Source organism: Stenotrophomonas sp. GSD10 (assembly GCF_056172695.1).
In genome coordinates, this window is the sequence record NZ_JAOCMC010000002.1 from 859,882 (window position 1) to 974,985 (window position 115,104).

At 67.1% G+C, this 115,104-nt stretch carries 95 protein-coding genes, 1 tRNA gene and 10 pseudogenes (2 of these 106 cut by a window edge); 57 read left to right on the top strand and 49 right to left on the bottom strand.

Going from position 1 to position 115,104, the window contains the following annotated elements; genetic code table 11:
- Nucleotides 1-496, top strand: partial view of an EF-hand domain-containing protein gene (locus N4G47_RS04165; RefSeq protein WP_475289888.1) — the 3' portion only. 50 nt of this gene lie to the left of the window's left edge; only the last 496 of its 546 coding nucleotides appear in the window; its start codon lies beyond the left edge, outside the window; the stop codon is at nt 494-496.
- Between the two features lie 58 nt (nt 497-554).
- On the opposite strand, the pseudogene N4G47_RS04170 reads toward N4G47_RS04165, so the two are convergent.
- The 4 genes and pseudogenes from N4G47_RS04170 to N4G47_RS04185 all read right to left on the bottom strand — a co-directional run bounded on the left by N4G47_RS04170 (nt 555) and on the right by N4G47_RS04185 (nt 4,224).
- Nucleotides 555-1,771, bottom strand: a pseudogene (locus N4G47_RS04170) (RNA polymerase sigma factor).
- A 155-nt stretch (nt 1,772-1,926) separates the two neighbouring features.
- Nucleotides 1,927-2,436, bottom strand: a complete 510-nt coding sequence (locus tag N4G47_RS04175) for a pathogenicity-like protein (protein ID WP_475285405.1) — start codon at nt 2,434-2,436, stop codon at nt 1,927-1,929.
- 4 nt (nt 2,437-2,440) lie between these two features.
- On the bottom strand, nt 2,441-3,349 hold the full coding sequence (gene tesB / locus N4G47_RS04180; RefSeq protein ID WP_095377766.1) for an acyl-CoA thioesterase II: 909 nt from the start codon (nt 3,347-3,349) through the stop codon (nt 2,441-2,443).
- A 98-nt stretch (nt 3,350-3,447) separates the two neighbouring features.
- On the bottom strand, nt 3,448-4,224 hold the full coding sequence (locus N4G47_RS04185) for an enoyl-CoA hydratase/isomerase family protein (RefSeq protein ID WP_475285406.1): 777 nt from the start codon (nt 4,222-4,224) through the stop codon (nt 3,448-3,450).
- A gap of 34 nt (nt 4,225-4,258) precedes the next feature.
- Here N4G47_RS04185 and N4G47_RS04190 point away from each other — a divergent pair, with 34 nt between their 5' ends.
- Nucleotides 4,259-4,705, top strand: coding sequence for a copper chaperone PCu(A)C (locus N4G47_RS04190; RefSeq protein ID WP_475285407.1), 447 nt, complete (start codon nt 4,259-4,261; stop codon nt 4,703-4,705).
- 38 nt (nt 4,706-4,743) lie between these two features.
- Here N4G47_RS04190 and N4G47_RS04195 read toward each other — a convergent pair whose 3' ends face one another.
- The 3 genes from N4G47_RS04195 to uvrA all read right to left on the bottom strand — a co-directional run bounded on the left by N4G47_RS04195 (nt 4,744) and on the right by uvrA (nt 9,007).
- Nucleotides 4,744-5,469 carry an enolase gene (locus N4G47_RS04195; protein WP_475285408.1) on the bottom strand — a complete coding sequence of 242 codons (726 nt, stop codon included), beginning with the start codon at nt 5,467-5,469 and terminating at the stop codon, nt 4,744-4,746.
- 131 nt (nt 5,470-5,600) lie between these two features.
- Nucleotides 5,601-6,008 carry an acyl-CoA thioesterase gene (locus N4G47_RS04200; RefSeq protein ID WP_475285410.1) on the bottom strand — a complete coding sequence of 136 codons (408 nt, stop codon included), beginning with the start codon at nt 6,006-6,008 and terminating at the stop codon, nt 5,601-5,603.
- The gene (uvrA, locus tag N4G47_RS04205; RefSeq protein WP_475285412.1) at nt 6,008-9,007 is read right to left on the bottom strand and encodes an excinuclease ABC subunit UvrA; all 3,000 of its coding nucleotides are present in this window, start codon (nt 9,005-9,007) and stop codon (nt 6,008-6,010) included. Before uvrA ends, N4G47_RS04200 begins: the two co-directional genes overlap by 1 nt.
- 317 nt (nt 9,008-9,324) lie before the next feature.
- On the opposite strand from uvrA, the gene rplU reads away from it, so the two are divergent.
- From rplU to cgtA, 3 genes are all read left to right on the top strand, one after another.
- The gene (gene rplU / locus N4G47_RS04210) at nt 9,325-9,633 is read left to right on the top strand and encodes a 50S ribosomal protein L21 (RefSeq protein ID WP_005408557.1); all 309 of its coding nucleotides are present in this window, start codon (nt 9,325-9,327) and stop codon (nt 9,631-9,633) included.
- Nucleotides 9,634-9,651: 18 nt separating this feature from the next.
- Nucleotides 9,652-9,915 (top strand): 50S ribosomal protein L27, encoded by a 264-nt coding sequence (gene rpmA / locus N4G47_RS04215; protein ID WP_005415704.1) that lies wholly within the window; start codon nt 9,652-9,654, stop codon nt 9,913-9,915.
- Between the two features lie 193 nt (nt 9,916-10,108).
- Nucleotides 10,109-11,161: an Obg family GTPase CgtA gene (cgtA, locus tag N4G47_RS04220; protein ID WP_107230214.1), complete on the top strand. Its 1,053-nt coding sequence runs from the start codon at nt 10,109-10,111 to the stop codon at nt 11,159-11,161.
- A gap of 195 nt (nt 11,162-11,356) precedes the next feature.
- Here cgtA and rpsT read toward each other — a convergent pair whose 3' ends face one another.
- The gene (gene rpsT / locus N4G47_RS04225; protein WP_005408560.1) at nt 11,357-11,626 is read right to left on the bottom strand and encodes a 30S ribosomal protein S20; all 270 of its coding nucleotides are present in this window, start codon (nt 11,624-11,626) and stop codon (nt 11,357-11,359) included.
- 117 nt (nt 11,627-11,743) lie between these two features.
- Between rpsT and murJ the strand changes: the two genes are divergently transcribed.
- The 7 genes from murJ to N4G47_RS04260 all read left to right on the top strand — a co-directional run bounded on the left by murJ (nt 11,744) and on the right by N4G47_RS04260 (nt 21,531).
- Complete coding sequence (murJ, locus tag N4G47_RS04230) at nt 11,744-13,348, top strand: murein biosynthesis integral membrane protein MurJ (RefSeq protein ID WP_475285414.1); 1,605 nt, start codon at nt 11,744-11,746, stop codon at nt 13,346-13,348.
- 75 nt (nt 13,349-13,423) lie between these two features.
- A complete protein-coding gene (locus tag N4G47_RS04235) occupies nt 13,424-14,371 on the top strand; it encodes a bifunctional riboflavin kinase/FAD synthetase (protein ID WP_475285416.1) in 948 nt (315 codons plus the stop codon).
- Nucleotides 14,368-17,199 carry an isoleucine--tRNA ligase gene (ileS, locus tag N4G47_RS04240; RefSeq protein WP_475285418.1) on the top strand — a complete coding sequence of 944 codons (2,832 nt, stop codon included), beginning with the start codon at nt 14,368-14,370 and terminating at the stop codon, nt 17,197-17,199. Before N4G47_RS04235 ends, ileS begins: the two co-directional genes overlap by 4 nt.
- Nucleotides 17,199-17,750 (top strand): signal peptidase II, encoded by a 552-nt coding sequence (gene lspA, locus N4G47_RS04245; protein ID WP_475285419.1) that lies wholly within the window; start codon nt 17,199-17,201, stop codon nt 17,748-17,750. The genes ileS and lspA overlap by 1 nt, the downstream gene beginning before the upstream one ends.
- Nucleotides 17,750-18,700, top strand: coding sequence for a 4-hydroxy-3-methylbut-2-enyl diphosphate reductase (gene ispH, locus N4G47_RS04250; protein ID WP_475285421.1), 951 nt, complete (start codon nt 17,750-17,752; stop codon nt 18,698-18,700). Before lspA ends, ispH begins: the two co-directional genes overlap by 1 nt.
- Nucleotides 18,701-18,928: 228 nt before the next feature.
- Entirely contained in the window at nt 18,929-20,812 is a 1,884-nt protein-coding gene (locus tag N4G47_RS04255) for a M61 family metallopeptidase (protein WP_475285423.1), read from the top strand.
- Nucleotides 20,809-21,531 (top strand): lysoplasmalogenase, encoded by a 723-nt coding sequence (locus N4G47_RS04260; protein ID WP_475285425.1) that lies wholly within the window; start codon nt 20,809-20,811, stop codon nt 21,529-21,531. Before N4G47_RS04255 ends, N4G47_RS04260 begins: the two co-directional genes overlap by 4 nt.
- 20 nt (nt 21,532-21,551) lie before the next feature.
- Here N4G47_RS04260 and N4G47_RS04265 read toward each other — a convergent pair.
- The 3 genes and pseudogenes from N4G47_RS04265 to N4G47_RS04275 form a co-directional block, all read right to left on the bottom strand.
- Nucleotides 21,552-24,339, bottom strand: a pseudogene (locus tag N4G47_RS04265) (TonB-dependent receptor plug domain-containing protein).
- Between the two features lie 11 nt (nt 24,340-24,350).
- The gene (locus N4G47_RS04270; RefSeq protein WP_475285427.1) at nt 24,351-25,319 is read right to left on the bottom strand and encodes a FecR family protein; all 969 of its coding nucleotides are present in this window, start codon (nt 25,317-25,319) and stop codon (nt 24,351-24,353) included.
- On the bottom strand, nt 25,316-25,849 hold the full coding sequence (locus N4G47_RS04275) for an RNA polymerase sigma factor (protein ID WP_107230223.1): 534 nt from the start codon (nt 25,847-25,849) through the stop codon (nt 25,316-25,318). Before N4G47_RS04275 ends, N4G47_RS04270 begins: the two co-directional genes overlap by 4 nt.
- Nucleotides 25,850-26,140: 291 nt before the next feature.
- Between N4G47_RS04275 and N4G47_RS04280 the strand changes: the two genes are divergently transcribed.
- From N4G47_RS04280 to N4G47_RS04305, 6 genes are all read left to right on the top strand, one after another.
- The gene (locus tag N4G47_RS04280) at nt 26,141-27,145 is read left to right on the top strand and encodes a 2-hydroxyacid dehydrogenase (protein ID WP_107230224.1); all 1,005 of its coding nucleotides are present in this window, start codon (nt 26,141-26,143) and stop codon (nt 27,143-27,145) included.
- A gap of 79 nt (nt 27,146-27,224) precedes the next feature.
- Nucleotides 27,225-27,416, top strand: a complete 192-nt coding sequence (locus N4G47_RS04285) for a hypothetical protein (RefSeq protein ID WP_475285429.1) — start codon at nt 27,225-27,227, stop codon at nt 27,414-27,416.
- 59 nt (nt 27,417-27,475) lie between these two features.
- A tRNA-Thr gene (locus N4G47_RS04290) sits at nt 27,476-27,551 on the top strand.
- A 100-nt stretch (nt 27,552-27,651) separates the two neighbouring features.
- A complete protein-coding gene (locus N4G47_RS04295; protein WP_475285431.1) occupies nt 27,652-27,951 on the top strand; it encodes a hypothetical protein in 300 nt (99 codons plus the stop codon).
- Nucleotides 27,952-28,079: 128 nt separating this feature from the next.
- Complete coding sequence (locus N4G47_RS04300) at nt 28,080-28,841, top strand: hypothetical protein (protein WP_475285433.1); 762 nt, start codon at nt 28,080-28,082, stop codon at nt 28,839-28,841.
- 73 nt (nt 28,842-28,914) lie between these two features.
- Complete coding sequence (locus tag N4G47_RS04305) at nt 28,915-29,316, top strand: hypothetical protein (RefSeq protein WP_475285435.1); 402 nt, start codon at nt 28,915-28,917, stop codon at nt 29,314-29,316.
- Between the two features lie 25 nt (nt 29,317-29,341).
- On the opposite strand, the gene N4G47_RS04310 is transcribed toward N4G47_RS04305, so the two are convergent.
- Together N4G47_RS04310 and N4G47_RS04315 are read right to left on the bottom strand one after the other, a co-directional pair.
- Complete coding sequence (locus tag N4G47_RS04310) at nt 29,342-29,572, bottom strand: hypothetical protein (RefSeq protein ID WP_475285437.1); 231 nt, start codon at nt 29,570-29,572, stop codon at nt 29,342-29,344.
- A gap of 145 nt (nt 29,573-29,717) precedes the next feature.
- Nucleotides 29,718-30,155, bottom strand: a complete 438-nt coding sequence (locus N4G47_RS04315) for a VOC family protein (RefSeq protein ID WP_475285438.1) — start codon at nt 30,153-30,155, stop codon at nt 29,718-29,720.
- A 324-nt stretch (nt 30,156-30,479) separates the two neighbouring features.
- On the opposite strand from N4G47_RS04315, the gene cyoA reads away from it, so the two are divergent.
- Genes cyoA through cyoD form a run of 4 tightly spaced genes read left to right on the top strand, consistent with a single transcriptional unit; the run spans nt 30,480 to nt 34,496 of the window.
- Entirely contained in the window at nt 30,480-31,520 is a 1,041-nt protein-coding gene (gene cyoA, locus N4G47_RS04320) for a ubiquinol oxidase subunit II (protein ID WP_008267587.1), read from the top strand.
- Nucleotides 31,521-31,522: 2 nt separating this feature from the next.
- Nucleotides 31,523-33,520 carry a cytochrome o ubiquinol oxidase subunit I gene (cyoB, locus tag N4G47_RS04325; RefSeq protein ID WP_107230229.1) on the top strand — a complete coding sequence of 666 codons (1,998 nt, stop codon included), beginning with the start codon at nt 31,523-31,525 and terminating at the stop codon, nt 33,518-33,520.
- Complete coding sequence (gene cyoC, locus N4G47_RS04330; RefSeq protein WP_475285441.1) at nt 33,517-34,155, top strand: cytochrome o ubiquinol oxidase subunit III; 639 nt, start codon at nt 33,517-33,519, stop codon at nt 34,153-34,155. The genes cyoB and cyoC overlap by 4 nt, the downstream gene beginning before the upstream one ends.
- Nucleotides 34,155-34,496: a cytochrome o ubiquinol oxidase subunit IV gene (cyoD, locus tag N4G47_RS04335; RefSeq protein WP_005408584.1), complete on the top strand. Its 342-nt coding sequence runs from the start codon at nt 34,155-34,157 to the stop codon at nt 34,494-34,496. The genes cyoC and cyoD overlap by 1 nt, the downstream gene beginning before the upstream one ends.
- Nucleotides 34,497-34,641: 145 nt before the next feature.
- On the opposite strand, the gene N4G47_RS04340 is transcribed toward cyoD, so the two are convergent.
- Entirely contained in the window at nt 34,642-36,699 is a 2,058-nt protein-coding gene (locus N4G47_RS04340) for a putative bifunctional diguanylate cyclase/phosphodiesterase (RefSeq protein ID WP_475285443.1), read from the bottom strand.
- Between the two features lie 149 nt (nt 36,700-36,848).
- Between N4G47_RS04340 and radA the strand changes: the two genes are divergently transcribed.
- From radA to N4G47_RS04360, 4 genes and pseudogenes are all read left to right on the top strand, one after another.
- Nucleotides 36,849-38,225 carry a DNA repair protein RadA gene (gene radA, locus N4G47_RS04345; RefSeq protein ID WP_006425111.1) on the top strand — a complete coding sequence of 459 codons (1,377 nt, stop codon included), beginning with the start codon at nt 36,849-36,851 and terminating at the stop codon, nt 38,223-38,225.
- Between the two features lie 211 nt (nt 38,226-38,436).
- Nucleotides 38,437-40,288 (top strand): annotated as a pseudogene (locus N4G47_RS04350) (ATP-binding protein).
- Between the two features lie 48 nt (nt 40,289-40,336).
- A complete protein-coding gene (locus N4G47_RS04355; RefSeq protein WP_475285445.1) occupies nt 40,337-42,643 on the top strand; it encodes a tetratricopeptide repeat protein in 2,307 nt (768 codons plus the stop codon).
- 55 nt (nt 42,644-42,698) lie between these two features.
- Nucleotides 42,699-43,163, top strand: a complete 465-nt coding sequence (locus tag N4G47_RS04360; RefSeq protein WP_475285447.1) for a YqhG/Tai3 family protein — start codon at nt 42,699-42,701, stop codon at nt 43,161-43,163.
- 102 nt (nt 43,164-43,265) lie between these two features.
- Here N4G47_RS04360 and N4G47_RS04365 read toward each other — a convergent pair whose 3' ends face one another.
- Nucleotides 43,266-44,060: a cytochrome C assembly family protein gene (locus N4G47_RS04365; RefSeq protein WP_249844671.1), complete on the bottom strand. Its 795-nt coding sequence runs from the start codon at nt 44,058-44,060 to the stop codon at nt 43,266-43,268.
- Between the two features lie 122 nt (nt 44,061-44,182).
- Between N4G47_RS04365 and ffh the strand changes: the two genes are divergently transcribed.
- From ffh to N4G47_RS04420, 11 genes are all read left to right on the top strand, one after another.
- On the top strand, nt 44,183-45,559 hold the full coding sequence (ffh, locus tag N4G47_RS04370) for a signal recognition particle protein (RefSeq protein ID WP_014036403.1): 1,377 nt from the start codon (nt 44,183-44,185) through the stop codon (nt 45,557-45,559).
- 95 nt (nt 45,560-45,654) lie between these two features.
- Nucleotides 45,655-46,089 (top strand): hypothetical protein, encoded by a 435-nt coding sequence (locus N4G47_RS04375; RefSeq protein WP_475285449.1) that lies wholly within the window; start codon nt 45,655-45,657, stop codon nt 46,087-46,089.
- Between the two features lie 178 nt (nt 46,090-46,267).
- A complete protein-coding gene (locus N4G47_RS04380; protein WP_475285451.1) occupies nt 46,268-47,344 on the top strand; it encodes an NAD(P)H-dependent flavin oxidoreductase in 1,077 nt (358 codons plus the stop codon).
- Entirely contained in the window at nt 47,341-48,270 is a 930-nt protein-coding gene (locus N4G47_RS04385) for an aminotransferase class IV family protein (RefSeq protein WP_475285453.1), read from the top strand. The genes N4G47_RS04380 and N4G47_RS04385 overlap by 4 nt, the downstream gene beginning before the upstream one ends.
- The gene (gene rpsP / locus N4G47_RS04390; protein WP_005415733.1) at nt 48,252-48,512 is read left to right on the top strand and encodes a 30S ribosomal protein S16; all 261 of its coding nucleotides are present in this window, start codon (nt 48,252-48,254) and stop codon (nt 48,510-48,512) included. Before N4G47_RS04385 ends, rpsP begins: the two co-directional genes overlap by 19 nt.
- A gap of 44 nt (nt 48,513-48,556) precedes the next feature.
- Nucleotides 48,557-49,069 carry a ribosome maturation factor RimM gene (gene rimM / locus N4G47_RS04395; protein ID WP_049431209.1) on the top strand — a complete coding sequence of 171 codons (513 nt, stop codon included), beginning with the start codon at nt 48,557-48,559 and terminating at the stop codon, nt 49,067-49,069.
- An 8-nt stretch (nt 49,070-49,077) separates the two neighbouring features.
- The gene (gene trmD / locus N4G47_RS04400; RefSeq protein ID WP_475285455.1) at nt 49,078-49,836 is read left to right on the top strand and encodes a tRNA (guanosine(37)-N1)-methyltransferase TrmD; all 759 of its coding nucleotides are present in this window, start codon (nt 49,078-49,080) and stop codon (nt 49,834-49,836) included.
- A gap of 154 nt (nt 49,837-49,990) precedes the next feature.
- A complete protein-coding gene (rplS, locus tag N4G47_RS04405) occupies nt 49,991-50,392 on the top strand; it encodes a 50S ribosomal protein L19 (protein ID WP_005408597.1) in 402 nt (133 codons plus the stop codon).
- Between the two features lie 82 nt (nt 50,393-50,474).
- Nucleotides 50,475-50,855 (top strand): DUF6404 family protein, encoded by a 381-nt coding sequence (locus N4G47_RS04410; protein ID WP_475285457.1) that lies wholly within the window; start codon nt 50,475-50,477, stop codon nt 50,853-50,855.
- A gap of 80 nt (nt 50,856-50,935) precedes the next feature.
- Entirely contained in the window at nt 50,936-51,370 is a 435-nt protein-coding gene (locus N4G47_RS04415) for a DUF1801 domain-containing protein (RefSeq protein ID WP_475285459.1), read from the top strand.
- Between the two features lie 38 nt (nt 51,371-51,408).
- Entirely contained in the window at nt 51,409-51,816 is a 408-nt protein-coding gene (locus N4G47_RS04420) for a DUF1801 domain-containing protein (protein ID WP_475285461.1), read from the top strand.
- Nucleotides 51,817-51,933: 117 nt separating this feature from the next.
- Here the strand turns inward: N4G47_RS04420 and N4G47_RS04425 are convergent, their stop codons facing one another.
- Nucleotides 51,934-53,394: an MATE family efflux transporter gene (locus tag N4G47_RS04425; RefSeq protein WP_475285462.1), complete on the bottom strand. Its 1,461-nt coding sequence runs from the start codon at nt 53,392-53,394 to the stop codon at nt 51,934-51,936.
- A 62-nt stretch (nt 53,395-53,456) separates the two neighbouring features.
- Here N4G47_RS04425 and N4G47_RS04430 point away from each other — a divergent pair, with 62 nt between their 5' ends.
- The 3 genes from N4G47_RS04430 to N4G47_RS04440 all read left to right on the top strand — a co-directional run bounded on the left by N4G47_RS04430 (nt 53,457) and on the right by N4G47_RS04440 (nt 55,461).
- Entirely contained in the window at nt 53,457-53,696 is a 240-nt protein-coding gene (locus tag N4G47_RS04430; RefSeq protein WP_475285464.1) for a hypothetical protein, read from the top strand.
- A gap of 9 nt (nt 53,697-53,705) precedes the next feature.
- The gene (locus N4G47_RS04435) at nt 53,706-54,113 is read left to right on the top strand and encodes an RNA-binding S4 domain-containing protein (RefSeq protein ID WP_475285466.1); all 408 of its coding nucleotides are present in this window, start codon (nt 53,706-53,708) and stop codon (nt 54,111-54,113) included.
- A 157-nt stretch (nt 54,114-54,270) separates the two neighbouring features.
- Nucleotides 54,271-55,461 (top strand): glycoside hydrolase family 5 protein, encoded by a 1,191-nt coding sequence (locus tag N4G47_RS04440; protein ID WP_475285467.1) that lies wholly within the window; start codon nt 54,271-54,273, stop codon nt 55,459-55,461.
- 136 nt (nt 55,462-55,597) lie between these two features.
- Here N4G47_RS04440 and katG read toward each other — a convergent pair whose 3' ends face one another.
- The 3 genes from katG to mutS all read right to left on the bottom strand — a co-directional run bounded on the left by katG (nt 55,598) and on the right by mutS (nt 61,325).
- A complete protein-coding gene (gene katG / locus N4G47_RS04445; protein WP_475285469.1) occupies nt 55,598-57,835 on the bottom strand; it encodes a catalase/peroxidase HPI in 2,238 nt (745 codons plus the stop codon).
- A 141-nt stretch (nt 57,836-57,976) separates the two neighbouring features.
- Complete coding sequence (locus N4G47_RS04450; RefSeq protein ID WP_475285471.1) at nt 57,977-58,576, bottom strand: DUF937 domain-containing protein; 600 nt, start codon at nt 58,574-58,576, stop codon at nt 57,977-57,979.
- 157 nt (nt 58,577-58,733) lie between these two features.
- Entirely contained in the window at nt 58,734-61,325 is a 2,592-nt protein-coding gene (gene mutS / locus N4G47_RS04455) for a DNA mismatch repair protein MutS (RefSeq protein ID WP_475285473.1), read from the bottom strand.
- A gap of 366 nt (nt 61,326-61,691) precedes the next feature.
- On the opposite strand from mutS, the gene N4G47_RS04460 reads away from it, so the two are divergent.
- From N4G47_RS04460 to N4G47_RS04475, 4 genes are all read left to right on the top strand, one after another.
- Nucleotides 61,692-63,914: a methyl-accepting chemotaxis protein gene (locus tag N4G47_RS04460; protein ID WP_475285475.1), complete on the top strand. Its 2,223-nt coding sequence runs from the start codon at nt 61,692-61,694 to the stop codon at nt 63,912-63,914.
- Nucleotides 63,915-64,079: 165 nt separating this feature from the next.
- On the top strand, nt 64,080-64,448 hold the full coding sequence (locus N4G47_RS04465) for a glycine zipper 2TM domain-containing protein (protein WP_014646414.1): 369 nt from the start codon (nt 64,080-64,082) through the stop codon (nt 64,446-64,448).
- Nucleotides 64,449-64,599: 151 nt separating this feature from the next.
- Nucleotides 64,600-65,178 carry a hypothetical protein gene (locus N4G47_RS04470; RefSeq protein WP_475285477.1) on the top strand — a complete coding sequence of 193 codons (579 nt, stop codon included), beginning with the start codon at nt 64,600-64,602 and terminating at the stop codon, nt 65,176-65,178.
- A complete protein-coding gene (locus tag N4G47_RS04475) occupies nt 65,175-65,975 on the top strand; it encodes a hypothetical protein (RefSeq protein ID WP_475285479.1) in 801 nt (266 codons plus the stop codon). The genes N4G47_RS04470 and N4G47_RS04475 overlap by 4 nt, the downstream gene beginning before the upstream one ends.
- 46 nt (nt 65,976-66,021) lie before the next feature.
- Here the strand turns inward: N4G47_RS04475 and N4G47_RS04480 are convergent.
- From N4G47_RS04480 to N4G47_RS04500, 5 genes and pseudogenes are all read right to left on the bottom strand, one after another.
- Nucleotides 66,022-67,148: pseudogene (locus N4G47_RS04480) on the bottom strand (ABC transporter permease).
- Nucleotides 67,145-68,332, bottom strand: a complete 1,188-nt coding sequence (locus tag N4G47_RS04485) for an ABC transporter permease (protein WP_475285481.1) — start codon at nt 68,330-68,332, stop codon at nt 67,145-67,147. The pseudogene N4G47_RS04480 and the gene N4G47_RS04485 overlap by 4 nt, the downstream one beginning before the upstream one ends.
- A pseudogene (locus tag N4G47_RS04490) lies at nt 68,317-69,329 on the bottom strand (HlyD family secretion protein). Before N4G47_RS04490 ends, N4G47_RS04485 begins: the two are co-directional and overlap by 16 nt.
- A complete protein-coding gene (locus N4G47_RS04495; protein WP_475285483.1) occupies nt 69,322-70,731 on the bottom strand; it encodes a TolC family protein in 1,410 nt (469 codons plus the stop codon). The pseudogene N4G47_RS04490 and the gene N4G47_RS04495 overlap by 8 nt, the downstream one beginning before the upstream one ends.
- Before the next feature lie 78 nt (nt 70,732-70,809).
- Nucleotides 70,810-71,703, bottom strand: a complete 894-nt coding sequence (locus tag N4G47_RS04500) for a LysR family transcriptional regulator ArgP (RefSeq protein WP_475285485.1) — start codon at nt 71,701-71,703, stop codon at nt 70,810-70,812.
- 104 nt (nt 71,704-71,807) lie between these two features.
- Between N4G47_RS04500 and N4G47_RS04505 the strand changes: the two genes are divergently transcribed.
- Complete coding sequence (locus N4G47_RS04505) at nt 71,808-72,422, top strand: LysE/ArgO family amino acid transporter (protein WP_475285487.1); 615 nt, start codon at nt 71,808-71,810, stop codon at nt 72,420-72,422.
- On the opposite strand, the gene map is transcribed toward N4G47_RS04505, so the two are convergent.
- From map to N4G47_RS04580, 15 genes are all read right to left on the bottom strand, one after another.
- Nucleotides 72,419-73,204, bottom strand: a complete 786-nt coding sequence (gene map, locus N4G47_RS04510; RefSeq protein ID WP_475285489.1) for a type I methionyl aminopeptidase — start codon at nt 73,202-73,204, stop codon at nt 72,419-72,421. The genes N4G47_RS04505 and map overlap by 4 nt on opposite strands.
- A 7-nt stretch (nt 73,205-73,211) precedes the next feature.
- The gene (locus N4G47_RS04515; protein ID WP_006425741.1) at nt 73,212-73,424 is read right to left on the bottom strand and encodes a ParD-like family protein; all 213 of its coding nucleotides are present in this window, start codon (nt 73,422-73,424) and stop codon (nt 73,212-73,214) included.
- A 68-nt stretch (nt 73,425-73,492) separates the two neighbouring features.
- Nucleotides 73,493-73,852, bottom strand: a complete 360-nt coding sequence (locus tag N4G47_RS04520) for a bleomycin resistance protein (protein ID WP_475285491.1) — start codon at nt 73,850-73,852, stop codon at nt 73,493-73,495.
- Nucleotides 73,853-73,980: 128 nt separating this feature from the next.
- Nucleotides 73,981-74,865, bottom strand: a complete 885-nt coding sequence (locus N4G47_RS04525; protein WP_475285493.1) for an arginase family protein — start codon at nt 74,863-74,865, stop codon at nt 73,981-73,983.
- A gap of 3 nt (nt 74,866-74,868) precedes the next feature.
- Nucleotides 74,869-75,933, bottom strand: a complete 1,065-nt coding sequence (locus N4G47_RS04530; protein WP_475285495.1) for a GNAT family N-acetyltransferase — start codon at nt 75,931-75,933, stop codon at nt 74,869-74,871.
- Nucleotides 75,934-75,961: 28 nt separating this feature from the next.
- Nucleotides 75,962-77,362 (bottom strand): aspartate aminotransferase family protein, encoded by a 1,401-nt coding sequence (locus tag N4G47_RS04535; protein ID WP_475285497.1) that lies wholly within the window; start codon nt 77,360-77,362, stop codon nt 75,962-75,964.
- 62 nt (nt 77,363-77,424) lie between these two features.
- Nucleotides 77,425-78,141, bottom strand: a complete 717-nt coding sequence (locus tag N4G47_RS04540; protein ID WP_475285499.1) for an MtnX-like HAD-IB family phosphatase — start codon at nt 78,139-78,141, stop codon at nt 77,425-77,427.
- A 174-nt stretch (nt 78,142-78,315) separates the two neighbouring features.
- Nucleotides 78,316-79,518 carry a DegT/DnrJ/EryC1/StrS family aminotransferase gene (locus N4G47_RS04545; RefSeq protein ID WP_475285501.1) on the bottom strand — a complete coding sequence of 401 codons (1,203 nt, stop codon included), beginning with the start codon at nt 79,516-79,518 and terminating at the stop codon, nt 78,316-78,318.
- 10 nt (nt 79,519-79,528) lie between these two features.
- On the bottom strand, nt 79,529-79,927 hold the full coding sequence (locus N4G47_RS04550) for a DMT family transporter (protein WP_309337357.1): 399 nt from the start codon (nt 79,925-79,927) through the stop codon (nt 79,529-79,531).
- Nucleotides 79,924-80,283 carry an EamA family transporter gene (locus N4G47_RS04555; RefSeq protein ID WP_249844645.1) on the bottom strand — a complete coding sequence of 120 codons (360 nt, stop codon included), beginning with the start codon at nt 80,281-80,283 and terminating at the stop codon, nt 79,924-79,926. The genes N4G47_RS04550 and N4G47_RS04555 overlap by 4 nt, the downstream gene beginning before the upstream one ends.
- Nucleotide 80,284: 1 nt before the next feature.
- Nucleotides 80,285-81,121 (bottom strand): alpha/beta hydrolase, encoded by an 837-nt coding sequence (locus tag N4G47_RS04560; RefSeq protein ID WP_475285504.1) that lies wholly within the window; start codon nt 81,119-81,121, stop codon nt 80,285-80,287.
- Nucleotides 81,122-81,200: 79 nt separating this feature from the next.
- A complete protein-coding gene (locus tag N4G47_RS04565; RefSeq protein WP_475285506.1) occupies nt 81,201-82,580 on the bottom strand; it encodes a sensor histidine kinase in 1,380 nt (459 codons plus the stop codon).
- Nucleotides 82,577-83,260: a response regulator gene (locus tag N4G47_RS04570; protein WP_249844642.1), complete on the bottom strand. Its 684-nt coding sequence runs from the start codon at nt 83,258-83,260 to the stop codon at nt 82,577-82,579. Before N4G47_RS04570 ends, N4G47_RS04565 begins: the two co-directional genes overlap by 4 nt.
- A gap of 127 nt (nt 83,261-83,387) precedes the next feature.
- Nucleotides 83,388-84,512, bottom strand: a complete 1,125-nt coding sequence (locus tag N4G47_RS04575) for a metallophosphoesterase (protein ID WP_475285508.1) — start codon at nt 84,510-84,512, stop codon at nt 83,388-83,390.
- 73 nt (nt 84,513-84,585) lie between these two features.
- The gene (locus N4G47_RS04580; protein WP_475285509.1) at nt 84,586-85,035 is read right to left on the bottom strand and encodes a winged helix-turn-helix transcriptional regulator; all 450 of its coding nucleotides are present in this window, start codon (nt 85,033-85,035) and stop codon (nt 84,586-84,588) included.
- A 78-nt stretch (nt 85,036-85,113) separates the two neighbouring features.
- Here N4G47_RS04580 and N4G47_RS04585 point away from each other — a divergent pair.
- Nucleotides 85,114-86,315, top strand: a pseudogene (locus N4G47_RS04585) (MFS transporter).
- A 101-nt stretch (nt 86,316-86,416) separates the two neighbouring features.
- Here N4G47_RS04585 and N4G47_RS04590 read toward each other — a convergent pair.
- On the bottom strand, nt 86,417-87,832 hold the full coding sequence (locus tag N4G47_RS04590; RefSeq protein WP_475285511.1) for a GGDEF domain-containing protein: 1,416 nt from the start codon (nt 87,830-87,832) through the stop codon (nt 86,417-86,419).
- A 286-nt stretch (nt 87,833-88,118) separates the two neighbouring features.
- Between N4G47_RS04590 and N4G47_RS04595 the strand changes: the two are divergent.
- Together N4G47_RS04595 and N4G47_RS04600 are read left to right on the top strand one after the other, a co-directional pair.
- A pseudogene (locus N4G47_RS04595) lies at nt 88,119-90,367 on the top strand (TonB-dependent siderophore receptor).
- Between the two features lie 176 nt (nt 90,368-90,543).
- Entirely contained in the window at nt 90,544-91,524 is a 981-nt protein-coding gene (locus N4G47_RS04600; RefSeq protein WP_475285513.1) for a cation diffusion facilitator family transporter, read from the top strand.
- A 327-nt stretch (nt 91,525-91,851) separates the two neighbouring features.
- Here N4G47_RS04600 and nfi read toward each other — a convergent pair whose 3' ends face one another.
- On the bottom strand, nt 91,852-92,526 hold the full coding sequence (nfi, locus tag N4G47_RS04605) for a deoxyribonuclease V (RefSeq protein ID WP_475285515.1): 675 nt from the start codon (nt 92,524-92,526) through the stop codon (nt 91,852-91,854).
- 94 nt (nt 92,527-92,620) lie between these two features.
- On the opposite strand from nfi, the gene gpmA reads away from it, so the two are divergent.
- The gene (gene gpmA, locus N4G47_RS04610) at nt 92,621-93,370 is read left to right on the top strand and encodes a 2,3-diphosphoglycerate-dependent phosphoglycerate mutase (protein ID WP_475285517.1); all 750 of its coding nucleotides are present in this window, start codon (nt 92,621-92,623) and stop codon (nt 93,368-93,370) included.
- 209 nt (nt 93,371-93,579) lie between these two features.
- Nucleotides 93,580-95,673: a M13 family metallopeptidase gene (locus tag N4G47_RS04615; protein WP_475285519.1), complete on the top strand. Its 2,094-nt coding sequence runs from the start codon at nt 93,580-93,582 to the stop codon at nt 95,671-95,673.
- A 368-nt stretch (nt 95,674-96,041) separates the two neighbouring features.
- Here N4G47_RS04615 and N4G47_RS04620 read toward each other — a convergent pair.
- From N4G47_RS04620 to N4G47_RS04635, 4 genes and pseudogenes are all read right to left on the bottom strand, one after another.
- Nucleotides 96,042-96,658 (bottom strand): annotated as a pseudogene (locus N4G47_RS04620) (HD-GYP domain-containing protein).
- A gap of 44 nt (nt 96,659-96,702) precedes the next feature.
- Nucleotides 96,703-100,167 carry a transcription-repair coupling factor gene (gene mfd, locus N4G47_RS04625; protein WP_475285521.1) on the bottom strand — a complete coding sequence of 1,155 codons (3,465 nt, stop codon included), beginning with the start codon at nt 100,165-100,167 and terminating at the stop codon, nt 96,703-96,705.
- A gap of 184 nt (nt 100,168-100,351) precedes the next feature.
- The gene (locus tag N4G47_RS04630) at nt 100,352-100,897 is read right to left on the bottom strand and encodes a GNAT family N-acetyltransferase (RefSeq protein ID WP_046987672.1); all 546 of its coding nucleotides are present in this window, start codon (nt 100,895-100,897) and stop codon (nt 100,352-100,354) included.
- Nucleotides 100,898-100,992: 95 nt separating this feature from the next.
- Complete coding sequence (locus N4G47_RS04635) at nt 100,993-101,850, bottom strand: 23S rRNA (adenine(2030)-N(6))-methyltransferase RlmJ (RefSeq protein WP_107230277.1); 858 nt, start codon at nt 101,848-101,850, stop codon at nt 100,993-100,995.
- A gap of 35 nt (nt 101,851-101,885) precedes the next feature.
- Between N4G47_RS04635 and creB the strand changes: the two genes are divergently transcribed.
- The 7 genes and pseudogenes from creB to N4G47_RS04670 all read left to right on the top strand — a co-directional run bounded on the left by creB (nt 101,886) and on the right by N4G47_RS04670 (nt 109,606).
- The gene (gene creB, locus N4G47_RS04640) at nt 101,886-102,611 is read left to right on the top strand and encodes a two-component system response regulator CreB (protein ID WP_475285524.1); all 726 of its coding nucleotides are present in this window, start codon (nt 101,886-101,888) and stop codon (nt 102,609-102,611) included.
- Nucleotides 102,612-102,614: 3 nt separating this feature from the next.
- A complete protein-coding gene (gene creC, locus N4G47_RS04645; RefSeq protein ID WP_475285525.1) occupies nt 102,615-104,075 on the top strand; it encodes a two-component system sensor histidine kinase CreC in 1,461 nt (486 codons plus the stop codon).
- Between the two features lie 81 nt (nt 104,076-104,156).
- Nucleotides 104,157-105,475: pseudogene (creD, locus tag N4G47_RS04650) on the top strand (cell envelope integrity protein CreD).
- 10 nt (nt 105,476-105,485) lie between these two features.
- A pseudogene (locus N4G47_RS04655) lies at nt 105,486-105,895 on the top strand (hypothetical protein).
- Between the two features lie 104 nt (nt 105,896-105,999).
- The gene (locus N4G47_RS04660) at nt 106,000-107,583 is read left to right on the top strand and encodes a M20/M25/M40 family metallo-hydrolase (RefSeq protein ID WP_475289889.1); all 1,584 of its coding nucleotides are present in this window, start codon (nt 106,000-106,002) and stop codon (nt 107,581-107,583) included.
- Between the two features lie 93 nt (nt 107,584-107,676).
- The gene (gltX, locus tag N4G47_RS04665) at nt 107,677-109,080 is read left to right on the top strand and encodes a glutamate--tRNA ligase (protein ID WP_475285527.1); all 1,404 of its coding nucleotides are present in this window, start codon (nt 107,677-107,679) and stop codon (nt 109,078-109,080) included.
- 34 nt (nt 109,081-109,114) lie between these two features.
- Entirely contained in the window at nt 109,115-109,606 is a 492-nt protein-coding gene (locus tag N4G47_RS04670; RefSeq protein WP_107230286.1) for a Fur family transcriptional regulator, read from the top strand.
- 118 nt (nt 109,607-109,724) lie between these two features.
- On the opposite strand, the gene N4G47_RS04675 is transcribed toward N4G47_RS04670, so the two are convergent.
- The 4 genes from N4G47_RS04675 to N4G47_RS04690 form a co-directional block, all read right to left on the bottom strand.
- Nucleotides 109,725-110,891 (bottom strand): HlyD family secretion protein, encoded by a 1,167-nt coding sequence (locus N4G47_RS04675; RefSeq protein WP_475285529.1) that lies wholly within the window; start codon nt 110,889-110,891, stop codon nt 109,725-109,727.
- A 10-nt stretch (nt 110,892-110,901) separates the two neighbouring features.
- Nucleotides 110,902-112,575, bottom strand: coding sequence for an MFS transporter (locus N4G47_RS04680; RefSeq protein ID WP_475285531.1), 1,674 nt, complete (start codon nt 112,573-112,575; stop codon nt 110,902-110,904).
- A complete protein-coding gene (locus N4G47_RS04685; RefSeq protein ID WP_107230289.1) occupies nt 112,575-113,141 on the bottom strand; it encodes a TetR/AcrR family transcriptional regulator in 567 nt (188 codons plus the stop codon). The genes N4G47_RS04680 and N4G47_RS04685 overlap by 1 nt, the downstream gene beginning before the upstream one ends.
- Nucleotides 113,142-113,342: 201 nt before the next feature.
- Nucleotides 113,343-115,104: the 3' portion of a TonB-dependent receptor gene (locus N4G47_RS04690; RefSeq protein WP_475285533.1), read on the bottom strand. The gene runs 443 nt beyond the window's last position; 1,762 of the gene's 2,205 nt are visible here — the last part of the coding sequence; its start codon lies off the right edge, out of view; the stop codon is at nt 113,343-113,345.

Here is a 115,104-nt window from a genome sequence, read left to right on the forward strand (position 1 = left end):
GGCCGACACCCCGACCACGCCGGCGCAGCGCCCGGTCAAGCTGGATACCAACGGCGACGGCGTCATCGACCGCAGCGAAGCCGCTGCCAACCCGCGCCTGGCCGCGAAGTTCGACGAGCTGGACAAGAACAAGGACGGCAAGCTCTCGCGCGATGAACTGCCGCGCTGGAAGCACGGCCGCCGTGGCCACGGTGGTGAGCGCTGGGCGAAGCTGGACGTCAACAAGGACGGTCGCATCAGCCGCGAGGAAGCCAAGGCCGATCCGCGCCTGGCCGCGCGCTTCGACCAGCTCGACGTCAACAAGGACGGCTACCTGGACAAGGCCGACCGCGAGCTGCGCATGAAGCAGATGCGCGATGCCTGGTTCGCCGCCGCCGACACCAACAAGGACGGCCAGTTGAGCAAGGCCGAGTTCGATGCCGCCAAGGGCCCGATGCACGGTGGCCCGCGCCACGGTGGCCCGCGCGACGGTGCCGCATCGAAGCCGCAGCGCTGATTCATCGCGCGCTGATCGACCAGACGCCGGCGTACTGCCGGCGTCGTGCGTTGCGGCCCTAGCGGCCGCCGGTATGGGCCACGGCATACAGCACGACGCCCAGCACCATGATGTTCATGGCGATGACCCCGGTACGCCCATACAGCGATTCATACACCCAGTTGGTGCCGGTGCGCCCACGCCGCGCCGAATCGCGCGCGATCAGCGGTGCCATGATCCGCTGCAGCGGCCCCAGGCACTGGTAGTTCACCAGGCCCAGGCCGAGCACCAGCACCAGCAGATGCACCCAGGTCGGGGTCTGCAGCAGCACCACGGCCAGCACCGACAGGCAGCAGGCCATGGCGGTCCAGGTGTTCATGCGTACGAAGCGCCAGACCTGCGCGCGCTCGGCATCGGTCCTGGCGTAGGACAGCAGGAATCGACCACCCAGATAGCTGCCGATCACGCCACCGGCCACGCCACCGGCGAAGGCGCCCCAGGTGCTGGCCGGAATCATGTGCAGGTAGCCCAGGGTGGCCGTGACCGAGCCCATGGCTGTACCCCGGCCACGCTGGCGCCGCCCAGGCCCAGCTTGCTGCTGCCCACGCCGACGCCGGCGCTCAGCAGGATCGCCGCGCTGGCGGTCCCGGGGGCCGCAACCAGCACCATCGACACCACGGCGGTGGCGAACGCGGCGCTGGGTGCACTGCTGCGGGCGAACTCGCCGAAGCGCTGCAGCAGGCCTTCGCGGACCTGACCGCGGGCGCGTGACAGGCGCTTGCGCACCGCCGCGTCGCTGAGTCCGAGCAGATCGGCCACCTGCTGCGAGCGCTGGCCCTCGCGGTAGTACAGCAACAGCACTTCGCGGCTGTCGGCGGGCAGGGCGGAAATGATGTCCTCGGCGGCGATCTCCTCTTCCACCCGCTGCAGCCGGTCGGCCGCGCCCGGCGATGGGTCGGCGGCCATGCCCAGCGCGACCTCGGCGGCCTCGCCGGTCAGCGGCCGGCCACGCTGCGCACGCAGCCAGTCGCGGGCCAGGTTGCGGGTGATCTGCCGCAGCCACGGCAGGAAGCTGGTCGAGCTGCGCAGCTGGTGCAGCTGCTGCCAGCCTTTCACGAAGGCTTCCTGGGCGATGTCCTCGCTGGCCTGGCGGTCACGGGTGATGGCCAGGGCGATGGCGGTGACCGTGTTCTGGCAGGCCAGCACGATGCGCCCATAGGCGTGCTGGCAGCCGCTGGCGGCGGCGGGCAGTTCGCGTTCCAGGGTCTGGTCGATCGATGCGGCGAACGTCGTCATGGCAGCGGTTCTCCTGCTGGGATTGTGTCCCATGACGGAGCCGCGCGCGAAGTGTGACCGGCCTTCTGTACGGTCGTGCCGGCCGCTGGCCGGCAACCACAGCCCGCCGGACCGGTTCATGAGGTTGCCGGCCAGCGGCCGGCACTACCCGTGCGCTACTTGGAGGGCTGGATGCGGACCCGGATTTCTTCCTCTTCCGGCGCGGCCTGCGGGGCCGGCTGTGGCTGTTGCGGCTGGGCCTGCGGGACAGGGGCGGGCGCGGCCGGTGCCGGGGTGCCACGGTGGCGCAGGCCGATCACCAGCGCCACGCCGGCGATCACCACCAGCAGCGCGATGCGGATGCGCCAGGCCCAGCTGCGGCCACCGCCACCCTGTTCCGGTGCGTCGCGGAAGGCGAATTCGGCGGTCGGGTGGTCGCGACGGGTGGTATCGAGCAGGCGCGCCTCGCGCAGGATTTCGCGCGCGCGTGGCTGGTCGTCGGCACGTACGATCCACACCGCCGGATAGGCGCTGGCATTGCCCAGATCGGTATAGCTGAACTGGCCCCGGCGGCGGGTCTTGTACGAGCGCCCGTTGGTCACCTTGACCTCGATACCGTGCCCGCGCAGGAGCTCGGCCACGCCTTCGACGGTTTCCACGCGCTGGCTGCTGAAAATCTGGCGCATCGGTTTACTCCTTGGCCGGCACGGCGGCGGCCGCGGCCTGGTCCGGAACGACCCGGATCAGGCCTTCCTGCGCGGTGCTGGCCACCAGCACGCCGTTGCGGGTAAAGAACTGGCCACGGGCCAGCCCGCGCGAATCCTGCGCACTGGGGCTGTCCAGCGAGTACAGCAGCCAGTCATCGGCACGGAACGGGCGGTGGAACCAGATGGCGTGATCGAGCGAGGCCATCTGCACGTGCGGGTGGTAGTAGCTGATGCCGTGCGGGAAGGTCGCCGTGCCCAGCAGATGGAAATCGGACGCGTAGGCCAGCAGTGCCTGGTGCAGTTCGGGCGCATCGCCGACCGGCTCGCTCAGGCGCATCCACACCTGGTGGTAGGGCGGGCGCTTGGGCGGGTTCAGTTCGTCACGCGGATAGACGTGGCGGAACTCGAACGGGCCGCCGCGCGACAGCCAGCGCTGCACCTTGATCGGCAGGCGTTCGAGCACTTCGGCCGGCAGCGGGCGGTTCGGCTCGATGTCTTCCGGCTGCGGCACTTCAGGCATCTTGTGCTGGTGCTCGGCACCGGTCTCGGCCTGCTGGAACGAGGCGGCGCAGAAGAAGATCACCTTGCCGTGCTGGATCGCGGTGACCCGGCGCACCGAGAAGCTGCCACCGTCGCGGGTGCGGTCCACGTCGTAGACGATCGGGTGGTCGATGTTGCCGGCGCGCAGGAAATAGGCATGCAGCGAATGCACGTGGCGGCCGTTGTCGACCGTGGCCTGTGCAGCGGCCAGCGCCTGACCCAGCACCTGCCCGCCGAACACGTATTTGGTGCCGATATCGCGGCTCTGCCCGCGGAACAGGTTGTCCTCCAGCCGCTCCAGCGTGAGCAGGTCGATCAGCTCGGAGACGACGGGTTCGGGCGTGTCGTTCAAGGGGCGGCCACAGCAGGGAAAGAGGGCCTGATTATACCGGTCAGGGGTCAGATCCCTTTCGCATCGCGAAAGGGATCTGACCCCGGCGCAAGCGAGCGTTATTTGCCCAGCCGGGCCACCAGCGCCTGCAGTGCGTTCTGTGCGTCCGGGGCGAACCAGGCCTCGACAAAGCGGTCGAGCTGGATCAGGTCCGGGTGCAGGGCTTGGTGCAGATCGGCGCGGGCGATCGCGCGGGTCAGCAGCATCGGTTGGCGCGGCTGCTTCAGCAGGTTCTGCAGCCAGGCCACCGCGCGCGCCACCACCAGGTCGCCCTCGGCCAGCTCATCGACCAGGCCGATCTGCAGTGCCTGTTCGGCCGGCACCAGCGAGCCGGTGGTCAGCAGCACGCCGGCACGGTGCACGCCCACGGCACGGCGCAGCAGGCGCTGGATGCCTTCCGGCGCGATCAGGCCCACCTGCACTTCGTTCAGGCCGATGGCATACGGACGCGACGGATCGGCGCTGCGCGCCATCACCCGGTAGTCGCAGCACAGGGCCAGCACGCAGCCACCGGCCGGGGCATGGCCGGTGATCGCAGCGACCACCGGAATGCGGCTCTCGGCCAGCGTGCGCACGGCGCCGAAAAATGCGTTCCAGGTGTCCAGCAGCTTGTGCTTGTCATCGCCGTGCGAGAGCAGGTGCGGCACGTCCATGCCGCCGGTGAAGACGCGCTCGCTGCCCGACAGCACGATGCCGTGCGCGTCTTCGGCCATGGCCAGCTCGATGGCGTGGATCAACTGCCGGCACAGTTCGGTATCCAGGGCATTGACCGGCGGCCGCGCCAGGCGCAGTTCGCGGATGGGGCCATGGTTGATCACCTCGATGAGCGTCGTCATGCTGCGGTCTCGTTGCGAAGAAGGAACCTGGGCGATGATAACCAAACCATTCGTTGGCGTATTGTTGATGATGTGTGCGGCCGCAGCATTAGCGTCGGCCGCCGAGACGACGTGCGTCACCGTCGAGCAGGGCTGGGCGCGGTTGCCGCCGAATCCGGCGATGCCGATGACCGCCGGCTACGGCGTGATCCGCAACGGTTGTGGCAAGGCGGTGGTGATCACCGGCGCAAGCAGTGCGGTGTTTGGTGATGTGTCGCTGCACGAAACCACCATCGTCGATGGGGTCAGCCGGATGCGCGCGATCGAACGCCTGCCGCTGGCACCGGGTGCGCGTGCCGAGCTCAAGCCCGGTGGCCTGCACCTGATGCTGATGCAGGGCCAGGGCGCGCTGAAGGAGGGGCAGGCGGTACCGCTGCGGCTGCAGCTGGAAGGCGGCGGCGAAGCGAGTACGACGTTGACCGTACGCAAGGCCGCGCCGTAACGCGTCGCCCGTTTCGCCGGGCCATGCCCGGCGGGATGCTACGTCCAGTCGTACGAGAACAGCACCGTGCGGCTCACCGGTTCGTACAACATCACGATGGCATCGGCACCGGTTGCGCACCAGTTGTAGCCAGCGACGTCGGCCACAGCAAAGAACTTGTTGCCATTGCGGGTGATGATCACCGTTTCGGCATCGTCCGGGGCGTCGGGGTCGTCGGCAGCCTCGGTGAAGCCAAGTTCGAAGGCTGCGGGAATCTCTGTGGTCTCGGTCCAGTTGCCGAAACCGATCGGGCCACCCAGCGTATCCAGGTAGTCACGCTCGCTGGGCTCACCCTTGCCGTAGCGCGAGTAGCAGGCCAGGCGGCCCTGCGCGGCATGGTAGCCACGCGCCTTGGCGTAACTCTCGCGCATCTGTGCGATGTGCTCCTGCGCGTCCTTGTCCTGCACCGCATCGCCGATGAAATAGCCCTCGTTGCCGAGGAAGCGCATCTGGTTGCCGGCGGTCAGTTCGAAGGCGATCCAGTTGCTGCCGGTGAAATCGTTGTGGTGCTCTTCGGTGGTCTCGCCGATGCAACCGTCATACGGCTCGATCGGGCACAGCATTGTGGCCACCTGGCCGGCCAGTTCCGGCCGCAACAGACCCAGATCGATCTTCAGCAGCGGCAGCAGGTGCTGGCCGAGCCACGCCTGATCGGCGGGGAAAACATCGGTGGGGAAGGCGACCATGCCGGGCAGCAGGTCGCGCAGTTCGGTGTGGTGGATCATGTCAGTCCTTTGAACAGGGTGGGTAGAGTCGAGCTCGCTCGACTGATCCGGCAAACGGCAGTCGAGCAAGCTCGACTCTACGAGGTGCAGGGTCGGGAGCGCCGACCAAGGTCGGCACCTACCAGGGCATTTCAGGTAGACGCGCTGCGGATCGCGTCCGGCAGCGGTGCACTCTTGCCGGTCTGGGTATCCATCCAGACCACCACCACGTTGCCGTCCGAATACAGCTTCGAATCGTCCTGCTGGTCGACGATGCGGTGGCCGATGGTCACGCTGCTGTTGCCCAGGCGCTCGACGAACAGTTCAACCAGGATGTCGTTGGGCCACACGATCGGCAGCCGGTAGTTGACGTTGGTCGCGGCCACCACCGGGGCGATGCGGTCGGTCATCGACACGCCCTCCACGCCCAGCATCCAGCGCACGCGCGCTTCTTCCAGGTAGGAGATGTACTTGGCGTTGTTGACGTGGCCCATGCTGTCCATGTCACGCCAGCGCACGCTGATCGGGATGCGGGCCAGGATCTTGTGTTCGCTGCTCATCAGGCGTCCTTCTTCTTGCTGGCCGTAGCGCTCTTGCTGGCCTTGCCGGTGCTTTTGGCGGCCACCGCCTTCTTCGCCGTCTTGGCGACCTTCTCAGGCTTCACCTTGCGCGGCGGACGGGCGTCGGGCTTGTTGGCCACGGCGGCCGGCTGCTCCGGGCGCGCACTGGTGGACGGCAGCATCCGCGCCAGGAACTGGCCGGTGTACGACTGCGGGCAGGCCGCCACGTCTTCCGGTGTGCCGGTGACCAGGATGGTGCCACCGCGATGGCCACCTTCCGGGCCCAGGTCGACGATCCAGTCGGCAGTCTTGATCACGTCCAGGTTGTGCTCGATCACCACCACCGTGTTGCCTTCGTCGCGCAGCTTGTGCAGCACGCCCAGCAACGCTTCGATGTCGTGGAAGTGCAGGCCGGTGGTCGGCTCGTCGAGGATGTACAGGGTGCGGCCGGTATCGCGGCGCGACAGTTCCTTGGACAGCTTCACGCGCTGCGCTTCACCACCGGACAGCGTGGTCGCGCTCTGGCCCAGCTTGATGTAGCTCAGGCCGACGTCAACCAGCGTTTCCAGCTTGCGTGCGATCGACGGCACCGGCTCGAACAGCTTCAGTGCATCCTCGACGGTCATTTCCAGCACGTCGTTGATGTTGAAGCCCTTGTACAGGATCTCCAGCGTTTCGCGGTTGTAGCGCTTGCCATGGCAGACATCGCACGGCACATACACGTCCGGCAGGAAGTGCATCTCGACCTTGATCAGGCCATCGCCCTGGCACGCTTCGCAGCGGCCACCACGCACGTTGAAGCTGAAGCGCCCCGGCGAATAGCCGCGCGCACGCGCTTCGGGCACCTGTGCGAACAGTTCGCGCAGCGGGGTGAACAGGCCGGTGTAGGTGGCCGGGTTCGAACGCGGAGTGCGGCCGATCGGCGACTGGTCGATGTCCACCACCTTGTCGAACAGGTCCAGGCCATCGATCTCCTTGTACGGGGCGATCGGGTGCGAGGCGCCGTTGATCTCGTTGGCGGCCAGCGAGAACAGGGTGTCGTTGATCAGGGTCGACTTGCCCGAGCCGGACACGCCGGTCACGCAGGTCAGCAGGCCCGACGGAATCGCCAGGTCCACACCCTTCAGGTTGTTGCCGCTGGCACCGCGCAGGTGCAGGGTCATCTTCGGGTTCGGCTTGTGCCGGCGCGCCGGAATCTCGATCGCGCGCTTGCCCGACAGGTACTGGCCGGTCAGCGAGCGCGGTGCCTCCAGGATGTCCTGCAGGGTGCCCTGGCCGACGATCTCGCCGCCATGCACACCCGCGCCCGGGCCGATGTCCAGCACGTAGTCGGCCAGCCGGATGGCGTCCTCGTCGTGCTCGACCACGATCACCGTGTTGCCGAGGTCGCGCAGGCGGGTGAGAGTGCCGAGCAGGCGCTCGTTGTCGCGCTGGTGCAGGCCGATCGACGGCTCGTCGAGCACGTACATCACCCCGACCAGGCCGGCGCCGATCTGGCTGGCCAGGCGGATGCGCTGCGCCTCGCCACCGGACAGGGTGTCGGCCTTGCGCTCCAGGGTCAGGTAATCCAGGCCCACATCGACCAGGAAGCCGAGGCGTTCGCCGATTTCCTTGACGATCTTCGAGGCGATTTCGCCGCGCCAGCCCGGCAGGCTCAGTTCACTGAAGAACTTCAGCGCTTCGTCGATCGGCAGCACCACCAGATCCGGCAGCGGGCGGTCGGCCACGAACACGTTGCGTGCCGCCTTGTTCAGGCGCGCACCATGGCATTCCGGGCACGGCTGTTCGCTGATGTACTTGGACAGTTCCTCGCGCACTGCCGGCGACTCGGTTTCCTTGTAGCGGCGTTCGAGGTTGGGAATGATGCCCTCGAAGCGATGCTTGCGCTGGGTGCGGCCACCGGCTTCGGTGAAGTAGGTGAAGGTGATCGCCTCATCGCCGCTGCCGTACAGCACGGCCTGCTGCACGTTCTCCGGCAGCGAGTTCCACGCCGCGTCGACGTCGAACCTGTAGTGCTTGGCTAGCGAGGCGATCAGCTGGAAGTAGTAGGCATTGCGGCGGTCCCAGCCGCGCACCGCACCGGCGGCCAGCGACAGCTCGGGGTGCACCACCACGCGCGAGGGATCGAAGAATTCGGCCATGCCCAGGCCATCGCAGCCGGGGCAGGCGCCCATCGGTGCGTTGAACGAGAACAGGCGCGGTTCCAGTTCCGGCAGCGAGTAATCGCAGACCGGGCAGGAGTACTTGGAGGAGAACAGCGTCGGCGCGGTCCCGGCGTTGTCCAGGCTCTGCACCGAGGCCATGCCGTCGCCCAGCTTCAGCGCGGTCTCGAAGCTCTCGGCCAGGCGCTGCTTGATGTCCTCGCGCGGACGGAAGCGGTCGATCACCGCCTCGATGGTGTGCTTCTGGCGCAGCGCCAGCGGCGGCACCGCGTCGATCTCATGCAGCTCACCATCCACGCGTACGCGCACGAAACCCTGCGCACGCAGCTGGTCGAACACCTGCGCATGCTCGCCCTTGCGGTCGCGGATGACCGGCGCCAGCAGCATGTAGCGCTGTTCCGGGTCGAGGGTGAGTACCTGGTCGACCATCTGGCTGACCGTCTGTGCTTCCAGCGGGTAGCCGTGGTCCGGGCAGCGCGGGGTGCCGACGCGCGCGTACAGCAGGCGCAGGTAGTCGTAGATCTCGGTGATCGTGCCGACCGTCGAACGCGGGTTGTGCGAGGTCGACTTCTGCTCGATCGAGATGGCCGGGGACAGGCCTTCGATGTGGTCCAGGTCCGGCTTTTCCATCACGCTCAGGAACTGGCGCGCATAGGCCGACAGCGACTCGACGTAGCGGCGCTGGCCTTCTGCATAGATGGTGTCGAACGCCAGCGAGGACTTGCCCGAGCCGGACAGGCCGGTGATCACGATCAGCTTGTCGCGGGGCAGGTCGAGGTCGAGGTTCTTCAGGTTGTGCGTCCGCGCGCCGCGGATGCGGATGAAATCCATCGCCATGGGGGATCCGGTTGTGGGGGCGTTGGCTGGGTGCCGGGCCAGCGGGGAACGGCAATCGGTCAGCCTACCGAGGTGACCAGATGGGGGCAATGGGCGACAATGCCAGCCCGGTGTCTCACCTTGTGAGACAGGCCGACAGGCAGGGGTCAGATCCCTTTTCACAACGTGAAAAGGGATCTGACCCCGTTCCGGCCCGCGCTCCAAGCCCGTTCAGGGGTTGACTTGACCGGCGCCCGCTGATCTGCGTACAATCCCGCTCCTGTCCGCCCTCGATGGCGGCAGCTCAGACCACAATAACTACAGAGGAAGGCCTGGTCATGTACGCAGTACTGGTCACCGGCGGTAAGCAATACCGCGTGGCGCAGGGCGAAAAGCTCCGCATTGAAAAGCTCGAAGTCGAAGTCGGCAGCGAGATCAAGTTTGACAACATCCTGATGCTGGGTGACAGCGACGGCGTGAAGCTGGGCGATGCGCTGAAGGGCGCTGCCGTCACCGCCAAGGTCCTGTCCCAGGGTCGTGCTGACAAGGTCCGGATCATCAAGTTCCGTCGCCGCAAGCACCACATGAAGCGTCAGGGTCACCGTCAGTACTACACCGAAATCGAGATCACCGGCATCGCCGGCTAAGTATCAGGAGAAGCAGTCATGGCACATAAAAAGGGCGTAGGCTCCTCGCGCAACGGTCGCGACTCCAACCCGAAGTACCTGGGCGTCAAGATCTTCGGCGGCCAGGCCATCGAAGCCGGCAACATCATCGTGCGTCAGCGCGGCACCCAGTTCCACCCGGGTTCCGGCGTTGGCCTGGGCCGTGACCACACCCTGTTCGCCCTGGTGGACGGCAAGGTGGAGTTCTCGGTCAAGGGCGCCAAGAAGCGCCGCACCGTCAGCATCGTCTCGGCCGACGCCTGATCCAGGCATCGCCGGCACCCGTGCTTCGGCAGGGTGGTGCTGGATGAAGAGCACGTTGCATGGAGAGCCCCGCTTCGGCGGGGCTTTTCGTTAGAGTGAACGCAAGACCGGCTGTGCCGGGTTGCCGGCCCGCGGCCGGCATGACATTCAAGGCGGCGGCCCGCAGGCTGCGCCCATCGCAGGCATCGAAACAATGAAACTGGTAGACGAAGCAGAAATCGAAGTGTTCGCCGGCAACGGCGGCAACGGCTGCATTGGCTTCCGTCGCGAGAAGTTCATTCCGCTCGGCGGCCCGGACGGCGGCGACGGCGGTGCCGGCGGCAGCGTGTACATCCGCGCCGACGAGAACCTGAACACCCTGGTCGACTTCCGCCATGACCGCATCTTCAAGGCGCAGCGCGGCGAGAACGGCATGGGCCGCCAGGCCTATGGCAAGGGTGGCGAAGATCTGACCATCACTGTGCCGGTCGGCACCGTGGTGATCAACGTCGCCACCGATGAAGTCATCGGCGACCTGACCCAGCACGGCGACCGCCTGCTGGTGGCCAAGGGTGGCCGTGGTGGCCTGGGCAACATGCACTTCAAGAGCTCGACCAACCGCTCGCCGCGCCAGGCGCTGCCGGGTGAGCCGGGCGAAGAGCGCACCCTGAAGCTGGAGCTGAAGCTGCTGGCCGACGTCGGCCTGCTGGGCTTCCCCAACGCCGGCAAGAGCACCCTGATCCGTGCCGTTTCGGCGGCGACGCCGAAGGTGGCCGATTACCCGTTCACCACGCTGTACCCGAACCTGGGTGTGGTGAAGGTGGAGAACTACCGCAGCTTCGTGATCGCCGATATTCCGGGCCTGATCGAAGGCGCGGCGGATGGCGCCGGCCTCGGTGCGCAGTTCCTGCGTCACCTGCAGCGCACCCGCCTGCTGCTGCACCTGGTGGACATCTCGCCGATGGAAGGTGGCGTGGAAGGTATCTCGCCGGTGGAGCAGGTGCGTGCGATCGAGCGCGAGCTGGAGAAGCACGACCCGGAGCTGCTGGAAAAGCCGCGCTGGCTGGTGCTGAACAAGGCCGACCTGATGTTCGAGGACGAGGCCAAGGCCGCGGCCGAGCAGATCGTGGCCGAGCTGGGCTGGAAGGAGCCGTGGTTTCTGGTCTCTGCGCTGGGTCGCGAAGGGACCTTCCCGATCATGAGCCGGATCATGGCGTTCTTCGATCGCCAGAAGGAAGACGAGCTGGAAGCCCGCAACGCGCAATGATGCCGTTGTGGTTCCACACGAAAAACCCGGCTTCGGCCGGGTTTTTGTTGGTGGGTAGTGCCGGCCGCTGGCCGGCAATCCGCCGAGATAGCCGGCCAGCGGCCGGCACTACCGGATCGCAGGCAACAAAAAACCCGGCCGAGGCCGGGTTCTTGTGTGCTGCCCGGCCCCGAAGGGCAGGGCGGCAACGCCGGATCAGGCGGCCTTGAGGGCCTTGATGCGGTCGTTCAGGCGGCTCTTGTGGCGAGCAGCCTTGTTCTTGTGGATCAGGCCACGCGCGCTGAAGCGATCCAGGATCGGCTGGGCAACGGCGAAGGCGGCTTCGGCGCCGGCGGCATCGTTGGCGTCCAGCGCCTTGATCACTTTCTTGACAGCGGTGCGCAGCATCGAGCGCTGAGCCACGTTGCGCGCGTTGCGCACGACGGTCTGCTTGGCGCGCTTCTTGGCGGACTTGATATTGGCCACGGTGGTGGTTTCCTGAAAAAATCGGTGTTATGGGAACAGCAAGCTAGCTAGTATGATGGCCCGAGAAATGCACGTCAAGTCGATTGTCAAGAGGGACGCTGAGTGAGTTCACCGAAGATGTTGCGAGGCCTGCTGTCGTTCAGCAGCATGACCATGGTCTCGCGGGTGCTCGGACTTGTCCGAGATCAGGTGATCACCACCACGTTCGGCACGAATGCGGTTACCGATGCGTTCTGGGTTGCCTTCAGGATACCCAATTTCCTGCGTAGGCTGTTTGCCGAGGGCTCCTTCTCCACCGCTTTCGTGCCGGTGTTCACGGAAGTGAAGGAAACCCGCAGCCACGCCGAGCTGCGCGAATTGATGGCCCGCACCGCCGGCACCCTGGGTGGGGTGCTGATGCTGGTCACCGCGCTGGCGCTGATCTTTGCGCCGCAGCTGGCGGTCGCGTTCTCAAGTGGCGCTGATACCGACCCGGTCAAGCAGACCCTTCTGGTCGACCTGTTCCGCCTGACCTTCCCGTTCCTGCTGTTCGTCTCGCTCACCGCGCTGGCCGGCGGCGCACTCAACAGCTTCCAGCGCTTCGCGATGCCGGCACTGACCCCGGTCATCCTCAACCTGTGCATGATCGCCGGTGCGCTGTGGCTGGCACCGCGGTTGGGCGGCACCCCGGAAAAACAGATCCTGGCACTGGGCTGGGCGGTGCTGGCTGCGGGCATCCTGCAGCTGCTGTTCCAGCTGCCCTCGCTGAAGGGCATCAACCTGCTGACCCTGCCGCGCTGGGGCTGGAGCCATCCGGGCGTGCGCAAGGTGCTGACGCTGATGGTGCCGACCCTGTTCGGTTCGTCGGTGGCGCAGATCAATCTGCTGCTGGATACCCTCATTGCCGCCAAGCTGACCGACGGCTCGCAGTCGTGGTTGTCGCTGGCTGACCGCTTCCTGGAGCTGCCGCTGGGTGTGTTCGGTGTGGCGCTGGGCACGGTGATCCTGCCGGCGTTGGCCCGCCACCATGTCAGCACCGACCGTGAGGGCTTCTCGCGCTCGCTGGACTGGGGCCTGCGCATGACCCTGCTGATCTCGGTGCCGGCCATGCTGGGCTTGGTGTTGCTGGCCGAGCCGCTGATCGCCACCCTGTTCCAGTACCGCCAGTTCACCGCCTTCGATACCCGCATGACCGCGCTGTCGGTGTACGGCCTGAGCTTCGGCCTGCCGGCATTCGCCCTGCTGAAGGTGGTGCTGCCGGCGTTCTACGCCCGCCAGGACACCAAGACCCCGGTGCGTGCCGGTGTGGCCGCACTGGCGGCCAACATGGTGTTCAACTTCGCCCTGCTGGCGGTGCTGTACCAGGTGATGGTGCCCGACGAGCTGAAGGCGCAGGGGGTGATGGCGGCCATCGGCAAACAGCCGGGCCTGCACCTGGCGCTGGGCATCGCCAGCGCGCTGTCCAGTTACCTGAACCTGGGCCTGCTCTGGTACTGGCTGGGCAAGACCGACGTCTACCAGCGCCTGCCGGGCTGGGGCGGCTATCTGGTGCGGCTGGGGGTGGCGTGCGTGGCCATGGTCGGTGTGCTGCTGGCCCTGCTGCACTGGGTTCCCGACTTCACCGGCATGGACAAATGGCACCGTATCGGTGGCCTGATTCTGCTGGTCGGCGGCGGCGGCGCCACCTACGCGGTGGCCATGCTGGCGATGGGCTTCCGTCCGCGCGACCTGCGCGGGCATTGATCACCGCTTGTGGCGGCTATACTTCAGGGTTACACCATTGAAGCGGCGGCCCCGGTCGGGCCGGAACGAGAGTTGATGAGCAGGCTGTTCAGAAGCGTCGAGGGCGGGGAGCTGTTCCCCAACGGAAGCGTGGTCTGTATCGGTGCATTCGACGGCCTCCATCTGGGCCATCGTGCGCTGGTCCGCCACGCGGTCGCCCGCGCGCGCGCCTTGGGCGTGGCCGCAGTGGCGGTGGCCTTCGAGCCGCTGCCGCGTGAATTCTTCGCCCAGGGCACGCCGCCGCCGCGGCTGACCCTGGCGCGCAGCAAGGTCGAGATCCTGCGCGAGCTCGGTGTCGATGCGGTCGGCCTGCTGCGCTTCGACGCGGCGATGGCGGCGATGCCGGCCGAGACCTTCGTACGCCAGCTGCTGGTGCAGCGCCTGAACGCCCGCGAAGTCTGGATCGGGCCGGAGTTCTGCTTCGGCAACCGCCGCCGTGGCGATCTGGCCCTGCTGCAGAAGATGGGCGCCGAACTGGGCTTCAGCGCCGGCGAGATCGAAGCGGTCGACCTGCATGGCGAGCGCATCTCCAGCACCCGCATCCGCCAGCTGCTGCAGGACGGTGATTTCGCCCGCGCCAACGACCTGCTCGGCCGCCCCTACGCGATCAGCGGGCGGGTGGTGCGCGGGCGCCAGCTGGGCCGTACGCTGGGTTTCCCCACCGCCAACCTGCGGTTCCCGAAGACCCCGGCGCTGTCGGGCATCTACGCGACCTGGGTACACGGCGTGTTCGACCAGCCGTGGCCGTCGGTCTCCAGCTTCGGCACGCGGCCGACGGTGGAGGGCGTGGAGCCGCTGCTGGAAGCCCACCTGTTCGATTTCCAGGGTGACCTGTACGGGCGCCACATCGACGTGGAGTTCGTCGCCAAGCTGCGCGACGAAGAGAAATTCAATGATCTGGCGGCGCTGACCGACCAGATGCACCGCGACGCCGAACAGGCGCGCGCCATCCTTTCCGAACATAGATTGCGAGCCACTGCGTGAGCCAGGACTACAAGACCACCCTGAACCTGCCAGCCACCGAATTCCCGATGCGCGGCGACCTGCCCAAGCGCGAGCCGGGCATTCTGGCGCAGTGGGAAGCGCAGGGGCTCTACCAGCAGCTGCGCGACAACGCCGCCGGCCGCCCGCTGTTCGTGCTGCATGACGGCCCGCCGTACGCCAACGGCCGCATCCACCTCGGCCACGCGGTCAACAAGATCCTGAAGGACATCATCGTCAAGTCGCGCTACCTGGCCGGCTTCGATGCGCCCTACGTGCCGGGCTGGGACTGCCATGGCCTGCCGATCGAGATCGCGGTCGAGAAGAAGTGGGGCAAGGTCGGCACCAAGCTCGATGCCGTTGAATTCCGGCAGAAGTGCCGCGAGTTCGCCGAAGAGCAGATCAACATCCAGCGCGTGGACTTCAAGCGCCTGGGCGTGACCGGCGACTGGGACAACCCGTACAAGACCCTGAGCTTCGACTTCGAAGCCAACGAGATCCGTGCGCTGGCCAAGGTCGTGGCCAATGGCCACCTGGTGCGCGGCGCCAAGCCGGTGTACTGGTGCTTCGACTGTGGTTCGGCGCTGGCCGAAGCCGAGATCGAGTACCAGGAAAAGGAATCGCCGGCGATCGACGTGGCTTACGCCGCGCGTGATGCGCAGGCCATCGGCCAGGCATTCGGTGTGAGCGTGCCGGCCGACGTCGAAGTGGCGGTGCCGATCTGGACCACCACGCCGTGGACGCTGCCGGCCTCGCTGGCGGTGTCGCTGGGTGCGGAGATCAACTACGTGCTGGCCGAAGGCCCGGCCCACAACGGCAGGCGCCGCTGGCTGGTGCTGGCCGCCGCGCTGGCCGAGCGCGCACTGCAGCGCTATGGCGTTGAGAGCGTCGTGCTGCACGGTGAAACCACCGGCGCGGCGCTGGAGAACCAGCTGCTGGTGCACCCGTTCTACTCGGAACGCGAGATCCTGGTGCTCAACGGCGACCACGTCTCCGACGAGGACGGTACCGGTGCGGTGCACACCGCCCCCGGCCACGGCCAGGAAGACTTCGTGGTCAGCCAGAAGTACGGCCTGCTGGACAAGTACAACGCCGGTCAGGTCACGCCGATCGACGGCCGTGGCGTGTACCTGGAATCGACCCCGCCGGCCGGTGACGTGGCGCTGGCAGGCCAGCACCTGTGGAAGGCGCAGGAGGCCATCGTCGGCGTGCTGCGCGACAACGGTGCGCTGCTGGCCTTCCATCCGATCCGCCACAGCTATCCGCATTGCTGGCGCCACAAGTCGCCGGTGGTGTTCCGCGCCACCCCGCAGTGGTTCATCTCGATGGACAAGGCCCACCTGCGCCGCGATGCGCTGGCCGCCATCGATACCGTCGGCTGGTTCCCGAGCTGGGGCAAGGCGCGCATCCAGAGCATGGTCGACGGTCGCCCGGACTGGACCATCTCGCGCCAGCGCACCTGGGGCGTGCCGATCGCGCTGTTCACCCATCGCCAGACCGGCGAGATCCACCCGCGTTCGGTGGAGCTGATGCAGCAGGTCGCCGACCGCGTCGAAGCCGAGGGCATCGACGTGTGGTACTCGCTGGACGCCGCCGAACTGCTGGGCGCCGAAGCGGCCGACTACGAGAAGGTCACCGACATCCTCGACGTCTGGTTCGATTCGGGCGTGACCCATGAAGGCGTGCTCGCCGCGCGCGGCTTCGGCAAGCCGGCCGACCTGTACCTGGAAGGCTCCGACCAGCACCGCGGCTGGTTCCAGTCCTCGCTGCTGACCGGCGTGGCGATCGACAAGCGCGCGCCGTACAAGCAGTGCCTCACCCACGGTTTCACCGTGGACGAGCACGGCCGCAAGATGTCCAAGTCGCTGGGCAACGGCATCGAGCCGCAGGACATCATGAACAAGCTGGGCGCGGACATCCTGCGCCTGTGGATCGCCTCGGCCGACTACAGCAACGAAATGTCGCTGTCGCAGGAGATCCTCAAGCGCAACGCCGACGCCTACCGTCGCCTGCGCAACACCGCACGCTTCCTGCTCGGCAACCTGGACGGCTTCGATCCGGCCCAGCACCTGCGCCCGCTCGACCAGATGGTCGCGCTGGACCGCTGGATCGTGCATCGCGCCTGGGAGCTGCAGGAGAAGATCAAGGCGGCCTACGACGGCTACAACATGGCCGAGATCGTGCAGCTGCTGCTGAACTTCTGCAGCGTCGACCTGGGCTCGCTGTACCTGGACGTGACCAAGGACCGCCTGTACACGATGCCGACCGATTCGCACGGTCGCCGTTCGGCACAGAGCGCGATGTACCACATCGCCGAAGCGTTCACCCGCTGGGTCGCGCCGATCCTGACCTTCACCGCCGACGAGCTGTGGGGCTACCTGCCGGGCGAACGTGCCGGCCACGTGCTGTTCACCACCTGGTACGACGGCCTGGCGCCGCTGCCGGCCGATGCCCAGCTCAACGCGGCTGATTTCGACCAGTTGCTGGCCGTGCGCGAGCAGGTGGCCAAGGTGCTCGAGCCGATGCGTGCCAACGGTGCGATCGGCGCTGCGCTGGAGGCGGAGATCACCCTCGCCGCCAGCGAAGAGCAGGCCGCCAAGTGGCAGCCGCTGGCCGATGAGCTGCGCTTCCTGTTCATCAGCGGCGACGTGCAGGTGCGCCCGGCGACCACCGACGAGGTGTTCGTCAGCGCCCAGCCGACCAGCAAGGCCAAGTGCGTGCGCTGCTGGCACCACCGCGCCGATGTCGGCAGCAACGCCGACCACCCCGAACTGTGCGGCCGCTGCGTGAGCAACATCACCGGCGCCGGCGAACTGCGGAGCTGGTTCTGATGGCCGCGCCCCGTCCGCATCCCAACGCCCTGATCTGGCTGCTGCTGTCGGTGGTCATCATCGGCCTGGACCAGTGGTCCAAGGCCTGGGTGCTGTCGAGCCTGCCGGAGTTCCAGCCGGTGGTGGTCATCGATGGCTTCTGGAACTGGTACCGCACCTACAACACCGGTGCGGCGTTCAGTTTCCTGAGTGACGCCGGTGGCTGGCAGAAGTACTTCTTCACCGCGCTGGCCATCGCCATCAGCGGCCTGATGGCTTGGTGGCTGCGCGGCACTGCCCGTGGCAACTGGAAGGCCGCGGTGCCGTATGCACTGATCATCGGCGGTGCCATCGGCAACGTGATCGACCGCCAGGTGCACGGCCACGTGGTCGATTTCATCCAGTGGTATGTGGGCAGCTATACCTGGCCCTCGTTCAACATCGCCGATTCGGCCATCGTGGTCGGTGCCATCGGCATCGCCCTGTTTGGCCTGTTCGACGGCAAGTCCGCCAAAAGGCGGATAATGCCAACCCGAAACCGTAAGCCGGCCGCCGCCGGGAGACTGAACTGATGGATGTGCTGCTCGCCAACCCGCGTGGTTTCTGTGCCGGTGTCGATCGTGCGATCGAGATCGTCAAGCGCGCGATCGAAACGCTGGGCGCGCCCATCTACGTCCGCCATGAAGTGGTGCACAACCGCTTCGTGGTCGACGACCTGAAGCAGCGCGGCGCGATCTTCGTCGAGGAACTCGATGAAGTGCCGGACAACAACACGGTCATCTTCAGCGCGCACGGCGTGTCCCAGGCCGTGCGCCAGGAAGCCGAGCGCCGTGGCCTGAAGGTGTTCGACGCCACCTGCCCGCTGGTGACCAAGGTCCACTTCGAGGTTGCCCGCCACTGCCGTGCCGGCCGTGACGTGGTGTTGATCGGCCACGCCGGCCATCCGGAAGTGGAAGGCACCATGGGCCAGTGGAACCGCGAAGCGGGTACCGGCCAGATCTATCTGGTCGAGGACGTCGAGCAGGTGGCCACGCTGCACATCAACCAGCCGGAAAACTTCGCCTACACCACCCAGACCACGCTGTCGGTGGATGACACGCGCGGCATCATCGATGCGCTGCGCGAGCGTTTCCCGGAAATGCAGGGCCCGAAGAACGACGACATCTGCTACGCCACGCAGAACCGCCAGGATGCCGTGCGCGACCTGGCCAAGCGCTGCGACCTGGTGCTGGTGGTGGGTTCGCCGAACAGCTCCAATTCCAACCGACTGAGTGAACTGGCCCGCCGCGAAGGCGTGGAGTCGTACCTGATCGACGGTGCGCACGAGATCGACCCGCGCTGGGTGGAAGGCAAGCAGCACATCGGTGTGACCGCCGGTGCCTCGGCGCCGCAGGTGCTGGTTGATGGCGTGCTGGCGCGGCTGGCCGAGCTGGGTGCCAGCGGCGTGTCCGAGCTGGATGGCGAGCCGGAATCGATGGTGTTCGCGCTGCCCAAGGAACTGCGCCTGCGCCTGGTCGACTGACCGGGCCTGACTCTGCTGGGTGCGAACCCGCACAAGGTGGGTGCGAACCTTGGTTCGCACTGCTTCTGCATGCACCCCATCCACGCACGGCGTGGATCTACCGCTCACGGCCTTGTTGCCGGGTTCGCCGCTTCTGGTGGGGTTCGGGCGCCCCATGACCTTTGGCCATAGGGCAGGGCACTGTACAGGCCTAGCATCGGAGGATTCTCCGTTGTTGGATGCCGCCTGATGAAGACCCGTGCCCTGGTGATGTCCGTGCTGTTCGCGCTGGGCGCAACGCCCGCACTGGCGCAGACCTCGCCGCCGGCCAACGCCGCCGCCCCCGGCCTGCTGCGTATCGATGTGGACGCGCGCGACCTGGCCCGGCGCATCTTCAAGGTTACCGCCACCGTGCCGGCCAAGCCTGGCCCGATGACGCTGCTGTATCCGCAGTGGATTCCCGGCAACCATTCGCCCACCGGCCCGATCGACAAGCTGGCCGGCCTGCGCGTCACCGCCAACGGCAGGCCGCTGGCCTGGCAGCGTGATCAGTTCAACGTCTATGCCTTCAAGGTAGAGGTGCCCGAAGGCGTGAGCGAGATCGTCGCCCACTTCGATTTCCTGTCCTCGCAGGGCGGCGGCCAGGGCCGGGTGGTGATGACCCCGGAGATGCTCAACCTGCAATGGAACGCCAACTCGCTGTATCCGGCCGGTGTCGATGCACGCCAGTTGCAGACGCAGGCCAGCGTGACCCTGCCCAAGGGCTGGTCGTTCGCCACCGCACTGGAAACCGCGCGCCGCGACGGCGACACCGTGGTGTTCAAGCCGATTTCCTATGACCATCTGGTCGACTCGCCGCTGTTCGCCGGCGAACACTACCAGCGCATCGACCTAGATCCGGGCGCGAGGGTGCCGGTGCACCTCAACGTGTTCGCCGACGAGGCCAGGTCGCTGAAGCCGACCGACGCGCAGATCACGATGCACCGCGCGCTGGTGCAGCAGGCCGACAAGCTGTACGGTGCGCGTCACTACAACCACTATGAATTCCTGCTGGCGCTGACCGACCGCCTCGGCGGCATCGGCCTGGAGCACCACCGCTCCAGCGAGAACAGCGCCGATCCGGGCTACTTCACCGAGTGGGACAGCAACGCCTGGATGCGTGACCTGCTGCCGCACGAGTACACCCATTCCTGGAACGGCAAGTACCGCCGTGGCGCCGATCTGGCCACCGCCAACTTCAACGTGCCGATGGGCGACAGCCTGCTGTGGGTGTACGAAGGGCAGACCCAGTTCTGGGGCCAGGTGCTGGCGGCGCGCTCGGGCCTGTGGTCGGTCGCGCAGGCACGCGACATGCTGGCCAATGTGGCCGCCACCTATGACCGTGGTCGCCCGGGGCTGGCCTGGCGCCCGCTGCAGGACACCACCAACGACCCGACCATCGCCCAGCGCCGCACCCTGCCGTACCGCAACTACCAGATGAGCGAGGACTACTACTCCGGCGGCCAGATGCTGTGGCTGGAAGTGGAAGGCAAGCTGCGCGAGCTGAGCGGCAACCGCCGCAGCCTGGATGACTTCGCGCGCGCGTTCTTCGGCGTCGGCAATGGCGACTGGGACGTCAACCCGTACACCTTCGACGACGTGGTGGCGACCTTGAACGGCATCGCGCCGTATGACTGGGCGACCTTCCTGCGCGGCCGCCTGGACGGGCATGGTTCGCTGACCGGCGGCCTGGCGCTGGCCGGCTGGACGCTGGTCTACCGCGATACCCCGAACGAGGCCTACAAGGCGCAGGAGAAGCGCGCCAAGGCGGCATTGCTGGCCTACTCGGTGGGCGCGACGGTGCTCGACAGCGGCACGGTCGGCGATGTGATCTGGGACAGCCCGGCGTTCAATGCAGGGTTGGCGCCGGGCATGAAGGTGATCGCCGTCGGCGGCCGCGAGTACAGCAGTCAGCGGCTGAAGGATGCGGTTGCGGCTGCGGCGAAGGACAAGGCGCCGATCGTGCTGCTGGTGAAGCAGTTCGACCGCATCGAGACGATGAACATCGACTACCACGGTGGCCTGCAGTACCCGGTGCTGGAGCGCATTGCCGGCAAGCCTGACCGTCTGGCCGAACTGTGGAAGGCACGATGAAACCGCGCGTGCGCGACGGCGTGATCCTGCTGATGGCGGTCCTCGCCATCGTTGGCGCGTTCCTGCACGGCGATGGGCGCTGGCTGCACTGGTTGGCCAAGCCGGCGACCACGCTGCTGATCGCGGCCATCGTCTGGCAGGCGCGCGATTCCGCGCGGCCGTTCTACCGGCGCGCGGTGCTGGCCGGCATGCTGTTGTCGTGCCTGGGCGACATCGCGCTGATGTTGCCGGTGGATGCGTTCGTGCCCGGCCTGATCGCCTTCCTGCTGGCGCACCTGTGCTACATCGCCGCCTTCCGCGAGGGCCTGCGCGCGGGCCGTGGGCTGCTCGCCGCCGCCCTGTTGCTGGGCGCGTTCGCCGTGCTCAACGTGATGGGCCTGTGGCCGCATCTGCCGGCGCCGATGCGCATTCCGGTGCTGGCCTACGTGGTGGTGCTGGCGTCGATGGCGGTGCTGGCACTGGCACGGCTGTGGCGCCGTCCGCCGCCCGCCGCGTGGGAAGCGGGCAGTGCGCGTTGGGCCGCGGCCGGCGCGCTGCTGTTCGTGGCCAGCGATTCCCTGCTGGCCTGGGACCGCTTCGGCGGCGGCCTGCCGCTGGCCAGCCTGCTGGTTCTGTCCACCTACTATGCCGCGCAGTACGCGATCGCCCGCTCGGTGAAACAGCAAAAGGAGCCGGAGGGGATTAAGTCCTATCCGGCATCCATGGCAGAAACGACTTGATCCCCTCCGTCCCCTTTTTCTCAGCGGAACTGCAGGGTCAGCAGGACGTAGCGGCCGAGCGGATCATCCAGCCCCGGCATCTGCCCACCGTTGCCGACCAGGTAGTTCACTGGTTGTGCGTCCAGTACGTTGTGCACATCCACGGCCGCGACAATCCGAGGGCCGAGCCGGCGTGCCAGGTGCAGGTTCCAGCGCAGCTGCCGGGGGTTCATGCAGTGGTTCAGTTCGCGCTGGTCGTCCGGGCATTCCGCGCCGGGCAGCCAGGCGCGCGTGCGGCCCACCTGGTTGCCGCGCAGGGCGACATCCCAGTTGCTGTTCTGCCATTGCACGTTGAGTACGGCGGCCGTCGTCGGGGTGACGTGGCCGCGCAGGTCCACCGCCGCGTCCTGGCCGCGGTCGCGGCGAAGCGCCTGTTGCTTCAGTGCGTCCAGCGAGAACAGCCACTGGCCGTTGCCACCGGCATCGATGCGGTACTCGCCGCGCATCACCCAGTTGCGTGAGGTGGTGCGGCCGATGTTGTCGAAGGACAGGCGCAGGCTGCGCAGGTGGCCGTCCTCATCCAGTTCCCAGGTGCTGCTGTTCCATACCGCATCGGCCGGTTGCAGGGCCAGGATCTCGTTGCGCAGCTCGACGATGTTGTGGGTCAGCGACAGCGAGACCGTATCAGTGGGCGTCCACGATGCGGCCAGCGAGTGGCTGCGTGATCGCTCCGGCTTCAATGCATCGTTCTCGAACACCTCGGCAGTGACACTGCAGCGGCCACCGCTGGCGAGCTGTGCGCATTCGGGCAGGGCACTGGATGCAGGCAGCTCGATTGAACCGAAGTAACCGGGCGGTCGGCGCTGCTCGAACAGGCTGGGGGCTCGGTAGCCGCGTCCGCTGGCCAGCAGGAACGACCAGTGCGCGGTGGGGCTCCAGCGCAGCCCGGCGCGCGGCGAGAACGCGCTGTAGCCGCCATCGCGATCGGCGCGCGCGGCCAGGTCCATGCGCAGCGTGGGCGCCAGCGGCAGGCCGAGTTCGGCGTAGGCGCCGCCACTGCGGCGTGACAGCCGCCGCTGTTGCTGCGGCAGCCCCAGCGCCAGGTCGCCCTTGCTCAGCAGCGCGTCGGGATGCGATGTCCAGCGTTCCTGGCGCACATCAACGCCGGTGGCCAGCTGGGCATGCCCCTGGCAACGGCATCAGTTCGCGCTGTATGCCCCACCAGCCCTGCCACTGTTCGGTGCGGCCGCGATTGCGGATGGAAGGGAACAGCTGCTGGGCCGCATCCGTGCGCAGCGTGGTGAAGCCAGGCAGGAAGTCGAGCGCTTCGGCCGCCCGCAGCAGTGGCTCGGTACGCACCGTGCCCGACGTGGCCAGCGTGACGTCGCTGCGCTGGGCGCTGATGCCGGCGTCCCAGCTGCGCCCACGCTGTTCGCGGCCGAGCCCGAACGCCAGATCCGCATCGGTAGCGCGCACCCGTGGGCGCACATTGCCGGCCTCGCGCAGCACACTGTTGAAGGTGAAACCGTACAGGCCGATCGCCACCGCCGTAGGCCCCAGGTCGAAGCGCTGCCGGTTGTGGCTGGCCCGTGCCTCGGCATAGGCGTAGCGCCCGTCGCCACGCTCATGGCGGTAGCGCAGGTAGGCCGAGGCAGTGTCCGAGGCGGGCTGGATCGAACGCGGGCGTGCGCTGTCGAACCAGCAGCCATCGTCACGGCGCTGCAGCGGTGCCTCGCAACTGCGCGCCGGCCAGTAGCGGTTGCCCTGGAACGCGCCGATCAGGTACTGCGAGGTTTCCGCATGCCAGTCGCGGCGATCGCCGGCCACGTGCTCGATGCGGTACAGGTCGATGCCGGCAAACCAACGGTCGCCACCGTCGCGGACACCGCCGGTGGCCGCCTGCACGCGGTACTGGCCAGCGTCACCGCGGCTGCTCAGGCCGGTCTGCAGCATCGCCTCGGGGCCTTCGGCCTGGTCGCGCAGGATGATGTTGACCACGCCGGACATCGCATCGGCGCCATAGATGGCCGAGGCGCCGCCGCGCACCAGTTCGATGCGTTCGACGAAGCTGAGCGGGATGCCGCCGAGGTCGGTGAGGCCGCCCTGTTCCAACGACACCATCGGATAGCGCGGCAGGCGCCTGCCGTTGACCAGGAACAGCGTGGCACGTGGCCCCATGCCGTCCAGGCTGGTGGTGGTGGCCGCGCCGACCGGCAGGTACTGCGAATCGCCACTGCGCGAGGTGCTCATCGCCGGGTGGCCGTTCATGCCGGGCAGGTGCCGCAGCAGATCGAACAGGCTGCCGTAGCCGCTGCGCAGGATGTCGTCGCGGTCGATGATGGTTACCGGCAGCGTGGTCTGCACCGACGTGCGTGGCAGCCGGCTGCCAGTGACGTGGATCGGTGCCAGCTCCACCTGTGGCGGTGCATCCGGTGCCTTGCGTGGCGCTGCCAACGCGGGGCGCGTGGCAACCTCGGCTGGCGCCGGCACGGTGGCACGCGTACGGCGCACCACGAATCCGCCGGACGGTGTACGCAGGATGGTGACCGGAAGGCCGGCGACCAGTTCCTTCAGCGCCGCCGCCACATCGCGGCGGCCGTGGCTGCCACTGCTGCGCAGACCGTCCAGTTCGCGCGCGTCGAACAACAGCGCGATGCCACTCTGCCGCGCCCACTGCTGCAATGCCGGGGCCAGTGGCCCGGCGGCAACATCGATGTCCAGCGTGCCGGTGGTCTCGGTCGCGAAAGCCGGCGATGTGGCGAGCGCCAGCACGATGCAAAGCAGACTGCGGCGCAGCCCTGCCTGCAGCGTGCCCGGTACTGCCCTCACCGCCGTTCTCCTCAGTAGGTGCGGCGCAGTTCCAGCGCGCCGTCCGGACGCGTCTGGCCAGCCACGGACCACCCCAGTTCCAGCGCCGCCAGCAGTTCCTGTGCATCACCGGCGCGGAAGGTGCCACTCACCGCCAGGTCGGCGATCTGCGGATCGGCGATCACCAGCGGGGTACGGCCATAACGATTCATGCGTTCGACCACGATCGACAACGGCGTGCCGTCGAACACCAGCTTGCCGTGCAGCCAGCCTTCGGCGGCGGCGTTGGACGACAGCGCCGGACCCGGCTCGATGCGCCCGGAAGGCGACACCTGCAGCTGCTGGCCCGGCGCCAGAGTGTGCTGGGCGCTGCCGTTGCTGACTTCCACCGCGCCCTCCAGCAGCGCCACTTCAACCCGGCCATCGCGCAGGCGCTCGACCTGGAAGGTGGTGCCGATATCGCGGATGGTGCTGTCGCCGGCGCGCAGCTGCAGCGCTTTGCTCGACGGTGCAACCTGCAACTGCACGCGCCCGCGTTCAAGCACCAGTGCGCGGTGTCGCCAGCCGAAGCGGGCGTCCAGCGTGGTGCCGGCATCGAGGGTGACCACGCTGCCATCGGCCAGCGTCTGCTGCCGGGGTTGCAGGGAATCGTTGGCATAGTGCAATGGCGTCGGGTTGCCATCGACGGCCACCATCCAGCCGATGCCGATGGCCAGGCAGAGGCCGGCTGCCGCCGCCATCGCCGGCCACAGCGGGCGCCGCGGCGGGCGTGCCGCGCGGGCCGCCGCCGTGCGCAACCACGGATCGGTCGCCAGCGCCTGGCCGCGCTGGAACAGGCGCTCGGCCTGGACCCAGGCGGTCACATGGGCGGGATTCTCGGCCAGCCAGTCTTCGAACGTCTCGCGCTCATCCGCAGTGCAGTCCGGTGCTTCCAGCCGCGCCACCCAGGCGCTGGCGCACTCGAACAGCCGGGCGTCATCCTTGTGCCGGTTGCCGCTCATTCGTTGTCCCTGTCGTTGTGCAACGGATCCGATCCGAGTTCCTGGCGCAGGCCCTGCAGCGCACGGGCGATATGTTTTTCCACGGTCTTGGCGGTAATTCCACAGTGCCGCGCGATCTGGGTATAGCTCATGCCGGTGATGCGGTTGAGCAGATAGACCTCACGAGCGCGCTCGGGCAGCTTGAACAGGGCCTGCCGCAGCAGGGACAGCATCTGTCCGGACTCGGCCTGGCGCAATGGATCGGGCGACGAGCTGGACGGCTCGTTGCTCCCTTCGTGCTCGGCCAATGACAGGTGCGGCCGCGACTGCGGCGAACGGCCGCGGTCTGCCAGGCGGTTGCGGGCGATACGATACAGCAGCAGGCGCAGTTCGTCGGCGCCGTGCGCACGGTAGCGGATCAACCGTTCCATGCAATCCTGTGCGATGTCCTCTGCATCGTCCGGTCCGACGCCACGCATGCGCAGGAACGCGCACAACGGCCCGCGTTCTTCCCGTACGAACGCAATGAATGCATCCGCAGGCGCGGACAGGTCCGGCGCGCGATGGAGCAGAGGAGAGGGGGTGGACAGGGCTGGCCTCGGACAACGGTGGCGGGGGCACCTTCGAGTTTTACGCGACCGTGACCGGATGGGGAAGAGTGTGATGTGCCATCGCGCGGATCGTGAATGAATTCATGCTTGGCGTGGCCATCGACTGGGGGTGTCCGTGTCCAAAGAACGTTATATGTAACGGCGGGAGCCGTAGGCTTGGCTGTGCCAGGGGCGTTCCGCCCTGCCTGTGGCTGAGGTATGGTCGGCGTGGACCTTTGCCCTGCCCCTGCCATGCAGATTGCCGTCTTCAGCGCCCGCCCCTACGACCGCCGTTTCCTGGACGAGGCCAATCTGCGCGATGCGGCCGGGCAGGGCTTTACGTTCGTGTACTTCGAGGCCGCGCTGGACGTGCATACCGCTGCGCTCGCACAGGCGTGCGCCGGCGTCTGCGTGTTCGTCAACGACCGCCTGGATGCGCCGGTACTGCACGCCCTGCATGCACACGGCGTACGCGCCGTGCTGCTGCGCTGCGCCGGTTTCAACAACGTGGATCTGGCCGCCGCGAAGGCGCTGGACCTGTTCGTGGCACGGGTGCCGGCATACTCGCCCGAGGCCGTGGCCGAACATGCGCTGGCGCTGGTGATGACCCTCAACCGCCAGACCCATCGCGCCTACAACCGGGTGCGAGAGGGCAACTTCATGCTCGATGGCCTGCTGGGGCGCACCCTGCATGGGCGCACGGTCGGCATCGTCGGTACCGGCAAGATCGGCCTGGCGACCGCGCGGATCTTCAAGGGCATGGGCTGCACCGTGCTGGGGCATGACCCGTACCCCTCAGCGGACTTCGCGAACGTGGGTGAGGGAGTGGGGCTGGACGAGCTGCTGGCGCGCGCCGACATCGTGTCACTGCATTGCCCGCTGACACCGGACACCCACCATCTGATCAACGATGCCTCGCTGGCCCGGATGAAACCGGGTGCGATGCTGGTCAACACTTCGCGTGGCGGCCTGGTCGATACCCATGCAGTGATCCGCGCGCTGAAGTCGCGCCGGCTTGGTCATCTGGCCATTGATGTCTACGAGCAGGAGAGTGCGCTGTTCTTCCAGGACCTGTCTGGCGAGATCATCGACGACGAAGCCTTCCAGCGCCTGATGACTTTCCCCAACGTGCTGGTGACCGGCCACCAGGGATTCTTCACCGTGGAGGCGCTGCAGGAGATCTCGGCGATCACGCTGGGCAACCTGCAGGATTTCGCCGCAGGGCGCGCCTGCGTCAATGCGGTGGGGACGGGCTGATAATGCGGCCAGGTCGGCCACCGACGATGCCTGCAGAGGGAGTAATGCATCCATGACCCAGGCGACGTTCAGGGCCATCATGAAGTGGATCAATCTGGCGGTCGCGCTGCTGATCATCCTGCTGGCGACGCGTTACCTGTGGAGCCGGGCCAGCAGCGGACAGCTGGGCGGCATGCATGACGTTGCCCTGGTCGGCCTTTCGTTGTTCTGCGTGTTTTTCGGGGTGCTGACCGTGCAGTCGATCCGCCGCAGCAGGGGCAGGCAGGGGTAGCGCCTGCAGGCCGACCTCGATTGACCTGCTGATCGCCACCCCCTACAATTCCCTGCTAGGCCGGAATAGCTCAGTTGGTAGAGCGGCGCATTCGTAATGCGTAGGTCGCAGGTTCGACTCCTGTTTCCGGCACCAGTTGCATGAAAAGCCCCGGCCTTGGTCGGGGCTTTTTTGTGCTCCGGTAGTTCCGGCCGCTGGCCGGCAACCCGTAGTGCCAGCCTCCATCGCGCGGAGGATGGTCACGTACATCCACACCGATGCACAGGGCTCGGTTGTGGCCAAGCGTGATGCCCATGGCAGCGTGATCAAACGCTACGACTACGAGCCCTACGGGGCCCTGGTGGGGGCGGGTCACGGATGGGTCGGGGTATTCCGGGCATGTGAGCGATTCGGCTGTCGGACCAAGTACAGGCAGCAGCGGTACATTGATCCGCTGGAGGGCGCGTTCCTGTCCGTGGATCCGATAACGGCCAATGAGCAGCCGGTGGGGCAGTTCAATCGCTACGCGGCATATAAGCTGGCAGTCTGCGGGTAAGAGATGTGAGGGCACACGCCATAAGAGCATCCTGATCGCAGCAACCGCATGCCAATGTTCCCGGTGCAACCAATACCAACGGAACCCAATGGCTTCCAATCAATCAATGAACTGGAGCTGCGTACGTCATGGAAACTGAAGCTGCAATCATTGAAATGACGAAGCTCGTGAGAGGATTTGCGCTGGGGGCTGTTGATGCTCGGGCCTTCATCGAGAAGTACTCGAACTTCTACTACTACGAAGCGCTGGACGGACATGAGGGTTCCAGTGCTCTGCTTCCCGGGAGCATGATGATGCTCGGGCCTGCTATCGAACTGCATCGTCGCGTTCAAGAGGAAGTGGTCAACAGGATCTCGTTCGATGCGGGGCTTTCAGCTGAAGCAATGAGTATGGCTGGGCGACTGTCTCCGGCTGAAGCGCGGGAACGTGCGCTGACGATATGTGCAGATGTTGGGATTGAAGCCGTTCTGTCGATGGAAGAAGCGATGAGTGGACAGCGTTCTGCAGATTTTGAAGCGTGGCGACCCGAAGGAATGAATGGGAGCTGCGCTTGGAATGTTGGAGAAGTCAGATATTTGATTGATGGATCTCTGGCCGTGGACTTGTTCAATAGTGCAGGGCAGAGGGCGTGGGTTCTGGTGTTTGAAACGCCGCTGACCATGCGCATTACCCAGGCGGGAAACCTGCAGGAGTACTGGGAGTCAGGCTTGGTGGTGCGCGGGCATAACCTGATGCGCGCAACCCGCTCGTCGTTGCTGACTTGGTTGGAGAACTCCAGCGGTTGCGTTCATGTGTCAGGCCAGATGGTGCATTACGCCGTATTCTCCGACGACGCCTGTATTAAAGTTATCTCTCGCGTGGCGCCTTCCTTGGTGCCTGCATCACCATAGGTTCAATGTATTCCACCGCCGGTTCCCGCGGTGACGCACCCGAGTCACGTCGGCAAGCACAGAAACCAGAATCGTGATCAATCCCCTTGAAGCGCTGGAATCCCGCCTGGCGGACGGCGCCGGTGTCTACGTGAGCCCCGGCGTTGACCCTGCGGACTATTTCAACGAGATTGCAGAGGATATTCGGCGCAATCAATGCCTGCCGTTCCTGGTCTCTGCGGTCGTCATGGCGCCAGGTATTCCCGGTTTTGAGCCGGGAGAGAAAATAGCCGGCGTGTGCGTTGCCAGGGCCAAGGGGCGCTGGTTGGTATATCGGGAACAAGACGACCTGTTTCTCGCCTTCTGGGAGGCAGCGCCGAGGGTCTCGGCGCGCACGGAATCTTTGGCAGCCCGTTGTACTGCTGGTCGGCCTGAGTGCCTGGCCCCGAGGATGGTTGAACGCTTCGACGTGAAGCGCGGAGCGCTATTGGCCTAGCGTCGCACCCACGCCGGGGGCATCTTCACCCCGGCCGATGCGAAGCCGGCTTCCACGCCAGTTGCTCACGATGGAAGCATCCCAGCGCCCGCAGGTAGCCGCCGGCCGCTCCCGCAACCACACCGCAGGCCAGCCGGCCTGCCATGTCCGCCCATCGGCCCGCGCGAACCCGCAGCCAGGGCAGGGTGCCCAGCAGTTGCGCGCCCAGCAGCAAGGCCAGCACATCCAGCCCCAGCGCATCGACCAGCGGCAGCAATGGCAGCAGATCCGGATTGCAGGCCAGCACGATCAGCAGCCCGGCGCCGAGCAGGGCGGTCGCGCGCTGCGCGAGGGGGAGGCCAGCCAGCGCCGCACAGCATTGAGGCCATGTCTGCTGATCGGCGCACCCGGGGCGTCCCTGCTCATGCCGTGGCTCCGTCGGCGGGGCCTTTCAGTTCGATGGTGTTGCCATCCGGGTCGGTGAAGTAAAGCGACAGCCCATCACCTTCAGCGCCGAAATTGACGTCGGCCGGCCCGGCCACCGGCACACCCAACGCCTGCAGGTGTGCGATCAAGGCAGGCTCGTCGAAGGGGGTGATACGCAGGCACAGGTGATCGGTGTTGCGACCCTCCGCCTCGGGCCCGCGCCCGCCGCGCTGGCCCAGCGGGCCGTCCAGGCTCACCAGGTCGATCATCGATGCCCCCGCACGCAGATGCACCAGACCCAGGTGATCGCGCCGCCGCACCACCTCACAGCCCAGCACCTGTCCGTAGAACGCCACGCTGCGCGCCAGGTCGCGAACCCGGAACACCACGTGGTCGATGCGCTCAACAACAAACGGCCTTGCCATCCGATCCATCCTCCCAGTGCAGATGCTGCTACCTGAATATGTTCAGTGAACTTTGCCGGGTCTGTTGCTTCGGTGCCCGGCGGCCTGATGCTACGCTGCGCGTCCTGTGGTGATCTGCCCGCGCCGGCTGCGCGGTGCGACAACGTGTCGCAGCCAGATTGACGCCTTTCCTGCGCCCGATCATTGTCAATGTCTTTCTTAAATGGTGGGTGACGGCCTAAAATTGAAAGGCTGACTCGACCCCACCTCACTGCCTGTCTCACCACAGGCGGGACCGGCTTTGCCGGAGCGGGCAGGACGGGGAACGGCATTCCCTCGCAATTGGATCGACCGATGATTCCGTTGAAAACCCTTGGGCGCTGGTTGCGCCCGGGCCTGCTGCTGTCGTTGCTGGTGATGCTCACCGGTTGCGATGCGGTGGCCATCCTCAGTCCGAAGGGCCAGATCGGCCAGGATGAGAAGACCCTGCTGATCACGGCCACCGTGCTCATGCTGCTGGTCGTCATCCCGGTCATCATCATGACCCTGACCTTCGCGTGGAAGTATCGCGCCTCCAACACCAAGGCCCGGTACGAGCCGAAGTGGTCCCACTCGACGGCGATCGAGGTGGTGGTGTGGTCGATCCCCTGCATGATCGTGCTGGTGCTGGCGGTCCTGACCTGGCGTTCGTCGCACGCGCTTGACCCGTACAAGCCGCTGGAATCGGACGTCAAGCCGGTCACCATCGAGGCGATCTCGCTGGACTGGAAGTGGCTGTTCATCTATCCGGAAGAGAAGGTGGCGGTCGTCAACGAAATCAAGTTCCCGGTCAACACCCCGCTGAACTTCAAGATCACGTCCGACACGGTGATGAATGCGTTCTTCATCCCGCACCTGGGCAGCATGATCTACTCGATGGCCGCGATGGAGACCAAGCTCCATCTGATCGCCAACGAGACCGGTGAATTCCCGGGCATGTCCTCGCACTACAGCGGCGCGGGCTTCGCCAAGATGCACTTCACCGCCTACTCGGTCACCGATGCCGAATACCGCCAGTGGCTGGACCAGGTCCGTGCCGGCGAGCAGACCCTGGACAAGGCTTCGTTCAAGGCCCTGGGTGAGGCGCGCAACGCCGAGTGGTACCCGGTGACCTACTTCGGCAAGACCGAAGAAGGCCTGTTCAACTGGGTCATCGCCAAGCACATGGGCGACAACAAGCACTACGGCATGAAGCATGAACATGCCGGTGCCGCCGCTGCCGATGCCGCCAGCCATGAAGCGCACGAGGGCCACGCCCCCAGTGACGCGCATGATTCCAAGGAATCGGGTGAAAACCTGGATGCCAACGAACACGAACACGCAGGCCATGCCGGCCACGCGGGTTCGGGAGAATGAACATGTTGGGAAAACTCTCTCTTGAGTCGATCCCCCACGATCCGATCGTGCTGACCACCCTGGTCGGCGCGGTGCTGGGTGGCCTGGGCGTCATGGCCCTGATCACCAAGTTCAAGCTGTGGGGCTATCTGTGGAAGGAGTGGTTCACCTCGGTGGACCACAAGAAGATCGGCGTGATGTACCTCATCGTCGCCTTCGTCATGCTGCTGCGCGGCTTCTCCGACGCCATCATGATGCGTACCCAGCAGGCGCTCGCCGTCGGCGGGTCCGAGGGTTACCTGCCGCCGCACCACTACGACCAGATCTTCACCGCCCACGGCGTGATCATGATCTTCTTCGTGGCGATGCCGCTGATCACCGGCCTGATGAACCTGGCCGTGCCGCTGCAGATCGGTGCGCGCGACGTCGCGTTCCCGTTCGTCAACTCGCTCAGCTTCTGGCTGTTCGTGTCGGGCGCTGTGCTGATCATGCTGTCGCTGTGGATCGGTGAGTTCGCTGCCACCGGCTGGCTGGCGTTCCCGCCGTTGTCGGGCATCGAATACAGTCCAAGCGTCGGCATGGACTACTACATCTGGGGTCTACAGGTCGCAGGCCTGGGTACCACGCTGAGCGGTATCAACTTCTTCATCACCATTTTGAAGATGCGTACCCCCAGCATGAAGCTGATGCAGATGCCGGTGTTCACCTGGACCGCGCTGGTCACCAACGTGCTGATCGTCGCCGCCTTCCCGGTGCTGACCATCACCCTGGTGCTGCTGACCCTGGACCGTTACCTGGGTACGCACTTCTTCACCAATGACGGTGGCGGCAACGCCATGCTGTACATCAACCTGATCTGGATCTGGGGTCACCCGGAGGTGTACATCCTGGTCCTGCCGGCGTTCGGTGTGTTCTCCGAAGTCATCGCGACCTTCTCGCGCAAGGCGCTGTTCGGCTACAAGGGCATGGTCTACGCCACCGCCTGCATCGGCGTGCTGTCGTTCATCGTGTGGCTGCACCACTTCTTCACCATGGGTTCGGGTGCCAACGTCAATGCCTTCTTCGGCATCACGACGATGATCATCTCGATCCCGACCGGCGTGAAGATCTTCAACTGGCTGTTCACCATGTTCCGCGGTCGCGTGCAGTTCACCACGCCCGTGCTGTGGACCATCGGCTTCATGGTCACCTTCACCATCGGCGGCATGACCGGCGTGATGCTGGCGATCCCGGCCATCGACTTCGTGCTGCACAACAGCCTGTTCCTGATCGCCCACTTCCACAACGTCATCATCGGCGGCGTGGTGTTCGGCATGTTCGCCGGCATCACCTACTGGTGGCCGAAGATGTTCGGCTTCCGCCTGAACGAGTTCTGGGGCAAGTGCGCGTTCTGGTGCTGGTTCATCGGCTTCTATGTGACCTTCATGCCGATGTACGTGCTGGGCTTCATGGGCATGACCCGTCGTCTGCAGAGCACCGTGAACCCGGCCTACGAGCCGCTGCTGCTGGTGGCTGCCGCAGGTGCCTTCATCGTCGGCGCCGGCATCCTGTGCCAGATCATCCAGGTGGCCGTGTCGATCCGCGACCGCAAGAAGACCGTCGACCTGACCGGCGATCCGTGGGATGCCCGTACGCTGGAGTGGGAAACCTCTTCGCCGCCGGCCTTCTACAACTTCGGCACGCTGCCGGAAGTCACCGAGCTGGACGATTTCTGGGAGCGCAAGCAGCGTGGTGAAGCCTGGCCGAAGCCGGCCAAGTACACCGACATCCACATGCCGCGCAACACCGGCACGGGCGTTGTCATCGGTGCCTTCAGCCTGGTGTTCGGCTTCGCGATGATCTGGCACATCTGGTGGCTGGCCATCGTCGGCTTCGTCGGCATGATCGCCACGTTCATCTACCGCACCTTCGACCAGGACGTGGACTACTGGGTCCCGGCCGCTGAGGTGGAACGCATCGAGAACGAACACCGCAAGCACCTGGAAAGCCAGGGCCTGGTGAAGTCGGAGCTGAAGGCATGAGCACCAATACCTCGACCCTGAGCCACGGGCACGCCGCGCACGCGACGGCCCATGGCCATGACGACCACGAGCACCACGACACCGGCGGCAACACCGTCTTCGGTTTCTGGGTGTACCTGATGAGCGACTGCCTCATCTTCGCCTCGCTGTTTGCCACCTATGTGGTGCTGGCCGGCGGTACCGATGGTGGCCCCGGCGCGAAGGACCTGTTCGAGCTGCCGTTCGTGGCGTGGGAAACCGCGCTGCTGCTGACCTCGTCGCTGACCTTCGGCCTGGGCATGATCGCCATGCACCGCAAGCAGATGGGCCAGATGTACCTGTGGCTGGCCATCACCTGGCTGCTGGGCTTCGGCTTCATGTGCATGGAAGTGTGGGAGTTCCAGCACCTGATCCACCAGGGCTATGGTCCGGACCGCAGTGCCTTCCTGTCGGCGTTCTTCGCCCTGGTCGGTACCCACGGCCTGCACGTCAGCGCCGGCCTGCTGTGGCTGCTGGTGATGTTCGTGCAGCTGAAGAAGTACGGCCTGACCCCGACCAACAAGACCCGCATGGCGTGCCTGAGCCTGTTCTGGCACTTCCTGGACCTGATCTGGATCGGCGTGTTCTCCGTCGTCTACCTCAATGGAGCGCTGTAATGGCACATGACAACCATGCACACGACCACGGCACCGGCGGCGAAAGCCATGGCACCGTGAAGTCGTACCTGATCGGCTTCGTGCTGGCGGTGGTGCTGACCGTCATCCCGTTCTGGATGGTGATGTCGGGCGATTTCTCGCGCACCGTCAACGGTGTGGTGATCGCCATCACCGCGGTCCTGCAGATGCTGGTGCACCTGGTGTTCTTCCTGCACCTGGACCGCTCTTCGGAAAGCCGCTGGAACGTCAACGCTGCGGCCTTCACCGTGGTGGTGATCGGCATCATCGTGGTCGGTACCCTGTGGGTCATGCACAACATGAACGTGCACATGATGCACTGACGTCTTCGCGACGTTGCCACGCAGAAAGGCCGCCCTCGGGCGGCCTTTTTGTTGGCGGATGTATGGGGTCGGGTAGATCCACGCCATGCGTGGATGGAGTCAGAGCCCTTGCCTGCGGCACGGGATCAGACCCCAACGCAGAACCTCAGCCCACCCGGCGCAGGAACTCGTCGGCCTCCATCGGCCGGCCCAGGTGGTAGCCCTGCAGCTGGTCGCAGCCCAGCGCGCTCAGGTATTCACGCTGCGCCTGCGTCTCCACGCCCTCGGCCACCACCTGCAGCTGCAGGGTGCGGCCCAGTGCGATGATCGAGGAGACGATGGCGGCATCTTCGGCATTGCATTCCAGATCGTGCACGAACGCGCGGTCGATCTTCAGTTCGGTGGCCGGCATGCGCTTGAGGTACAGCAGGCTGGAATAACCGGTACCGAAATCATCGATGGCAATGTGCACGCCCATCGCGGTCAGGTCGTTGAGGATCGCCAGGCTGGCGTCCACATCCTTCATCGCGGTGGTCTCGGTGATCTCCAGGGTCAGTCGCGCCGGTTCGATGTGATGCCGCTGCAGCACTTCGCGCACGCTGTCCAGCAGCGCCGGCGAGGCGAACTGCAGGGGTGACAGGTTCACCGCCATCGTCCATTCCCCATGCCCGGCGTCGTGCCATGCGCGCAGCTGCGCACAGGCGCGGTCCAGCACCCAGTCGCCGATTGGCAGGATCAGACCACTGCGCTCGGCGATGGGAATGAACACGTCCGGCGCCAGCAGGCCCAGTTCCGGGTGCTGCCAGCGCAGCAGTGCCTCGGCACCGGTGGCCGGGGCACCGGCGGCCGGGAACTTGGGCTGGTAGTGCAGCACCAGTTCGCCGCGTGCGATCGCCTTGCGCAGGTCCTGCAGCAGGCGCAGCTGCCGGTTGGCACTGAGCTGCATCGAGGGAGTGAAGAAGGTGTAGCCGTTACGGCCGGTTTCCTTGGTGTGGTACATCGCCGCGTCGGCGTGTGCCATCAGCTCGCGCTCATTGCTGGCATCGTCCGGATACAGCGCGATGCCCAGGCTGGCGCTGACCTGCAGCTCGGCGGCGTCCAGCGTGAACGGTTCGCCGGCGGCGGCGATGATGCGCTCGGCCACCACCACCGCGTCATCGGGCGTGTCGATGGCCAGCACGATCACGAACTCGTCGCCGCCCAGGCGGGCGAAGGTGTCCTGTGGCCGCAGCTGGCTGCCGATGCGTTCAGCCACGGCCACCAGCAGGCGGTCGCCGAGCTGGTGGCCATAGACATCGTTGACCGCCTTGAAGCCGTCCAGATCGCAGAACATCACCGCCACGGCGTGCTGCCGCCGGCGTGCCTTCTCGATGGCCTGCTCGATACGGTCCTGCAGCAGCATGCGGTTGGGCAGCTGGGTCAGCGGATCATGCAGCGCGGCCTGGATCAGCTTGTCGTTGGCATGGGCCAGTGAGTCGGCCAGCAGCCCGGTACGCACGCGCATCTGCCGGTCGAACAGCGATGCCACCAGCGCGATGCCGAGGGTCGCCACGGTGGTCACGATCACCAGCATCGCCAGCCAGCGGGTGTCGATTGCGCCGCTGCCGACCGCGCCGCAGATGCTGCCTTGCGGGAAGCGCGCGGCGGCCATGCCGGTGTAGTGCATGCCGACGATGGCCAGGCCCATCAGCAGTGATGCCAGCAGGCGCAGCCGCAGCGTGTTGCGCTGTTCGGCGCGCAGGCGGAAGGCAATCCACAGCGCGGCGCCGGCCGCGCCGATGGCCACCGCGATGGATGCGGCGAACCAGCCGGGGTGGTAGTCGATGCCGGGCTGCATGCGCATCGCCGCCATGCCCAGGTAGTGCATGGCGGCGATCCCCAGGCCCATCAACACCGCGCCCGCCAGCAGGCGGCGCCAGGGCAGGCTGGGGCGCGAGACCAGCCACAAGGCGTAGGCCGAGGCGCCGATCGACACCGCCAGCGAGTACAGGGTGATGGCCAGGTCGTAGCCCACCGGAACTGGCAGACTGAAGGCCAGCATGCCGATGAAGTGCATGGACCAGATGCCCAGGCCCATCGCGGCGGCACCGCCGGCCAGCCACCAGCGCGCCACGCGGCCTTCGGCGGTGGCCAGGCGGCCGGCCATGTCCAGCGCGGTGTATGAGGCAAGAATGGCCACCAGCAGCGAGATGGCGACCAGGCTCTGACTGTAACTGCCAGTCATGTTGAATCCAGTGGGAAAGGAAGGGGCCGCCGCAAGGCGCACGCCCGCGACCCCTATCGGCGCGGGTGGGTGGGACTTGAGCGGTCGCAGCAGCTGCGACCAGGCTCGGCTATCCTGCCACGCCTGTTCCCGTTGCTGGAAATCATCCGATGGCAAAAGCCCGTACCGCCTACGTCTGCAATGAATGCGGCGCCGAGTACAGTAAATGGCAGGGCCAGTGCACCGAGTGCAATGCCTGGAATTCGCTGTCGGAGATCGTCCTGGAAAGCGCCGCCGCAGCCAAGGCGCCGGCCTCGCGACGGGCCGGCTGGGCAGGCAAGATCGATCCGCCGAAGATCACCGCGCTGAAGGATGTCGAGCAGACCGAGCATCGCCGGGTCAGCACCGGCATTGGTGAATTCGACCGGGTGCTCGGCGGCGGCCTGGTGGAAGGCGCGGTGGTGCTGGTGGGTGGCGATCCGGGCATCGGCAAATCCACCCTGCTGCTGCAGGCGGTGGCGAAGATGGCGGCCGAACTGCCGGTGCTGTATGTGACCGGTGAGGAGTCGCTGGCGCAGGTGGCCGGTCGCGCGCACCGGCTGGAGCTGCCGCTTGATGGCGTCAATGCCTTGGCCGAGACCGGCGTCGAATCGATCCTGCAGCATGCCTCCAGGGCCGGCCCGCGGCTGATCGTGGCCGACTCGGTACAGACCCTGTGGACCGAGAGCCTGACCGCCGCACCCGGCTCGGTCAGCCAGGTGCGCGAGAGCGCGGCACGGCTGGTGCGCTTCGCCAAGGAGACCGGCACCGCGGTGTTCCTGGTCGGTCACGTCACCAAGGAGGGCGGCATCGCCGGCCCGCGCGTGCTGGAGCACATGGTCGATGCGGTGCTGTACTTCGAAGGGGAGAGCGGTAGCCGGTTCCGCCTGTTGCGTGCGTTCAAGAACCGCTTCGGCGCGGTCAACGAACTGGGCGTGTTCGCGATGGGCGACAAGGGCCTGAAGGAAGTCTCCAATCCGTCGGCGATCTTCCTGTCCGGTGGCAGTACCCACCAGCCCGGCAGCTGCGTGATGGTCACCCGTGAGGGCACCCGCCCGCTGTTGGTCGAGGTGCAGGCGCTGGTCGATGCCTCGCCGCTGTCGAACCCGCGCCGTGTCGCCGTTGGCCTGGAGCAGAACCGGTTGGCCATGCTGCTGGCAGTGCTGCATCGCCACGGCGGTGTACTGGTCGGTGACCAGGACGTGTTCGTCAACGTGGTCGGTGGCATCCGGGTTCAGGAGACTGCCGCCGACCTGCCGGTGCTGCTGGCCGTGCTGTCCTCGCTGCAGGACCGGCCGCTGGCGGAAAAGACGATTGCCTTTGGCGAGGTTGGCCTGTCCGGCGAGATTCGCCCGGTGCCCAATGGCGAGGACCGCCTGCGCGAGGCCGCCACCCATGGTTTCAAGCGCGCCATCGTGCCCAAGGCCAACGCACCCAAGGGCGGGTCGGTGAAGGGCATGGAGGTGATCGCGGTGGAGCGCCTGTCCGAGGCCATCGACGCCGCGTAACGCACCGACGGTAGAGTCGAGCTTGCTCGACTGCTGGTCAAACGGCCGTCGAGCAAGCTCGACGCTACGAAGAGCGAACAGCCTTCGAGCAAGCTCGACGCTACGGGGATGCGGCAGCCGACACGGCAACGGTCAGGCTGCCTGTGCTAGTTTTTCCCGCTCGACGAAGACGCCCACTGGCGTCTTTCCGTGCCCAGGAGTAAACGATTACATGCAGGACACCGCGCTCATCGCCCCCAACGCCGAAATCCGTCGTGCCGGGGTTGATCTCAATGGATTGATGACGGTGCTGGGCAAGCACCTGTACTCCACCCCGGTGGTGGCCCTGCGCGAACTGGTGCAGAACGCGCACGACTCGATCATCCGCCGGCGCATCGAGCAACCCGGTATCGAGGTGCCTTCGCGCATCTCGGTGCAGGTCGATGCCGGTGCGGGCATGCTGCGCATCACCGATACCGGTGCCGGTCTGACTCGACAGGAAATCCACGACTACCTGGCCACCGTCGGCGTCGGCTATACCCGTGGCCTGCGCCAGGGCGGCGAGGACGATGAAGGCCTGATCGGCATGTTCGGCCTCGGTTTCCTCTCGGCGTTCGTGCTGGCGCGCCGGGTCAGCGTGCGTACCACCTCGTACCAGACGCCGGATCTGGGCCATCTGTATGTGTCCAGCAACGCCGAGCAGTACACGGTCAGCGAAGTACCGGCGCGTGCGGTCGGCACCGAAGTGGAGCTGGAGCTGCATCCGGATTTCCTGCCGCTGGCCAACGAGGTGCGCCTGCACGAGGTGCTGGGCCGCTACTGCGCGCTGCTGTCCGAGCCGATCTTCATCGGTGGCGCGGCCGAGGCGCTCAATCCCGAACCGCCGCCGTGGCGTGGCCAGGGCGAGGTCGCCCTGCATCCGGTGCAGGCACGGCGGCAGGCGCTGCAGTTCGCTGCGCGCTTCGAGCACGATTTCGAACCGATCGTCACCGTGCCGCTGCGCGCCGACGGTGTCAGTGATGCCAGCGGCCTGCTGTGGGTGCAGGATGGCGCCACCTATGGCACCAGCGACAACCGCAACCTGTCGGTGTTCGTGCGCGGCATGCTGCTGGACGATGACGCACGCGACCTGCTGCCGCCGTGGGCCGGTTTCATCGGTGGGGTGATCGAATCCTCGCGACTGACGCCGACGGCGAGCCGCGAGGATCTGCAGCGCGATGACCAGTACCGCGCCGTGCAGCATGCGTTGCTGGAAGCGCTCATCGATGGCCTGGCCGATGTTGCGCGGCAGCAGCCGGAAGCATGGCGGCGGGTGCTGACCCGTCACAACGAGGCGCTGCTGGGCGCCGCACTGTGTGATGACCGCCTGTTCGACCTGCTGATGGAGCATGTGCGCGTGCCGACTTCGCAGGGCGATCTGCCGGCCAGCGCATTGCCGGCCCGTGGCGCCGTGCACGTGATTCTCGACAACGGCGGCGGTTTCGAGGAAATGCTGTTCCGCGCGATGGGCGTGCCGGTAGCACACGGCCATCGCTACGCGGTGGTGCCGTTCCTGCGCCGCTGGGCCCAGGCCAAGGGCCTGCGTCTGGTTGAACTGGGCACCGAGCAGGGCAACCGCGCGCTGTTCCGCAGCGACGACAGCCTCGACGAAACCCAGCTGGCCTGGTTGCGTGAGCAGCTCGGTGACGGCGAACAGTTGTTGCCGGCGCGCTTCAGCCCCGAGGCGCTGCCGGTGGTGGTGGTGCCCGACCGCGAGGCCGAACTGAAGCAGCGCCTGGAAGACGACGAGAACGACAAGCGTGTGTCGATGGCGGCCCTGCGCCTGGCCCGGCAGTTCACCGCGCGCATCGAGTCGCGTGCACCGTCGCGACCTCAACCTCGATAATCCCGCCGTGCAGGCGCTGCTGCGTGCACAGCGCGAGGGCCATCCACAGGCCGAAGCGGCGGCGCGCCTGCTGCGCTCGCTGAAGATCATCGTCGCCGCGCAGGGGCGCCCGTTGGCAGGTGCGGCAGCCACGCCCGGCCCGGATCTCAACGGCGCCTTTACCGATATCGCCGGTGCCCTGCAGCAGATGCTGCGCTGAGCACCGCACCTTCTCATCCAGCCTTCGCTAGACAGGAGCACTTACCCCATGGACATCTGGAACTGGGTTGAAAAACTGCAGGGCGACCTGCGCCAGGCCGGCCAGGCGCAGAATGCGCACCTGCTGAACCGGCTCGCCGACGAGGTGAGCGAGCTGCACGTCGATCGCGTCGACGCCCTGCTGCCGGAAGCGCGCGCGCTGGGCAAGGCGCTGGACAATCCGTGGGTCGACGTCTACGTCGGCCACTGGGCGCTGCGCAACCGCGTCGGCAACCGCGTCGAGGGTGAGAGTGCGCTGGGCGAGGCGGTCGCGCTGTTCGAACGTGCGCATCGCGAAGATACGCTGGAGTGCCCGCAGTCGATCTGCGTGACCCAGGATCTGGCCGCCTGCTACGGCAACATCGACGGCCCGGGCTGGGTGCCCGAGCGCATCGAGGTGTGCGATGAAACGCTGGCACGCATCGACCCGAGCTGGGCCTGCTTCCAGTGCCTGAGCTGCGAGAAGGCCGATGCGCTGCTCGATGATGGCCGTGGCCAGGATGCGCTGGCGTACCTGCAGGTGCAGTCCGACGCGATCGAGGCCTGCGGCAAGGAAGTGTTCGACAGCTTCCCGGAGATGCAGATCAAGATCCTGCTCGGCATGGGCCGTGCCGAAGAAGCGTTGGCGCTGATCGAGAAGCGCGAAGCCGAAGTGGCCGCATCCGGCGAGTACGAGCCGGCCAACTGCACGGTGCCGCGCCGTCTGTCCAAGGCCTGGGCGCTGGCCCAGCTCGGACGCGACGAAGAAGCACTGCAGCAGCTGGTGCCGTGGAGCGAACTGACCCCGACCTACTGGCGGTTGTGGGCCAACACGGCCGCTGCGCTGTGCCAGCGTGATCCGCAGCGCAATACCTGGGATCTGGGTACCCGCTTCAACACCATCATCGAGCACTTTGCCCGGGTCGGTTCGCACCGCCTGCTGATCGAGGTGGCGGCACTGAGCCTGGAGTTGGCCCTGCAGCGTGGCGCGCGCTGGGTGGCGCAGCGCCAGCTGGAACTGGCCCGTACTCATCTGGCGCAGCTGCGCCAGGACCGCGGTGCGGCGGCGCTGGTGGCCGGCCTGGCCGCACGCATCGAGGCCTTGCCGGAAGCGGCGCCGCTGCCGGTGCCGGCCACCGAGCTGCTGGCCTGGCTGAGTGCGCAGGGCGAGCAGAACCATGCACGGGACCCCGAGCGCGAAGCGCAGTGGCTGCTGCAGGCGCATGCGCAGTGTCCTGACGATGAAGCGCTGGCCGAGATGGCGGCCTCGGCACTCAATGCGTGCGGCGCGCAGACCGAAGCCCGCACGTTGCTGTGGCGGTTCGTGCAGGCACATCTGCAGGAAGATGGCGCGGCTGCCTATACGCTGATGCGCTGGCTGGCCGAGCAGGGCGACGACGAGGGCCTGCGCCAGCTGGCCGATGCTTACCGCGGCAGCGTGCCGGTGTTCGCGCACTGGTGCGAGGTGCAACGTGCGCGCCGTGTGTCCGACTGGCCGGCGCTGGAGCAGGCATCGCAGGCGCTGCTGGCGCTGTCGCCGGGTTCGAACGGCGCGCGCGGCACGCTGGCACGCATGTACATGGAGACCGGGCGCTTCAGCGAGGCGCAGGCCTGCTATGCACAGCTGGTGGAGCTGCTGGAAGACCCCAACGCCGCCCACTGGGATCACATGAGCGCGGCCAGCGCGGCGCGCGACTGGGATGCGGTACGTCGCTCGGCGGCGGCCATCGGCATGGAGCTGTCCAGCCGGGAGGGCGTTGTCGAGGAGCCCTGGGGCTGGGTGATCATCCGCAGCGAAGAGGAGGGCGAGCCGATGGAGTACTACGCCCGGCGCAGTGGCCCGGTGACCGCGCGCATCGTCGAGAACGCACCTGCCAACCGTGCCCAGCAGGTCGGCGACTGGGTGGTGTTCGATGCCGCCCTGGTGCATCCGGCGCCGGAGGAGGAAGAGGCGCGCCAGCACTTCATCCCGACCTACGCGCAGGTGCATGTGCTGGAGCGCGGCGGTTTCGCCCGCAGCTGGCTGATCGATGGCGCGCACCCGGGCGAGGACGCCTGGAGCGCGCTGGTCGAATCGGCCGAGGCACAGGGCTGGCAGGTGTGGTCGCACAGCCGCGCCGACTACACGGTGACCGATCCGGATGCGCCGGACCGAACGCTGCCCGGCCTGTTGTTCACGGTCGCCCAACCACAGGACCATGCGCCGCTGGCGCTGCATCGTTTCCTGCAGCAGGCCACCGCGGGCTGGCCGCATCCGCACTGCTGGCTGCGCCTGGCCGAGGCCTGCGACCAGGACCGCCAGCCGCACCTGGATGTGATCGAGCGCTACGGGCTGTAATCCCGGTATCGGGCAGTGCCGGCCAGGGGCCGGCACTACCTCAAGGACGAACACAATGCGAAAGACAGCGATGTTGATGTTGGCCGGCCTGCTGCTGGCCCCCTCCGTACAGGCTGTAGCTGCCTGCCAGGAGCCTGCGGCGGTGGCCCGCGCCTTCTACGAGGCGACGACCGGCAATGGTGATCTGCTGGAGCCACCGCCGGCGCTGGTCAGCGCGGCCTTCGGCAGTGCGCTGCGTGGTGAGCGTGTTTGCCAGCAGCGCGAGGAAGGCATCTGCACGATCGATTCGGACCCGTGGCTGGATGCGCAGGACGGCGACATCGACAGCCCGGTGCGCTACAGCTGGAAAGAGACTTCGGCGACTACCGGCCAGGTCGAAATGCGGTACTCGGTGTGGAAGGCGGTCTACGTGACCCGGTTGCCGATGGTGCGCCAGGGCCAGGGGTGCTGGCAGGTCGATGACATCGTCACCAACAGCGGCCGTTCGGTGCGGAATATCCTGGCGCAGCCGGTGCCCTGAACCGCCTACGGCATCCACGCATGGTGCTGTCCAGCTGCCGGCCAGCGGCCGGCACTACCATGTGATGTTGGGGTGGGTGCCGACCGTTGGTCGGCACGCCCTCTATCGCGTATGCCCGAATACCAGTTCAATCACGAACTGGCTGCCGAAGAACGCCAGCAGCAGCAACAGCATCGCTGCCAGTGTCCAGTGCACGGCTTTCATGCCCCGCCAGCCGTAGCGGCGGCGGCCGATCAGCAGCACGCCGAACACGATCCACGACAGCACGCTCAGCACGGTCTTGTGCACCAGCTTCTGCGCCAGCAGGTCGTCGACGAACAGCACGCCGGTGACCAGGGTCAGGGTCAGCAGTGCGAAACCGACGGTGATCACCCGGAACAGCAGCGATTCCAGGTCGGCCAGTGGCGGCAGGGCGCGCAGCCACGGGCGGAACTCACGGCGGCGCAGGGCGCGTTCCTGCAGCCACAGCATGATCGCCAGCAGCGCCGCAATGCTCAGCGTGGCGTAGGCCAGCAGCGCCAGCCAGGCATGGCTGGCCAGGCGCCAGCCCAGCACCTTGCTCGGTTCGTGGCCATAGCCGTGGTAGGCCAGCAGCAGGGCGGCGGCCAACGGGAACACCACCACCCCCAGCGCCGACATCCGCCCGCGCGCACCGACCAGCGAGGTCAGCCACGCCATGCCGAGGCCGACCAGCGACAACGCGGCAAAGAAATGCATGTCCGGGCCGCCACTGGTGCGCATCGCCACCATCACGTGGTAGCCGCCATGCAGCAGCATGGCCGGAAGGGCCGGCCACAGCCAGATCGGCGAGCCGGCGGTTTCATCGCGGCCGAGCGCCCGCACCAGCAGGGCACTGGCAGCCAGGTACAGCAGGACGGCGATGAGAACGATTGTCATCGTTGCAGTTTCGCATACCCCTGCCGTGGTGGCGACGGCCGCGGCGTCGCGGCGCGGGCGGCGGGGCGGACCCGCTATACTGTCTGCCTTATTGTCCCCCGCTTTCAGACAGGTTGCGCCGCATGTTCGAGTCCCTGACCCAGCGCCTTTCCGGCACCATCGAGCGCCTGCGTGGCCGTGGCCGCCTGACCGAGGAGAACATCCGCGAGGCAACCCGCGAAGTCCGCATCGCGCTGCTTGAGGCCGATGTCGCGCTGCCGGTGGTGCAGGCCCTGATCGAGCGCATCAAGGTGCGCGCGGTCGGCCAGGAAGTGCTGAAGTCGCTGACCCCGGGCCAGGCGCTGATCAAGGTCGTGCGCGACGAGCTGACCGCGGTGATGGGCGCCGAAGCCAGCGACCTGAACCTGAATGTTCCGGCCCCGGCCATCATCCTGATGGCCGGCCTGCAGGGCGCCGGCAAGACCACCACCGTGGGCAAGCTGGCCAAGCACCTGAAGGAAAAGCGCAAGAAGAAGGTGATGGTGGTCTCGGCCGACGTTTACCGTCCGGCCGCGATCGAGCAGCTGAAGACCCTGGCCGAGCAGGTCGGCGTGCTGTTCTTCCCGTCCAGCGCCGACCAGAAGCCGGAGGCCATCGTGCGCGCCGCCATCGACGATGCGCGCAAGTCGTTCGTCGACGTGCTGCTGGTCGATACCGCCGGCCGCCTGGCCATCGACGAAGCGATGATGGCCGAGATCAAGGCCCTGCATGCGGCGGTCAACCCGGCTGAAACGCTGTTCGTGGTCGATGCCATGACCGGCCAGGACGCGGCCAACACCGCCAAGGCGTTCGGCGATGCGCTGCCGCTGACTGGTGTGGTGCTGACCAAGACCGACGGTGACGCCCGTGGTGGTGCCGCGCTGAGCGTGCGCTACATCACCGGCAAGCCGATCAAGTTCGTCGGTGTCAGCGAAAAGCCGGAAGGTCTGGATGTGTTCCATCCGGACCGTATCGCCAGCCGCATCCTGGACATGGGCGACGTGCTGTCGCTGGTCGAGCAGGTCGAGCAGCAGGTCGACAAGGACAAGGCCGCCAAGCTGGCCGAGAAGGTCGCCAAGGGCAAGAAGTTCGACCTGAACGACATGCGTGACCAGCTGGAGCAGATGCAGAACATGGGCGGCATCGGCGGCCTGATGGACAAGCTGCCGGGTCTGGGCAACATCCCGGACCATCTGAAGCAGCAGGTCAGCCAGGGCAAGGAAGTGCCGCGCATGATCGCCATCATCGGTTCGATGACCAAGAAGGAACGGCGCAATCCGAACCTGCTGAACGGCTCGCGCCGTGCGCGCATCGCCAAGGGCTCGGGCGTGACCCCGGCCGACGTCAACAAGCTGATGAAGCAGTACATGCAGATGGAAAAGATGATGAGCAAGATGGCTGGCGGCGGCATGAAGGGCATGTTGCGCAGCATGAAGGGCATGATGGGCGCCATGGGCGGCCGTGGCATGCCGTTCCGTTGACCGGCGCGAGGGCAGGGCGCAGGTGCCGGGATCGGCACTTGCATGCCACGGCCCGTATTGCTTGACTGCCTGCCGTATCTGACAAGGGAATGTTCATGAACAAAGTGATCGTGGTGATGGTCCTGGCCCTGGGCCTGACCGCATGCAAGGACGACACCTCGGTGTCGCAGAAGGCGGGCAGTGCCATCAGCGGCACGGCGGCCGATTTCGTCGCAGGCCTGGGCGAGGGCGTGGACAAGCGCATGAATGTGACGCTTCAGGCTGATCCGGGCCTGGCCGCACGCGGCTTGACCGTCACCCTGGGCAAGAGCCGTGGCATGGGTTCCAAGGAAGCGGCGGTGTACGTGGTGGCCGACAAGGCCTTCAAGGGCAAGCTGGTGGCCCGCGCGCTGGACGCCGACGGTACCGAGATCGGCCGGGCATCAGCCGAGGCGGAGTTTGCCGCTGATGATGCGCGCTACGTGACCTTCCAGTTCAATGAGGAAATGGACAGCCAGCTGGTCCGCACCTACGCGGTGGCGGCACGCTGAGCTGCCGGCGAGCGGTACGCGCCGCGCGCATCTGCCTGCCCCTCGTAGAGTCGAGCTTGCTCGACTGTTGCCGGCGCCTCAGTCGAGCAAGCTCGACTCTACGGGGTGCGTCGAGCAAGCTCGACTCTACCCCTGTCCTGCGCGCACCATGGGGGCCTGTCCGCAACGATGGGCCGTCATGCAGAGTTCCGCTGTAACTTCCCGCGTCGAGGCGTTCTGCCGGCGCTTTGACGTTTCCGTCCCGATCCTGTTGGCACCGATGGCCGGCGCCTGCCCGGTGCCGCTGTCGGCCGCGCTGGCCAATGGTGGCAGCATGGGCGCGATGGGCGCGGTGCTGTCGTCATCGGCCGACATCGGGCGCTGGATGGACGATTTCCGCGCCGCTTCGACCGGCCCGGCGCAGGTGAACCTGTGGCTGCCGGACCCCGCACCGACCCGCGATGTCGCCGCCGAGGCCGCCAGTCGCGCCTTCCTCGCACAGTGGGGCCCGGACGTGCCGGCCAGCGCTGCCGACGCCACGCCCGCCGACTTCGACGAACAGTTCGCCGCGCTGCTGGCCGCGCGCCCGGCGGTGGCTTCGACCATCATGGGCGTGCTGCAGCCACGCTACGTGCAGCAACTGAAGGACGCCGGCATCGCCTGGATTGCCTGCGCGACCACGTTGTCCGAAGCGCGCGCTGCGCAGGATGCGGGCGCCGATGCCGTGGTGGCGCAGGGCGTGGAAGCGGGTGGGCACCGTGGTTCGTTCGACCCGGCGATGGCCGAACGCCAGCTGGTGGGATTGTTCGCACTGCTGCCGCGCCTGGCCGATCACCTGCAGATTCCGGTGATTGCCGCCGGCGGCATCGCCGACGGTCGCGGCATTGCCGCCGCACTCACCCTGGGCGCCAGTGCCGTGCAGATCGGCACCGCCTTCCTGCGCACGCCCGAAGCGGCCATTGCCTCGGCCTGGGCCGATGGGCTGGCCGCCAGCGAACCGGAAGACACCTGGCCGACCCGCGCCTTCAGTGGGCGCCTGGGGCGTGGTCTGGCCACGGCCTATGTACGCGCGGCTGCCGCCGAAGGGGCCCCCGTGCCACGCCCGTACCCGGTGCAGCGCGGGCTGACCGCGCCGATGCGCAAGCAAGCGGCGCAGCGCAATGAACTGGCGGCGATGCAGGCCTGGGCCGGGCAATCGGCGTGGATGGCGCCGGCACGACCGGCGGCCGAGGTGCTGCACGGCATGTGGCAACAGGCGCAGGCGCTGCTGCGATGACGGTGACCTGCAACGGCCAGCCGGCACGGGTCGAGGACCTGCTGCCGGCGCTGGTGAACTACGGTCACTTCACTTCCATGCAGGTGCATGGCCACGCCGTGCAGGGGCTGGACCTGCATCTGGCGCGACTGTCACAGGCAACGCGTGAGCTGTTCGGCAGCGAGCTGGACACGGCACAGGTGCAGGCATGGATGGCGCAGGCAGCGCGACAGTCAGGGCTGGTCGATGTCTCGTTGCGGGTGACGGTGTATTCGCGCCACTTCGATTTCCGCAATCCGCTGGTTGCCGTGCCAGTGGATGTGCTGGTGGCGGTGTCCGCGCCGGTGACGCTGAGTGCACCGAAGCGCGTGCGCAGCGTAGCCTGGCAGCGCGAGCTTCCCCAGATCAAGCATGTGGGCACGTTCGGCCTGTTCGCGCAGCGTCGGGCGGCGCTGGCCGAGGGCTTCGACGATGCCCTGCTGGTCGGCAGCGATGACTGCGTCAGCGAAGGCACGACCTGGAATGTGGCCGTGCATGACGGCCATCAGCTGCTCTGGCCGCGCGCGTCGGCACTGCGCGGCACCGCCGAGAGCCTGCTGAAGCAGCATTGGCCCGGCCCGCAGGTGACCCGGCCCTTGCCGAGGGCGGCACTGGCCGGTGTGAAGGCGGCCTTTGCCTGCAACGCCAGCGGCCTGTGGGCGCTGGAAGCCATCGACGGGCAGGTCCTGCCGGATTCCCTGGCCCTGGCTGAACAGGGCAGGGCGGTGCTGGCAGGTGTGCCGTGGGACGCGCTGGGATCAGAGCCCTTTTGCCACGCAAAGGGCTCTGACCCCAGGGGCAGGTGCCTGGGGTTGGCTCGGCCCGGCTCTGCCGCTATAATCGCCCGCTTACCTCGCCATCCTGGCGACTGGGCAATAGGAAAAACACCATGGTCAAGATTCGACTGACCCGCGGCGGCGCCAAGAAGCGTCCGTTCTACCACATCATCGTCACCGACGTGCGCAGCGCGCGCGACGGCCGCAACATCGAGCGCGTTGGCTTCTACAACCCGGTCGCCCAGGGCGCCGAGAAGCGCATCGAGCTGGATCTGGCCCGCGTTGACCATTGGGTCAAGAACGGCGCCCAGCCGACCGACAAGGTCCGCAACCTGATCAAGGAAGCGACCAAGTCCCAGGCCGCTGCGGCCTGATCCTGACGGGCCACGCTTCGGCGTGGCCCTCTTGGTTGAAGCAGATGAAAGATATCGAGCGCCGCATCCTGCTGGGCAGGGTTGTCGGCGCTTTTGGTGTGCGCGGCGAGATCAAGCTCGAGTCCTGGACCGAGCCACGTTCCGCCATTTTCCGTTACCAGCCGTGGATCGTGCGCAGCCCGTCCGGCGTGGAAACCACGATTGAAGGTGTGCGTGGCCGCGACAGCGGCAAGCACCTGGTCGCCCGTTTCCCCGGCGTCGAGGACCGTGATGCGGTCGAAGCGATGCGCGGCACCGAGATCTACGTGGCGCGCAGTGCCTTGCCGCCGCCGAAGCCCGATGAGTATTACTGGGTGGACCTGGAAGGCCTGGATGTGAAGACCACCGAGGGCGTTGCCCTGGGCCAGGTCTCGCATCTGTTCAGCACCGGCGCCAATGACGTGGTAGTGGTCCGCGGTGACCGCGAGCGGATGATTCCGTTCGTGCAGCCGGACTTCGTCAAGTCGGTCGACTTCGAGGCCAACCTGGTCGTGGTCGACTGGGATCCCGAGTTCTGAGTGTGAGCATGCGTTTCGACGTCATCACCCTGTTCCCTGAGTTCCTCGCCCAGTCCGCTGGACTGGGCGTGGTCGAGCGCGCGCAGGAGAAGGGGCTGTTCAGCCTGCATGGCTGGAACCCCCGTGATTACGCCGAAGGCAATTACCGCCGGGTGGACGACCGTCCGTTCGGTGGTGGCCCGGGCATGGTGATGCTGATCGAGCCGCTGCAGGCCTGCCTGCAGGCGATCCGCGAGGCCGATCCGACCCCGGCACGGGTGATCTACCTCAGCCCGCAGGGCGCGCCGCTGACCCAGGCCAAGGTGCGGGAACTGGCGGCCCTGCCGCGCATGGTCCTGCTCTGCGGCCGTTATGAAGGCATCGACGAGCGCTTCCTGGAGGCCAATGTCGACGAGGAGATTTCCCTCGGCGACTACGTGCTGTCCGGTGGCGAGCTAGGGGCGGCGGTGATCATCGACGCCGTGGCCCGGCTGCAGGATGGTGCCCTGAACGACGCTGAATCGGCGGCCCAGGACAGCTTCGAGGGTGACCTCGGCCTGCTCGACTGCCCGCATTACAGCCAGCCGGCCCAGCACCCGCTGGGTGACGTGCCGGAGGTGCTGCGCTCGGGCAATCACGCGGCCATCGCCGCCTGGCGCCGCCAGCAGTCGCTGCTGCGTACCGCCCAGCGGCGCCCGGACCTGCTGGATGAACAGGCGCTGGGCAAGGCCGACCGCACGCTGCTGGAGCAGGGCCGTCAGGCCCGGAAACAAAAGGCCAGCCCCTAGCGCAGGGCTGGCTTTATCGGCTATCATGGCCAATTCCCGTCGGCCCCGGTCGGCGCGCGCAGTACCCAAAACAAACGTGCAGCACAGTCCGGTGACTGCATGAGCCTACGTTGTCGATACGACACGCCCACCCGAACAAGAATCGGTGTAACCCATGAGCAAGCTGAACAAGTCCATCGTCGCGGAATTCGAATCCGCCCAGATCACCCGTGAACTGCCGAAGTTCAGCCAGGGCGACACCGTTGTCGTCAACGTGAAGGTGAAGGAAGGCAGCCGCGAGCGCGTGCAGGCCTACGAAGGCGTTGTCATCGCCACCAAGAACGCCGGCCTGAACTCCTCGTTCACCGTCCGCAAGATCTCGCACGGCTACGGCGTCGAGCGCGTGTTCCAGACCCACAGCGCCATCATCGACTCGGTCGAAGTGAAGCGTCGTGGTAAGGTCCGCGCCGGCAAGCTGTACTACCTGCGTGGCCTGGAAGGCAAGGCTGCCCGCATCAAGGAAGACCTGGCTGCCGCTGCTGCCGCCAAGGCTGCCCGTCTGGCCGAAAAGGCCTGATAAACAACTTCGGTTGTTGCCGCGACGGCCACCTTCGGGTGGCCGTTTGCGTTTCCGGCATCGCATCGGCCACGATCAGGCGATGAACGACATCAACCCGCGCTACCCCGCCGTGATCCAATCGGCGTTGCGCTTTCTCGACGGCAAGGGGCTGGCACGTGCGCAGTCGGCGCCGCTGCTGCATCGCCTGCTGTGGCGCTTGGGCATTGCGCTGCCGCCGCCGATCCTGGCCGGTTTTGCGACCAACGCGCTGGTGCAGGGCCTGCTGTTCGGGCTGTTCTGGACCGCCCTGATGTGGCTGATGCTGTGGCAGGGCAGCGAGCGCCCGCTGGCGCTGTTGCTGGCGGCCGGTCTGTTGGCCGGCGTCCTGTTCGGTGTGGTGATGGCAGCGCTGATGCGGTCGCTGCGCCGCCACCGCAAGCTGCCGGACTGGCCGCAGTTCCGGGCCCGGCGCGTGGACTGAGCCGATGGCGCGCCGCGCCGTGACCGCCAGGCGCGGACCGCGCTAGTCTGCAGCCATCATCCCGATGGAGGTGCCGTGCGATGCCTGCCAAGCGAACCGCACCCGCCGTCGCGCCCAGGCTGCTGTCCGGCGGCAACCCGCAAATCGCCAAGGGCGAGGGCGATGCTCCCGTGCAGGCCTATATCGCCGCGATGCCCGGCTGGAAGCGGCCGATCGGTGTGCAGCTGGATGCGCTGATCGGCCAGGCCGTGCCGGGCGTGCACAAGGCCGTGAAATGGAACTCGCCGATGTATGCGGTTGCGCCGGGCGCGGGCTGGTTCCTCAGCTTCCATTGCTTCACCCACTACATCAAGGTGGCGTTCTTCCGCGGCACGGCACTGACGCCGGTGCCGCCCGAGTCGTCGCGCAGTGCCGGCACCCGCTACCTGCACATCTCCGAAGATGCGCCGTTGGATGAAGCACAGTTCCTCGACTGGGTGCGGCAAGCGGCCGCGCTGCCCGGCGAGCAGATGTAACCCCGACGTTCCCATCCCCTTGCCGACGAGAGCCCCCGATGGCCACCCATGCCCCCAACCCCGCCGATGCCGGTACAGCGGCCGCCGAACTGATCGATGCACGGATTGCCGAACTGGCTGACTGGCGCGGCGAAACGCTGGCACGCGTGCGTGCGCTGATCCATGAAGCACTGCCCGACGTGCAGGAAACGTGGAAGTGGCGCGGCACGCCGGTGTGGGAGCAGGACGGCATCCTGTGCACCGGTGAAACCTACAAGCAGGCGGTGAAACTGACCTTCGCCCACGGCGCGGCGCTGCCGGACCCGAAGGGCCTGTTCAACGCCAGCCTGGACGGCAACACCCGGCGCGCGATCGACATCCATGAAGGCGCGATGCCGCATGCGTCTGCGCTGAAGGTCTTGCTGCGTGAAGCAGCGAAGTACAACGCGGCAAAGAAAAAGCGGTAGTGCCGGCCGCCGGCCGGCAACCTCGCGATGCCTCTGGAAGCGCATGAAATTGCCGGCCAGCGGCCGGCACTACCGTGGAATTTGTCGATGCACGAGGTTGCCGGCCAGCGGCCGGCACTACCGTGGCGGTGCGGCATCCGGGTCGGCCACCGGCGAGGGCGGGCAGGCGGGGATTTCCGAGGGCGTGGCCAGCTCTTCGGCGTGCGACGGGGCGCCCATCATCTTTGCCTTGCGCCAGCCGCCCCAACGGTAATAGGCCAGCGAGAGCAGCATCGAGACCAGCGAACTGACCGGGAAACTCCACCAGATCGCATCGGCGCCCCAGTAGGGCTGCAGCAGTTCGGCGAACGGCACGCGCACGCCCCACAGCGACGCGGCCAGGATCAGCAGCGGGGCGATCACTGCGCCGGTGGAGCGCACCACGCCGGAGATCACGAAGCTGACGCCGAAGAACAGGAACGAGCCGATCACCACGTGATTCAGATGCCGGGCCGTCTCCAGCGCCTGGCTGGCCGGCGGCAGGAACAAGGCCAGCAGCTGCCGGTCGAACACCACCAGCGGGAGGATCAGCGCACCGGTCAGCAGGAAGTTGAACAGCACGCCCTGGCGCGCGGTGCCGCGCACGCGGTCCCAGCGCTGCGCGCCGACGTTCTGCGCGGCCATCGACGAACAGGCCGCGCCGATCGCCATCGCCGGCATCTGCAGGTAGTTCCACAGCTGCAGCGCGGCGCCATAACCGGCGGCGGTGTCGGTGCCGTACTGGTTGACCATGGTCATCAGCAGGATGATCGACAGCGAGATCAGCACCATCTGGAAGCCCATCGGCACGCCTTTCACCACCAGCGCCTTGAGGATGGTCAGGTCGAGCTTGAACAGGTGCATGTCGGCACGGCCCAGCCACAGGCTGTGGCGCTTGTGGCGCATGTACAGCAGCAGGCCGGCCAGTGACAGTGTCTGCGCGACCAGGGTGGCCCAGGCCGAGCCGGCGATGCCGAGCGCAGGCAGCGGGCCCGCGCCGAAGATCAGCAGGGGGTTGAGCACGATGTCCAGGACCACCGACACCATCAGGAAGCGGAATGGCGTGCGCGAATCGCCGGCACCGCGCAGTGCGGCAGTGAGGAAGGCGAACGCATACAGCGTCGGCATCGCCAGGAAGATGATCTGCAGGTAGGCCTCGGCCAGGGGCAACGAGGCGGCCGGCGTGCCCATCGCGGCCAGCAGCGGGTGGGCCATGAACCAGCCGGCGATGGCGATGATCACCGACAGCCCGATGAAGAACGTGGCGCTGGTGCCGACCACCCGCCGCGCCTGGGCGATGTCGCGTGCACCCATGGCCTGGCCGATCAGGATGGTGGAGGCCATGCCGAAGCCGAACACCGAGCCGATCAGGAAGAACATGATGTTGTTGGCGTTCGCGGTGGCGGTCAGTGCCGCCTCTCCGAGGAAGCGCCCCACCCAGACCGCGTTCACGGAGCCGTTCAGCGACTGCGCGATGTTGCCCGCCAGGATCGGCAGGGAGAACAGCAGGAGACTGCGGCCGATCGGGCCGGAGGTCAGGTCAAGCGGCGCTTTGGCCATGGAGTGGTGATCGAATCCCGGGAGGCGCACACTAGCACCAAGCCGGTTTGCGGGATGTGGCAATGCATCAACGACTGCAGGTGACGTGGCGCGTAGCGCTGGCCTTGATCGGCGCCGCACTGGCCGCATGTTCGATGGACGACCGGTTGGGTGATACCCAGATCCGGCCGACCGACCGACCCGAATGCCTGGTGGGCAGCCAGCGCCAGGATCTGGCGTCCGGCGTGCGGCCCTTGATCGGCGGCACCGGCTGCCGTGTCGACCCGGACAATCCACGTCCTTTGAACAAGCCACCGGAGTAGTTTCGCCCCATGCCCGAGCTTTCCCCGCTGTCGCCCAGTGTCCGCCTGGACATCTGGTTGTGGGCGGCCCGTTTCTTCAAGACCCGCAGCCTGGCCAAGCAGGCCATCGAAACCGGCAAGGTCAGCGTGGCCGGGCAGCGCCCGAAATCCTCGCGCGCGGTGCGCGTGGGCGAGCAGCTGCAGGTGGATCGCGGCGAGGAGCATTTCGAGATCCAGGTGCTGGGCCTGAGCGATCAGCGCGGACCCGCGCCGGCCGCACAGCAGCTGTATGCCGAGAGCGAGGCGTCCAGGGCGCGGCGCGCAGAACAGCGTGCGCTGCGCATGGCCGCCCGTGACGGGTTCCAGCCACCGGAGCACAAGCCAGACAAGCGTGCGCGGCGATTGATCCGCGCCCTGGGTGACATCGACGCGCTGTGACGGTAGTTGCCCACCTTGGTGGGCGTTGTGGCTGGCTGCCAACCAAGGTTGGCATCTACCGGTTCATGGCCGCGCGGCGTGCGCTGTGCCGCGCGCGCTCAGCCACCGTTCGGCTTGCGCCCCGCAGGTTGGCTCTTCCTTCTCATGGAAGATCGCAATGCGCCTGCGCCACAGCCTGCTGTGCCTGACCCTCGCCGCTGCCCCGGCGTTCGCCGCCGACATCACCTTCTGGGATACGCCGCAGCGCGGAGGCAACAGCTTCAACGAGAACCCGCCTGACCGTGCCTACTTCCAGGCGCTGCGGGACACCGGCGCGACCTGGGTCCGGCTGAGCCCGGACAAGTGGAAAAGTGCCGGCGGCCGCGACTTCCTTATGGGCGATGCCGACCGCTACCAGGGGCTGGTACAGGCCGACGTGGCCATCCTGCGGCGTGCGCTGGATGACGCCAATGCCTCGGGCCTGAAGGTGGTACTGGTGCCGTTGTCGCTGCCCCTGCTGCGCTGGAAGCAGAAGAACAATGGCGTGGTCGACCAGCGGCTGTGGCAGTCGATGGACAACCATCTGCCGGCGCAGCGCTTCTGGCATGACCTGGCCACGGCATTGAAGGGGCATCCCGCGCTGGCGGCCTACAACCTGATCAACGAGCCGGTGCCGGAGTACGGTGCAGGCCTGGCCGAACATGCCTCAACCGATGCCATGCGACAGTGGTACGCCGGGGTGCAGGACGGTCCGCGCGATCTGCGCCGCTTCTACTCGGAGTTGATCGCCAGCATCCGCGCGGTCGATGCGGACATGCCGTTGATGCTGGATGCGGGCTGGTATGCCGCCGCCGATGGATTCAACTACTGGCCAGCGCCGTTGGCCGACGCCCGGCTGCTCTACAGCGTGCACATGTACGAGCCGTATGCGGCGACCAGTGCGCCGAACCAGAAGCGCGCCACGCCATACCGGTATCCGGGCCTGGTGCCGTTCGGTGAGCACAGTGAACGCTGGGAGGCCGCGCGCGTGCAGGCGTACCTGCAGCAGCCGATGGACTGGGCCAGGACCCACGGCATCGGCGCCAACCGCATGGTAATCGGTGAGTTCGGCTGCATGCGGCGCTGGCCGGACTGTGCCCGCTATCTGCGCGACGTGCTGGCCGTGGCCGAGCAGCAGCGGGTTCACTGGGCCTTCTACGCCTTCCGCGAAGACGGTTGGGACGGCATGGACTACGAGCTGGGCGACACGGCGCTGCCGGGCTCGTACTGGCAGGCGGTGGAGAAGGGTGAGCCTGTGCAGCCACCGCGTTCGATGCAGGCGCCGCTGTTCGCGCCGATCCTGCAGCGGTTGAAAGACGGGGCGCGTTGAGCACGCCGCCGCTGCGCCGCATGCCAACCAAGGTTGGCATCTACCGGGTCATGGCCGCCGTCGGATCGCTCTGGTAGTCGCCCACCGTGGTGGGCGACTGGATGTGCCAACCAAGGTTGGCACCTACCGAGGCACGTCAACCGTGCAGGTCGTAGCGGTCCAGCTCCATCACCCGGGTCCAGGCGGCGATGAAATCCTGCACGAACTTCTTCTCGCCATCGGCGCTGGCATAGACCTCGGCCAGTGCGCGCAGCACCGCATTGGAGCCGAACACCAGGTCGGCGCGGGTACCCGTCCAGCGTGCAGCACCGTCGTTGCGGCCACGGCCTTCATAGCTTTCACGGCCGGTGGCCTTCCACTGCGTGCCCATGTCCAGCAGGTTGACGAAGAAGTCGTTGCTGAGCGTGCCTGGGCGCGCGGTGAACACGCCGTGCTTGCCGCCGTCGGCGTTGGTACCGAGCACGCGCAGGCCGCCGACCAGTGCGGTCATCTCCGGCGCGGTCAGCGTCAGCAGCTGCGCCTTGTCGATCAGCAGCGCCTCACCCGGCACGCTGTAGGCGCCCTTCAGGTAATTGCGGAAGCCATCGGCGGCCGGCTCCAGCACCGCGAACGATTCGACGTCGGTCTGTTCCTGGCTGGCATCGGTGCGGCCCGGGGTGAACGGCACACTGACCTCATGACCACCGGCCTTGGCGGCCTGTTCGACACCCACGCCACCGGCCAGCACGATCAGGTCGGCCAGTGAGACGTGCTTGCCGCCGGCATTGAAGCTGGCCTGCACCTTTTCCAGCGCGGCCAGCACCTTGGCCAGCTGCTGCGGCTGGTTCACCGCCCAGTCCTTCTGCGGCGCCAGGCGGATGCGTGCACCATTGGCGCCGCCGCGCTTGTCCGAACCACGGAAGGTCGAGGCCGACGCCCATGCGGTGGAGACCAGCTCGGCCACGCTCAGGCCCGCTGCGGCGATCTGCTGCTTCAGTGCGGCGATGTCCCTGGCATCGATCAGCGGGTGCTGTGCTTCCGGCAGCGGGTCCTGCCAGATGAACTGTTCGGCCGGAATTTCCGGGCCGAGGTAACGCGCGCGCGGGCCCATGTCGCGGTGGGTCAGCTTGAACCAGGCGCGGGCGAAGGCATCGGCGAAGGCCTGCGGCTCGGCGAGGAACCGGCGCGAGATCTTTTCGTAGGCCGGATCCATGCGCAGCGACAGGTCGGTGGTGAGCATGGTGGGGCGGTGCTTCTTCGACGGATCGTGCGCGTCGGGAATCACCGCGTCGGCATTCTTGGCCACCCACTGGTGCGCACCGGCCGGGCTCTTGCTCAGTTCCCACTCGTTGCCGAACAGGATTTCGAAGAAGTCGTGGCTCCACTGCGCCGGGGTACGCGTCCAGGTCACTTCCAGGCCGCTGGTGATGGCATCGCCGCCCTTGCCGCTACGGAAGCTGCTGGCCCAGCCCAGTCCCTGGTTTTCCAGGCCGGCGGCTTCCGGTTCCTTGCCGACGTTGTCGGCCGGGCCGGCACCGTGGGTCTTGCCGAAGCTGTGGCCACCGGCGATCAGCGCGACGGTCTCCTCGTCGTCCATGGCCATGCGGCCGAAGGTATCGCGGATGTCATGCGCGGCCAGCACCGGATCCGGGTTGCCATCCGGGCCTTCCGGATTGACGTAGATCAGGCCCATCTGCACCGCAGCCAGCGGGTTTTCCAGCTTGCGCGAATGCACGTCGCCGTCGGCGTCGTCATCGGACACCAGCACGCCATGGTTCTCTTCAACGCCTTCCGAGCCATGCTTGTAGCGCACGTCGCCGCCCAACCAGGTGGTCTCGCGGCCCCAGTACACATCCTGGTCCGGCTCCCAGGTGTCGGGGCGGCCGCCGGCGAAGCCCAACGTCTTGAACCCCATCGATTCCAGCGCGACGTTGCCGGTGAGGATGAGCAGATCGGCCCAGGAAATGGCCTGGCCGTACTTCTGCTTGATCGGCCACAGCAGGCGCCGGGCCTTGTCCAGGCTGACATTGTCCGGCCAGCTGTTGAGCGGTGCGAAGCGCTGCTGGCCACGGCCGCCGCCGCCACGGCCGTCGCCGATGCGGTAGGTGCCGGCACTGTGCCAGGCCATGCGGATGAACAGGCCGCCGTAGTGCCCGAAGTCGGCCGGCCACCAGTCCTGCGAATCGGTCATCAGCGCCTTCAGGTCCGCCTTCAGCGCAGCGTAGTCCAGCCCCTTGAAGGCCTTGGCGTAATCGAAGCCGGCATCGAGCGGGTTGGAGCGCGCCGAATGCTGGTTGAGCAGGTCCACGCGCAACTGGTTCGGCCACCAGTCGCGGTTGGTCGTCGCGTCGCCGACGACGGCATGGTTGAACGGGCACTTCGCTTCGCTTTTCATGGGTCTCTACCTGTGGACTGGCGAAAGGTGGAATCGGGGAGGCCTGACCACCATAGGCGGCGCCTACCAATGGGTAAATTCGATTGATTCAACCGCTGCGATAGTGGATGCCTATAGATGGCCGCGCACGCCTGTGCGTGATCAGCGCTTGAGCAGGCCCGCGCCCAGCTTCATCAGATCGCTGGCTCCGAACTGGCCGTCGCCGTCCTGGTCCAGTACGCCGCCGAGCAGGCTGCCGATGCCGCCGGTCTGTTGCGTTTCCTGGCCCAGTGCCTGGCTCAGCTGGCCTGCGTTGCCGCCCTGGGCGAAGCGTTGGGCCAGGAAGGACATGACGATGGGGGCGAGGATCGCCAGCAGCTTGCCCGAGGTGCCGCTGTCGAGGCCGGTCTTCTGCCCGAGCAGTTGTGCCGCCTGCGGTTGCTGGCCACCGAATACGTGGCCGAGGATGCCGCCGCCATCGGTGGCGCCGCTGCCACCGCCGCCCATCACCGCGCCCAGGATGCCGCCCAGGTCGAAGCCGCCGCCACCGCTGTGGTCGCGCTGCAACGCGTTGAGCAGCGACTGCGCGCCCTGTGGCTCACTGGCGTTCTGTCCCATCGCACCGAGCAGCAGGGGCAGGGCGCTGCCGACCGCCTGGGTGGTCTGGCTGCTGTCCAGGCCGAGTTGCTGGGACACCTGCTGCAGGCCCTGGCCCTGCTGCAGCTGCTGGAAGAGGGATGCAGCAAGCGATTCGGTGTTCATGGCAGTCTCCGTTCTGTGAAGGAAGGACTGGCCGAGCATAACGCTGCGTGCACTACGGGAATGCGAAGGCAGCCGAGCAGGGCTCGGCGCTGCAGGATGGGGCCGATTCCAGGTAGAGCCGAGCCCAGGCTCGGCTGCTCCTGACCTGCCGACGCCGTTACAACAACGTCTTCAACCGGTACAGCGCCTCAAGCGCCTGCTTCGGGGTCAACTCGTCCGGATCGATCGCCGCCAGCGCTTCCTGCGCCTTGCTGGACGGTGCGCTGAACAGGCCGAACTGCTGCGGTGCGTCCAGTGCCTGCGGTGCCAGTTCGGCCGCGTGGCTTTCACCGCCACGCTGTTCCAGCTCGGCCAGGCGACGACGCGCCTGCGCCACGGTCGCCCGCGGCAGGCCGGCCAGCGCCGCCACCTGCAGGCCGAAGCTGCGGTTGGCCGGGCCGTCCTTGACCGCGTGCATGAACACCAGCGCCTCGCCATGCTCGACCGCGTCCAGGTGCACGTTGGCAATGCCGCTGCGGCCGCCCTCGTGCTGTTCGTCGGCCAGCGCGGTCAGTTCGAAGTAGTGGGTGGCAAACAGCGTGTAGCAGCGGTTCTGGTAGGCCAGGTGGCGGGCCACCGCGTCGGCCAGCGCCAGGCCGTCATAGGTGGAGGTGCCACGGCCGATCTCGTCCATCAGCACCAGCGAGTTCGCGCTGGCATGGTGCAGGATGTAGCTGGTTTCGGCCATTTCCACCATGAAGGTGGATTGCCCGCGCGCCAGGTCGTCGCCGGCGCCGATGCGGGTGAGGATGCGGTCGATCGGGCCGATCAATGCGCGGCTGGCCGGCACGAAGCTGCCGATGTGGGCCAGCAGCACGATCAGCGCGTTCTGCCGCATGTAGGTCGACTTGCCGCCCATGTTCGGGCCGGTGATGACCAGCATGCGATGGTCTGGATGCAGGTCCAGATCGTTGGGTTCGAACGGCTGTTCGCGCACCGCCTCGACCACCGGGTGGCGGCCGCGTTCGATCTTCAGGCACGGCTCGGCCTGCAGTTCCGGGCGTGCCCAGTCCAGCGCCTGTGCGCGCTCGGCGAAGGCGGCCAGCACGTCCAGTTCGCTCAGCGCAGCCGCACACTGCTTCAGCGGTTCCAGCCGGCTGCCCAGCGTGTCGAGCAGTTGTTCGTAGAGGTACTTCTCGCGCGACAACGAACGGTCGCGCGCGGACAGCACCTTGTCCTCGAACGCTTTCAGTTCTTCGGTGATGTAGCGCTCGGCATTGGTCAACGTCTGCCGGCGGGTGTAGTGCACCGGTGCGCGGTCGGACTGGCCCTTGCTGATTTCGATGTAGTAGCCGTGCACGCGGTTGTAGCCCACCTTCAGGGTGGGAATGCCGCTGCTTTCGCGTTCGCGCTGTTCCAGGTCGACCAGGAACTGGTCGGCGTGGGTCGACAGACGGCGCAGTTCGTCCAGTTCTTCGTCGAAGCCATCAGCCAGCACGCCGCCATCGCTCAGCTTCAGCGGTGGCATTTCGGCAATCGCACTCGCCAGCAGGTGCGCGCATTCGTCGTGCTCGCCGAGCGCGGCGTGCAGGGTCTGCAGGCGCGGCGAATCCAGCGGTGCCAGCACCTCGCGCACAGCCGGCAGCAGGCCCAGGCCATCGCGCAGGGTGGAGAAGTCGCGCGGGCGCGCCGAGCGCAGCGCCACGCGGGTGAGGATGCGCTCCAGATCGCCCAGGCGGCGGAACTGCTCGCGGATGTCGGCGTCGCTGCCGCGATCAATCAGGGTTTCCACGGCGTGATGGCGCTGCACCAGCACCTCGCGCAGGCGCAGCGGACGATGCAGCCAGCGCCGCAGCAGGCGGCCGCCCATCGGCGTCACCGTGCTGTCGAGCACGCCCAGCAGGGTGTTGCGGGTATCGCCGTCGACGCGCGTATCCAGCTCCAGGTGGCGGCGGGTGGCGGCGTTCATCGCGATCGCCTCGCCGGCGGTTTCCATCGCGATCGAGGTCAGGTGCGGCAGGCGCTGCTTCTGGGTTTCCTCCACATAGCCCAGCAGGGCGCCGGCCGCGGCGGTGGCGCGCGGCTTGTCGTCGATGCCGAAACCGCTCAGGTCATGCAGCTTGAAGAAGGCCAGCAGCTGGCGGCGGCCGCTGTCGGCGTCGAACAGCCACGGTGCGCGGCGGCGCACGCCGGTGCGCTGGCGCAGGAACTCCGGCCAGTTCTCTTCGTCGGGTACCAGCAGTTCGGCCGGCTCCAGGCGCGCCAGTTCGGCTTCCAGCGCGTCGTCGGTCTCCACTTCGTTGACCAGGAAACGACCACCGGCCAGGTCGGCCCAGGCCAGGCCGTAGCCCTGGCGGGTACGCGACAGGGCCATCAGCAGGGTGTCGCGGCGCTCGTCCAGCAGCGCCTCATCGGTGACCGTGCCAGGGGTGACGATGCGCACTACCTTGCGTTCGACCAGACCCTTGGCCAGCGCCGGATCGCCGATCTGCTCGCAGATGGCCACCGACTCGCCAAGCGCCACCAGCCGTGCCAGATAGCCCTCGTAGGCATGCACCGGCACACCGGCCATTGGGATCGGCGCGCCGCCGGAACTGCCGCGCTGGGTCAGGGTGATGTCGAGCAGGCGCGCGGCCTTGCGTGCATCGTCGTAGAACAGCTCGTAGAAGTCGCCCATGCGGAAGAACAGCAGCAGATCCGGGTAGTCGGACTTGGCTGCAAAGAACTGCTTCATCAGCGGGGTGTGTTCGGCGGACTTGTCTTTGGACATGGGACTCGTGGATCGGGGCATCCGGCCGCGCCGGAAGGCTGCGGCGGCGGAGCAGGGACAGGGCCGTCCATGGTAACTGCTGGGGCACCCGGGTGCCGGTACCGATGCCGGGCCGCAAGGCGCATCAGGCCGCTGCCGGTGCAATCTGCCGAGGGTGGCTGGGCCCCTCCACGGCGATCGCGCGTCGGGGATTTCCGGTATCCGCCTCAAGGGTATTCACTGGAATTATGAATGCGGGTATCAGGACTATTTTCCAGGCCGCTCCGCACAGTTCAGGATTCTCTTCAAGGTTTATGCAGAAAATCTCTTAAAGATTCTCCCGGTCACGCCGCCATCGATCGTACGGCCATGATCAAGGGAATTGAGATGCTCGCCTTACGCAACCTCCGTGTGGGTTCCCGGCTGGGTGCCGGGTTTGGTCTGCTGCTCCTGTTCATCCTGGCCATTGTCGGCCTGGTGCTGTATGGAAATCACCTCAAGTCCGCCCAGTTCGAAAAGGTGGTGGACGTGAACATGGTGAAGATGCGGCTGTTGAACGACATGCTCGATACCAACAACGCAATGCTGATGCACCGGCGGTTGATGGTGATCAAGCGCGGCGAGGATTTCGACAAGGATTATCAGCAGGCCCTGCAGCTGTCGCATACCTACGACGGTATATGGGCGCGTTACGTCAAGATTCCGCGCGACGCCACCGGCGATGCGCTGGTGGCGAAAATCGAGGCGGCGCGCAAGGCTACCGAGGTTTCCACCGGGCAGCTGCATGCACGCATGAAGGCCGGTGATTTCGACGGTGCCGCCCGCGAACTGCTGGCCGAGCATGGTCTGGCGACCGCGTGGAATGAATCCATTTCCGCGCTGCTGCGCCACCAGGAATCGCTGACCGCGCGCAGCCGCGAAGAATATCGCGCCACCGAGGCCTGGACCGGCACGCTGTCGATGGTATTTGGTGCACTGAGCCTGCTGCTGGGGTCATTGGCGGCCTGGGCGATTACCCGCAGCCTGACCCGCCCGCTGGCGGGGGCGGTGAAGCTGGCCGACGGTATCGCCAGCGGACGCCTGGACACCGCCATCGACGCCTCGGGCAACGATGAGGTGACCCAGCTGCTGAAGTCGATGCAGCGCATGCAGGCCCAGGTGCAGGCGGTGATGGCGGCACAGGGCGAGCTGGCCCGCCAGCACGATGCGGGAAGTCTCAGCTATCGCATGGACGAGAGCGCGTTCCCGGGCGACTACGGACGCATGGTGCACGAGACCAATGCCCTGGTGGGCTCGCACGTACAGGTGCAGAACCGCTTGATCGAGGTGATGAAGCACTACGCGCGCGGTGACTTGTCGGTGGACATGGATCCGTTGCCGGGCGAGAAGGCGGCGATCACCCAGGCCATGGACGAGACCAAGCGCAGCCTGTCGGCGATCAATGGCGAGATCCGCCGGCTGGCGACTGCAGCGGCCGCTGGCGATTTCAGCCAGCGCGGTGATGAAGCGCGCTTCTCCTACGAGTTTGGTGACATGGTGGCCGGGTTGAACCGGCTGATGCAGACCACCGACGAGAATCTGGTACAGGTCTCGACCCTGCTGCAGGCGATCTCGCGCGGCGACCTGACCGTGCGCATGGAAGGTGACTTCCATGGCGTGTTCGCGCGCATGCGGGACGACTGCAATGCCACCGTCGATCAGCTCAAGCAGATCGTCGGGCGCATCCAGTCCAGTGCATCGAGCATCACCCTGGCCGCAGGCGAGATCGCCGCCGGCAATACCGATCTGTCGCGGCGCACCGAGCAGCAGGCGGCCAACCTGGAAGAGACCGCCGCATCGATGGAGGAGCTGACGTCCACCGTCAAGCAGAACGCCGAGCACGCGCGCCAGGCCAACCAGCTGGCCATCGGCGCGCATGGCGTGGCGACGCAGGGCGGCGATGTGGTCGGCCAGGTGGTAATCACGATGTCCGCCATCGAAGCCGCTTCGAAAAAGATCGCCGAGATCATCAGTGTGATCGATGGCATCGCCTTCCAGACCAACATCCTGGCGCTCAACGCGGCGGTGGAGGCCGCGCGTGCCGGTGAGCAGGGCCGTGGCTTTGCGGTCGTCGCCAGCGAAGTGCGCACGCTGGCGCAGCGCTCGGCGGGGGCGGCCAAGGAGATCAAGGGGCTGATCGAGGATTCGGTGGGCAAGGTGGCCGATGGGTCGGCGCTGGTACGCCAGGCGGGCACCACCATGGGCGAGATCGTGGCCTCGGTGCAGCGCGTGACCGACATCATGGCCGACATTTCCGCGGCCTCGCAGGAGCAGAGTTCGGGCATCGAGCAGGTCAACCAGGCGGTGGTGCAGATGGACGAGACCACGCAGCAGAATGCAGCGCTGGTGGAAGAAGCCAGTGCCGCCGCACGCTCGATGGCGGAGCAGGCCAACCTGCTGTCCGAGGCTGTGGCCGTGTTCCGAACCGGTGCGTTGGCTGCGGCCACATCGGTTCCGCGCGCGCTGGCCGCAGTGGCCGCCTCGGTCGCGCCGGTGCGACGACCGGCGGCGCTGTCGCCACGCATCGAGCAGACGTTGGCCGCCAATGCAGGTGGCTGGGAAGAGTTCTAGCGGTAGCACATGCCGGCAGGGAGACGGCGCCCATCGCGATGGCTGATCGCGGTGGGCGCACCTTTGTTCCTGAACGCGGCATGGCCGATCAGGTGGCGGACACGCGCATTTCACTTCCGGTTGTCGCCCTCGGGAGGAGACTTGCGACATACCGCAACCTTGGAGATGGCCATGAAGACCTCGACCCGATTGCTTGTGCTGGGCACGCTGCTGGCGGCATCGTCGGTGGCCGGAGCCCAGACCTATGGCCCGCGCGATGAGGGACGCCGTTTCAACGATGGCAGCCGCGTGGTCTGCAAGAACGTGGAAGTGCAGCGCAACTCGCGCGATCCCAACCGTATTGCCGGCACGGCGACCGGTGCGGTGATTGGTGGCCTGCTGGGCAACCAGGTGGGTGGCGGCAACGGCAAGAAGCTCGCCACCGTGGCTGGTGCCGTGGCCGGTGGTGCGGCGGGCCGGCAGATCCAGGGCAACAGCCAGCAGAAGAACGGCGATCGCGTGGTCGAACGCCGCTGCGAGCGCGTCTACCGCTGATTGCCTGCACCCGCGCAGCCCCTTCCGCAGCATTGCGCAGTACGTAGGTTCCGAACGCCGGCCCCGTGCCGGCGTTCGTCGTTGAGTGGTCCCGTATCGCGGGGCGCGGCGCGGTGTCTATACTGCGCCGACCTCAACGGATGAACGCCCTGTGAACGAATCACCCCTGGCTGAGTCGCGCGCGCCGGTTGCCGAGGTCGATCCAGCACCGGAAGCGACAGCGCGCTTCGGCCGCCTGCGTGAGCGCACCGATGAGCTGGAATTGTTCATCTCCGGCCTGCTGGCGTTCGCACTGTTGGCGGTGCCCGGCTACCTGTTCGATGCCTGGGCGCGCAGCAGCCTGCACACCGAAGGCATGTACTTCCAGGTGCTCTGGTTTGGTTTCAGCATCAGCGTCGGCATGTGCTACGTACTGGCGGTGGCGCTGATCGCGCACCTGACCGTGCGCGGCTACTGGATCGGGCTGATCGGGTTGAAATCGCACTTTCCCAAGGGCATCGACTGGGAGCGGCTGCAGCAGATGGGCCCGGTGTCGCGTGCGTTCCTCAAGGCCCGCGACGGCGGCCTGGACGGCAGCATCGAGCGCGCCGACCGCCTGGCCACGCTGCTTTTCTCCACCACGCTGCTGGCGGTGCAGACGCTGGCGGGCACCCTGGTGGTCGCCGTGCTCACGCTGTGCGCGGCGATGGCGATCGGCGCACTGGCCGGGGGGCGGAGCGCGTCGGCATGACGGTGGTGGCAACGGTGCTGACCAGCCTGTTCGCACTCGCGCTGGTGCCGGCGGTGCTGGAACGTGCCATTGCACGCCGGCAGCGGCGTGGCCAGTCCTCCGACCGTCAGCAGCGCTGGCTGCAACGTTTTCTGGGGGCCATGCAGCGTGTTCCTCTGCTGCGTCTGATGCAGGCGATGCAGTTGACGTTGCAGAGCAACCTGCGCTCGCGCTCGTTCATGGTGGCCTACCTGCTGGCGGTGATGGTGGCGATGGTGCTGGGCGGGGTGCAGGTGCTGGGTTCGCTGAAGTTCTCGCTGTTCAACCGTTATCAGGTGATGACCGATGAAGCGGTCGAACACGGCATGCTGAGTGCGCACTACGAGTCGCTGCGCTCCGCGCACGATCAGCTGTTGCCGTATCCGATGATTCCGTCCGACACGATCAGTGGTGCGCGACTGCGCGTGTTCATTCCGCATCGGCCGCAGCGTGACAACCCGCTGGCGCGCCAGCACTGCACCGCGCTGCCGGGCGCTCGCAACGAAGCGACCGGCATGCAGGCGGCCAATACGGCAGTGGAGTGCCTGTCGCGGCTATGGCAGGTGCAGCTGGACGGTACGCCGGTGGATCTGCACGATTTCATGCCGATGGAGCGTCGCGACCTCGACATGCGTGGCCTGGTGGGCTATCTGCCAACGGCAGGGCTGGCGCCGGGGCGGCATGATCTGTCGCTGGTATGGAATGCGGAGGGCGGCACGCGCGGAGGCGATCGTCGCCGCGAGTACCGCATCCCGTTCTGGTACGCCCCAGACCCCTGAGAAAGGGGACGGAGGGGATTAAGTCGCAATCGCCGAATCTTGCCGTTTACGACTTAATCCCCTCCGTCTCCTTTTGGGCGAGGAGGCGGTGGGCGGCGAGGCTGCCGTAGACCACGAGCAGGGCGGTGAGGGTGATCAGTTCGTGGCTGACGTCGGCCAGGCGGGCGTCCATCTGGTTCAGGCGCACCATCAGGTTGATGCCGGAGGTGGTCGGCAGCAGCTGCGCCAGCCAGACCAGCGGTTGCGGCGTCATCACTGCCGGCCACGACAGGTTGGCCAGGAAGAACAGCGGGATCGAGGTGGCGATGATGTACTGGAACGCGCGTTCGCGGGTGCGGAAGAAGCTGCCGACGAACAGGCCGAACGCCACCGTGGCGGCGATGAACAAGGTGCCCCCAGCAGCTGGCCCAGCGGATTGCCGCCGCGCGGATAGTCCTGCACCCAGGCGGTGAAACCGGCGTAGTAGAACAGCCCGAACAGACCGATCAGGCCGAAGCCCAATGCCATGCCGGTCAGCGTCGGCAGGTCGAAGCGCAGTCGCCGCCCCAGCGCGAGGCGGCGGCCGCCGAGCAGCACGCCGATGCCCATCAGCAGGGTCTGGTGCACGATCAGCTCGGCCACGCCGGGCACGATGGCGCTGCCATAGCCTTCCTGGGTGTTGTACAGCGGGCGCTGCACCAGCGTGACCGGCGGTGCCTGCGGTGCGCCCATGAAGGCGGCCTGTCCGACCACCGCATCCCGCCCGAACGCGCCCAGTGCATCGGCCACGCTGCCCAGCACCCAGCTGGCGCGGCCCAGGTAGGCGCCGTTGCCGAGCAGCACCAGCTTGGCCGGGTGCCCACGCAGGATGTCGCGCTCCAGGTTGGCCGGGATCAGCACGATGCCCTCGGCGTGGCCGGCTTCCAGCTGCTGGCGTGCGCTGTCGATGTCGGCCGGTTGTCCGACCACACGGGCAACCCGCAGCGCGTCGAGCTTGCGCAGCAGTTCGCGGCTGGTGGCGCTGTGGTCTTCGTCCACTACCAGCACCGGCAGGTTGCCGGCCACCTGGTGGCGATACGCGGCCGGGTAGAAGAACGAGTACAGGATGACCGCACCGACCATCACCACGATCGCGTAGCGGTCGCACAGCACCGCCATCAAGGTCTGCCGCAGGCTGCGCCACACTGCACTCATGCGTCGGCCCCCGCAGGCTGTGCGGCTTCGGGCGTACGCGAGAAGGCGATCAGGCGCATTCCGCCGATGCCGCCCGCCACCAGGGACATCAGCAGCAGCGTAGCCAGTGGCCACAACGAGACCAGCAGCGGCGAGCCGACGAACTGCTGCTGGGTCTGCAGCTTGATGTAGGCACTGAGCGGCAGCAGCTGATGCCAGACACGGGTGAACAACGGACCGTCCAGCACCGGGAAGGTGGCGCTGGAGAACGCCAGCGCGGTGCCGATGCTGAGGCCCACGGCGGACAGTGCGGTGCCCATGTCGCGGGTGATGCCGACGAAGAACAGCGCGTAGGCGGCGGTGGCGAGGTAGAACAGCGGCTGCGCGAGCAACAACAGCAGCACGCTGCCGGCCACGCCATCGCCGCGCAACCAGGCGAGGTAGCCCAGCCCGAGCGCGCCATACAGCGAGAACAGCAGGATGTACGACGCGACCTTGCCGGCAATCGCCGACCATGGCGTGCCGCCCAGCCAGGCGGGCAGGGTGCCATCGCGGATCTCGCGGCCGAGGCTGCCGGCCACGGCCAGTGCCAGCACCAGCGACAGCGCCGCCGGGAAGATCAGCGGCAGCAGGAACAATTCGTAGCTGCGTGCCGGGTTGTAGAGGATGTCCGACTGCACCGCGATCGGTGCGGCACGCAGTTTGCCCGGGCCGACCTGCAGGCCGATGCGCTCGCGCAGCAGGCGTGCGTTCCAGGCCGAGACCGCATCGCCGATATCACGCGCGGCGGACTGCCCGGTGGTCATGTAGGTGGCGTTGTAATAGGCGAACACCGTTCCCTGGCGGCCACGCAGCGCCTGGCGGGTGACATCGCGCGGCACCAGCACGATCGCGAACACGTCCAGGCGGCGCAGCTGCGAACGCGCGTCCTCCATGTCCGTAGGCTGGCTGGCGATGCGTACGCCGGGGCTGGCATCGAGCATGCGCAGCAACAGCCGGCTGTCGCTGCTGTGGTCGAGGTCGACCACGGCAATGGGGATATCGCGCATCACCGACGGGGTGAACATCCACGCCATCACCACCAGCATCAGCAGCGGCAGCAGGGTGACCAGCATCAGGTCGGCACGGTTGCCGCGCAGCGCACGCAGCTCGCGCCGCCACGAAGCGGCGAAGCCGTCGCGGTCGGGGCTCAGTGCTGGGGCCATGCGAACAGCACGCTCATGCCGGGGCGGAAGCCCTCGATGCGGCGTACCGGGCGCACCCGCACCTCGAAGCTGCGAACGTCGTAGCCGGACGACTGGCGGGTGGTACGCCAGGTTGCATAGTCACCGGCCGGGTTGATGAAATAGACCTCGAACTCGCCGTCCTGCCCAAGCGCCGGCACGTTGCCGCGCAGCTTGCTGCCGACCTTCAGGCCCTGCATCTGCGATTCGCGCAGGTTCATCGCCACCCACATGCGATCGATGTCGACCAGGGTGAACACCGGGTAGCCGGCCGGCACCAGTTCGCCCGGGTCGGCCATGCGCTTGTTGATCTCGCCCGCCACCGGCGCGCGCCCTTCCACTTCGGCACGTGCGGCGTTGACCTCGGCCACCGCGCCCTGCGCCTGCTGCACCTGGCCCTGCGCGGCGCGCTTGTCCTGCTCGCGCGCGCCGGCCAATGCCATGTCGTACTGCGCGCGGGCGGCACGCGCCAGTTCGCGCGAACTGGTGGCCTGGGCATGCGCTTCATCGCGCTTCTGCCGGGTCATCACCCCTTCGTTGAACAGGTTCTGCACGCGCTGGTAGGTGGCCTCGGCCAGCGTCGCACCGGCTTCGGCGCGCTTCCAGTTTGCTTCGGCGGCGCGGATGTCTTCGCTGCGCGCGCCTTCGTCGGCCTTGTCGGCCACTGCCTGTGCGGCGGCCAGGGCGCCGTGTGCCTGCTGTTCCTTGGCGGCGACCTCGGGGCTGTCGAGCAGGAACAGCACCTGCCCGGGCTGCACGCGGTCACCCTCGCGTACCTTCAGTTCGGCCACGCGCGCGGTGATCTTGGCGGCCACGTTGATGGTGTCCGCATCGGCCATGCCCTGGATCTGGTCGGCCGGGCTGCGCCAGGCCAGCCACAGGCCGAGCACCACCACGACCAGCAATACCACCACCAGGATCGGTCCCAGCCGGCGCTTGCCGGGGGCGTCGTCGCTTCGTCGTGCAGCACATCACTCATGGTTGATCACCTCGTCCGCACGCCGCCGGAACTCTTCGAAACGGTCCATCTGTCCACTGATCTCCAGCAACTGTGCCAGCGCAATATCGTATTGGTAGGCAGCCTGCGCACGCTCGACACGGGCGCCACCGAGGCCGAGCCGCGCGTCGATCACATCCAGCGAGGTGGCCTGGCCTTCGCGGAACGCCAGTTCCTGCAGGCGCAGGTTTTCCTGTGCCTGGGCGATGCTGCTGTCGAGCAGCACGAACTGCTGGCGCGCGGTTTCAAGTTCGTTCCAGGCCTTGCGCACGCCCAGCGCGACCTGGTTCTCGGCCTCGCGCAGGCCGGCTTCGGCCTGTTCCTGTTGTGCACGCGCGGCGCTGATCTGCGCCGGCCGCGAGTTCGGTGACAGGAAGGTGTACTTCAGGCCGATACCGAACGCCCAGTCCGGATCGGTCAGCATTTCGTCGCGACGGCGGAAGTCGTACTGGCCGAAGGCGAAGATCTGCGGCTTCAGCTTGGCCTGCTGTACGCGCACGCCTTGTTCGGCCTGGGTCACCATTGCGCGCAACCGCGCGATCTGCGGTTGCCGTGCCTGCGCGGTGCGCTCGAAGCTGGCGACGGGGGCCAGCGGCGCGCGCTGCACGAACAGCGGCGACACCGGCTGCACCTCGCCGCCACTGCGCAGCAGCGTGGACAGCGCGGCCTTCAGCGTGGCCAGGTCGTTCACCGTCTTCTGGTATTCGCGCTCGGCCTTGTCGCGGGCCACGGTGGCCTGCAGGCGCTGCGCACGGGTGGCGAAGCCCGCGCGTTCCAGCTTCTCGGCGTCGGACAGGTGACGGTTGAGGCCATCGCGCACATCGCGGCGCACGTCCACCGCTTGCTCGGCCAGGCGCTGGCCGAAATAAGCCTGGGCCAGCTGCACGGTCAGCGACTGGCGTTGCGCTTCGCGCTCGGCGGCGGCCTGTTCGTGGGCAGCGCTGGCGGCACGCTGCGCGGCCGGGATTACACCACCGGTGTACAGCGGCAGCACCGCAGTCACCACCGGACGGGTGCGCCAGTCGCGTTCGGTGAACGACAGCGGCGAGTCGATGCCGTAGGCCTCGGCCACCGGCGCCAGCGAGCCCAGCGGCAGGGTAAGGGTCTTCTGGAACTGCAGGCGGCGCACTTCGCCGGTGATCTCCGGCAAGCGCAGCAGACGCGTCGCCTCCTGCAGGTCCTGTTTGTTGCGTACCGCTGCATCGGACGCGGCCAGCGCATCGGAGACCTGCTCCAGCCGTTGCCGCGCCTGTTCCCAGTCCAATGCCGGTGCATCGGCGGTGTTGTCCTGCGCCGGCGCAGCCAGCGGCAGGCAGGCCAGCAGGGCCAGCGCCAGGGCGGCCTTCGCGCGCTGCGTCCTTGTACGTCGGCCGATCACGCCCATGCCGTCCCAATGGTGAAGAAGTGCGCAAACGGTAGTGCGCAAGGCGTGAAGCCCGGGTCTGCGGTCATCGTGTGGTCCTCAACGAAGGGTGCCGCTGGCGGCGCTGCACAGCGCCAGGGTGATGTGCTGCAGCGTGCTTGAACGCACGGCGGCATGCTGCCAGTACAACGGCACATCGAGCCAGCGGCGGGGTTCCAGTACCACCACGCGGCCGCCGTGCACGGCAGGTGCGACCAGCGTTTCCGGGGCCATGCCCCAGCCGAGTCCGCATGCCGCGGCTTCGACGAAACCGGTGGAGGAGGGTAGGTAGTGTAGCGGTGGCTGCAGCCGCGCGCGGGTCAGTCGCCGCACGAAGCGCCACTGCAGTTCATCCTTGCGGTTGAACACCAGCATCGGTGCGCGTGCCAGCGCCGCCGCCTGCATGCCCTCGCCGAAATACTGGCGTGCGAACCCCGGCGAGGCGATGGCGAGGTAGCGCATGGCACCGAGCGGGTGCACGTTGCAGCCCTTCACCGGTTGGCTTTCGGCGGTGACCGCGCCGAGCACGCTGCCATCGCGCAGCAGGTCCAGGGTGTGGTCCTGGTCGTCCATGCGCAGGTCGAACAGGTAACCATGACGTTGGTGCAGGTTGGCGATGGCCGGCACGAACCAGGTATCGAGCGAATCGTCATTGACCGCCAGCGGAATCGGCGTGCGCGTGGTGTCGTTGCCGCGCTCGGGCAGCAGCTCGGCCAGCGCCTCGGCCTCCAGCGCCTGCATTGGCCGTACCCGGCGCAGCAGCACCTCGCCAGCGGCCGTCGGGCGACAGGGCGCCTGGCGCACCAGCAGCACCTGGCCCAGCCGGTCCTCCAGTGCCTTGATCCGTTGCGACAGGGCCGAGGGGCTGATCGACAGGCGGCGTGCAGCGGCCTCGAAACTGCCTTCCTCCAGCACCGCGGCGAATGCGGCCAGTTGCGGATGTACCAGGTCCATGCGCGAGCCTCTTCAGTTTTTCTGCACAGGATAAAGAAAAACAGATTGTCTTAACCGGCCATTGGCCGCACCCTGCGCGTCCCTTCGTTGCCGGGTCTGTCCCGATGTGGATCGCCGCTACCGCCGCCGGACTGTTCGCAGGGGCCGGCCTGATCATCGCCATCGGCGCGCAGAATGCCTTCGTGCTGCGCCAGGGGCTGCAACGCCGCCATGTCGGAACGGTGGTGCTGGCCTGTGCGGGCGCGGACATCGCACTGATCCTGGCGGGCGTGGGCGGCATGGGTGCACTGGTGATGCGGTGGCCGCTGCTGCTGCAGGTGCTGCGTTTCGGCGGTGCCGCGTTCCTGCTCTGGTATGGCCTGCAGGCCGGGCTGCGCGCCTGGCGCGGTGGCAGTGCGCTGGCGGCGTCCGCGACGCAGGCGGGCAGCCGGCGCCAGGTGCTGCTGACCTGCCTGGCCTTCACCCTGCTCAATCCACACGTCTACCTGGATACCGTGGTGCTGCTGGGCAGCCTGTCCACGCGCTACCCGGGCGAGCTGCGCTGGGCGTTCGCTGCCGGTGCCTGCGTGGCCAGCGTGATCTGGTTCTGTGCGCTGGGCTATGGCGCGCGGCTGCTGCAACCGATGTTCCGCAATCCCACCGCCTGGAGGGTGCTGGACGCGGGTGTGGCGATGTTCATGTTCTGCCTGGCCACGCTGCTGTTGCTGCGCCCGCTCTAGGCGGCATCATCCAGCGCGCACAACGGCGCTTCGCCGGGGCGCAGGGTCAGCACGCGCACACCCTGTGAGGTCACCGCCACGGTGTGTTCGAACTGTGCCGACAGCTTGCCGTCGCGGGTGTAGACCGGCCATTCGTCCGCTTGCTGGCGGATCGCCGGCTTGCCCTGGTTGAGCATCGGTTCGATGGTGAACACCATGCCTTCCTCCAGCGCCATACCGGTGTTGGGGTGGCCGTAGTGCAGGATCTGCGGTTCCTCGTGCATTTCCTGGCCGATGCCGTGTCCGCAGTATTCCTTCACCACGCTGTAGCCGTGGCTGCGCGCGTGGCGGGCGATGGCGTGGCCGATGTCGCCCAGGCGCGCGCCGGGGCGTACGGCGGCGATGCCTTTCCACATCGCCTGGTAGGCGGTCTGCACCAGCCGGCGCGCGGCGTAGTCGACCTCACCGACCAGGTAGGTGGTGCTGGAATCAGCGATGTAGCCGTTCTTTTCAAGGGTGATGTCGAGGTTGACGATCTGGCCGCTGCGCAGCACGTCGGTGGTGCTGGGCACCCCGTGGCAGATGACGTTGTCGATCGAGGTGTTGAGCACATACGGGAAGCCGTACTGGCCCTTGCTGGCCGGGCGCGCCTGCAGTTCGTCGACGATCATGCGCTCGACGAAATCGTTGATCTGCATCGTGCTGCGGCCTTGCAGCGGCAATTGATCGAGCGCAGCAAACACCTGCGCCAGCAGTCGGCCGGACTCGGCCATCAGCGCGATTTCGTGAGGCTGCTTGATCATCGCCATGTCAGGCCCGCCCGGGCGCCAGCGCCTGCGGCTGTACCCCGGCCGCGCGCAGTTCGCTGGCGACGATGTCCTGGAAGCTCAGCGTCGGGTTCATCTCGCACAGCATGCCGACCCGGATCCAGAAGTTGGCCTGGGCGTTGATCGAGCGGCTGGAGACGGTACAGGCACGGCGTAGCTGGTCGTGCAGGGTGTCATCAATGTTGACGATGCCCATGGGCGATCCTGATGGGGTGGATATACGAAGCGTATATGGTTCGTATATCCACCTCAAGTCCCCGCCGTTCAGCCGGCGTCGGTGGCAAAGCGCAGGCGGTTGCCGTCGGGGTCGCGCAGCAGCATCTCCCGGCTGCCCCACTCGGTGTCATGCGGGGGCTGCTCGATCGGCACGCCGGCCGCGCTGAAGGCGCGGTGCAGGGCATCGACATCCTCAACGATGAAGTACACCGCGCCGCCGACTTCGCAGTCGCCGCTGTGCTCGGTGAGGAAGATCGTCTGGCCGTCGCGGGTGAGCTGTGCGAACAGCGGGAAGCCGGGTTCGAAGCGATGTTCCCAGTCGACCACGAAGCCCAGCCCCTGCACGTAGAAGGGCAGGGTGGTGTCGGCGTGGCGCATGCGCAGCTGCGGGATGACGGTCTGGGGCATGGCGGCGGCTCCGAGGTGGGAACCCAGTGTAGTGCCGGCCGCTGGCCGGCATTCTCGTGAGCCTGGGAACCACGCGGTTGCCGGCCAGCGGCCGGCACTACCGAAGGATGGTCGGCCGGCACCCGCAGTCAGCAGGCCGTCGGCACGGCGGCCATCGCCGCCAGCAGTTCGCGGTTCACCTGCTGGTGCCGGGCCTGCCACACGGGAAGATCGTCGGCACGGATGTCGGGCTGGCCATCCAGCGATGACAACCAGCGCTTGAAGCGGCTGCGGTAATTGGCCAGCGAGACTTCGCCGGTGATGTCACTGCCGACCAGGCCGCCGGCGCGCAACGCTTCGATTACCACCAGTGCGTCTTCCAGCTGGAACCGGCCCTGGTCCCAGTTGCTGCGGGCCACATCTTCGGCAAACACATCCTTGTCGATGGACAGGTAGGTCGGTTGTGGCGATTTGGCCTGCTCGGCGGCGAACGCCGCCACCAGCGCCTCGGGGTTCTCGAAGCGGCGGAACGCCTGGCCCATGCCGAGGCGATGGCCCCAGCTCACGTCCACGTCCATGCACCAGTAGGTCAGGCGGCCGCCCATCAGCGGGCGCCAGTGGTTTTCCCAGGCATGGCCGAGGCCGATATCGCTGGAGGTGATGCCCAGCACGTGAATGTGGGAGATCTGCGGCAGCTTGCTGGCGGCGTTCACCCATGAACCGCAGTGCATGCCGAACGGAAAGCGCATGTTGTCCGGATGGTTGTCCAGCACCACCAGCTGGAACGGCGGTTGTGTGCGCATGCGCTGCAGCAGCGGCAGGCTGAGATGGTGGAAGTCGCCACTGCCGAGCATCACCGTGCCGAGCTGCGCAGGAAGCAGCGCCAGCACTTCTGCGCTGAAACGCGCCAGGGTGCTGTTGCTGCAGGCGAAGCGCAGCGGGTCGTGCCAGCGCGGCAGCGCCACGGTCTGTGCCTGCGGCAGCGGCAGCACGCCACCGTCCAGATCCAGGATCAGCGGAGAACGCAACGGCATCGCTCAACCGCCTCCATCCGGTTCGCCCTGCAGATGCGGGGCCAGCCTGCGCAATGCGGCGCGCAGCAGCGGGGAGCGTGCGTGGATTGCGTGCCGGGTGGAGGTGAAGCGGGCGCCCAGTTCGGCCTTGATCCGCGAATCGGTCCAGCCCGCTACGTAGTGGCTGAGGCCGTGCTGCAGGGCGTACTCGAGGTTGTGCATCCAGCTGACCGCGTACAGGTTGTGCTCGCGCGATTGCGGATAAGCCAGGCCGATGTACTTGTCCACCAGCTTGCCGGCGTGCACGTAGCACAGGTTCCAGCCGATCAACCGGCCCTGGTGGCGATACAGGAACATCCGCCCCTGGCCCAGGCTGTCGGCCAGCAGGTGCTGGAAGTAGGGCAGGTCGAGCTGGTCGAAATGCACCGCGCTCTGCGCGTATACGCCCAGGTACAGCGCATGCAGTTCGGCCTGCAGCTGCGGATCGGCCAGGGCCGGGTCACCGGTGGCGATGCAGTCGATCTGCAACTCATCGCGCGAGCGCAGCTTGCGCCGGATGTTCTTGCGGCGCGAGGACGACAGGCGGCCGAGATAGCCGTCGAGCGAATCGAAATCGATCGCCACCCAGGCCAGCGGCATGCCCTCCAGTTCGACGAAGCCACGCGCCAGCAGCGCCTGCAGGAAGGCGCAGCTGTGTGCATTGGCGGCGTCATCCAGCAGCGGTGAATCGATCGCCAGATCCTTGACGACCAGCAGCCGGGTATCGCCGATCGCGTGACGCGCCACGTCCTCGGCCAGTGCCTCCGGCGCGATGTGTGCCGGCAGCGGGGTGTACTCGGTGCTGGTGGCACCGACGAAGCGGGTCTTCCAGGTGATCCACGGCCGCCACAGGCGCGACAGCGGCAGGCCGAGCAGCGTGCTGCGCAGCGCGTCGTCCATCGTGGTGGTCAGGTCCAGCGGCGCACGGAAGGTTGGCAGGCCGCTGGGCAGGCGGCTCGCTTCGAAACCGAGCGGCGGGTGGGCCAGGAAACCCTCCAGCAGCGCGGCCGGTTCCAGCGCGGTGCTGGAGGCGCGTGACGTCATCTCCATCGGCACGGGAACCGGCAGCGCATCAGCCTCAGCCCTTGGCCTTGGTCAGTGCCTGATCGAGCAGGGTGATCGCCAGATCGATCTCTTCGTAGCTGATGTCCAGCGACGGCGCGAAGGTGATCACGTTCTTGTACCAGCCACCCACGTCGAGCACGAGGCCCATGCGCTTGCCGTCGTGCAGCAGGTCGCCGGCCAGGCCGATGTCGACCATGCGGTCCAGCAGTTCCTTGTTCGGGGTGTAGCCATCTTCCTGGCAGATCTCGGCGCGCAGGGCCAGGCCCAGACCGTCGACATCGCCGATTTCCTTGTGGCGCTTCTGCAGGCCACGCAGGCTATCGAGGAAGTAGGCGCCCTTTTCCGGCACGGTGCGCTCGTAATCCATTTCCTTGCCCAGCTTCAGCACTTCCAGGCCCAGGCGGGTGCCCAGCGGGTTGGAGTTGAAGGTGGAGTGGGTGGAGCCCGGCGGGAACACGGTCGGGTTGATCAGCTCTTCGCGCGCCCACAGGCCCGACAGCGGGTTCAGGCCGTTGGTCAGCGCCTTGCCGAACACCAGCACGTCCGGGGTCACGCCGAAGTGCTCGATCGACCACAGCTTGCCGGTGCGCCAGAAGCCCATCTGGATTTCATCGACCACCATCAGGATGCCGTACTTGTCCAACACGCGCTTGAGGCCGGTGAAGAAGTTGCGCGGCGGGATGACGTAGCCGCCGGTGCCCTGGATCGGCTCGACGTAGAACGCGGCGTACTCGGCCTGGCCGACCTTGGGATCCCACACGCCGTTGTATTCGCTTTCGAACAGGCGCTCGAACTGCCACACGCAGTGGTCGGAATACTCGTCCGGGGTCATGCCCTTCGGGCGACGGAACGGGTACGGGAACGGGATGAACATCGCGCGCTCGCCGAAGTGGCCGTAGCGGCGGCGGTAGCGGTAGCTGGAGGTGATCGACGACGCGCCCAGGGTACGGCCGTGGTAGCCGCCTTCGAAGGCGAACATCAGGCTCTTGCCGCCACGCGCGTTGCGCACGATCTTCAGCGAGTCTTCGATGGCCTGCGCGCCGCCGACGTTGAAATGCACGCGGCCGTCGAGGCCGAACTTGTCGTGCATGTCCACTGCAATGGTCTTGGCCAGCTGCACGCGGGTCGGGTGCAGGTACTGGCTGGCGACCTGCGGCAGGGTGTCGATCTGGTCCTTCAGTGCATCGTTCAGGCGTTGGTTGCTGTAGCCGAAGTTGCAGGCCGAGTACCACATCTGCAGGTCGAGATAGGGCACGCCCGCACCGTCGAACATGTAGCTGCCTTCGCCACGCTGGAAGATCTTGGGCGGGTCGACGTAGTGGACGGTGTCGCCGAAGGAGCTGTAGCGGGCTTCGTCGGCCAGCAGCTGCGCATCGGAGGCAGCGGCGTCGGCGTTCTTGTCAAAAATGTTCATGCAGTTCGGTTCCGTGAAGGACGTTCGAAAGGGGCAACTGGGGGAGTGCTGGGAAGGAGTGCTCAGGCGGTGGCCAGCAGCAGGGGGAGCGCGGCGGGCTGCGGGCTTGCGTCCAGGTGACGTGGCTGCAGCAGGCTGCCATCGAGCAAGCGCGGCAGCAGTGCGATTGCATCGTGGAAGGTGTCGATGGCGGCATGCTCGATGCCGGCATTCGTGCAATGGGTGATCAGGCGACGCTTGGCGAACACGAAGTCGGCATCTTCGGACACGCAGAAGTCTGAACTGCCGTCGCCGATCATCAGCACGCGCGGTGCTTCGTTGGCACGCGCCTGCGCGGCGCAGGTGCACTTGCAGGTACCGCTGCGGCAGCCTTCGGCCTGGTAGGGCGATTCCAGTTCCCAGTGGTCTTCGCACCAGCGCAGGTGGTTGGCCACCACCGGCAGCCGCGACAGGCCGTGGTTGGCGAGGATGCGGTGGATCGCATAGTCCAGGCCGTCGCTGACGATGCGCAGCGGCAGGCCCAGCTGCTCGGCGCGGGTGACGAAGGCGACGAAGCCCGGATCGATCTGCACCTGGTGCAGGTGCGCATCGAGCGTGGCCGGGTCCAGCTCCAGCAGCCGCACCTGGCCCTGCATGCATTCACGCGAGCCGATGACGCCGGCCTTCCACTGTGCCTCCAGCTCCTGCCAGCCCGGCTGGCCGTACTTTTCCAGCAGCGAGTCGATGACATCTTCGAGGCTGATGGTGCCATCGAAGTCACACAGGATGCTCCAGCGCATGGGCAGGTCCGTCGATGAGAGAAACGACCGGCTCGATGCCGGGGCAGGCTCAATGTAGGCAGGCCGCCTTTCTCGTTCCTTTCCTGTTGAAAGGCTTCATTGCACGGCAGGGAAAACGTTCAGGAAGGTGCACGGATGAATGCGTGCGGTGCTGCCGATGCAGGCAGGTGCAGGTCAGGCCCGTGCCAGCACCTGCAGGATCTGCGCGGTTTCTTCACGCGTCTGCCAGGCGCTGTTGCCGAGGGTGAGCATGCGCGCGGCGAAGTCGCGGGCATTGGGCACATCGGTGGGCGGCACGATGTCACGCAGGTAGGCGTAATCGGGCAGGGCATGGATGAACATGCGGCTGACGCCAAGCCCGCGTGTCCATAGATCCGCCAACGCGGCGTCGCGGGCACGCTGGCTGGGCAGCAGCAGCATCAGCAGCGGCCAGGTACCACCGGTTCCGGCCACGCCATCAACCACCTCCACCGCTGGCAGTTGCGCCAGCTGCACGCGCAGCTGCAAGGCACGCAGGCGCCCGGCCTGCAGGAACGCAGGCAGGCGCTGCGCGGCTCTGGCACCGATGCTCTGTCGCCAGCGGCTGACCCGGTGCTGAGGGATGTCCAGCGCGAACACATCACCGACCGCGGCTTCGACGTCACCACGGCGCAGCGCGCCGCGCAGTGGATTGCCGTACACCAGTGACAGCAGCGAAGGGCGGTAGCAGGCGGCAAGGCCCATCAGCTGCACGCTGCGCAGCAGCTCCCAGCGCAGGCTGAAACGAACGTGTTGAGCCGCATGTTCGGCCAGCGCCGCGCGCAGCTCATCATCGCGGCTGACCAGCAGGCCGCCTTCGTGCAGGCTCAGGCCCTTGCCGGCGGCCAGGCTGAAGAAGCCGATATCACCGCGCAGGCCGACACTGTGGTTGCCTACGCGTGCACCGAGCGCCTGTGCGGCATCTTCGATCACCCAGGCGCCGGCGCTGCGTGCAATCTCGCAGGCCAGCTCGACATCGGCGATGCGGCCACCGAGATGGGTGGGCAGGATCGCCAGTGTGCGCGCGTCGGCCAGCCGCTTGAGCTGGCCGGGATCGAAGTCGAAGTGGCCGGGGCGGGTATCGCACAGCTGCACGCGCAGGCCCAGGCTGTGCACCGCGATCGGCACCAGCGGGCAGGTATAGGCCGGCAGGATCACGGTGTCGCGATGCGGCGCGCGCTTGCGCAGCGTACGCAGCGCGATCAGCAGCGCATGCGTGCCGGAGCAGGTCAGTTGCAACGGCGGTGTGCCGAGCTGGTTGGCCAGGATCGTGCGCAGGTCGTCGCTACCGGGAACAAAATCGCTGGCCTGCAGCGGCAGGCCAGCGGTGGGCGGCAGTTCGCGCGCGAACAGGTTCATCGCTGCGCGCTCATGCGCTGCTCTCAACCGGGCTGTGCGGGTCGTCCGCCTCGGCGCGGCCGAGACAGACGATGCCGGCCACGATCAGTACCGCGCCAAGCAGATGGTGAAGGGTCAGCGGCTCGTTCAACAGCCACGCCGACAGCAGCAGCACGCTGATCACTTCCAGGTGCGAGGCGGCAAACGCGGGGCCGATCGGCGCGTGGCGCAGCAGGCTCATCCAGGTGAAGAACGCACCAACGTAGCCGAGGATGGCGCCATACACCCACGGCTGTGACAGCACGCGCAGCAGCCAGGCGGTGTTGGCTTCGACCGGCAACGCGGCATCGCCGGCGTATTTGAAGCACAGCTGCGCCAATGTGTCGAATGCCATCAGCAGCGGGAAGCCGATCACATACAGGCGCCTCATGAGCCGGCCCCCACCACCGCTACGCCTGCGGTGACCAGCAGCATGCCGGTCACCCGCAACGGCGTGAGCTTCTCTCGGAACAGGATGCGGCCGGCAATCATCAGCGCGACGATGTTGATCGAGCCGAGCAGCACGCCCTTGGACAGCGGCACCAGCGAGAGGAAGGCGATCCAGGCGACGAACTCGAGCACGTAACAGGCGATGCCGATCCACAGCCAGGGTCGGCTGAACATGTGTTTCCAGCGCTGCAGGCCTTCACCCTGCTGAGGATCGCTGGCGGCGGCCTTGAAAGCGAGCTGGCCACCGGTATCGAGCACCACGTTGGCCAGCCACAGCAGTGTGGCAAGTGCCCCCATCTCAGGCCACCGCCTTGAGCACGCCGCTGCGTTCACCGATCTCGCTGAAGAAGCGCGCGCTGCGACGGATCACATCGCGGCGTTCGCGGTCGATGGTGATCATGTGGTAGCTGTCTTCCAGCACCACCAGTTCCTTCGGGCCACTGACCCGCGACATCACCAGTTCGGCATTGCCCATGCTGGCCACGTCGTCCTCGCGGGCATGCATCACCAGGCACGGCGCGGTGACCTGGTGCAGGTGGCGGCGGGTCCAGTGGCTCAGCGCCCGCATCTCGGCCAGTGCATGCCAGGGATTGCCGGGCAGGCCGGCGGCGGCGCTGTCGCCGGACAGCATGGCGGCACTGACCTGCGCGCGCAGGCGCTCGTCACGCAGGCCGTACGGCGGCTCTTCCATGAACATGCGATCGCGGCCGATGTTGAAGCGCTTGAACCAGGGCAGCAGGAACGAGAAGCGGGCCACCGCGGGAATGTTCCAGCCGTCATAGCGGAAGGTGGCGCCGTACACGCCCACGCCGGAGATCCATTGCGGGCGGCGTGCGGCCAGGGCCAGCGACAGCACCGCGCCCATCGACAGGCCGCCCACGAACAACTGGTCGACCTTGCCGCGCAGGGCCGCCGCCGCATCCTCCACACCCTGGTACCACTGCTCCCAGGTGGTCGCCAACAGATCGTCCACGGTGCCGCAATGGCCGGGCAGCTGCACGCCGTGCACGGTGAAACCGGCGTTGTTCAGGCCCTTGCCGAGCATGCGCATTTCCGCCGGGGTGCCGGTCAGGCCGTGCACCAGCAGCACGCCCTGCGGGCCACCGGGGAGGAAGAAGTCGTGCGATTCGGTCACCTGGCGGCTCCGGGACGGCAGTGGGGAGGGCAGGATCGCAAGCGCGATTTTCGCCAGCCTTTCAGCACCCCGGGCCGGGTCAGGGGGCCTTCAGCAGCGGCAGCGTGATGGCCACCTTCAACCCACCGCCGGGCCGGTTGAGGAAGCTCAGGCGGCCGCCGAAGTGCTCCACCGCCTCATGGGCGATGGCCAGGCCCAGCCCGGTGCCGCTGGCGGTGGTGCCGGGGGCACGGAAGAAGCGCTCGCCCAGCCGCGGCATCACGTCGTCGGGGACGCCGGGGCCGTTGTCCTCCACGTACAGCTCGACATCATTGTCATCCAGCGCGTGCACCCCCACGGTGACGGTGGCTTCTCGACCGGCATAGCGCAGGGCGTTGTCGATCAGGTTGTCCAGCGCCTCCTGCAACATCGCGCCGTTGCCGAGCACGCGCAGCGGGTGCGGACCACCGCGATAGCCCAGATCGATGCCGTCGCGGATCGCTTCGGGCACGCGCATGCCGACCCACTGCGGCACCAGCTGGCACAGATCCAGCGCTTCCACCGTGTCCGGCACGGTCTGCGCACGGCTCAGTGCCAGCAGCTGGGTGCTGACGCGGGCCGTGCGCTGGTTGAGCCGGCGGATGTGCTGCAGCGCTTCACGCACCGTGTCCGGGTCGCCATGCGCCAATGCCTGGTCCACATGCAGGGCCATGCCGGCCAGCGGCGAGCGCAGCTGGTGGGCGGCATCGGCGATGAAACGGTTCTGCAGGGTGATCATTTCCGCCTGGCGCGCGAACAGATCGTCGATGGTGCTGATCAGCGGCTGGATTTCTTCCGGCACGTCGGCATCGGAGATCGGCGCCAGTTCGCCCCGGCGCTGCGCCAGCCGGGTCCTCAGCGGGGTCAGGATGCGCAGGCCGTAGGTCACGCCGAACCAGACCAGCGCGGCGGTGCCCAGCGCCAGCATGGTCATCAGCGGGATGATGATCATCAGGATTTCGCGTGCGCGCTGGCGGCGATCGGCCATGCTCTCGGCCACCGTTACCGCCAGCTGGTCCTGCGGGTCGTTCAGCGCCTGCGTGCAGACCGTGGCCATGCGCACCTGCTGGCCATTGAGGATGCCGTCGTACAACGCCGGGTGCACGCCGGTGCAGTCCTGGGACGGCGCATACGGGCTGAAATCAGCGTTGCCGCTGATCGTGCCTTTGCGGCTGCTGTCCACATTGAAGTAGCGGTGGCCGTCGGGGTCGTACTCGATCAGGAAGCGCGCCTGTGGTGACAGATCGCTGGTCACCGGCATGGTGCTGAGCATCTGCGCGAACGAGTGGGTGTCGTCGACCAGGTTGCGGTCGTGGATGCGGTTGGAATAGTCCAGCGCAACGTAGTAGGCCAGCACCGTATTGAAGATGAGCAGGCCCAGCATCGGCAACGCCAGGAAGGCGAGCAGGCGCCGGCGCAGGCTGGGCGGGCCGCTGATCACGGCGTATTTTCGTCCTGCGTGTCTTCCAGCATGTAGCCCAGCCCACGCACGGTGCGGATGCCCATGCCGCCGGGCTGCAGCTTGCGGCGCAGGCGGTGCAGGGCGATGTCCAGGCCGTTGTCGGTCAGGTCCTGGCCCCAGTCGCACAGCGCTTCCACCAGCTGCGCGCGCGACACGATGCGCTCGGCGCGTACCGCCAGCGCCGACAGCAGTCCAAACTCGCGCGCGGTCAGTTCCAACGACTGGTCGTCGATCCACACCCGGTGCCCGGCCAGGTCCAGGCGCAGGCGGCCGATGCGCAGGTCCGGGTTGCCGTTGCTGGTGACCCGGCGCAACTGTGCGCGCACACGCGCTTCGAATTCGTCCAGTGCGAACGGCTTGACCAGGTAATCGTCGGCGCCCAGATCGAGTACGCGCACGCGTTCGGCCAGGCCATCACGTGCGGTCACCACCAGTACGGCCAGGCCGTCGCCGCGCTGGCGCAGGCGCTGCAGCACATCGCGGCCGTCCAGCTGTGGCAGGCCCAGGTCCAGTACCAGCAGGGCGTACTGGGTTGAACCCAGCGCGGCGTCGGCATGCGCGCCGTTGTCGACGTGGTCGACTACATGGCCCTGCCGGCGCAGCGAGGCGCACAGGCCGGAGGCGATGTCCGGGTCGTCTTCAGCAATCAGTACGCGCATGCGCAGGGGCTCCTGTAACGGTCAGGCCCGCCGGCAGGGGCGGGCCTACAGGTTGCCGAGGGTAGCGGCAAACCGGGTGAAGAGGAGCGTGGCAGCGCCAGCTGGCGCGGCCGTGGTATCCAGCCGTTCAGTCCTGCAGGCCGGGCTCACCCTGTGCCAACGGGACTCGCGAGCCGTCCAGCAGGCCACGGCTGAGCGTGCCATTCTCGATGAACAGCAGTTCGCCGTTCTCGCCATTCTTGATGCTGCTGTCGATGGCGATCACGCGGTCGCCATGGAAGCTGCTGACGTGCGGCATCGAGGTGTGGCCGACCACGATGCGGGTCAGCTGCAGGCGGTCGAGCACGCTCTGTACCCCTGCGGTGTCGAGGCGGCCATCGAAGTAGCCGCGGTACCAGATCGGGCTGGTCTTGCCGTCATACAGCGGCGCGGTGGCCGGGTCGGCCTTGACCTCGGCCTTGGGCAGGCCCAGCGAGGCCTGGTAGGCCGCGTTGGTGCGCGCCGGGTCCAGTGCCAGTTCCACCGCTTCGGGCGAGATGCCGCCGTGCAGGAACAGCGTGTCGCCGATCTTCAGCAGCACCGGTCGCGTGCGCAGCCACTGGCCGATCACCGAATCGGTGCCATACAGCTGCGGGTAGCTGCGGCCGAGCAGCTGGGCGCTGCGCAGGTACTTCGGATTGACATAGCGCAGGTCGTCATACAGCACCATGGTCTCGTGGTTGCCCAGCACGAAGTGCACTGCGCCACCGGCAGCGGCCGCCTGCTGCTGCAGGCCGTACAGCAGCCAGAACGCTTCGGTGACCTGCGGGCCGCGGTCGAACACATCGCCGGCGATGACCAGGGTGTCGGTGCCCAGCGCCCAGCGGTCCTGCGCATCGATCACCTTGTTGGCGCGCAGCAGGCGCACCAGCAGGCCGTACTGCCCGTGGATATCGGACAGGGCAACGATGCGCGGTACCGCCGGCAGCACGGAGGCCGACGGTGCATTGGGTGCGGCGACATGCACGGTGTGTTCGTAGCCGCAGCGCGGCGCGATATCGGTGCCCGCCGCGTTGATCGGCAGCGCGCGCGACTCGACCTTGTCCGCGCAGATCCATTTCGCCTTCAGCTGCTGGCCGTCGCGGAACACGTACGGGCCATCGGCCTGTACATGGTCAGCGGGCGCGGCGACCTCGCGGGCCTGCGTGGCTCCAGCGGCACAGGCCAGCAGGGGCAACAGGGCGATCAACAGCGAACGGCGATAGCGCGACATCGGCGGCATCCAGAGGCGGAAAGCGCCGATGCTACCCGGCCCGGCCGTAGCACGGTGTGCGCGAACGGGCGGATCAGATATCACGCCCCTCGTCCTTGAGCTTGCGCACGCGGGTGGCCGCCGCCTGCAGAGGTTGGCCGTCGCGCCCACGCGGCTGCATGTGGGGCAGCGGACGGCGCGTGCTCGATTCGATCAGTTGCGAATGGGCCTCACCGGCAGCGAAGCGATGCCGTTCGCCCCACTGGCGCAGCGCGACCAGCAGCGGGAACAGCTCCTGGCCGGCGGCGGTGAGCACGTATTGCTGGTAGGCCGAGCCGTCGGAGGCCGGCTGCAGCTGCAGGATGCCCGCTTCGACCAGCCGGCGCAGGCGGTCGCTGAGGATGTTGCGCGCGGCGCCGAGGCTGCGCTGGAAGTCGCCGAACCGGGTGATGCCATCGAAGGCATCGCGGATCACCAGCAACGCCCAGCGGTCACCGAGCAGGTCGGCGCTACGGGCAACGGGGCAGGGGCTGTCGGCGTGCATGGCAGGTTCCGCAGAAGGTGGTTGCAGTTTAAAACCAATGCCGCTAGCCTGCATCAAGTTTCAAATTGCAACTACATGATGAGTCTCGCTCCGATACCCCGCTCCCTGCTGGTCCTGCTCGCGGTCGCCGCCGGCGCCGGCGTCGCCAACGTCTACTACGCGCAGCCGCTGCTGGACCAGCTCGCGCGCGCCTTCGCGCTGGACCGGGCGGTGGCCGGTGCGGTGGTGTCTGCCACCCAGGCCGGCAGCGTGCTGGCGCTGCTGGGCCTGCTGCCGCTGGCCGATCGTGGTGACCGGCGACGCCTGCTGCGGTTGCAGTTGGTGGCACTGGTGCTGGCGTTGTTGTGGCTTGCAACGGCAGGCACGGCGGCCTGGTTGTTGTCGGGCATGCTGCTGGCCGGCCTGCTGGGCACGGCGCTGACCCAAGGGCTGATCGCCTACACAGCCACGCTGGCACCGCCCGAGCAGCGGGGGCGCGTGGTGGGCACCGTGCAGGGTGGGGTGTTCATCGGCCTGCTGCTCGCGCGTGTGCTATCGGGGGCAGTCGCGTCTGCGCTGGGCTGGCGCGCGGTCTATCTGCTGTCGGCGATGGTGATGGTGGCCTTGGCGGTGCTGTTGTGGCAGCGCCTGCCCGCCGTGCCGGTGCCGGTGGTTCCCCGCGCTGGCGCGAACTGCTGGATTCGATGCTGGGCATGCTGCGCAACGACCGGACCCTGCGTGAGCGCGGCCCGCTGGCGCTGTTGCTGTTTGCCGGGCTCAATGTGTTCTGGGCGGCGGTACCGCTGCCGCTGTCGGCCCCGCCGTTGCACTGGTCGACCGCGGCCATCGGTGCATTGGGCCTGGCGGGCGTGGTGGGTGCGCTGCTGGCAGCACGGGTCGGGCATTGGATGGACCGCGGCTTCGCGCATCGGGTCAGCATCGGGGCGCTGGCGTTGATGCTGTTTGCCTGGTGGCCACTGCTGGGCCTACCGCGTTCGCTGGTGCTGTTGTTGCTGGGCGTGGTGGTTCTGGATCTGGGCGGACAGGCGCTGCACGTCGCCAATCAGGCCCTGCTGCTGCGTGCACCGGCGGAACAGCACGGTCGCCTGGTGGCGCTGTACATGCTGTTCTATGCGATGGGCAGCGGTGCTGGTGCGGCGGCCGGAACCTGGATGCAGGCCCGTCATGGCTGGCCGGCGGTGTGCCTGCTGGGCGCGGGCATCGCCTTGCTGGCGCTGCTGTGGTGGGCGGCAGCGCTCAAGGTATCGGCGGACGCACGAACCGGTAGAGTCGACTGTTAGTCGACTGCTCTTCCTTAGGACCCCGAAAACCCCCGCGCTGCGCGCGATAGTCGACTGACAGTCGACTCTACCTGCCACCGCGATGATTCATTTCCGCCGTTTCACCGCTGCAGTGCACGCCGCCCCGGCGCGTCCTGCAACGCGTCGCTGGCCACTACCACGCGGTTGCGGCCGCCACGCTTGGCCGCGTACATCGCGGCATCGGCGCGTGACATCAGGCGTTCGTAGTCGGGGTGTCCGTCGTGGCCGGCTACGCCGATGCTGGCGGTCAGTTCCAGCACCTGCCCGTTGGCCAGCACCACCGGCGACTGCGCGATCTGCCGCCGCAGGCTTTCGGCAATCACCTCGGCCTGTGATTCGCTGGCCGCGACCAGCACCACCACGAACTCTTCGCCGCCATAGCGGAACAGGTAGTCGCTGCCGCGCGTGAGCTGGCCGAGCAGGCCGGCCACATGCTGCAACGCGCGGTCGCCGGCGTCGTGGCCATGGCCGTCGTTGATCGCCTTGAAGTGGTCGAGGTCGAGCAGCAGCAGCGAGAACGGTGTGCGGTTGCGCGTGGCCAGCTCGATTTCCCGGCGCAGCACGGTGGGCAGGAAGCGGCGGTTGAGCAGGTTGGTCAATGCGTCGCTGCCGGCATCGAGTTCGCCGATACGCTCGAACAGCAGCGTCATCAGGGTGCGGATGCTGGCCAGGTCTTCACGGATCGACGGCAGCACTGCCAGGCGCTGCGCGGGAGCATCCATCGCCGCGTGCTGCAGGCACGTGTCGATACGCGCCATCAAGCGGCCGACCTGTTGGGTCTCGCTGCTTTCGCCGAAGCTGGGAATACCCTTGTGCGTGAACCACAGGCCGAATTCGGAGGTGGCCAGGCTGGCGCTGTCGCTACCCTGCACATGGCCGGCCAGTGCGTAGAGCAGAGCGTTTTCCCAGTCCAGCAGCAGTGCACGCTGGCGCTCGCGTTCGGTGCTGACATTCTGCACCAGCGAGAACAGCCGGTAGGCAGCATCGGCCCGGGTGGAGCGCTCGCGCGCATGGGTGTAGGCCAGGGTCATGCCTTCCATGGCGATGTCCATGATCGCGCTGAGGCAGTCGATGGCGGCGAAGGCGGTGGCGCTGTCCGGCGCATCGTCGCGCAGGCGCACGAACAGTTCGTGCTTGAGCACGCGCGCACCGCGCGTGACCAGATCGACCGGAATGCCGACCCGTGCATGCACGTCGCCGATCACCCGCTGCGCGGCCACCGTGCTGGCGATGCCGTCGGCATCGGTGGTCAGCAACTGCACCAGCCAGCGCTGCATGGCCGGCTGCAGGCGCTGCTTGACCTGTTCGTGGGACAGGAAACGGCGCGCGCGGCCATCCTGCAGCAGCACCTCATAGAAGCGCTGGGCCAGCGCCGGTGGTGCATCGGCGGCGGCATCGCGCAGCAGCGCGGTGGCGGCCGGCCCGGCCTGCTGCAGGCAGTGCTGCCACGCCTCGGCCAGCGGCTGGCTGGCGTCGTCCAGTTGGGGTGTTTCCACGTCGATCTCTGACTGCGTACGGCAAACCACGGATATCGGCCGCGGTGGCGCGCGATTGATGGCGATGAGCCGGCCAGTTTAAGCGCGATGCAGGGATGCCCGGTGCGCAAAGCACAGCGCGGCGGCTGCTGCAATGAGTGAACGCATTTGAGAAGCACTCGCATTAGTGGGAGAATGCGCACAGCGAACCTTGCCGCAGAGGCCTGCGGCAAGGTTCCGCCTCCCCCTCGTCGTTGCCTCAAGCCCTTCGCCAGAGGCCCCGTTGCCCTGCCAGAAGGTCCAGTCCATGTCTCCTGCCGTTGTCCTTTCGCCGCGCCCGCTGGCGCTCGCCGTTGCTGCGCTGCTGGCCGGCAGCGCCCTGTCCGCCCGCGCCGAGACCGATGCCACCGATATCGATACGGTGCATGTCACCGCCTCGCAGATCGCACGTCAGGCGCTGGGTACCTCAACCATCACCGCCGAGGACATTGCCAAGCGCCCGCCGGCCAACGACATCGCCGAGCTGCTGCGCACCATGCCCGGCGTCAACCTGACCGGCAACAGCGCTTCCGGCCAGTACGGCAACAACCGCCAGATCGACCTGCGTGGCATGGGCCCGGAAAATACCCTGATCCTGGTTGACGGCAAGCGCGTTGGCGCCCGCGATGCAGTACGCATGGGCCGCAGCGGCGAGCGCAACACGCGCGGCGACACCAACTGGGTGCCGGCAGAGATGATCGAGCGCATCGAAGTGCTGCGTGGCCCTGCGGCGGCGCGCTACGGCTCCGGTGCCTCGGGCGGCGTGGTCAACATCATCACCAAGCGCCCGACCGGCGACCTGACCGGTGCGGTCGACCTGTACGGCCTGGTGCCCGAGCACAGCGCTGAAGGCGGCAGCGAGCGCGTCGGCCTGCAGCTGAGTGGCCCGATGACCGATACGCTGTCGTTCCGCCTGTACGGCAACCTCAACAAGACCGACGCCGACTCGCTGGACCTCAACCGCCAGTACGCCACCAACCCGAACGCAGTGCCGCCGGCCGGCCGCGAGGGCGTCAAGAACCGTGACGTCAACGCGCTGCTGCGCTGGGACGTGACCGCCAACCAGGTGGTCGAGTTCGAGGCCGGTACAAGTCGCCAGGGCAACATCTACGCCGGCGACCGCGCGGTCAGCACCACCGGTACCTCCACCGGGGTTGATCTGGCGGCGCTGGCCGAGGGCGAGGCCGAGACTAACCGCATGTACCGCAACACCGGCGCGATCACCCACCGCGGCCGCTGGGGCGATGTCACCTCGCGGGTGACCGCTGCGGTGGAAGCGGTGAACAATTCGCGCATCAACGAAGGCCTGGCCGGTGGCCCGGAAGGCAGCTTCAACGGCAGCGACTGGTCGACCTCACGCCTGCGCAACTACCAGCTCGATGGCGAAGTGAGCTTCCCGACCACGCTGGGCGGCGCCGAGAACGTCTGGACGCTGGGCTTTGAATACCTCGACAGTCGTTTGACCGACCCGTACTCGATGAGCCAGTCCAGCAGCAGCGGTGGTGGCTTCCCGGGCTGTCGGCCGATCGCGCGCGCGGCAAGGCCGATGCGCAGACCACTGCGGTGTTCGTGGAAGACAACATCTACATTGGCGAGCGCTGGATCGTTACCCCGGGCCTGCGCTTCGACCACCACAGCCAGTTCGGCAACAACACCAGCCCCAGCCTCAATGCGCAGTTCCGCATCAACGGCGACTGGGTGGTGAAGGGTGGCATCGCGCGTGCGTTCAAGGCACCGAACCTGTACCAGTCCAATCCGGACTACCTGTACTACACCCGCGGCAACGGCTGCCCGAATGCACTGCCGAGCCTGGGTGCCGGCTGCTACATGCGCGGCAATGCCGACCTGAAGGCGGAAACCAGCCTGAACAAGGAGCTGGGCATCGAGTGGGCACCGCAGAGCGGCTGGCAGGCGTCGTTGACCTACTTCCACAACGACTACAAGGACAAGATCCAGGCCGGCTACGACCAGATCGGCCTGACCGCCGATGGCCGCGGCCGCATCTTCCGCTGGGAGAACGCGCCGAAGGCGATCGTGCAGGGGCTGGAAGGCAACCTGGTGATTCCGCTGCTGGGCGAGCAGGGCAGCCGCCTGAAGTGGAGCAACAACTTCACCTACATGGTCGAGAACGAGAACAAGACCACGCGCCAGCCGTTGTCGGTGATCCCGAAGTACACGATCAACACCATGCTGGACTGGCAGGCCACCGACAAGTTGTCGCTGCTGCTGACCGGCACGTTCTATGGCAAGCAGGAACCGGCCACCACCAACATCAACAACGACCCGCGCTGCACCGGTACGTGCGATCCGTCGGTGGCCCTGCAGGACCGTGGCGCCTACAACATCTGGGGCGTGAGCGCGCGCTACAAGGTGACCGAAACGGTCAGCTTCGGCTTCGGCGTGAACAACCTGGCCGACAAGCGCCTGTACCGTGAGGCCAACAGCAGCGATGCCGGTGCGGCGACCTACAACGAACCGGGCCGCGCGTACTGGGCCAGCCTGCGCTTCGGGTTCTGAGCGCACGCAGGCCGGTTTCAGCTGCGCCCGCCAGACGTGGCCTGGCGCTACCCCGGTAGCGCCGGGCCCTGCCCGGCGGGCTCGGCAGGTTGCCGGTTCTGCAATGTTATAAACACCGTGATAGTTTCCCCACGGCCGCCAGCGTAGCCTGCCTCCATCGCAAAGGAGCTGTTGCCATGGGCCACGACCACGATCACCTGCCATCCCAGATCCGCCACGAGAAACCCCTGTGGTGGGCGCTTGGCCTGACCTCCACCTTCCTCGTCGTCGAAGTGGTGGGTGCGTTCTGGACCAACAGCCTGGCGCTGCTGTCCGACGCGGCGCACATGGCCACCGACGCGCTGGCCTTGATGATCGCGCTGGTGGCGGTGCGGCTGAGCCGGCGCCCGCCGGATGCACGACGTACCTATGGCTATGCACGCCTGGAAGCACTGGGCGCGATGATCAACGGCGCGATGCTGTTCGTGGTCGCCGCCTACATCCTGTGGGAAGCGGTTGGACGTTTCCGCCAACCGCAGGAGATCGCCTCCACCGGCATGCTGGTCATTGCCGCCGCCGGCCTGGTCATCAATCTGATCTCGATGCGCCTGCTGCAGGCCGGCAGTGGCGAGAGCCTCAACGTGAAGGGCGCGTATCTGGAAGTGTGGGCCGACATGCTGGGCTCGGTGGCGGTGATCGCCGGCGCCATCCTGATCCAGCTGACCGGCTGGAAGCCGATCGACCCGATCCTGGCGGTGCTGATCGGCCTATGGGTGCTGCCGCGGACCTACGTGCTGATGCGCGAAGCGATCAACGTGTTGCTGGAAGGCGTGCCCAAGGGCATGGACGTGGCCAAGGTGCGCGACAGCCTGTCCGGCCATGCGGCGGTGATGGACGTGCATGACCTGCACGTGTGGGCGCTGGCCTCCAGCACGCCGGCGCTGACCGCGCACATCGTGATGCGTGACGGCACCGATGCCGATGCGCTGCGCCGTGAGCTGGGCGGACGCCTGCATGATGATTTCGGCATCGAGCACGTGACGTTGCAGATCGAGGCCGACCATTGTGGCGAAGCCTGCGGTGAGCCGGCGCCGGTGAGGGGCGGCGAGCATGAGGGCCATGAAGATCATGATCATGGCGAAGACGCACAAGGGCATCGCGGTCACGTGCATCGTTGAAGGGGAAGTGCGGGCCCGCGAATCGAGTGAAGCCGGCTGGGTGAAACTGGTCGGGCAAAACCGCTTGGACGAAACCGACCGGACGAAACCGACTGGACGAAACTGCTTGGGCGAAATCGATCGGGCGAAACCGCTTGGTAGAGTCGACTGTTAGTCGACTGCTCTCCCGCGAGGCTGCGACAAAGCCCGCTGCGCGCGAGAGTCGACTGACAGTCGACTCTACCCAATCGTCCCGACGCGACCGCGTAGGTGGCATCCGTCCAGTGCAGCGAAGGTCAATCGTCCCGACGCGACCGCGCAGGCGGCATCCGTCCAGAACAGCGAAGGTCATTCGTCGCGTCGGGAAGCCAGCCGATCCGCCAGCCGGGTCGGCTCCGGCAGGCGATAGCCACGCAACGTGCGCCGTACCCAGTCCAGCGCGGTATCGGCACTGACCCGATGGCCGCCGGCCACGAACAGCGGCTTGCAGCGCACCTTGCTGCGCAGCACCCAGCCCAGTTGTTCATCGCCGTCCAGCAGCGGTGCATGCGCGCCGGCCTCGGTGCCCGGCTCGACGAAGCGCCCCACCAGTTTCGACTTGGCCACGCCGATGCTGGGCAGGTCGGTGACCACGCCCAGGTGCGCGGCCACGCCCAACCGGCGCGGATGGCTGATGCCGTGGCCATCGACGAACACCAGGTCCGGCACGCGCGGCAGCAGTGCCAGCGCGGCCAGCAGTGCCGGCAGTTCGCGGAAGCTGAGCAGGCCGGGGATATACGGCATCACCGTGGGAATGCGCGCGATTTCCTGCGCCACTGGCTGCAGCGAATTCGCATCCAGCAGCACCGCTGCAGCACGGGTGGTGGCACCGTTGTCCTCGAAGCCGACATCCAGCCCGGCCAGCCAGCGCACGGTGCGGGGCAGGCGGTCCTGGCGCTCCACGCGGGCGGCCAGTTGCAGCTGCTGCGCGCGGGCAACGGCGACGCTGCCTTCCCAGCGCCCGGGGTCGATCACCGTATTCATTGGCCGCAGCATCGCATGCGCGGCGCCACGGCCCGGTGAGCGGCGGCCGGGGCTACAATGGCGGCCTGTCTTTCCTCGCGTTGGAGACCCTGCAGTGACCCGTAAACTCGTACTGTTGCGCCACGGCCAGAGCCAGTGGAACCTGGACAACCGCTTCACCGGCTGGGTTGATGTCGATCTGACCGACCAGGGCCGCAGCGAGGCCGCCAACGCCGGTCGCCTGATGCGCGAGGAAGGCCTGCAGTTCGACGTCGCCCATACCTCGGTGCTCAAGCGCGCCATCCACACCCTGCAGGGTGCGCTGGCCGAGCTGGAGCAGGACTGGCTGCCGGTGAACAAGTCCTGGCGCCTCAACGAGCGCCACTACGGCGGCCTGCAGGGCCTGGACAAGGCCGAGACCGCCGCCAAGCATGGCGAGGAGCAGGTCAAGGTGTGGCGCCGTTCGTACGACATTCCGCCGCCGCCGATGGAGCTGGAAGATCCGGGCCACCCGATCCATGATCGCCGCTACGCCGGTCTGGACCGCAACGCACTGCCGGGCACCGAATCGCTGGCCACCACCCTGGACCGCGTGCTGCCGTACTGGCACGACGCCATCGCGCCGCAGTTGAAGGACGGCAAGACCGTGCTGGTCACCGCCCACGGCAACTCGCTGCGCGCGCTGTACAAGTACCTCAACAACGTCTCGCGCGAGGAAATCCTCGATCTGAACATTCCGACCGGCATCCCGCTGCTGTTCGAACTGAACGACGACCTGACCGTGCAGTCGTTCCGCTACCTGGGTGACCCGGAAGCGGCGCGCAAGGCCGCCGAAGCCGTGGCCAACCAGGGCAAGGCGAAGTAAGAGCAAGGCCGGCGCAAGCCGGCCTTCTCTTTGTAGAGTCGAGCCCACGCTCGACTGCTCTCCGTTCCAGGTTCATGACCCCTGCGGCAACAGGCCAACAGCAGTCGAGCATGGCTCGACTCTACAAGAGGCTCGCCCCTGTGACCTTTGGCCGGTCCCCACGCTGGGCTTCCCCAGCTACCCTGTGAAATTACCCGCAGGAGAGCCTCATGAACGTCCGCAACCTGGTCCCGTTGGGCCTGACGATCGCCATCGCCGCCTCGCTGGCCGCCTGTGGCAAGAATGAAACCGCGCCGGCCGCCAGCGCCGATGCCAAGCCGGCCTTCGACCTGTCGCAGATCAAGACCCCGCTGATCTCGCTCAACAGCGCCGACCTGGACCCGTCGATCTCGGCCTGTACCGACCTCAATGGCTTCGTCAACAGCAAGTGGCTCAAGGCCAACCCGGTGCCGGGCGACCAAACCACCTGGGGCAGCTTCGAGATCCTGCGCGAGCGCTCGCTGGAAGTGCAGCACACTCTGGTGCAGCAGGCCGCGGCCAGCCAGGCCAAGACCGGCTCGGTGGAAGCCAAGATCGGTGACATCTGGAAGACCGGCAACGACGAGGCCAAGATCGAAGCCGCCGGCCTGGCGCCGCTGCAGCCGCAGCTGGACAAGATCACCGCGCTGAACGATACCGCCGCCATCACCCAGTACCTGCGCGACAGCCAGGCCGAGGGCAAGGGCGTGCTGTTCTCGCTGTTCGCCAATGCCGACTACAAGGATTCGGCCAACGTCATCGCCTATGTTGGCCAGGGCGGCCTCGGCCTGCCGGAGAAGGGCTATTACTTCGACGATGCGCAGGCCAAGATCCGCGACGCCTACGTGGCCTACATCGCACAGGTGCTGACCCTGTCCGGCGTGGACGCGGCACAGGCCGCCGAGCAGGCCAAGGCCGTGATGGCGTTCGAAACCCGCCTGGCCAAGGCCTCGATGTCGCGCATCGAAATGCGTGACCCGGCCAAGCGCTACAACCCGCTCAGCGCCGCCGACGCCGACAAGCTGACCCCGAACTTCAGCTGGACCGCGCTGTTCGACACCCTCAAGGTGCCGGCCGCACAGAAGTTCTCGCTGGCGCAGCCGGGCTTCTTCGGTGAAATGGACAAGATGCTGGCCGATGTGCCGGCCAGCACCTGGCAGGCCTACCTGCGTTTCCACACCATCGACGACGCTTCTCCGTACCTGAGCAGCCAGTTCGAGAAGGCCAACTTCGATTTCTACGGCACCACCCTGCGTGGCCAGAAGGAAATGCAGCCGCGCTGGAAGCGCGTGCTGGAGTCGGTCAACGGCGGCATGGGTGAAGCCCTGGGCCAGCTGTATGTCGACGCCGTGTTCCCGGCCGAATCCAAGGTGGCCATGCAGCATCTGGTGGAGAACCTGTCGCAGGCGCTGAAGGCGCGCCTGGAGCAGCTGCCGTGGATGGGTGAAGAGACGAAGAAGAAGGCTCTGGAAAAGTGGGCCAGTTTCACCCCGAAGATCGGTTACCCGGACAAGTGGCGTGACTGGGCGGGCCTGCAGACCAACGGTGACAGCTACCTGGGCAACATGCAGGCCGCGCGTGCGTTCAACTACCGCTACATGCTGGACAAGATCGGCAAGCCGGTGGACAAGACCGAGTGGGGCATGACCCCGCAGACCGTCAACGCCTACTACAACGCCACCAAGAACGAGATCGTGTTCCCGGCGGCGATCCTGCAGGCACCGTTCTTCGACGCCAAGGCCGACCCGGCGCTGAACTACGGCGGCATCGGTGCGGTCATCGGCCACGAGATGATGCACGGCTATGACGATTCGGGCAGCCAGTTCGCCGCCAACGGCAACTTCGACAACTGGTGGACCGACGCCGACCGCAAGGCCTTCACCGAGCGCACCGACCAGCTGGTGGCGCAGTTCGACGGCTACGAGTCAGTGCCGGGCGTGTTCGTGAAGGGCAAACTGACCCTGGGCGAGAACATCGGCGACCTGGGCGGCCTGACCGTGGCGTACGACGCGCTGCAGATGGCGCTGAAGGAAGACCCCAAGGCCAACGTGGACGTCGATGGCCACAGCCAGGACCAGCGCTTCTTCATGAACTGGGCCACCGTGTGGCGCCGCAACTTCACCGACGGTGAGCTGCGCGTGCGTCTGAACACCGATCCGCACGCCCCGGCCAACTTCCGTGCCAATGGTGCGCCGTCGAACATGCCGTCGTTCGCCGCAGCGTTCCAGTGCAAGGCCGGCGATGCGATGGTGCGTGCCGACGACAAGCGTGTAGTGATCTGGTAATCGATCGCAGCTGATGCGTGATGCAAGAGGCCCGGCGCAAGCCGGGCCTTTTGTCTGCCGGCACGATGCCACCGGATCGGTAGAGTCGACTGTTAGTCGACTATCGCGCGCAGCGCGGGATGTTCGCGATTTGGCCGAAGAGCAGTCGACCAGCAGAGTCGACGGAACCTGCTCGGTAGAGTCGACCGTTGGTCGACTATCGCGCGCAGCGCGGGGTTTTCGCGGTCTGGCCGAAGAGCAGTCGACCAACGGTCGACTCTACAAATGCGTCGGTGGGATGTTCGTGATCTGACCGAAGAGCAGTCGACCAACGGTCGACTCTACAAGTGCGTCACCCGGCGCATCGGTTCATGCCCTGCGGCCGGCGATCATGCCAGCGCCGGTTCCTGCGCCAGCATCCGATGGAATCGCTGCAGCACATACGGATCCACCAGCCCGCCGGACTGTGCATCGATGATGCCCAGCGCGGTCTCGCGCGCCATCGCCGCACGGTAAGGACGCACGCTGGTCATCGCATCGTAGGCATCGGCGATGGTGACGATGCGCGCGCCCAGGGAATGGATTCACCGCGCAGCCCATCGGGATAGCCACTGCCATCGAACGCCTCGTGATGGGCGCGGATCAGCTGCGCGACTGGCGCGGCATCGCTGCGGCCGGTAGCCAGGAAGATGTGTTCGCCACGCACCGGATGTTCACGCATGATCGCGCGCTCTTCGTCGGTGTGCCGGCGAGGAGCCAGCAGCACCTCGTCGGGAATGCCGATCTTGCCGATGTCGTGGAAGCGCGCAGCCAGGCCGATCTGTTCGCATGCGTCGCTGTCGAGATCGCAGTGCGTGGCCAGGCGCTGCGCGAGCAGGCCAACGCGGTCGCAGTGGTGGCGGGTGTAGGCGTCGCGCATCTGCAGCGACATCGAGAGGGCATCGATCAGGCAGGCCTGCGCGTGCAGCAGGTCGGGGGCGGGTACGGCGTCAGGAAACATGGTCATCCGCCCGCACCGGGTGAGGACCGGCGCGGGGTGTTCAGGGGTGATCAACCCGGGGCGAGGGTGGTCAGAAGGGCGCGGGCCGCGTTGAAGCGGTCTTCCGGCAACGGCAGCGGGTGCTTGATGCGCAGCTTGTCGGGCCCTTCCATGGCGTACAGGTTCGGTTGCTTCTGGATCAGCTGGATCACCGCCATCGGGTCGATGTTCGGCTTGGACTCGAACACGATGCGGCCACCGCTCTCGCCCAGATCCAGCTTGCGGATGCCCAGCGTGTTGGCTTTCAGCTTCAGCTCGGCGATGGCGAACAGGTGCTTGGCCGCATCCGGCAGCAGGCCGAAGCGGTCGATCATCTCCACCTGCAGCTCGCGCAGCGCATCGCTGTCACGCGCGCTGGAAATGCGCTTGTACAGGGTCAGGCGGGTGTGCACGTCCGGCAGGTAGTCTTCCGGAATCAGCGCCGGCACATGCAGTTCGACCTCGGCACCGCGCACTTCCTCGCCGGCATCCAGGTCGGGCAGCTTGCCCTGCTTGATGCTGCGCACCGCGCGCTCCAGCAGCTCGGTGTACAGGCTGAAGCCGACCTCGGCCATCTGTCCGCTCTGGTCCTCGCCGAGCAGTTCACCGGCACCGCGGATCTCCAGATCGTGCGTGGCCAGGGTGAAGCCGGCACCCAGTTCGTCCATCGAGGCAATCGCGTCCAGGCGCTTTTCGGCATCCGGCGTGATCGAGCGACGGTCGGGGGCGACCAGGTAGGCATAAGCACGATGGTGCGAACGGCCGACGCGGCCACGCAGCTGGTGCAGCTGGGCCAGGCCGAAGCGGTCGGCGCGGTTGATGATGATGGTGTTGGCGTTGGGAATGTCGATGCCCGACTCGATGATCGTGGTCGACAGCAGCACGTTGAAGCGCTGCTTCTGGAAATCCAGCATCACCTTTTCCAGCTCGCGCTCCGGCATCTGCCCGTGGGCGATGCCGATGCGCGCTTCCGGCACCAGCTCGGACAGCTCGCGCTGCATGCGGCCGATGCTTTCCACGTCGTTGTGCAGGAAGTACAGCTGGCCACCGCGTGACAGCTCACGCTGGAAGGCTTCGCGCAGCAGCGCGTTGTCCCACTGGGTGATGAAGGTCTGCACCGCCAGCCGGTTCGGCGGCGGGGTGGCGATGATCGACAGGTCGCGCAGCCCGGCCATGGCCATATTCAGCGTGCGCGGAATCGGCGTGGCGGTCAGGGTCAGCAGATGCACGTTGGCACGCAACGCCTTCAGCGCCTCCTTCTGGCGCACGCCGAAACGCTGCTCCTCGTCGACGATGACCATGCCCAGATCCTTGAACTTCACGTCCGGCTGCAGCAGTCGATGAGTACCGACGATGACGTCGATGGTACCGGCGGCGACCTTCTCCAGCTCGGCCTTGATCTCCTTGCTGGTCTTGAAGCGCGACAGCACCTCGACCTTCATCGGATAGTCGGCGAAGCGGTCGCGGAAGTTGCGGAAATGCTGCTCGGCCAGCAGCGTGGTCGGCACCAGCACGGCCACCTGCTTGCCGGCACTGGCAGCGGCGAAAGCAGCGCGCACGGCCACTTCGGTCTTGCCGAAGCCGACGTCGCCGCAGACCACGCGGTCCATCGGCTGGCTGCTGGCCAGGTCGCGCAGGGTGGCATCGATCGCGGCCAGCTGGTCGGGGGTTTCCTCGAACGGGAAACCGGCCGCGAATGGCTCGTACATCGCGCGGTCGACCTGCAGCGCCAGGCCGGCACGCGCCTGGCGGCGGGCCTGGATCTCCAGCAGTTCGGCCGCCACATCGCGCACTTTCTCGGCGGCCTTGCGCTTGGCCTTGCTCCACTGTTCGCCGCCGAGCGAATGCAGCGGCGCGGTTTCCGCCGAGGCGCCGGAGTAGCGGCTGATCAGGTGCAGCTGGGCCACCGGCACATACAGGCGGTCGCCCTTGGCGTACTCGATTTCCAGGAACTCGCCGGGCATGCCGCCAACGTCCATCGCGATCAGGCCACGGTAGCGGCCGACGCCATGGTCCTCGTGCACGATCGGCGCGCCCTCGCTCAGTTCACCCAGATCGCGAATGATCGCTTCCGGCTCGCGGCCGGCACGGCGCGTGCGGCGGGTGCTGCCGGCGCGCTCGGGGAACAGCTGGCGCTCGGTGAGTACCGCGATGCGCGGATCGTCCAGTGCGAAGCCATCCTCCAGCGGTGCCACCGCGATCGCAAAGCGCGCGTCGCTGGCGAGGAAGCCGGGCAGGTCGGCCACCACCGGTGGCTTCAGTTCGGCGGCCTGCAGCACTTCCAGCAGGGCCTCGCGGCGCCCCGGCGAATCGGCGGCGATCAGCACCCGGCCGGGGTAATGGCCAAGGAACGACTTCAGCGCATCGCCGGCGGGTGCCTCGCGGGCGGCGACCGGCAGCGGTGGCAACGGCTGATCGCCCAGCGCGTGGGCATCGCCGATGCGCGCATGGTCGGCGAACCAGACCTCGATGCGCGGGGCATCGTTGAGCCGTTCACGCAGCAGTTCCGGTGACAGGTACAGCGCAGACGGCGGCAGCAGCGGCCGCTCCACATCGTGGCGGCGCTGTTCGTAGCGCTCGCCGGTCTGCGCCCAGAATGTTTCGGCGGCTTCGCCGGCACCGGCGCACACCACCGGCAGGCTGCCCTCGGGCAGGTAGTCGAACAGGGTTGCGGTGCGTTCGAAGAACAGCGGCAGGTAGTACTCCACGCCGGCCGGGGCCAGCCCGGACTTCAGATCCTGGTACAGCGCACTGCGCCGGGTATCCACGTCGAAGCGCTCGCGCAGCGTGGCCAGCACACGGGCGATGCTGGCCTCGTCCATCGGCACTTCGCGGCCCGGCAGCATGTGCACCGCTTCGACCTTGTCCAGCGAGCGCTGGCTTTCCGGGTCGAAGGCGCGGATCGAGTCGATGTCCTCGTCCAGCAGTTCCACCCGCAGCGGTGCGTCGGCACCCATCGGGAACACATCGAGCAGACCGCCGCGCACGGCGAAGTCGCCCGGGTCCATCACCTGCGGCACGTTGCGGTAGCCGGCGCTTTCCAGGCGGCGCTTCTCGGCCTCCAGGTCCAGGCGCTGGCCAACCTTCAGGTCGAAGCTGCCACCGATCACGTAACTGCGCGGGGCTAGCTGCTGCAGCAGGGTCTGCACTGGCACGATCACCAGACCGCGCTTCAGCGCGGGCAGGCGGTGCAGGGCCGCCAGACGCTGCGAAATGATGTCCGGATGCGGGCTGAAGCGGTCGTAGGGCAGGGTTTCCCAGTCCGGGAAAGCCACTACCGGCAGGGCCGGGTCGCCACCGAGCAAGGTATGCAGGTCGGCTTCGAGCTGGTTGGCGCCGTGGTTGTCACGGGCGATCACCAGCAGCGGGGCGTCTTGGGCGCGCGCGGCCTGGGCCAGATACCAGGCCAGCGCAGTTGGCGAGGCCGGGGCGCGCCACCAGGCGCGGAGCTGGCCGGCACGCGGCAGCGGCGGGGCGGGGTATGAAGTACGCGACATTGACCGCAGATTTTAGCAGAAGCCCGATCAAACCCCGTCGGGTAGTGCCGGCCGCTGGCCGGCAGCCTCATGCACCGTTGGGCTATCGTCATGCCGGCCAGCGGCCGGCACTACCGGAATATGTTGCCGGCCAGCGGCCGCCGCGACCGTAGAGTCGAGCTTGCTCGACTACCCGGCGCTACCGTCAGTTGTCCAGCTCCAGCACCATCCGCACCAGGCCCTCGGCCCCGGTCGGGTGCGGTACCGGCTTGAAGCCCAGCGAGGCGGCCAGCTGCTTCATCGGCTCGTTCTCGGCGGCAACGTCGCCGTACAGGCGGTCCAGATACTTGCCGCGGGCCCACTTCACCAGCTTGCGCATCAGCTGCCGGCCCAGGCCCTGGCCGATCAGGAAGCGGCTGATCAGGATCGCGTACTCGGCCTCACGGGTGCCGGGGATGATCGAGGCCCGGGCGACCGCGCCGACCACGGCTTCGCCAGCGGGCAGGGACTCGGCCGCGACCAGAGTGATCTCGGTCTTCGGATTCGGGTGGGTCAGGCGCTGGGTGGTTTCCGGTGACAGCTCGGTCACCGCCTGCAGGAAACGGTCACGGATTTCTTCCGGCCCGAACAGGCTGAACGCCGCTTGCAGCGGTGCGCCATCTTCCGGGCGGATGGGGCGGATCAGCAGCTCGTGGCCGCTGGGAGCCTTGAAGATCTCATGCCAGGGCGGCATGCGGTTGCGAGTGGCCATACCGGGTGATTCCTTGGTGGTCCATCGATTGTGGCATCACCGGGGCTGCATTCCGTGAACGAAAGGCTCACGGCGGTACAGCCTCGTGAAGGCCGTTATTCGGGCGCTTTGAGCCAATCCAGGCGGGTGCTGGCACCGGGTTCACCCAGGTGCTGGCGCAGCGCCGGCAGGGCCGGGCCGACCACCCGGTCGAACTGCCACGGCGGGTTGAGCAGCAGCATGCCACTGCCGTTCAGGCGCAGCGGTGAGTCGTCCGGGCGCACCAGGAACTCGATCGTCATCGCCGACTTCACCGGCAGGGCGGTGGCCTTGCGCAGGAAATGCAGGATGGTGCGGCGCTGCTTGATCGGGAACCAGACCGCGCAGGTGGCCTGCGGCCAGCGTGCCAGGGTCTCGGCCAGGGCGGCCAGGACGGCCTGGTATTCGGCGTCCTGCGCCTCGTAGGGCGGGTCGATCAGCACCAGGCCGCGGCCGATCTTGCTGCCGTTGAACTTCGGCGGCAGCAGCGAACGCAGCAGCGCGTAGCCATCGCCGGGATGCACGCCGACCCGGCTGTCATGCGCGAACAGCGCCTTCAGCGAGGCGGTTTCGGCCTCCTGCAGCTCGCACACGGCCATTCGGTCCTGTGCGCGCATCGCCTGTGCGCTCAGCAGCGGCGACCCCGGGTAGGTGGTCATCGCCCCCACGGGATTACCGGCCTGAACCGCCTTCAGGTAGCGCTCGACCACCTCCGGCAGCTTGGGCTGGGCCATCAGCCGCATGATTCCGGACTCGGCCTCCAGGGTCTTGCGGCTCTCTTCGCTGGCCAGCAGATAGCGGCCGGCACCGCCGTGGGTGTCGAGCACGAAGAACGGGCTGTCCTTGCGCTTGAAGCTGTCAATCAGGGCCAGCTGCACGATGTGCTTGAGCACATCGGCGTGGTTGCCGGCATGGAAGGCGTGGCGATAGTTCATGGGCGGCAGTGTACGGGGCGGCGGCCGCAGCGGCTATGCTGCGCGCCATGACAGCGCCCGTTGCCCATGTCCTGGTGGTCGAGGACGAAACCGCCATCGCCGAAACCGTGCTCTATGCGCTGCGCAGCGAAGGCTACGCCGCCAGCCATTGCCTGCTGGGCGGTGAGGCCCTGTTGCGGCTGCAGGCCGGGGATATCGACGTGGTGGTGCTCGACGTCGGGCTGCCCGACCTGGGCGGATTCGAGGTCTGCCGCCGGCTGCGTGCCCAACCCGGGCCGGCGGCGCAGCTGCCGGTGATCTTCCTGACCGCGCGCAACGATGAAGTGGACCGCGTGCTTGGCCTGGAGCTGGGCGCCGACGATTACATGACCAAGCCGTTCTCGCCGCGCGAGCTGGTGGCGCGGGTGCGGGCACGCCTGCGCCGTGCACTGCCCGCCCCGGCCGTGGCCAGTGCCGACACTGGCTGGCAGGAACAGGGTGCGTTCTCCATCGATCGCGAAGGCCGGCGCATCCGCTTCGATGGCCACCCACTGGATTTGACCCGCTACGAATACGCATTGCTGGAGGCGTTGCTGCAGCGCCCGGGTGCCATCCTCAGCCGTGCCCAGCTGATGGACCGGGGCTGGGACAGCAGTGCCGACAGCGCTGACCGCACCGTCGATACGCACGTAAAGACGCTGCGCGCCAAGCTGCGCGCGGCCGGGGCCAGCAGTGATCCGATCCGCACCCACCGTGGCCTCGGCTACGCGCTGGAGGTGTAGCCCATGCGCCTGGTGCTGAAGCTGTTCCTCGGCTTCTTCCTGATCACCGGCATCGCCGCGTTCTTCGTGATGCGCGTGTTCGTCAACGAAGTGAAGCCTGGTGTGCGCCAGGCGATGGAATCGACCCTGGTCGATGCCGCCAACGTGCTGGCGGAGATGGCCGCCGCCGACGTCAAGGCCGGCACCATCCGCAGCGGCAGCTTCACCCGCAACCTGGCCAAGGCACGCCAGCGCGACCTGAAAGCGATGGTCTGGCGGTTCCCGAAGCGCTCGCTGGATTACCGGGTGACCATCACCGACGCCAGGGGCATCGTCATCTATGATTCGATGGGCCGCGACCTGGGCCGTGACAACTCGCGCTGGAACGATGTCTACCGCACCCTGCGCGGCGAGTACGGCGCCCGCTCCAGCCCGGAAATACCGGGTGAGGACGGCGATACGGTGATGCACGTGGCGGCGCCGGTGTACGACCCGGCCGATGGACGCACGCTGATCGGCGTGCTCAGCCTGGCCCAGCCCAACCGCAGCATCGATCCGTTCATTGCCGCCAGCCAGCGCGCCATCATCGAGCGCGGCGCGTGGTTGATCGGGTTGTCGGCGCTGGTCGGGGTGCTGGTGACGATGTGGCTGACCACCGGCCTGGGCCAGCTCAGCCGCTATGCGCGCGCGGTCACCGCCGGCGAACCGGTGCCACCGCCACGGCGCCGCCGCGACGAGATCGGTGACCTGGGCCAGGCGCTGGAAACCATGCGCCGCAAGCTGGAAGGCAAGGCCTACGTCGAGCAGTATGTGCAGTCGTTGACGCATGAGATGAAGAGCCCGCTGGCGGCGATCCGCGGTGCCGCCGAGCTGCTGCAGGAGCCGTTGCCGGAGGCCGATCGCCTGCACTTCGCGCGCAGCATCGTCGACCAGCAGGAGCGGCTGACCGAAACCATCGACAAGCTGCTGGCGCTGGCCGAAGTGGAACAGCACGGCTGGCTGCAGACCCGCGACCCGATCGCGCTGCCGGCATTGCTGGCCGATGCGGCCGCGGCGGCGCAGGTGCGCGCGCAGGCGGCCGGCGTGCAGGTCCGCATCGGCAACGTGCCCGACCTGGCCGTGCAGGGCGATGCCTATCTGCTGCGGCAGGCATTGCACAACCTGATCGACAACGCGATTGCGTTCTCACCCGCCGGTGCAGAGGTGGCGCTGCAGGCCGACGCGGAGGGGCAGGGCGTGCGCCTGCAGGTGGCCGATCGTGGCGCCGGCATTCCCGACTATGCACGCGAAAGGGTGTTCGAGCGCTTCTATTCGCTGGCCCGCCCCGGCAGCGGCCGGCGCAGTTCCGGTCTGGGCCTGCCGTTCGTGCAGGAGGTCGCGCGCCTGCACGACGGCCGCGCCAGTGTCGATGCCCGCGACGGTGGCGGTACCGTGGCCAGTCTGTGGCTGCCACTGGGCGCGACGGGCCAGCGCCCGCGGCGCTGACTTCACACTCGCTTCAACTTCGCCACAAACCCTGCTCACGGCAGCGGTCCATCCTGCAGCCCTCTCCAACGAGGATGGACCATGAAATCCCTGAAGATGCTGCTGCGGTTCGCCATTGTCGGCGGACTGATCCTGCTGCTGCTGATTCCGCTGACGATGATCCGCGGGGTCATCAGCGAGCGCAGCCAGTACCGCGACGAAGCCTTCGCGCGGGTGGCCGACAGCCGTGCCGGTGCGCAGCAGCTGGTCGGGCCGGTGCGGGTGGTGCCGTGGGTGGAACGCCAGCAGGTTGAAGTGGTTGACGCCAAGGGCAACAAGAAGACCGAGGAGCAGGTCACCGAAGGCCATTGGCTGCAGATGCCGGCTTCGCTGGAAGTGGGGGCGAGATGCTGCCGAGCCAGCGCGAGGTCGGCTTGTTCAAGGTGCCGGTGTACAGCTGGAATGGCCAGCTGAAGGCGACCTTCGCCGCCGACGACTACCCACAGAAGGCCGGCCGTGTCTACGGTCAACCCTACGTGGCACTGGGCATCTCCGATGTGCGCGGGCTGGTGGGCACGCCCAACCTGCGTGTGGATGGCAAGCAGGTGCGTCTGCTGCCCGGCGTCGGCGCAGCCAGCGAAGTCGGCCGTGGCCTGCATGCGCCGGTGGCCGGTTTCGCCGCGAACCAGGGCGGCACCCTGGCCGGCAGTTCGGTGGAGCTGGAACTGCGGCTGGATGGCAGCCGCATGCTGTCGGTGGTGCCGGTCGGCGACGACACCCGCATCGCGTTGCGCTCGAGCTGGCCGCACCCGTCGTTCAGCGGCGCGTTCCTGCCCAACGAGCGCCGCGTCGATGCGCAGGGCTTCGATGCACGCTGGGCGGTGTCTTCGCTGGCGTCCGATGCCCAGCGCCAGCTGCGCAGCGAGGGGGCCATCGATTCGCAGGCGGTGACGGTGTCGCTGGTCGATCCGGTCGATACCTACACCCAGGCCGACCGCGCTTCCAAGTATGGCGTGCTGTTCGTGCTGCTCACCTTCGTCGGCTTCATCCTGTTCGAACTGATCAAGTCGCTGCGCATCCATCCGCTGCAGTACCTGATGGTGGGCCTGGCACTGGCGATCTTCTTCCTGCTGCTGATCAGCCTGTCCGAGCACATCGCGTTCTGGAAGGCCTACCTGGTCTCGGCTGTGGCCTGTATCGGTCTGCAGGCGGTGTACCTGGCCAACGTGCTGGGCCACTGGAAACGCGGTCTCGGCTTTGCTGCGCTGCTGACCGTGCTGTACGGCGCGCTGTATGGGTTGCTGGTGTCGGAGAACAACGCGTTGCTGATGGGTTCGCTGCTGCTGTTCGTGATCCTGGCGCTGGCGATGTGGGTGACCCGCCGGGTCGACTGGTACGCGCTCGGCGCGGAACCGAAGTAAGGAGCGTGCGATGGGCTGGCGCCAGGGATTGCGACAACGGGCACAGCAGGGCATCCCGGCCCTGCTGGAAGTGGATGCACTGCTGCAGGCACATGGTGTGCTGGCGGCCCTGCCGGGGCACGGATCGCCCCCGGCCTGGTCCGTTTCCAGCTGGCTGCGGTGACCTGCGAAGGATTGCAGGGGCAGGGCCTGGGCTGGTTGCAGGACGCGCGGCACGGACGTGGCGCGGTCGCAGGCCGGGTACCGCGTTACCGGCCATGGAAGGCCGGGGCGGCGGCGCTGGCCGAGATCGGCATGAGGGGCCTGCCGGAGGACTGGCCGGCACATGCGGCGGTGTACGGCTGCAGCAGCATCGACCGGCGGCACTGGTTGCTGCTGCTGCCGGAACGGGCGCAGTTGTGGCTGGGATGGAATGGGTGATCGCCCCATGACCGATGGGACGGTATCGCCGCGCCCGTGCTGGCTAGACTCGACGGGTTGATGAGCAGGCCGCAAGGCAGGGGTGCGATGTGTTGAAGTGGGGCATGCTGGCCGCAGCGCTGGCGATGGGTGGCAACGCAGTGGCGCAGCAGCGCGAGACGGTGGACCTGGACATGGTCAGCCGCATCCGCCAGGAGGCCTTCCATCGTTCGCAGGTGATGGACACCTTCAGCTACCTCACCGAACGGATCGGGCCGCGCCTGACCAATTCGCCGGCGATGGGGCGCGCCAACGCGTGGACCCGCGGCAAGTTCAACGAATGGAAGCTGGACAACGTCCACGACGAAGCCTTCGATGATTTCGGTCGTGGCTGGGAGTTCACGTCGGCCAGCGTGGAAATGCTGGGTGACCGCATCCAGCCGCTGCATGCGCTGCCCAAGGCCTGGACCCCGGGCACGCAGGGGCCGGTGGAAGGCGAGCTGGTGCAGGTCGAGATCAAGAAGCCTGAAGACATCGAGAAGTATCGCGGCAAGCTGCGCGGCAAGATCCTGCTGCTGGGCGAGGCGCGCGAGTACAAGCGCGGCACCGAAGCTGATTCGCACCGTCACGATGCCACCTCGCTGGAAGGCCTGCAGGAGTTCACCCTGCCCAAGGACAAGGACGCCACCGCAGAACGCGCCAAGCGGGCCAAGGAATACCAGGAACGGCAGACGCTGACGGCCAAGGTCAATGCGTTCTTCGTCGAAGAGGGGGCGCTGGCCTCGATCAGCATCAGCAGCTGGGACAACGGCATCATCCGTGTGGCCGGTGGCGGCTCGCGCAAGGCCGGTGAGTCGGTCGGAATTCCGGAGCTGGCGATGATCAGCGAGCACTTCAATCCGCTGGTGCGCGCGCTGGAGACCAAGCAGACCGTGCGCCTGCGCGTGGATGTGGCCGCACGCTTCACCGACGAGGCCGACCAGCCTGGCTACAACACGCTGGCCGAGATCCGCGGCAGCAGCAAGCCCGATGAAGTGGTGATGATCGGCGCGCACCTGGATTCATGGCACAGCGGCACCGGCGCGGCCGACAATGCCGCCGGCGTGGCGGTGATGATGGAGGCCATACGCATCCTCAAGGCCACCGGCGCCAAGCCCAAGCGCACCATCCGGGTGGCGTTGTGGAGTGGCGAAGAGCAGGGCCTGATCGGCTCGCAGGCCTATGTGGCCAAGCACTTCGGCCAGTTCCCCGAGCCCTCCGACCCGGCGCAGAAGGCGCTGCCGGCCTCGCTGCGCGAGCCGACTGGCGCGCTGCGCAAGACCCGCGATTACGGCAAATTCCAGGTTTACTTCAACATGGACAACGGCTCGGGCCGCTTCCGTGGCATCTACGCCCAGGAAAACCTGGCGGCGATGCCGATCTTCGAAGCCTGGCTGGCGCCGTTCCATGACGTGGGCGCCACCACCGTGGCCACCCGCAACACCGGCAGCACCGACCACATCAGCTTCGACCGCATCGGCCTGCCGGGCTTCCAGTTCATCCAGGACCGGCTGGACTATTTCACCAATGTCCACCATACCCATCTGGACACCTGGGACCACGCCGAACCGGAAGACCTGAAGCAGGCCGCGGCCATCGTCGCCTCGTTCGCCTACAACGCCGCCATGCGCGAGCAGTCCTTCCCGCGCAAGGCTGAACCGCAGCCCTGAAAAACCGGGTGGCAGGGGCCGGGCGCACCGGTCCCTGCTTGCCTTTCCGGGGCTGGTGGTAAAATCGGCGGATTCCCGTTCCTCGAGCCCTCCATGACCTGCCGCACCCGCTTCGCCCCCAGCCCCACCGGTTACCTGCACATCGGCGGTGCCCGCACCGCACTGTACTGCTGGCTGGAGGCCCGCCACCGTGGCGGCGAGTTCGTGCTGCGCATCGAGGACACCGACCGTGAACGCAGCACCCAGGCGGCGATCGACGCCATCCTGGAGGCGATGGACTGGCTGGGCCTGGACTACGACCAGGGCCCGATCTACCAGACCGACCGCGTGGCCCGCTATCTGGAAGTGGCCGAGCAGCTGGTGGCCGACGGCAAGGCGTACTACGCCTACGAAACCCGCGAAGAGCTGGATGCCATGCGCGAAGCCGCCATGGCCAGGCAGGAGAAGCCGCGCTACAACGGCGCCGCCCGCGAGCTGGGCCTGCCGCGCAAGGACGACCCGAACCGCGTCATCCGCTTCAAGAACCCGCTGGACGGCACCGTGGTGTTCGACGACCTGATCAAGGGCCGCATCGAGATCGCCAACAGCGAGCTGGATGACATGGTCATCTTCCGCCCGGACGGCTACCCCACCTATAACTTCGCGGTAGTGGTGGACGACTGGGACATGGGCATCACCGAGGTCATCCGCGGCGACGACCACATCAACAATACCCCGCGCCAGATCAACCTCTACGAAGGCATCGGTGCACCGGTGCCGAAGTTCGGCCACATGCCGATGATCCTGGATGAGCAGGGCGCCAAGCTGTCCAAGCGCACCGGCGCGGCCGACGTGATGCAGTACAAGGACGCCGGCTACCTGCCCGACGCGCTGCTGAGCTATCTGGCCCGCCTGGGCTGGTCGCACGGTGACCAGGAGCTGTTCAGCCGCAAGCAGCTGATCGAGCTGTTCGACGTGAAGGACTGCAATTCCAAGGCCTCGCGCCTGGACATGGCCAAGCTGGGCTGGGTCAACCAGCAGTTCCTGAAGAGCGAGACGCCGGCCAGCATCGCCCCGCACCTGGTCTACCAGCTGCAGAAGCTGGGCCTGGACGTGGCCGCCGGCCCGGCGCCGGAGGACGTGGTGGTGGCCCTGCGTGACCGCGTGCAGACCCTGAAGGACATGGCCGAGAGCGCCGTGGTCTGGTACCAGCCGTTGACCACCTACGACGAGGCCGCGGTGGCCAAGCACTTCAAGGCCGGTGCCGAGGTGGCGCTGGGCAAGGCCCGCGAGCTGCTGGCGGCGCTGCCGGAATGGACCGCCGAAGCGGTCGGCGTGGCCCTGCACGACACGGCCGCGGCACTGGAGATCGGCATGGGCAAGGTCGCCCAGCCGCTGCGCGTGGCCATCACCGGCACCCAGGTCAGCCCTGACATTTCGCAGACCGTGTACCTGGCCGGCCGCGAGCAGGCCTTGAAACGCATCGACGTGGCCATCACCAAGGTAGCAACGGCCTGAGGCATCCTTGCCAGGCCCGAACCGGAGAACGCGCATGCCCGCCAAGACCGCAACTGCTTGTACCGCCCCGCACCACCACGTCCATGACGCAACGGATTTCGTGGCGGTGGTCGAGCGTGTCTCGCGTGAACGCGGGCTGCGCCTGACCCCGATCCGCGCCAATGTGCTGAAGCTGATCGCCGAGGCCGGCAAGCCGGTCAAGGCCTACGAGCTGCTGGAGTGGGTGCGCAACGGCAAGGGTGTGGGCGCCGATGCCCCGCCCACCGTGTACCGTGCGCTGGACTTCCTGATGGCCAATGGCTTCGTGCACAAGCTCGAATCGGTCAACGCCTTCGTGGCCTGCCATCATCCCAGCAGCGCGGCGCACTCGGTGCCGTTTTTGATCTGCAACAGCTGCCACAGCGCGGTGGAGCTGGAAGACCGCGAGATCGTCAGCCAGCTGGAAAAGCGCGCCAAGGAACTGGGCTTCCAGCCGCAGGCGCAGACCCTGGAAGTGCACGGGCTCTGCGCGCGCTGCGCAGGCTGAAGGTGCGGTAGTGCCGGCCGCTGGCCGGCATGAGGCTCGGGGTCGACCACGGTAGAGTCGACTGTCAGTCGACTAGCGCGCGAATCTTGGAGCAAGAGCAGTCGACTGACAGTCGACTCTACCGGTTGGGTGCCGGCGCGGGCTCCGCCGCGGTATCCACCCGCGCGATCACCGACATGCCTGGCCGCAGCCGCGCCGCCAGTTCCTGCCCCGGATCGATCGAGATCCGGATCGGCAGCCGCTGCACCACCTTGGTGAAGTTGCCGCTGGCATTGTCCGGCCGCAGCACGCTGAACTCCGAGCCGGTGGCCGGCGCGATCTGCTCCACATGGCCGCGCAGCACCTGGCCCTGGAACGCATCCACCGCGAAGGTGGCTGGTTGGCCGATGCGCATCTGCCAGGTCTGGCCTTCCTTGTAGTTGGCCACCACCCACAGCGCATCCGGTACCAGGAACAGCAGCTGCGAGCCGGCGGCCACGTATTGTCCGACGCGCACACTGGCCTCGCTGATCTGGCCGTCGCGCGGCGCATGGATCACCGTGTTGGCCAGGTCGATGCGGGCCAGCTCCAGCTGCGCCTGCGCACTCTCCACCTGCGCTTCCAGGCTCTTGCGCGCCACCTGGGTCGAGACCAGGGTCTCCTCGGCGATGCGGATCTGCGCCTGCGCCTGCTGCACGCTGGCCTGCGCCGAGGCCTGGCTGGTGCGGAACTTGTCGCGGTCGTTGATCGATACCAGCTGCTGCGCGGCCAGTTCCTCGTAACGTTTCAGCTCGTTGCGCGAGCGCTGCAGTTCGGCCTGCCCGGCCGACAGCGTGGCGTGCACCGAAGCGATCTGTGCACGATTCTGCGCCTGCGACTGGTCCGAATTGGCCAGCGCCGCACGCGCGCTGTCCAGCGTGGCCTGCGCCTGCGCAACGCGCTGTGCGTAGATGCGGTCATCGATGCGCAGCAGCGGCTCACCCTGCTTCACATGCTGGAAATCCTTCACCAGCACCTCGGTGACGTAGCCGTTCACCTGCGGCGCCATCACCGTGATCTGCCCGCGCACATAGGCGTTGTCGGTCACCATCACGGCGCTGGTGAACGGCCACAGGTGCCAGGCACGCAGGATCAGCGCGATGCCCAGCAGCGCCACCGCTGCCATCACCACCACGCTGCGTGCGCTGGGCTTGAGGTACTTCGGCGGCAGGGCCGGTTCGACCGGCGTCGGCGCGGGGGCGGCGTCGGTCGGTGGCGGTGGGGTGACGTCGTCGGTGTCGTCGGTGCGGGGCGGAACCGGAGGCATGGCAGTGGACTCAGCGGGTTGCGGCCGGCGTGGCCACGGCAGGGGAGGAGGGATGACGCTTGCGCCATTGCCTGAGCACGGCGGTGCGCAGCGACAGCAGCAGCAACCAGCACAGGAAGCCGATCGCCAGCCAGCCGCTCAGGGTGAACACATCGTTGAAACCGCGCACGTTGGCTTCGCGGCGCGTGGTCTGCGCCAGCTGCGCGCTGCCCTGTGCGCTGCGCAGCATCGGATCGGTGATCTGTGCGCCGTACAACTGCTGCTGGAGGCGCAGGCGCTGCGCCACCACCGGATCGGCCGGGTCGAGCTGGCTGGTCAGCGCGCTGGAATACAGCTGTTCGCGATGCAACTGGAAGGTGCCCAGCACCGCCGAGCCGGCCAGGCCGCCCAGCGTCTGGGTGATCGACAGCGTCACCAGGAAGGTGATCATGTGGTCCACGCCCTGTTTCAGCGCGGCGGAGATGCCGAGCATGATCAACGGTCCCATGAACATGCCGGCACCGACCGAAGCCAGGAACTGGCTGACGAAGAAGTCCTGCGGGCGGTCCTGGCTGGTGCGGTGCTGGTCGAAGAACGCCGCCGCACCCAACAGCAGGATCGCCATCAGCAGCTGCGGAATCAGCCGCTTCGGGCCGAAGGTCAGCGCGGTGCCCACGATGCCGGTGACCACGCCGGCCAGTATCACCACGAACAACGGTCGCATCTGGTCAGGCCCCATGCCCAGCGTGCGCATCAGGTTGACCACGCCATAGGACTGCTCGGTGGTCAGGAAACGGATCAGGAACGCGCCCATGATGAAATGCAGCACCGGCAGGCTGGCCAGCCAACGCGTCTGCAGCAGCGGGTTGCGCCGGTAGTGTTCGATGATGAAGGCGGTGGTCGACAGCGCGATCGAGGCGATCAACGCCCAGCCCAGCCAGGGCGTGTTGAGCCACCAGCGCGTGTAGCCCTGTGCGAGCACGATCACCAGCAGCGCCACCGCCGGCGCGAGCAGTGCGAAGGTGAGGAAATCCAGCGGCTCGAACGCCTTCACCTGGATGCCCGGCGGCAGTTTCAGCACCACCACGGCGGCGAACGCACACAGCGCCAGGCCCGCCTCGAACGAATACAGCTGGTGCCACTGGCCGGTATCGACCAGGCCCGGCGAAACGATCCAGGCGATCGGCACCGCCAGCTGTGAGAGGCCAACGCCGACCACCAGCAGATTGCCGGTAAAGCGACGCGGCAGCGCCTGCAGCATGTACAGCGTGCCCAGCGTCGAACAGGCCGCGCCGGCGAAACCGCTGGCAGCCCGGGTCAGCATCGTGGTCTCGAAGCTGCCGACGAACAGGTGCAGCACCGCCAACGCCGCATACAGGCCCAGTCCGATCTCGGCGAACAGGCGGATGCCGTACTGCTGGCGGAACTTGAAGGCCAGCAGGTTGGCGGTGACATTGACCATCGCGTAGGCCGCCACCAGCCAGCTGCCCTGGGTCGGGGTCAGCGCCAGCTGGCCCTGCAGGAACGGCAGGTTGGCGGTGACCAGCGCGTTGCCCAGGCCGCCGGTGATCGCCACCAGCAGCGACACCAGTGCGTAGGCGACGCGTCGATGCGGCGGATGCCAGGGCATCGACGCCGAGCCGGGCATGGTCGGCTTCTCGTGCTCTTCCCAATCCGGAACCGGCTTCAGATACGGCTGGACCATCAGCGGGCCTCGCTGGCAGCTCCCTGGAGACCCCCGCGCAGCAGTTGCAGGGCACGCCCGGCCAGATGGGCGCGCTCGTCGCGGGTCTTGCCGCGCAGGGCGGCGCCCAGCATGCCCGAGATCAGTGAAATATCCGTCTTGTCCAGGTCGGCGCGGCACAGGCCGGCGGCCTTGGCGCGGTTGATGGGGCCTTCCAGCAGATCACGCACGGTTTCGCGTGCGGTGCGCATGGCCGGCACGTCCGAATCGACCGCGCGCCAGTAATCGGCCAGTGCCGGCGAATCGATGATGCGCTGGGCCATGCCCTCGAACACCTCGAACAGGGCGTCGTCGCGGTCGCCGAGCTGTTCGACCTGGCGCCGGATGCGATCAACCGTGCGCTGCAGCAGCGCCTGGATCAGCGCAGTGCGGTCGGGAAAGTTGCGGTACAGGGTGGCCCGGCCCACCTGGGCGCGCTCGACCACCAGGTCCAGCGGGGCGGTGACGCCATGCTGACCGAAGACATGGTCGGCGGCATCGAGGATGAGGGCACGGCGGGCGGCAGCATCGGCACGTTGGGCAGTCATGGAATTATTTTCGGACAAAAATGTCCGTATGGCGAGACAGTGAGTGACGGGATTGTCCGGTTGTTGTCGTACGCACATCTTTGTGACGCCTGCGTGATGGGGTGCGGCTGAAACAAAAACGGGGCCCCGAAGGCCCCCGTTTTGATGGCGTGGGGTCAGAGCCCTTTCCTGTGGAAAGGGATCCGACCCCGGCGTGTGCGGTCAGAAGAACGCGCGGATGCCAATAGCGACGCCGCGACCCGGCAGCGGCGAGTAGTCGCGCAGCAGCGAGGTATGCGGGCGCACTTCGCGGTTGGTCAGGTTGCTGCCATCCAGGAACAGCTCGTAGCTGTTGCTGGCGTTGCGGTCCCAGCGGTAGGCCAGGTGCGCATCGACCAGCGTGTAGCCGTTGCTCGGCTCCTCGTTCTGCGCCACGTCCTTCTGGCGGCTGTAACGCACCGCACCCACCGAGGCGCGCCAGCCATCCTTCGACCAGCGCAGGTCGGCGCCGACGCGGGCCGGTGCGATGCGCGGCAGGTAGCCGGTGTTGGCCAGTTCCACCGAGTAATTGTGGTTGTGGTCGCCGTGCGGCACCGCGATGTCGAGCGTGCGGCTGCCGCTGCCATCCAGCTTGGCCTTCACGTAGTCACCGAACAGGCGCAGGTCCCAGTCACCGGCACCGCCTTCGAACAGATGCACCAGCGCCTCGGCTTCTGCGCCGCGGAACACCGCGTCCTGCTGGGTCCAGGCACGGACCGGCAGGCTTTCGGTCACCCCGGTGTCGGCCAGGTAGATGAAGTCCTTGAACTTGGTCTGGTAGACCGATGCAGAGAAGTCCAGGCGTTCGCTGTGGGTGTGGATGCCCAGTTCCACGCGCTGGCCGCGCTCGGTCTTCAGGTTGGCATCGCCGATTTCCAGAGAGCGGGTGGCGATATGCGCGCCGGCGGCGTACAGCTCTTCGTTGGTCGGTGCACGCTCGGAGCTGTCAACGCCGATGCGCAGATCAACAGCGTCGTTGAGCTTCCAGATGCCGGCTGCGGACAGGTTGGTGGCACCGAACGTGCGGCGGCGGTAGTCGCCGGTCGGGTCCAGCTTGACCTGGTCGTGGCGGCCGCCCAGTTCCAGCTTGAACGGGCCGAACTGCTTTTCCTGCAGCACGAACAGGCCGATGTTCTTCGTGCCGGTATCCGGGACGAAGGCTTCTTCACCCTTGGCACCGAAATCACTGTTGCCGAACTGCAGGCCGAAGGCGCCGTCCCAGCCACCGATCTGCTGCTGCACCGCCTCCAGGCGGCCCTCGATGCCCCGGTTGGTGAAGCGGGTCGACGGCGTGCCGGCTTCCAGCTCCACGTGCTCATAGTCGGTGTAGGCCACGCGCGCGTTGATGTTCTTCAGGAACGAAACCGGGTTGTAGATGCCGGCCTTGGTCTCGAAGCGGTTCTGCACCATGTCGATGCGCACGTCATGCTCGTCGCCTTCTTCCTCGTCGCCATGATCGTGATCGTGGTCATGGCCGTGATCGTCGCCGTCGGCGTGCACGTGGGCGCCGTTGGGAATGCCATAGTTGGTGCGGTAGGTGCTGGCTGACACGCCGAAGTAGCCACCTTCGCCCAGCCAGGTGGCGCCGACGCCACCGGCGCGGGTGCGGATGGAACTGTTGTCCAGGCGGCCGCGGCGCGGTTCTTCGCCTTCCTCGCCCGCATGGTCGTGGTCATGGTCGTCGTGATGATCTTCCAGGCTGTCGATCACTGCATAGCCGGGAATGCGGTAGTCGTCGCCATTGCGCACCAGGCCATCGACGTGCAGCACGACATTGCCGCTGACGCCATCGAGGCGGAACATGCCGCTGCGCTCGTTGCTCACCGAATTGCCGCGCAGTTCGGCGCGGCCGCTGAGCGGGCGCTCCGGCAGTTCGCGCGCGATGCGGCCATCAACCACGTTGACCGCACCACCGATGGCGCCGCTGCCGAACAGCAGCGTGGCC

Coding starts and splice junctions, on each gene's coding strand:
- N4G47_RS04175 (WP_475285405.1), bottom strand. CDS start 2,436: ATGCGCCAGATTTTCAGCAGCCAGCGCGTGGAAACCGTCGAAGGCGTG.
- N4G47_RS04185 (WP_475285406.1), bottom strand. CDS start 4,224: ATGACGACGCTCATCGAGGTGATCAACCATGGCCCCATCCGCGAACTG.
- N4G47_RS04190 (WP_475285407.1), top strand. CDS start 4,259: ATGATAACCAAACCATTCGTTGGCGTATTGTTGATGATGTGTGCGGCC.
- N4G47_RS04195 (WP_475285408.1), bottom strand. CDS start 5,469: ATGATCCACCACACCGAACTGCGCGACCTGCTGCCCGGCATGGTCGCC.
- N4G47_RS04200 (WP_475285410.1), bottom strand. CDS start 6,008: ATGAGCAGCGAACACAAGATCCTGGCCCGCATCCCGATCAGCGTGCGC.
- uvrA (WP_475285412.1), bottom strand. CDS start 9,007: ATGGCGATGGATTTCATCCGCATCCGCGGCGCGCGGACGCACAACCTG.
- rplU (WP_005408557.1), top strand. CDS start 9,325: ATGTACGCAGTACTGGTCACCGGCGGTAAGCAATACCGCGTGGCGCAG.
- rpmA (WP_005415704.1), top strand. CDS start 9,652: ATGGCACATAAAAAGGGCGTAGGCTCCTCGCGCAACGGTCGCGACTCC.
- cgtA (WP_107230214.1), top strand. CDS start 10,109: ATGAAACTGGTAGACGAAGCAGAAATCGAAGTGTTCGCCGGCAACGGC.
- murJ (WP_475285414.1), top strand. CDS start 11,744: ATGTTGCGAGGCCTGCTGTCGTTCAGCAGCATGACCATGGTCTCGCGG.
- N4G47_RS04235 (WP_475285416.1), top strand. CDS start 13,424: ATGAGCAGGCTGTTCAGAAGCGTCGAGGGCGGGGAGCTGTTCCCCAAC.
- lspA (WP_475285419.1), top strand. CDS start 17,199: ATGGCCGCGCCCCGTCCGCATCCCAACGCCCTGATCTGGCTGCTGCTG.
- ispH (WP_475285421.1), top strand. CDS start 17,750: ATGGATGTGCTGCTCGCCAACCCGCGTGGTTTCTGTGCCGGTGTCGAT.
- N4G47_RS04255 (WP_475285423.1), top strand. CDS start 18,929: ATGAAGACCCGTGCCCTGGTGATGTCCGTGCTGTTCGCGCTGGGCGCA.
- N4G47_RS04260 (WP_475285425.1), top strand. CDS start 20,809: ATGAAACCGCGCGTGCGCGACGGCGTGATCCTGCTGATGGCGGTCCTC.
- N4G47_RS04270 (WP_475285427.1), bottom strand. CDS start 25,319: ATGAGCGGCAACCGGCACAAGGATGACGCCCGGCTGTTCGAGTGCGCC.
- N4G47_RS04280 (WP_107230224.1), top strand. CDS start 26,141: ATGCAGATTGCCGTCTTCAGCGCCCGCCCCTACGACCGCCGTTTCCTG.
- N4G47_RS04285 (WP_475285429.1), top strand. CDS start 27,225: ATGAAGTGGATCAATCTGGCGGTCGCGCTGCTGATCATCCTGCTGGCG.
- N4G47_RS04295 (WP_475285431.1), top strand. CDS start 27,652: ATGGTCACGTACATCCACACCGATGCACAGGGCTCGGTTGTGGCCAAG.
- N4G47_RS04300 (WP_475285433.1), top strand. CDS start 28,080: ATGGAAACTGAAGCTGCAATCATTGAAATGACGAAGCTCGTGAGAGGA.
- N4G47_RS04315 (WP_475285438.1), bottom strand. CDS start 30,155: ATGGATCGGATGGCAAGGCCGTTTGTTGTTGAGCGCATCGACCACGTG.
- cyoA (WP_008267587.1), top strand. CDS start 30,480: ATGATTCCGTTGAAAACCCTTGGGCGCTGGTTGCGCCCGGGCCTGCTG.
- cyoB (WP_107230229.1), top strand. CDS start 31,523: ATGTTGGGAAAACTCTCTCTTGAGTCGATCCCCCACGATCCGATCGTG.
- cyoC (WP_475285441.1), top strand. CDS start 33,517: ATGAGCACCAATACCTCGACCCTGAGCCACGGGCACGCCGCGCACGCG.
- cyoD (WP_005408584.1), top strand. CDS start 34,155: ATGGCACATGACAACCATGCACACGACCACGGCACCGGCGGCGAAAGC.
- N4G47_RS04340 (WP_475285443.1), bottom strand. CDS start 36,699: ATGACTGGCAGTTACAGTCAGAGCCTGGTCGCCATCTCGCTGCTGGTG.
- radA (WP_006425111.1), top strand. CDS start 36,849: ATGGCAAAAGCCCGTACCGCCTACGTCTGCAATGAATGCGGCGCCGAG.
- N4G47_RS04355 (WP_475285445.1), top strand. CDS start 40,337: ATGGACATCTGGAACTGGGTTGAAAAACTGCAGGGCGACCTGCGCCAG.
- N4G47_RS04360 (WP_475285447.1), top strand. CDS start 42,699: ATGCGAAAGACAGCGATGTTGATGTTGGCCGGCCTGCTGCTGGCCCCC.
- N4G47_RS04365 (WP_249844671.1), bottom strand. CDS start 44,060: ATGACAATCGTTCTCATCGCCGTCCTGCTGTACCTGGCTGCCAGTGCC.
- ffh (WP_014036403.1), top strand. CDS start 44,183: ATGTTCGAGTCCCTGACCCAGCGCCTTTCCGGCACCATCGAGCGCCTG.
- N4G47_RS04375 (WP_475285449.1), top strand. CDS start 45,655: ATGAACAAAGTGATCGTGGTGATGGTCCTGGCCCTGGGCCTGACCGCA.
- N4G47_RS04380 (WP_475285451.1), top strand. CDS start 46,268: ATGCAGAGTTCCGCTGTAACTTCCCGCGTCGAGGCGTTCTGCCGGCGC.
- N4G47_RS04385 (WP_475285453.1), top strand. CDS start 47,341: ATGACGGTGACCTGCAACGGCCAGCCGGCACGGGTCGAGGACCTGCTG.
- rpsP (WP_005415733.1), top strand. CDS start 48,252: ATGGTCAAGATTCGACTGACCCGCGGCGGCGCCAAGAAGCGTCCGTTC.
- rimM (WP_049431209.1), top strand. CDS start 48,557: ATGAAAGATATCGAGCGCCGCATCCTGCTGGGCAGGGTTGTCGGCGCT.
- trmD (WP_475285455.1), top strand. CDS start 49,078: ATGCGTTTCGACGTCATCACCCTGTTCCCTGAGTTCCTCGCCCAGTCC.
- rplS (WP_005408597.1), top strand. CDS start 49,991: ATGAGCAAGCTGAACAAGTCCATCGTCGCGGAATTCGAATCCGCCCAG.
- N4G47_RS04410 (WP_475285457.1), top strand. CDS start 50,475: ATGAACGACATCAACCCGCGCTACCCCGCCGTGATCCAATCGGCGTTG.
- N4G47_RS04415 (WP_475285459.1), top strand. CDS start 50,936: ATGCCTGCCAAGCGAACCGCACCCGCCGTCGCGCCCAGGCTGCTGTCC.
- N4G47_RS04420 (WP_475285461.1), top strand. CDS start 51,409: ATGGCCACCCATGCCCCCAACCCCGCCGATGCCGGTACAGCGGCCGCC.
- N4G47_RS04425 (WP_475285462.1), bottom strand. CDS start 53,394: ATGGCCAAAGCGCCGCTTGACCTGACCTCCGGCCCGATCGGCCGCAGT.
- N4G47_RS04430 (WP_475285464.1), top strand. CDS start 53,457: ATGCATCAACGACTGCAGGTGACGTGGCGCGTAGCGCTGGCCTTGATC.
- N4G47_RS04435 (WP_475285466.1), top strand. CDS start 53,706: ATGCCCGAGCTTTCCCCGCTGTCGCCCAGTGTCCGCCTGGACATCTGG.
- N4G47_RS04440 (WP_475285467.1), top strand. CDS start 54,271: ATGCGCCTGCGCCACAGCCTGCTGTGCCTGACCCTCGCCGCTGCCCCG.
- katG (WP_475285469.1), bottom strand. CDS start 57,835: ATGAAAAGCGAAGCGAAGTGCCCGTTCAACCATGCCGTCGTCGGCGAC.
- N4G47_RS04450 (WP_475285471.1), bottom strand. CDS start 58,576: ATGAACACCGAATCGCTTGCTGCATCCCTCTTCCAGCAGCTGCAGCAG.
- mutS (WP_475285473.1), bottom strand. CDS start 61,325: ATGTCCAAAGACAAGTCCGCCGAACACACCCCGCTGATGAAGCAGTTC.
- N4G47_RS04460 (WP_475285475.1), top strand. CDS start 61,692: ATGCTCGCCTTACGCAACCTCCGTGTGGGTTCCCGGCTGGGTGCCGGG.
- N4G47_RS04465 (WP_014646414.1), top strand. CDS start 64,080: ATGGCCATGAAGACCTCGACCCGATTGCTTGTGCTGGGCACGCTGCTG.
- N4G47_RS04475 (WP_475285479.1), top strand. CDS start 65,175: ATGACGGTGGTGGCAACGGTGCTGACCAGCCTGTTCGCACTCGCGCTG.
- N4G47_RS04485 (WP_475285481.1), bottom strand. CDS start 68,332: ATGGCCCCAGCACTGAGCCCCGACCGCGACGGCTTCGCCGCTTCGTGG.
- N4G47_RS04495 (WP_475285483.1), bottom strand. CDS start 70,731: ATGGGCGTGATCGGCCGACGTACAAGGACGCAGCGCGCGAAGGCCGCC.
- N4G47_RS04500 (WP_475285485.1), bottom strand. CDS start 71,703: ATGGACCTGGTACATCCGCAACTGGCCGCATTCGCCGCGGTGCTGGAG.
- N4G47_RS04505 (WP_475285487.1), top strand. CDS start 71,808: ATGTGGATCGCCGCTACCGCCGCCGGACTGTTCGCAGGGGCCGGCCTG.
- map (WP_475285489.1), bottom strand. CDS start 73,204: ATGATCAAGCAGCCTCACGAAATCGCGCTGATGGCCGAGTCCGGCCGA.
- N4G47_RS04515 (WP_006425741.1), bottom strand. CDS start 73,424: ATGGGCATCGTCAACATTGATGACACCCTGCACGACCAGCTACGCCGT.
- N4G47_RS04520 (WP_475285491.1), bottom strand. CDS start 73,852: ATGCCCCAGACCGTCATCCCGCAGCTGCGCATGCGCCACGCCGACACC.
- N4G47_RS04525 (WP_475285493.1), bottom strand. CDS start 74,865: ATGCCGTTGCGTTCTCCGCTGATCCTGGATCTGGACGGTGGCGTGCTG.
- N4G47_RS04530 (WP_475285495.1), bottom strand. CDS start 75,933: ATGGAGATGACGTCACGCGCCTCCAGCACCGCGCTGGAACCGGCCGCG.
- N4G47_RS04535 (WP_475285497.1), bottom strand. CDS start 77,362: ATGAACATTTTTGACAAGAACGCCGACGCCGCTGCCTCCGATGCGCAG.
- N4G47_RS04540 (WP_475285499.1), bottom strand. CDS start 78,141: ATGCGCTGGAGCATCCTGTGTGACTTCGATGGCACCATCAGCCTCGAA.
- N4G47_RS04545 (WP_475285501.1), bottom strand. CDS start 79,518: ATGAACCTGTTCGCGCGCGAACTGCCGCCCACCGCTGGCCTGCCGCTG.
- N4G47_RS04550 (WP_309337357.1), bottom strand. CDS start 79,927: ATGAGGCGCCTGTATGTGATCGGCTTCCCGCTGCTGATGGCATTCGAC.
- N4G47_RS04555 (WP_249844645.1), bottom strand. CDS start 80,283: ATGGGGGCACTTGCCACACTGCTGTGGCTGGCCAACGTGGTGCTCGAT.
- N4G47_RS04570 (WP_249844642.1), bottom strand. CDS start 83,260: ATGCGCGTACTGATTGCTGAAGACGACCCGGACATCGCCTCCGGCCTG.
- N4G47_RS04575 (WP_475285508.1), bottom strand. CDS start 84,512: ATGTCGCGCTATCGCCGTTCGCTGTTGATCGCCCTGTTGCCCCTGCTG.
- N4G47_RS04580 (WP_475285509.1), bottom strand. CDS start 85,035: ATGCACGCCGACAGCCCCTGCCCCGTTGCCCGTAGCGCCGACCTGCTC.
- N4G47_RS04600 (WP_475285513.1), top strand. CDS start 90,544: ATGGGCCACGACCACGATCACCTGCCATCCCAGATCCGCCACGAGAAA.
- nfi (WP_475285515.1), bottom strand. CDS start 92,526: ATGAATACGGTGATCGACCCCGGGCGCTGGGAAGGCAGCGTCGCCGTT.
- N4G47_RS04615 (WP_475285519.1), top strand. CDS start 93,580: ATGAACGTCCGCAACCTGGTCCCGTTGGGCCTGACGATCGCCATCGCC.
- mfd (WP_475285521.1), bottom strand. CDS start 100,167: ATGTCGCGTACTTCATACCCCGCCCCGCCGCTGCCGCGTGCCGGCCAG.
- N4G47_RS04630 (WP_046987672.1), bottom strand. CDS start 100,897: ATGGCCACTCGCAACCGCATGCCGCCCTGGCATGAGATCTTCAAGGCT.
- N4G47_RS04635 (WP_107230277.1), bottom strand. CDS start 101,850: ATGAACTATCGCCACGCCTTCCATGCCGGCAACCACGCCGATGTGCTC.
- creB (WP_475285524.1), top strand. CDS start 101,886: ATGCTGCGCGCCATGACAGCGCCCGTTGCCCATGTCCTGGTGGTCGAG.
- creC (WP_475285525.1), top strand. CDS start 102,615: ATGCGCCTGGTGCTGAAGCTGTTCCTCGGCTTCTTCCTGATCACCGGC.
- N4G47_RS04660 (WP_475289889.1), top strand. CDS start 106,000: ATGCTGGCCGCAGCGCTGGCGATGGGTGGCAACGCAGTGGCGCAGCAG.
- gltX (WP_475285527.1), top strand. CDS start 107,677: ATGACCTGCCGCACCCGCTTCGCCCCCAGCCCCACCGGTTACCTGCAC.
- N4G47_RS04670 (WP_107230286.1), top strand. CDS start 109,115: ATGCCCGCCAAGACCGCAACTGCTTGTACCGCCCCGCACCACCACGTC.
- N4G47_RS04675 (WP_475285529.1), bottom strand. CDS start 110,891: ATGCCTCCGGTTCCGCCCCGCACCGACGACACCGACGACGTCACCCCA.
- N4G47_RS04680 (WP_475285531.1), bottom strand. CDS start 112,575: ATGGTCCAGCCGTATCTGAAGCCGGTTCCGGATTGGGAAGAGCACGAG.
- N4G47_RS04685 (WP_107230289.1), bottom strand. CDS start 113,141: ATGACTGCCCAACGTGCCGATGCTGCCGCCCGCCGTGCCCTCATCCTC.